General features: G+C 70.4%; 112 protein-coding genes and 2 pseudogenes (2 of these 114 only partly in view). 48 read left to right on the forward strand and 66 right to left on the reverse strand.

Going from position 1 to position 112,356, the window contains the following annotated elements; all coding sequences use genetic code 11:
- Positions 1 to 895: the 3' portion of an acyltransferase gene (locus tag J7E22_RS05825; RefSeq protein WP_214979795.1), read on the forward strand. Its footprint begins 269 nt before the window's first position; the window shows 895 of its 1,164 coding nt (coding positions 270-1,164); its start codon lies beyond the left edge, outside the window; its stop codon occupies positions 893 to 895.
- 15 nt (positions 896 to 910) lie between these two features.
- Here the strand turns inward: J7E22_RS05825 and J7E22_RS05830 are convergent, their stop codons facing one another.
- The 10 genes from J7E22_RS05830 to J7E22_RS05875 form a co-directional block, all read right to left on the reverse strand.
- Positions 911 to 1,108, reverse strand: coding sequence for a hypothetical protein (locus J7E22_RS05830; protein ID WP_214979796.1), 198 nt, complete (start codon positions 1,106 to 1,108; stop codon positions 911 to 913).
- Positions 1,109 to 1,172: 64 nt separating this feature from the next.
- Positions 1,173 to 1,403, reverse strand: a complete 231-nt coding sequence (locus J7E22_RS05835; protein ID WP_214979797.1) for a hypothetical protein — start codon at positions 1,401 to 1,403, stop codon at positions 1,173 to 1,175.
- Positions 1,404 to 1,437: 34 nt separating this feature from the next.
- A complete protein-coding gene (locus J7E22_RS05840; RefSeq protein WP_308159162.1) occupies positions 1,438 to 4,557 on the reverse strand; it encodes a GH92 family glycosyl hydrolase in 3,120 nt (1,039 codons plus the stop codon).
- A 48-nt stretch (positions 4,558 to 4,605) separates the two neighbouring features.
- Positions 4,606 to 6,183: a serine/threonine-protein kinase gene (locus J7E22_RS05845; protein WP_214979798.1), complete on the reverse strand. Its 1,578-nt coding sequence runs from the start codon at positions 6,181 to 6,183 to the stop codon at positions 4,606 to 4,608.
- A 10-nt stretch (positions 6,184 to 6,193) separates the two neighbouring features.
- Entirely contained in the window at positions 6,194 to 7,048 is an 855-nt protein-coding gene (locus J7E22_RS05850; protein ID WP_214979799.1) for a phosphatase PAP2 family protein, read from the reverse strand.
- 331 nt (positions 7,049 to 7,379) lie between these two features.
- On the reverse strand, positions 7,380 to 9,065 hold the full coding sequence (locus tag J7E22_RS05855) for a bifunctional 3'-5' exonuclease/DNA polymerase (RefSeq protein WP_214979800.1): 1,686 nt from the start codon (positions 9,063 to 9,065) through the stop codon (positions 7,380 to 7,382).
- Between the two features lie 95 nt (positions 9,066 to 9,160).
- Positions 9,161 to 9,364, reverse strand: a complete 204-nt coding sequence (locus J7E22_RS05860; protein WP_214979801.1) for a hypothetical protein — start codon at positions 9,362 to 9,364, stop codon at positions 9,161 to 9,163.
- A 35-nt stretch (positions 9,365 to 9,399) separates the two neighbouring features.
- The gene (locus tag J7E22_RS05865; RefSeq protein WP_214979802.1) at positions 9,400 to 10,854 is read right to left on the reverse strand and encodes an L-serine ammonia-lyase; all 1,455 of its coding nucleotides are present in this window, start codon (positions 10,852 to 10,854) and stop codon (positions 9,400 to 9,402) included.
- Positions 10,855 to 10,919: 65 nt separating this feature from the next.
- The gene (locus J7E22_RS05870; protein ID WP_214979804.1) at positions 10,920 to 11,114 is read right to left on the reverse strand and encodes a PspC domain-containing protein; all 195 of its coding nucleotides are present in this window, start codon (positions 11,112 to 11,114) and stop codon (positions 10,920 to 10,922) included.
- A gap of 94 nt (positions 11,115 to 11,208) precedes the next feature.
- A complete protein-coding gene (locus tag J7E22_RS05875) occupies positions 11,209 to 12,147 on the reverse strand; it encodes an NADP-dependent oxidoreductase (protein WP_308159163.1) in 939 nt (312 codons plus the stop codon).
- A 76-nt stretch (positions 12,148 to 12,223) separates the two neighbouring features.
- Here J7E22_RS05875 and J7E22_RS05880 point away from each other — a divergent pair, with 76 nt between their 5' ends.
- Entirely contained in the window at positions 12,224 to 13,042 is an 819-nt protein-coding gene (locus J7E22_RS05880; protein ID WP_214979806.1) for a shikimate 5-dehydrogenase, read from the forward strand.
- A gap of 67 nt (positions 13,043 to 13,109) precedes the next feature.
- On the opposite strand, the gene J7E22_RS05885 is transcribed toward J7E22_RS05880, so the two are convergent.
- The 5 genes from J7E22_RS05885 to J7E22_RS05905 form a co-directional block, all read right to left on the reverse strand.
- Positions 13,110 to 13,553: an SRPBCC family protein gene (locus tag J7E22_RS05885; RefSeq protein WP_214979807.1), complete on the reverse strand. Its 444-nt coding sequence runs from the start codon at positions 13,551 to 13,553 to the stop codon at positions 13,110 to 13,112.
- A gap of 2 nt (positions 13,554 to 13,555) precedes the next feature.
- Complete coding sequence (locus J7E22_RS05890; protein WP_214979810.1) at positions 13,556 to 15,001, reverse strand: NAD(P)/FAD-dependent oxidoreductase; 1,446 nt, start codon at positions 14,999 to 15,001, stop codon at positions 13,556 to 13,558.
- Between the two features lie 46 nt (positions 15,002 to 15,047).
- Complete coding sequence (locus J7E22_RS05895) at positions 15,048 to 15,725, reverse strand: hypothetical protein (RefSeq protein WP_214979811.1); 678 nt, start codon at positions 15,723 to 15,725, stop codon at positions 15,048 to 15,050.
- A gap of 61 nt (positions 15,726 to 15,786) precedes the next feature.
- The gene (locus tag J7E22_RS05900; RefSeq protein WP_214979813.1) at positions 15,787 to 17,067 is read right to left on the reverse strand and encodes an ABC transporter permease; all 1,281 of its coding nucleotides are present in this window, start codon (positions 17,065 to 17,067) and stop codon (positions 15,787 to 15,789) included.
- Positions 17,064 to 17,810, reverse strand: coding sequence for an ABC transporter ATP-binding protein (locus J7E22_RS05905; RefSeq protein ID WP_214979815.1), 747 nt, complete (start codon positions 17,808 to 17,810; stop codon positions 17,064 to 17,066). Before J7E22_RS05905 ends, J7E22_RS05900 begins: the two co-directional genes overlap by 4 nt.
- Before the next feature lie 75 nt (positions 17,811 to 17,885).
- Between J7E22_RS05905 and J7E22_RS05910 the strand changes: the two genes are divergently transcribed.
- A complete protein-coding gene (locus J7E22_RS05910) occupies positions 17,886 to 18,515 on the forward strand; it encodes a TetR/AcrR family transcriptional regulator (RefSeq protein WP_214979817.1) in 630 nt (209 codons plus the stop codon).
- An 81-nt stretch (positions 18,516 to 18,596) separates the two neighbouring features.
- Here the strand turns inward: J7E22_RS05910 and J7E22_RS05915 are convergent, their stop codons facing one another.
- From J7E22_RS05915 to J7E22_RS05950, 8 genes are all read right to left on the reverse strand, one after another.
- On the reverse strand, positions 18,597 to 19,640 hold the full coding sequence (locus tag J7E22_RS05915; protein WP_214979819.1) for a glycine betaine ABC transporter substrate-binding protein: 1,044 nt from the start codon (positions 19,638 to 19,640) through the stop codon (positions 18,597 to 18,599).
- The gene (locus tag J7E22_RS05920; protein ID WP_214979821.1) at positions 19,637 to 20,398 is read right to left on the reverse strand and encodes an ABC transporter permease; all 762 of its coding nucleotides are present in this window, start codon (positions 20,396 to 20,398) and stop codon (positions 19,637 to 19,639) included. The genes J7E22_RS05915 and J7E22_RS05920 overlap by 4 nt, the downstream gene beginning before the upstream one ends.
- A complete protein-coding gene (locus J7E22_RS05925) occupies positions 20,395 to 21,675 on the reverse strand; it encodes an ABC transporter ATP-binding protein (RefSeq protein ID WP_214979822.1) in 1,281 nt (426 codons plus the stop codon). Before J7E22_RS05925 ends, J7E22_RS05920 begins: the two co-directional genes overlap by 4 nt.
- Positions 21,662 to 22,309 carry an ABC transporter permease gene (locus J7E22_RS05930; protein WP_214979824.1) on the reverse strand — a complete coding sequence of 216 codons (648 nt, stop codon included), beginning with the start codon at positions 22,307 to 22,309 and terminating at the stop codon, positions 21,662 to 21,664. The genes J7E22_RS05925 and J7E22_RS05930 overlap by 14 nt, the downstream gene beginning before the upstream one ends.
- 210 nt (positions 22,310 to 22,519) lie before the next feature.
- Positions 22,520 to 23,212: a DinB family protein gene (locus J7E22_RS05935; RefSeq protein WP_214979826.1), complete on the reverse strand. Its 693-nt coding sequence runs from the start codon at positions 23,210 to 23,212 to the stop codon at positions 22,520 to 22,522.
- Positions 23,209 to 23,820, reverse strand: coding sequence for a hypothetical protein (locus J7E22_RS05940; protein ID WP_214979828.1), 612 nt, complete (start codon positions 23,818 to 23,820; stop codon positions 23,209 to 23,211). The genes J7E22_RS05935 and J7E22_RS05940 overlap by 4 nt, the downstream gene beginning before the upstream one ends.
- Positions 23,821 to 23,908: 88 nt before the next feature.
- On the reverse strand, positions 23,909 to 24,799 hold the full coding sequence (locus J7E22_RS05945) for an aminoglycoside phosphotransferase family protein (RefSeq protein WP_214979830.1): 891 nt from the start codon (positions 24,797 to 24,799) through the stop codon (positions 23,909 to 23,911).
- A gap of 116 nt (positions 24,800 to 24,915) precedes the next feature.
- Positions 24,916 to 25,665 carry a ScbR family autoregulator-binding transcription factor gene (locus tag J7E22_RS05950; RefSeq protein ID WP_214979832.1) on the reverse strand — a complete coding sequence of 250 codons (750 nt, stop codon included), beginning with the start codon at positions 25,663 to 25,665 and terminating at the stop codon, positions 24,916 to 24,918.
- 68 nt (positions 25,666 to 25,733) lie between these two features.
- Here J7E22_RS05950 and J7E22_RS05955 point away from each other — a divergent pair, with 68 nt between their 5' ends.
- Positions 25,734 to 26,162 (forward strand): hypothetical protein, encoded by a 429-nt coding sequence (locus tag J7E22_RS05955; protein ID WP_214979834.1) that lies wholly within the window; start codon positions 25,734 to 25,736, stop codon positions 26,160 to 26,162.
- Positions 26,163 to 26,215: 53 nt separating this feature from the next.
- On the opposite strand, the gene J7E22_RS05960 is transcribed toward J7E22_RS05955, so the two are convergent.
- The 4 genes from J7E22_RS05960 to J7E22_RS05975 all read right to left on the reverse strand — a co-directional run bounded on the left by J7E22_RS05960 (position 26,216) and on the right by J7E22_RS05975 (position 31,223).
- Complete coding sequence (locus J7E22_RS05960; RefSeq protein ID WP_214979836.1) at positions 26,216 to 27,373, reverse strand: PP2C family protein-serine/threonine phosphatase; 1,158 nt, start codon at positions 27,371 to 27,373, stop codon at positions 26,216 to 26,218.
- Positions 27,370 to 28,146, reverse strand: a complete 777-nt coding sequence (locus J7E22_RS05965) for a ThuA domain-containing protein (RefSeq protein ID WP_214979838.1) — start codon at positions 28,144 to 28,146, stop codon at positions 27,370 to 27,372. Before J7E22_RS05965 ends, J7E22_RS05960 begins: the two co-directional genes overlap by 4 nt.
- Before the next feature lie 293 nt (positions 28,147 to 28,439).
- Complete coding sequence (locus J7E22_RS05970; protein ID WP_214979840.1) at positions 28,440 to 30,650, reverse strand: NADP-dependent isocitrate dehydrogenase; 2,211 nt, start codon at positions 30,648 to 30,650, stop codon at positions 28,440 to 28,442.
- An 84-nt stretch (positions 30,651 to 30,734) separates the two neighbouring features.
- Positions 30,735 to 31,223 carry a hypothetical protein gene (locus tag J7E22_RS05975; RefSeq protein WP_214979841.1) on the reverse strand — a complete coding sequence of 163 codons (489 nt, stop codon included), beginning with the start codon at positions 31,221 to 31,223 and terminating at the stop codon, positions 30,735 to 30,737.
- Between the two features lie 189 nt (positions 31,224 to 31,412).
- Here J7E22_RS05975 and J7E22_RS05980 point away from each other — a divergent pair, with 189 nt between their 5' ends.
- The 4 genes from J7E22_RS05980 to J7E22_RS05995 all read left to right on the forward strand — a co-directional run bounded on the left by J7E22_RS05980 (position 31,413) and on the right by J7E22_RS05995 (position 34,832).
- Positions 31,413 to 32,366, forward strand: a complete 954-nt coding sequence (locus J7E22_RS05980) for a M23 family metallopeptidase (protein ID WP_214979843.1) — start codon at positions 31,413 to 31,415, stop codon at positions 32,364 to 32,366.
- A gap of 82 nt (positions 32,367 to 32,448) precedes the next feature.
- Positions 32,449 to 33,354 carry a helix-turn-helix transcriptional regulator gene (locus J7E22_RS05985; protein WP_214979844.1) on the forward strand — a complete coding sequence of 302 codons (906 nt, stop codon included), beginning with the start codon at positions 32,449 to 32,451 and terminating at the stop codon, positions 33,352 to 33,354.
- 50 nt (positions 33,355 to 33,404) lie between these two features.
- Positions 33,405 to 34,178, forward strand: coding sequence for a class I SAM-dependent methyltransferase (locus J7E22_RS05990; protein WP_214979845.1), 774 nt, complete (start codon positions 33,405 to 33,407; stop codon positions 34,176 to 34,178).
- Between the two features lie 171 nt (positions 34,179 to 34,349).
- Complete coding sequence (locus tag J7E22_RS05995) at positions 34,350 to 34,832, forward strand: FBP domain-containing protein (RefSeq protein ID WP_214979846.1); 483 nt, start codon at positions 34,350 to 34,352, stop codon at positions 34,830 to 34,832.
- A gap of 73 nt (positions 34,833 to 34,905) precedes the next feature.
- Here the strand turns inward: J7E22_RS05995 and J7E22_RS06000 are convergent, their stop codons facing one another.
- Positions 34,906 to 35,892: an aldo/keto reductase gene (locus tag J7E22_RS06000; protein WP_214979847.1), complete on the reverse strand. Its 987-nt coding sequence runs from the start codon at positions 35,890 to 35,892 to the stop codon at positions 34,906 to 34,908.
- A 128-nt stretch (positions 35,893 to 36,020) separates the two neighbouring features.
- Between J7E22_RS06000 and J7E22_RS06005 the strand changes: the two genes are divergently transcribed.
- From J7E22_RS06005 to J7E22_RS06050, 10 genes are all read left to right on the forward strand, one after another.
- The gene (locus J7E22_RS06005) at positions 36,021 to 36,740 is read left to right on the forward strand and encodes a thioesterase family protein (protein ID WP_308159164.1); all 720 of its coding nucleotides are present in this window, start codon (positions 36,021 to 36,023) and stop codon (positions 36,738 to 36,740) included.
- Positions 36,741 to 36,774: 34 nt separating this feature from the next.
- The gene (locus tag J7E22_RS06010) at positions 36,775 to 38,394 is read left to right on the forward strand and encodes an FAD-dependent oxidoreductase (protein ID WP_214979848.1); all 1,620 of its coding nucleotides are present in this window, start codon (positions 36,775 to 36,777) and stop codon (positions 38,392 to 38,394) included.
- Positions 38,395 to 38,551: 157 nt separating this feature from the next.
- Positions 38,552 to 39,136: a YdeI family protein gene (locus J7E22_RS06015; protein ID WP_214979849.1), complete on the forward strand. Its 585-nt coding sequence runs from the start codon at positions 38,552 to 38,554 to the stop codon at positions 39,134 to 39,136.
- 65 nt (positions 39,137 to 39,201) lie between these two features.
- Entirely contained in the window at positions 39,202 to 40,080 is an 879-nt protein-coding gene (locus J7E22_RS06020) for an aldo/keto reductase (RefSeq protein ID WP_214979850.1), read from the forward strand.
- Positions 40,081 to 40,234: 154 nt separating this feature from the next.
- Positions 40,235 to 40,831 carry a PadR family transcriptional regulator gene (locus J7E22_RS06025; RefSeq protein ID WP_251008745.1) on the forward strand — a complete coding sequence of 199 codons (597 nt, stop codon included), beginning with the start codon at positions 40,235 to 40,237 and terminating at the stop codon, positions 40,829 to 40,831.
- On the forward strand, positions 40,828 to 41,574 hold the full coding sequence (locus J7E22_RS06030) for an ABC transporter ATP-binding protein (RefSeq protein WP_214979852.1): 747 nt from the start codon (positions 40,828 to 40,830) through the stop codon (positions 41,572 to 41,574). Before J7E22_RS06025 ends, J7E22_RS06030 begins: the two co-directional genes overlap by 4 nt.
- Positions 41,571 to 44,477, forward strand: a complete 2,907-nt coding sequence (locus J7E22_RS06035) for an ABC transporter permease (RefSeq protein ID WP_214979854.1) — start codon at positions 41,571 to 41,573, stop codon at positions 44,475 to 44,477. Before J7E22_RS06030 ends, J7E22_RS06035 begins: the two co-directional genes overlap by 4 nt.
- A 187-nt stretch (positions 44,478 to 44,664) precedes the next feature.
- Positions 44,665 to 45,450, forward strand: a complete 786-nt coding sequence (locus J7E22_RS17470) for an SGNH/GDSL hydrolase family protein (RefSeq protein ID WP_214979856.1) — start codon at positions 44,665 to 44,667, stop codon at positions 45,448 to 45,450.
- A gap of 74 nt (positions 45,451 to 45,524) precedes the next feature.
- A complete protein-coding gene (locus J7E22_RS06045) occupies positions 45,525 to 46,142 on the forward strand; it encodes a helix-turn-helix domain-containing protein (protein WP_214979857.1) in 618 nt (205 codons plus the stop codon).
- The gene (locus J7E22_RS06050; RefSeq protein WP_214979860.1) at positions 46,139 to 46,378 is read left to right on the forward strand and encodes a hypothetical protein; all 240 of its coding nucleotides are present in this window, start codon (positions 46,139 to 46,141) and stop codon (positions 46,376 to 46,378) included. Before J7E22_RS06045 ends, J7E22_RS06050 begins: the two co-directional genes overlap by 4 nt.
- A 46-nt stretch (positions 46,379 to 46,424) precedes the next feature.
- Here J7E22_RS06050 and J7E22_RS06055 read toward each other — a convergent pair whose 3' ends face one another.
- The 3 genes from J7E22_RS06055 to J7E22_RS06065 all read right to left on the reverse strand — a co-directional run bounded on the left by J7E22_RS06055 (position 46,425) and on the right by J7E22_RS06065 (position 49,301).
- Positions 46,425 to 47,090 (reverse strand): SDR family NAD(P)-dependent oxidoreductase, encoded by a 666-nt coding sequence (locus J7E22_RS06055; protein WP_214979861.1) that lies wholly within the window; start codon positions 47,088 to 47,090, stop codon positions 46,425 to 46,427.
- Positions 47,091 to 47,182: 92 nt separating this feature from the next.
- The gene (locus J7E22_RS06060; RefSeq protein WP_214979863.1) at positions 47,183 to 48,250 is read right to left on the reverse strand and encodes an SDR family oxidoreductase; all 1,068 of its coding nucleotides are present in this window, start codon (positions 48,248 to 48,250) and stop codon (positions 47,183 to 47,185) included.
- Between the two features lie 79 nt (positions 48,251 to 48,329).
- Complete coding sequence (locus tag J7E22_RS06065; RefSeq protein WP_214979865.1) at positions 48,330 to 49,301, reverse strand: NAD(P)-dependent oxidoreductase; 972 nt, start codon at positions 49,299 to 49,301, stop codon at positions 48,330 to 48,332.
- Between the two features lie 91 nt (positions 49,302 to 49,392).
- Between J7E22_RS06065 and J7E22_RS06070 the strand changes: the two genes are divergently transcribed.
- A complete protein-coding gene (locus tag J7E22_RS06070) occupies positions 49,393 to 50,850 on the forward strand; it encodes an MDR family MFS transporter (RefSeq protein WP_214979867.1) in 1,458 nt (485 codons plus the stop codon).
- A 109-nt stretch (positions 50,851 to 50,959) separates the two neighbouring features.
- Here the strand turns inward: J7E22_RS06070 and J7E22_RS06075 are convergent, their stop codons facing one another.
- Entirely contained in the window at positions 50,960 to 51,466 is a 507-nt protein-coding gene (locus J7E22_RS06075; RefSeq protein ID WP_214979869.1) for a DUF4126 family protein, read from the reverse strand.
- Between the two features lie 75 nt (positions 51,467 to 51,541).
- Between J7E22_RS06075 and J7E22_RS06080 the strand changes: the two genes are divergently transcribed.
- Complete coding sequence (locus tag J7E22_RS06080) at positions 51,542 to 52,192, forward strand: NAD(P)H-binding protein (protein ID WP_214979871.1); 651 nt, start codon at positions 51,542 to 51,544, stop codon at positions 52,190 to 52,192.
- Between the two features lie 294 nt (positions 52,193 to 52,486).
- Positions 52,487 to 53,242 (forward strand): alpha/beta fold hydrolase, encoded by a 756-nt coding sequence (locus J7E22_RS06085; RefSeq protein WP_214979873.1) that lies wholly within the window; start codon positions 52,487 to 52,489, stop codon positions 53,240 to 53,242.
- A 54-nt stretch (positions 53,243 to 53,296) separates the two neighbouring features.
- Here J7E22_RS06085 and J7E22_RS06090 read toward each other — a convergent pair whose 3' ends face one another.
- A complete protein-coding gene (locus J7E22_RS06090) occupies positions 53,297 to 53,998 on the reverse strand; it encodes an SDR family oxidoreductase (protein ID WP_214979875.1) in 702 nt (233 codons plus the stop codon).
- 108 nt (positions 53,999 to 54,106) lie between these two features.
- On the opposite strand from J7E22_RS06090, the gene J7E22_RS06095 reads away from it, so the two are divergent.
- Complete coding sequence (locus J7E22_RS06095; protein ID WP_214979877.1) at positions 54,107 to 54,502, forward strand: MerR family transcriptional regulator; 396 nt, start codon at positions 54,107 to 54,109, stop codon at positions 54,500 to 54,502.
- Positions 54,503 to 54,605: 103 nt separating this feature from the next.
- Here J7E22_RS06095 and J7E22_RS06100 read toward each other — a convergent pair whose 3' ends face one another.
- The 12 genes from J7E22_RS06100 to J7E22_RS06155 all read right to left on the reverse strand — a co-directional run bounded on the left by J7E22_RS06100 (position 54,606) and on the right by J7E22_RS06155 (position 66,197).
- Positions 54,606 to 56,288: an exo-alpha-sialidase gene (locus J7E22_RS06100; protein ID WP_214979878.1), complete on the reverse strand. Its 1,683-nt coding sequence runs from the start codon at positions 56,286 to 56,288 to the stop codon at positions 54,606 to 54,608.
- Between the two features lie 92 nt (positions 56,289 to 56,380).
- Positions 56,381 to 57,658, reverse strand: coding sequence for a family 1 glycosylhydrolase (locus J7E22_RS06105; protein WP_214979880.1), 1,278 nt, complete (start codon positions 57,656 to 57,658; stop codon positions 56,381 to 56,383).
- 23 nt (positions 57,659 to 57,681) lie between these two features.
- Positions 57,682 to 58,554, reverse strand: a complete 873-nt coding sequence (locus tag J7E22_RS06110; protein WP_214979882.1) for a carbohydrate ABC transporter permease — start codon at positions 58,552 to 58,554, stop codon at positions 57,682 to 57,684.
- Positions 58,551 to 59,504, reverse strand: coding sequence for a carbohydrate ABC transporter permease (locus J7E22_RS06115; protein WP_214979884.1), 954 nt, complete (start codon positions 59,502 to 59,504; stop codon positions 58,551 to 58,553). The genes J7E22_RS06110 and J7E22_RS06115 overlap by 4 nt, the downstream gene beginning before the upstream one ends.
- A gap of 57 nt (positions 59,505 to 59,561) precedes the next feature.
- Entirely contained in the window at positions 59,562 to 60,824 is a 1,263-nt protein-coding gene (locus tag J7E22_RS06120) for an ABC transporter substrate-binding protein (RefSeq protein WP_214979886.1), read from the reverse strand.
- Positions 60,825 to 61,466: 642 nt separating this feature from the next.
- Entirely contained in the window at positions 61,467 to 62,510 is a 1,044-nt protein-coding gene (locus tag J7E22_RS06125) for a LacI family DNA-binding transcriptional regulator (protein WP_214979888.1), read from the reverse strand.
- 156 nt (positions 62,511 to 62,666) lie between these two features.
- Positions 62,667 to 63,134 carry a DUF4383 domain-containing protein gene (locus J7E22_RS06130; RefSeq protein WP_214979890.1) on the reverse strand — a complete coding sequence of 156 codons (468 nt, stop codon included), beginning with the start codon at positions 63,132 to 63,134 and terminating at the stop codon, positions 62,667 to 62,669.
- Positions 63,135 to 63,324: 190 nt separating this feature from the next.
- Positions 63,325 to 63,867: an AAA family ATPase gene (locus J7E22_RS06135; RefSeq protein WP_308159165.1), complete on the reverse strand. Its 543-nt coding sequence runs from the start codon at positions 63,865 to 63,867 to the stop codon at positions 63,325 to 63,327.
- A 3-nt stretch (positions 63,868 to 63,870) separates the two neighbouring features.
- Positions 63,871 to 64,257: a DUF1304 domain-containing protein gene (locus J7E22_RS06140; protein WP_214979892.1), complete on the reverse strand. Its 387-nt coding sequence runs from the start codon at positions 64,255 to 64,257 to the stop codon at positions 63,871 to 63,873.
- A gap of 128 nt (positions 64,258 to 64,385) precedes the next feature.
- Complete coding sequence (locus J7E22_RS06145; protein ID WP_214979894.1) at positions 64,386 to 64,889, reverse strand: MaoC family dehydratase; 504 nt, start codon at positions 64,887 to 64,889, stop codon at positions 64,386 to 64,388.
- A gap of 49 nt (positions 64,890 to 64,938) precedes the next feature.
- The gene (locus J7E22_RS06150) at positions 64,939 to 65,325 is read right to left on the reverse strand and encodes a hypothetical protein (protein WP_214979896.1); all 387 of its coding nucleotides are present in this window, start codon (positions 65,323 to 65,325) and stop codon (positions 64,939 to 64,941) included.
- 260 nt (positions 65,326 to 65,585) lie between these two features.
- Positions 65,586 to 66,197 carry a TetR family transcriptional regulator gene (locus J7E22_RS06155; protein WP_214979898.1) on the reverse strand — a complete coding sequence of 204 codons (612 nt, stop codon included), beginning with the start codon at positions 66,195 to 66,197 and terminating at the stop codon, positions 65,586 to 65,588.
- A 132-nt stretch (positions 66,198 to 66,329) separates the two neighbouring features.
- Between J7E22_RS06155 and J7E22_RS06160 the strand changes: the two genes are divergently transcribed.
- Positions 66,330 to 67,418, forward strand: a complete 1,089-nt coding sequence (locus J7E22_RS06160; protein ID WP_214979899.1) for a hypothetical protein — start codon at positions 66,330 to 66,332, stop codon at positions 67,416 to 67,418.
- 118 nt (positions 67,419 to 67,536) lie between these two features.
- On the opposite strand, the gene J7E22_RS06165 is transcribed toward J7E22_RS06160, so the two are convergent.
- Positions 67,537 to 68,343: a PRC and DUF2382 domain-containing protein gene (locus J7E22_RS06165; RefSeq protein WP_214979901.1), complete on the reverse strand. Its 807-nt coding sequence runs from the start codon at positions 68,341 to 68,343 to the stop codon at positions 67,537 to 67,539.
- A gap of 43 nt (positions 68,344 to 68,386) precedes the next feature.
- Positions 68,387 to 69,163 carry a hypothetical protein gene (locus J7E22_RS06170; RefSeq protein ID WP_214979902.1) on the reverse strand — a complete coding sequence of 259 codons (777 nt, stop codon included), beginning with the start codon at positions 69,161 to 69,163 and terminating at the stop codon, positions 68,387 to 68,389.
- A 199-nt stretch (positions 69,164 to 69,362) separates the two neighbouring features.
- Between J7E22_RS06170 and J7E22_RS18130 the strand changes: the two genes are divergently transcribed.
- From J7E22_RS18130 to J7E22_RS06185, 3 genes are all read left to right on the forward strand, one after another.
- A complete protein-coding gene (locus J7E22_RS18130; RefSeq protein WP_214979903.1) occupies positions 69,363 to 69,575 on the forward strand; it encodes a DUF2382 domain-containing protein in 213 nt (70 codons plus the stop codon).
- Between the two features lie 175 nt (positions 69,576 to 69,750).
- Positions 69,751 to 70,281 carry a hypothetical protein gene (locus tag J7E22_RS06180; protein WP_214979904.1) on the forward strand — a complete coding sequence of 177 codons (531 nt, stop codon included), beginning with the start codon at positions 69,751 to 69,753 and terminating at the stop codon, positions 70,279 to 70,281.
- Positions 70,282 to 70,371: 90 nt separating this feature from the next.
- Positions 70,372 to 70,956, forward strand: a complete 585-nt coding sequence (locus J7E22_RS06185) for a DUF305 domain-containing protein (protein WP_214979905.1) — start codon at positions 70,372 to 70,374, stop codon at positions 70,954 to 70,956.
- A 145-nt stretch (positions 70,957 to 71,101) separates the two neighbouring features.
- Here J7E22_RS06185 and J7E22_RS06190 read toward each other — a convergent pair whose 3' ends face one another.
- Positions 71,102 to 71,959 (reverse strand): hypothetical protein, encoded by an 858-nt coding sequence (locus tag J7E22_RS06190; protein WP_214979906.1) that lies wholly within the window; start codon positions 71,957 to 71,959, stop codon positions 71,102 to 71,104.
- Between the two features lie 54 nt (positions 71,960 to 72,013).
- Between J7E22_RS06190 and J7E22_RS06195 the strand changes: the two genes are divergently transcribed.
- From J7E22_RS06195 to J7E22_RS06205, 3 genes are all read left to right on the forward strand, one after another.
- Positions 72,014 to 72,496, forward strand: coding sequence for a hypothetical protein (locus J7E22_RS06195; RefSeq protein WP_214979907.1), 483 nt, complete (start codon positions 72,014 to 72,016; stop codon positions 72,494 to 72,496).
- A gap of 162 nt (positions 72,497 to 72,658) precedes the next feature.
- The gene (locus tag J7E22_RS06200; RefSeq protein ID WP_214979908.1) at positions 72,659 to 72,901 is read left to right on the forward strand and encodes a hypothetical protein; all 243 of its coding nucleotides are present in this window, start codon (positions 72,659 to 72,661) and stop codon (positions 72,899 to 72,901) included.
- 14 nt (positions 72,902 to 72,915) lie between these two features.
- Complete coding sequence (locus J7E22_RS06205) at positions 72,916 to 73,086, forward strand: hypothetical protein (RefSeq protein WP_214979909.1); 171 nt, start codon at positions 72,916 to 72,918, stop codon at positions 73,084 to 73,086.
- Between the two features lie 784 nt (positions 73,087 to 73,870).
- Here the strand turns inward: J7E22_RS06205 and J7E22_RS06210 are convergent.
- Both J7E22_RS06210 and J7E22_RS06215 read right to left on the reverse strand, forming a co-directional pair.
- Positions 73,871 to 74,656 (reverse strand): SDR family oxidoreductase, encoded by a 786-nt coding sequence (locus J7E22_RS06210; protein ID WP_214979910.1) that lies wholly within the window; start codon positions 74,654 to 74,656, stop codon positions 73,871 to 73,873.
- Between the two features lie 100 nt (positions 74,657 to 74,756).
- Positions 74,757 to 75,287, reverse strand: coding sequence for a MarR family winged helix-turn-helix transcriptional regulator (locus J7E22_RS06215; RefSeq protein WP_214979911.1), 531 nt, complete (start codon positions 75,285 to 75,287; stop codon positions 74,757 to 74,759).
- A gap of 144 nt (positions 75,288 to 75,431) precedes the next feature.
- Between J7E22_RS06215 and J7E22_RS06220 the strand changes: the two genes are divergently transcribed.
- The 6 genes and pseudogenes from J7E22_RS06220 to J7E22_RS06240 all read left to right on the forward strand — a co-directional run.
- On the forward strand, positions 75,432 to 75,755 hold the full coding sequence (locus tag J7E22_RS06220; protein ID WP_214979912.1) for a nuclear transport factor 2 family protein: 324 nt from the start codon (positions 75,432 to 75,434) through the stop codon (positions 75,753 to 75,755).
- Positions 75,756 to 75,824: 69 nt separating this feature from the next.
- Entirely contained in the window at positions 75,825 to 76,970 is a 1,146-nt protein-coding gene (locus tag J7E22_RS06225; RefSeq protein WP_251008747.1) for a hypothetical protein, read from the forward strand.
- Positions 76,963 to 77,304, forward strand: coding sequence for an MGMT family protein (locus J7E22_RS06230; RefSeq protein WP_214979914.1), 342 nt, complete (start codon positions 76,963 to 76,965; stop codon positions 77,302 to 77,304). The genes J7E22_RS06225 and J7E22_RS06230 overlap by 8 nt, the downstream gene beginning before the upstream one ends.
- 13 nt (positions 77,305 to 77,317) lie before the next feature.
- Positions 77,318 to 78,013 carry an alpha/beta fold hydrolase gene (locus tag J7E22_RS06235; RefSeq protein ID WP_214979915.1) on the forward strand — a complete coding sequence of 232 codons (696 nt, stop codon included), beginning with the start codon at positions 77,318 to 77,320 and terminating at the stop codon, positions 78,011 to 78,013.
- Positions 78,014 to 78,114: 101 nt separating this feature from the next.
- Positions 78,115 to 78,387, forward strand: a pseudogene (locus J7E22_RS18400) (MarR family transcriptional regulator); the annotation flags it as partial.
- Between the two features lie 74 nt (positions 78,388 to 78,461).
- Positions 78,462 to 78,638, forward strand: a pseudogene (locus J7E22_RS06240) (ArsR/SmtB family transcription factor); the annotation flags it as partial.
- Between the two features lie 153 nt (positions 78,639 to 78,791).
- Here J7E22_RS06240 and J7E22_RS06245 read toward each other — a convergent pair.
- From J7E22_RS06245 to J7E22_RS06280, 8 genes are all read right to left on the reverse strand, one after another.
- Positions 78,792 to 79,991 carry an ImmA/IrrE family metallo-endopeptidase gene (locus tag J7E22_RS06245; RefSeq protein WP_308159166.1) on the reverse strand — a complete coding sequence of 400 codons (1,200 nt, stop codon included), beginning with the start codon at positions 79,989 to 79,991 and terminating at the stop codon, positions 78,792 to 78,794.
- A complete protein-coding gene (locus tag J7E22_RS06250; protein WP_214979919.1) occupies positions 79,930 to 80,658 on the reverse strand; it encodes a hypothetical protein in 729 nt (242 codons plus the stop codon). Before J7E22_RS06250 ends, J7E22_RS06245 begins: the two co-directional genes overlap by 62 nt.
- A 507-nt stretch (positions 80,659 to 81,165) precedes the next feature.
- A complete protein-coding gene (gene dnaB, locus J7E22_RS06255; protein WP_374193258.1) occupies positions 81,166 to 82,530 on the reverse strand; it encodes a replicative DNA helicase in 1,365 nt (454 codons plus the stop codon).
- A 531-nt stretch (positions 82,531 to 83,061) separates the two neighbouring features.
- Positions 83,062 to 83,514 (reverse strand): 50S ribosomal protein L9, encoded by a 453-nt coding sequence (rplI, locus tag J7E22_RS06260; RefSeq protein WP_214979921.1) that lies wholly within the window; start codon positions 83,512 to 83,514, stop codon positions 83,062 to 83,064.
- A 14-nt stretch (positions 83,515 to 83,528) separates the two neighbouring features.
- Positions 83,529 to 83,786 (reverse strand): 30S ribosomal protein S18, encoded by a 258-nt coding sequence (gene rpsR / locus J7E22_RS06265; protein WP_017887834.1) that lies wholly within the window; start codon positions 83,784 to 83,786, stop codon positions 83,529 to 83,531.
- A gap of 50 nt (positions 83,787 to 83,836) precedes the next feature.
- A complete protein-coding gene (locus tag J7E22_RS06270) occupies positions 83,837 to 84,403 on the reverse strand; it encodes a single-stranded DNA-binding protein (protein WP_214979923.1) in 567 nt (188 codons plus the stop codon).
- 3 nt (positions 84,404 to 84,406) lie between these two features.
- A complete protein-coding gene (gene rpsF / locus J7E22_RS06275) occupies positions 84,407 to 84,799 on the reverse strand; it encodes a 30S ribosomal protein S6 (protein ID WP_214979924.1) in 393 nt (130 codons plus the stop codon).
- A 243-nt stretch (positions 84,800 to 85,042) separates the two neighbouring features.
- Entirely contained in the window at positions 85,043 to 86,479 is a 1,437-nt protein-coding gene (locus J7E22_RS06280) for a CCA tRNA nucleotidyltransferase (protein WP_214979926.1), read from the reverse strand.
- Positions 86,480 to 86,602: 123 nt separating this feature from the next.
- Here J7E22_RS06280 and J7E22_RS06285 point away from each other — a divergent pair, with 123 nt between their 5' ends.
- The 6 genes from J7E22_RS06285 (at position 86,603) to J7E22_RS06310 (ending at position 95,594) form a co-directional block, all read left to right on the forward strand.
- A complete protein-coding gene (locus J7E22_RS06285) occupies positions 86,603 to 90,811 on the forward strand; it encodes a DUF6049 family protein (RefSeq protein ID WP_214979928.1) in 4,209 nt (1,402 codons plus the stop codon).
- A gap of 183 nt (positions 90,812 to 90,994) precedes the next feature.
- Positions 90,995 to 91,993, forward strand: a complete 999-nt coding sequence (gene trxB / locus J7E22_RS06290; protein ID WP_214979930.1) for a thioredoxin-disulfide reductase — start codon at positions 90,995 to 90,997, stop codon at positions 91,991 to 91,993.
- An 83-nt stretch (positions 91,994 to 92,076) separates the two neighbouring features.
- Positions 92,077 to 92,403, forward strand: a complete 327-nt coding sequence (trxA, locus tag J7E22_RS06295; protein ID WP_214979931.1) for a thioredoxin — start codon at positions 92,077 to 92,079, stop codon at positions 92,401 to 92,403.
- A gap of 209 nt (positions 92,404 to 92,612) precedes the next feature.
- Positions 92,613 to 93,914 carry a PLP-dependent aminotransferase family protein gene (locus J7E22_RS06300; RefSeq protein WP_214979933.1) on the forward strand — a complete coding sequence of 434 codons (1,302 nt, stop codon included), beginning with the start codon at positions 92,613 to 92,615 and terminating at the stop codon, positions 93,912 to 93,914.
- Positions 93,915 to 93,964: 50 nt separating this feature from the next.
- Positions 93,965 to 94,927 carry a D-alanine--D-alanine ligase gene (locus tag J7E22_RS06305; protein ID WP_214979935.1) on the forward strand — a complete coding sequence of 321 codons (963 nt, stop codon included), beginning with the start codon at positions 93,965 to 93,967 and terminating at the stop codon, positions 94,925 to 94,927.
- 16 nt (positions 94,928 to 94,943) lie between these two features.
- Entirely contained in the window at positions 94,944 to 95,594 is a 651-nt protein-coding gene (locus J7E22_RS06310; protein WP_251008809.1) for an ElyC/SanA/YdcF family protein, read from the forward strand.
- 555 nt (positions 95,595 to 96,149) lie between these two features.
- Here the strand turns inward: J7E22_RS06310 and J7E22_RS06315 are convergent.
- The 8 genes from J7E22_RS06315 to rpmH all read right to left on the reverse strand — a co-directional run bounded on the left by J7E22_RS06315 (position 96,150) and on the right by rpmH (position 101,213).
- On the reverse strand, positions 96,150 to 97,115 hold the full coding sequence (locus J7E22_RS06315; protein ID WP_214979939.1) for a ParB/RepB/Spo0J family partition protein: 966 nt from the start codon (positions 97,113 to 97,115) through the stop codon (positions 96,150 to 96,152).
- Complete coding sequence (locus J7E22_RS06320) at positions 97,115 to 98,008, reverse strand: ParA family protein (protein WP_285439844.1); 894 nt, start codon at positions 98,006 to 98,008, stop codon at positions 97,115 to 97,117. Before J7E22_RS06320 ends, J7E22_RS06315 begins: the two co-directional genes overlap by 1 nt.
- 81 nt (positions 98,009 to 98,089) lie before the next feature.
- On the reverse strand, positions 98,090 to 98,734 hold the full coding sequence (gene rsmG, locus J7E22_RS06325; RefSeq protein WP_214979941.1) for a 16S rRNA (guanine(527)-N(7))-methyltransferase RsmG: 645 nt from the start codon (positions 98,732 to 98,734) through the stop codon (positions 98,090 to 98,092).
- A complete protein-coding gene (locus J7E22_RS06330; protein ID WP_214979943.1) occupies positions 98,731 to 99,282 on the reverse strand; it encodes a R3H domain-containing nucleic acid-binding protein in 552 nt (183 codons plus the stop codon). The genes rsmG and J7E22_RS06330 overlap by 4 nt, the downstream gene beginning before the upstream one ends.
- A complete protein-coding gene (gene yidC / locus J7E22_RS06335; protein WP_214979944.1) occupies positions 99,283 to 100,251 on the reverse strand; it encodes a membrane protein insertase YidC in 969 nt (322 codons plus the stop codon). It lies immediately after the preceding gene.
- An 8-nt stretch (positions 100,252 to 100,259) separates the two neighbouring features.
- Entirely contained in the window at positions 100,260 to 100,667 is a 408-nt protein-coding gene (gene yidD / locus J7E22_RS06340; protein WP_214979945.1) for a membrane protein insertion efficiency factor YidD, read from the reverse strand.
- A complete protein-coding gene (gene rnpA, locus J7E22_RS06345) occupies positions 100,664 to 101,014 on the reverse strand; it encodes a ribonuclease P protein component (RefSeq protein WP_214979946.1) in 351 nt (116 codons plus the stop codon). The genes yidD and rnpA overlap by 4 nt, the downstream gene beginning before the upstream one ends.
- A gap of 61 nt (positions 101,015 to 101,075) precedes the next feature.
- Positions 101,076 to 101,213 (reverse strand): 50S ribosomal protein L34, encoded by a 138-nt coding sequence (gene rpmH, locus J7E22_RS06350; RefSeq protein ID WP_055951440.1) that lies wholly within the window; start codon positions 101,211 to 101,213, stop codon positions 101,076 to 101,078.
- 495 nt (positions 101,214 to 101,708) lie between these two features.
- Between rpmH and dnaA the strand changes: the two genes are divergently transcribed.
- The 7 genes from dnaA to gyrA all read left to right on the forward strand — a co-directional run.
- Positions 101,709 to 103,175 (forward strand): chromosomal replication initiator protein DnaA, encoded by a 1,467-nt coding sequence (gene dnaA / locus J7E22_RS06355; RefSeq protein WP_214979947.1) that lies wholly within the window; start codon positions 101,709 to 101,711, stop codon positions 103,173 to 103,175.
- Between the two features lie 452 nt (positions 103,176 to 103,627).
- Positions 103,628 to 104,773, forward strand: coding sequence for a DNA polymerase III subunit beta (gene dnaN, locus J7E22_RS06360; protein ID WP_214979948.1), 1,146 nt, complete (start codon positions 103,628 to 103,630; stop codon positions 104,771 to 104,773).
- A gap of 70 nt (positions 104,774 to 104,843) precedes the next feature.
- Complete coding sequence (gnd, locus tag J7E22_RS06365) at positions 104,844 to 105,731, forward strand: phosphogluconate dehydrogenase (NAD(+)-dependent, decarboxylating) (RefSeq protein WP_214979950.1); 888 nt, start codon at positions 104,844 to 104,846, stop codon at positions 105,729 to 105,731.
- Between the two features lie 31 nt (positions 105,732 to 105,762).
- Positions 105,763 to 106,950, forward strand: a complete 1,188-nt coding sequence (gene recF, locus J7E22_RS06370) for a DNA replication/repair protein RecF (RefSeq protein ID WP_214979951.1) — start codon at positions 105,763 to 105,765, stop codon at positions 106,948 to 106,950.
- A complete protein-coding gene (locus J7E22_RS06375) occupies positions 106,950 to 107,450 on the forward strand; it encodes a DUF721 domain-containing protein (protein WP_214979953.1) in 501 nt (166 codons plus the stop codon). Before recF ends, J7E22_RS06375 begins: the two co-directional genes overlap by 1 nt.
- Before the next feature lie 133 nt (positions 107,451 to 107,583).
- Positions 107,584 to 109,566 (forward strand): DNA topoisomerase (ATP-hydrolyzing) subunit B, encoded by a 1,983-nt coding sequence (gene gyrB / locus J7E22_RS06380; protein WP_214979955.1) that lies wholly within the window; start codon positions 107,584 to 107,586, stop codon positions 109,564 to 109,566.
- 124 nt (positions 109,567 to 109,690) lie between these two features.
- On the forward strand, positions 109,691 to 112,356 hold the 5' portion of the coding sequence (gene gyrA / locus J7E22_RS06385) for a DNA gyrase subunit A (RefSeq protein ID WP_214979957.1). 10 nt of this gene lie beyond the right edge of the window; 2,666 of the gene's 2,676 nt are visible here — the first part of the coding sequence; it begins with the start codon at positions 109,691 to 109,693; its stop codon lies off the right edge, out of view.

The raw sequence follows: 112,356 nt of genomic DNA on the forward strand, positions 1-112,356 counted from the left end.
GCGGCTCGCCCCCGCCCTGATCCTGGTCGTGCTGGTGACCACCGTCTGGCTGCTGCTCACACGGGTGCCGTTCTCGACGTGGTGGGGTGGGCTGGTCGGCTCCCTGACGTACACGACGAACCTGTTCCAGTACTTCACCGGCAACGGCAACGTCAGCTTCTACTTCCAGTACACCTGGTCGCTGGGGCTCGAGGAGCAGTTCTACCTGGTGTGGCCGCTCCTGCTCGTGCTCCTGCTCCGCTTCCGCTCCTCGAACGTGACGCTCGTGGTGCTCGGGATCGCGTACGTCGGGTTCTGGGTGCTCCGGTACCTGCAGGACCAGTCCGGCCCGACGCACGAAGCGCAGTTCTACGGTCCGATCTCGCACGCCGACGCGCTCGTCCTCGGTTCGGCGCTCGCGATCGTGCTGGAGCGCTGGTCGGGTACCCGGTGGCTCGAGCGCGTTGTGTCGATCGCGGGTCCGCTCGGCCTCGTGCTGCTCGGGTGGGTGGCCGTCGTACCGAACGGCCTCCCGGGTCTCCGGAACCTGGACTCCGCCGGCTTCGGGCAGACCGCGCTGTTCTCGGCGGGGATCGTCGCCTGGCTCGCGCTCGAGCGGGACGGGTTCCTCGCGAAGTTCCTGTCGCTCCGGCCGCTGGTGTTCCTCGGCAAGCTCTCCTACGGCATCTACCTCTGGAACCTGCTCGGTGTGTTCGTGTTCGTCCGCGTCGCCGGCCACTGGCCCGGGTGGTCGAAGTACCTGCTCATCTGGCTCGCCGGCCTGATCCTCGTGTCGTGGCTGTCGTACCGGTTCGTGGAGACCCCGCTCCGGCTGCGGTTCGCGCCGCCGCACGCGCACTCGGTGATCGGCCCGCGCCGGTCGTCCTGGCGTCGCGCCGGAGCCGACGCCCGCTGAGTCGTCAGCGCTCGCTCAGTCGCGGGACGGGACGCTCGGCACGCTCACGTCGACCGGCGACACCCTCGCCGGGTCCGCCGATGCCCCGGCCACCACGTCGAAGGTGATGCCGAGGTCCGCCGGGTCCTCGTCGAGCAGGAGGCCGTCCTGGGTCAGCTGGTCCTCGGGGATCGCGCGACCGCCGGAGGGATCGAACGAGTTCGCAATCGACATGTGACCGAGCATGCCCGCGCCACCCGGGGAACCACCTTGAACGCCCTGTGGAAGCGGGGAACGGTCAGAGGTCGTCCGGGTGCAGCCGGTCCCCGGGGTGCGGACGACGGAACACCGGTCCGCCACCGGCTTCGTCCTCGTCCTCGTGGTGGACCGGCGAGACACTCGGGTCGTCGGCGTCCGGTCCGACGTCCGCGCCACGGTCCTGCTCGATCTGGAGTTCGTCCTCGTCCGACCCGTCCACCGGGATGGAACGGCCCTGCTGCTCGGGATCGAACGGTGCGCTCATCGACATGGGCCGAGCATGCTCCGCCCGGGTGAACAGCGGGTCAACGCTGTCCGTCGGCCGCGACGAGCTCGAGCTGGGTCAGCGGGAGGTCGGACGCCGCCGTGAACACGAACACCGGACCGCTGGCCATCAGGCGGAACACCCGGGTCTGGCACGCCCAGTCGAACACGGCGTCCTCCACTCCCACCGTCGTGCCCCCGCGTGACACCTGCCACGCGTACGTCCCCGCTGCGGCCGCCGTCACCGTGTACAACGAGGACGCCACCGCGGGGACGTCGAACGACACCGCCGTCCCGGCCGACAGCGTCGTGACGGTCCGGCCGGTGTCGTCCGTCAGCGGTGACGCCCCGACCGGCAGGAGGTCCACGGGCGGGTCGACGTACCCGTGCACCTCCGACGCCGAGACCGGTCGGGTGTCCGCCGCCCACCCGCACGGCGTCTCGGAGAGCTCGACCACGATCCGTGACGCACGGACCACCACCGCGTGCGGGATCGAGATCGACGTCCAGGGCTTCCCGTCGACGGTGACCGATGCGATGTACGCACCCGTCGAACCGGGGGCGGTCTCGATGACGGTCTCCGTGCCTCCCTGCGGGCGCAGCACCGTCCGCCGGACCGACGGCGGCACGAAGACGTACGCCGCGGTCGACGGTGCCAACGGGTACAGGCCGATCGTCGCGAAGACGTACCAGGCGCTCATCTCGCCGTTGTCCTCGTCACCGGGGTAGCCCTGCCCGAGGTCGGAGCCGACGAACAGGCGCTCCAGGCACTCGCGGACGATCCGGTGGGCGTCGTCGTGCCGCCCCGTGAACATCGGGAAGAACGGGATGTGGTGCGCCGGCTGGTTCGACATGCCGAGCATGCCCATCCGCACGTCGCGAGCCTCGGTCATCTCGTGGATCGGGAACCCGTACGAGCCGGAGCGAGCGGTCGCGCCGGTCTCCTGAGCGGCGAAGAAGGCGTCGATCGCCGCGTCGAACCGTGCGGGCCCGCCGTGCAGGTCGACGACACCGGCGCCGTCGTGGGGTGCCGTGAAGGCCGTGCCCCAGGCGTTCGTCTCGGTGTAGTCGTCGCCCCAGTCGCGCGGGTCGAACTCGGATCCGGCCCGCCACGAACCGTCCGGGTCGCGGCCGATGAAGAACCCGCGCTCGGAGTCGAAGACGTGCCGGTACTGCAGGGACCGGCGTGCGAACCACTCGGCCTCGGTCTCGTACCGCCCCAGGTCCGCCGCGTCCTGCGCGCGGCTGGCGAGCAGCCCCGCCATCACCGCCAGCCCCCAGTCGTTGATCGCGGCGTCGAGGGTCCAGCTCATGCCCTCGTGGGTCGCGGTGTCGACGTGGCCGCGGAAGGCGCCCGGGAGGCTCCCCTTCCGCCCGACACGCTCGTCACGGGGCGGGACGGTCGCGTTGCGCACCGCGCTCCGGTACGCCGCCGCCAGGTCGAAGCCGGGGACGCCCTTCGCCGCGAGGTCCGCGAACACGGTGTCGCTCGTGGTCCCGGTCATGCAGTCCTCGGCACCGGGGGCACTCCACCGGGGCGTCCACCCACCGTCGTGGTGGTGCTCGACGAAGCCCTGCGCCAGGTCGCCCGCCGTGCCCGGCGTCAGGAGCCCGAGGAGCGGCCACGCGGTCCGGTAGGTGTCCCAGAACCCGTTCGTCGTCGTGAACGGTCCGTCCACGACCTCGGGGCCGGGTTCGTCGCGGATCGGCTCCGCGAGCACCGCGCCGTACGGCGACCGGTGGTGCGGCGAGCCGGTCAGGGCGGTCTCACCGGCCCGGTTCGGGTAGAGGAACAGCCGGTACAGGCCGGAGTACAGGCTCGTGCGCTGGTCGTCCGTCGCGCCCTCGACCGACAGCGTCGCGAGCTGCTCGGTCCAGCGCTCCTCGGCTCGGGCCCGCATCACGTCGAAGGACCCCTCGGCGTCGAGGTTCGCCCGGGCGTCCTCGATCGACACGGTCGAGATGCCGAGCAGGACGTCGGTGTCCCCGTCGACGGTGACCCACCCGCGCAGCGTGTCCGCCCCGACGGTCGTGTGGTCCTCGAGCGCACCGGCGACCCGGACGTGCACGTGGTGCGGCGGTGTGCCCGGTCGGTCGTCCAGCAGGCACTCCACCACCGCGGTGCCGTCGGTGATCGTCACCGCGACGTCGGACACGCGGCCGTGGTGGTCGAGCACGATGCTCCGCGTGCCCGTGAACCGGAAGCCGAGGGCGAACTCCCCCGCGGTCATCTCGGCGGTGACGCCGTGGTCGAGCGTCACCCGGTACCGGTGCGGGCCGTCGTGCTCGTCGTCGTGGTCGAACCCGAGCGCCCGTGCCGCCCGGTCCGGGTCGGGCGTGTCCGACGGCGAGGGCATGACCTGGAAGACACCCCGGTCGCCCATCCACGGGGACGGGAGGTGGCTGGTCGCGAAGGCCTGCAGGGCGGGACGGTCGTCGAACGCGCGGTCGTGCTCCTGGTACGCGTACGGCCACCGGTTGCTCGACGCGTCCGTCATCGGCAGGCCGAAGACGCCGCCGTGCGGCACGCCCACGAGCGGGGCGGTGTTGCCGCGGGAGAACCGGGACGACGCCTGGGTGCCGCGGGTCGTGCGGACGTGGTCGAGCGGCGTGGACGGCGTCGCGCGGGCGGGCCCGATCCGGACGGCGTCGAGCCAGCCGCGGAGTGCGGGGGCGCCACCCGGGCCGGACGCGGGCGGCGTGGCGGAGCCGAGCCGTGCCTCCAGGCGGTCGACGACCAGCCCGACGACCGACGCGAGGTCCACCGACCGACGGTTCCACTGGTCCACCCACTGCTTGCGGGCTGATGCCTGGCCCTCCGGGGTGAGCGGGTCGCCGTACTGGTCCCGCGCCCGCTCGCTCAGCCGCGAGCCGTCACCGAAGACGACGTCGAGGCTGCAGGCGGTCGCGTCCCAGAAGTGCGCGAGGTCCTGTTCGGTCGGCTCGTCCGACCCCTCGGGCAGCGTGCGTTCCGGGAACCAGACCCACGAGAGTTCCTCGCCCGGGCCGATCGTCCGCCCGGCGAAGCCCGGGACCACCGCAACCGTGGTCGGTTCCCCCGACGCCCGTTCGACCAGGTAGCCCTCCGGGGACCCGAACCCGACACCGTTCCGCGCCGCGACGGCCGTCGTCGGCCCACCGCTCCGTTGCAGTTCTCGCACCCCGTCAGCCTATTTGCTCCATCGTCTGGAGGAAGACCGTGGCGTGCCCTACTTGTTGTGCCCGGGAGCCTTGCCGGACTTGCCCGGACCGGTGTTCGCGGAGGTGCCGGACAGCGGGTCCTGCACGGGGTTCGTCACGGGTGTCGACGGCTCCGGCCCGACGGTCGGATCCTGGGCGGGCTGCGTCGGCTGCTGCGTCGGGGCGGGCGCGGGCTGGCTCGGCTGCTGGGCCGGCTCGCTCGGCTGTTGCGCGGGCTGGCTCGGCTGCTCCTGCGCGGGCTCGCTCGGCTGCTGCGCCGGCTGGCTGGGCTGCTGTTGTTCCGTCGAAGGGGAGCTGGAGTCGGTCGGTGCGGGGGCGTGGTCGCCGTTCAGGGCGAACAGCGCGACGCCGATCCCGACGAGGACGAGCACACCGACGATGATCGCGGCGACGAGGGGTCCGCGGCGGCGCCGGTCGTCCCGGGCGGCCTCGGCGGCAGCGGTCCCCGGGCGTGGGCCGACCGGGGGAACGGGCGCGCGGCTGGCCGCGGTCGCGGCACCGGACGGAGCACCCGCGCCGTGCTGCGCGCCGAAGGCGGTGGTCGCGACGTCGTCCGGGGAGGCTCCACCCGGCGTCCCGAGCACACGGGTCGCGTCGTCGACGCCACCGGTGGGCATCGCCTGGGTCGCGCCCATCGCTTCGGTCGCGCCCATGGCCTGGGTGGCGCCCATCGCCTGCGTCGCTCCGGCTGCGCCGACTGCGGCGCCGGCAGCAGCAGCGCCCGCCGCGGCGGCCGGGGTGACCGTTCCGGGTCCGGCGGGCAGCAGCCGGGTGGCCGTCGCGTCGTCGTCCCGGCCCAGGGCGCGCAGACGCTCGGCTGCTTCGGCGGCGGTCGGCCGGTCGTCCGGGTCCTGCAGGGTCATCACGTGGAGCAGCGTGCGCCAGGCCGTCGGCAGGTGCTGGTCGATCTCCGGACCACGGGTGAGTCGTGCCGTCGCGGACTCCACCGCGGAGCCCGGGAAGGGTGCCCGACCCGTCAGGCACTCGAGCAGCATCAGTCCGAGGGAGTACACGTCGGCCTTGCCGGAGATCGGACGGGCCAGGACCTGTTCCGGGGCGATGTAGGCCGCGGTGCCCATCACGGTGCCGGTGCCGGTGACGCGGGCGGAGTCCCGGAGCAGCGCGATCCCGAAGTCCGCCAGCTTGACGTGCGTGCCGTCGCTCTCGAGCAAGACGTTCGCGGGCTTCACGTCGCGGTGCACGACGCCCTGCGAGTGTGCGACGGCCAACCCCTCGGCGACCTGCTGCCCCACGCGGGCGGTGGTCGCGGGGTCGAGCGGACCCTCGCGCAACCGGGTGGCGAGGTCACTGCCCGGGACGAGTTCCATCACCAGGTACGCGTCGCCGTCGTCGTCGAGGGAGGCGTCGTACAGGGTGACGAGCGTCGGGCTGCGGAGCGCCGCGAGCACCTGGATCTCGGCCTCGGCACGGGCCCGCTCGCCGTGGTCGACGGCGCCGATGCGGAAGACCTTCAGCGCCACCTCGCGCCCGAGGAGCTGGTCGACCGCGCGGTACACGGACGCCATGCCACCGTGCCCGAGGGTCCCCGTGACGCGGTACCGACCTCCGTAGACACTTTCTTCCATGTCCGGCAACCTATCGGTCTCCGCTGACCGGCCGCGGCAGGGCCGGGGCTGCCGGTGACCCGTGGGCATGGTGGGTGATCGCCGTCAGGTAGAGCCGGTGCGCCGTGATGACCAGGGACAGCCAGGCGAGGCCGAGCGCCAACGCCGCCAGGACGTCGGTGAGCCAGTGGTGCCCGAGGAACACCCGCGAGAAGCCGACCGACAGCACGAACAACGTGCCGACGACGATCGTCCACACCCGGGTCACGACGCGGGTCTGGCGCAGGATGAGGAGGTACACGATCGTGCCGACGATGACGGTCGCGTTGAGGGTGTGACCGGACGGGAAGGACGGCGAGTGCTCGTACGGGGGCACCGCGTCGTGGAGCGGCGGTCGGGCCCGGCCGATCAGGTCCTTGCCCGCGATGGTCATGAAGAGCGAGCCGGCACTCGCGGACACCAGGAGCACGAAGGGCGTCCAGCGGCGCCGCTGGATCGTGAACCCGACGAGGAACCCGAGTGCGACGATCGGCATGCCGATCGTCCCCGCGACGTCGGTCCACCAGGTGACGAGCTGGTCCGCCACGGGCGACCGGATGCTCATCATCCAGTCGAGCACCGGCCGGTCGAGCACTGCGACGTCGTCGGACTCGCGCACGGCGTCGTAGACCGCGGACGCCGCCCAGGTGGCGAGCATGGCGATCCCGATGCCCACGAGCAGGGTCAGGATCAGCAGCGGGAGTGCCCCGTACCGCTTGCCGAGCCGCACCCAGGCGGAGGCGACGGAGCGTCCGACCCCGGTGCGCCAGTGCGCGAGGTCGACGTCGCCGACGTGGCGGTCGACGTCCTCGGTAGGTGCGGGGGCGCCGCGGCGGGGAGTGTCCATCCGACCAGCTTGCCCGGGAGCGCCTGACGGCACCCCCGGTCCGTCCACCGTGCGCTTTGCTGCCCCGGGCGTCCGCCCCGTGGTCCGCGCAGACGCCGCCGTCTCGCGGGAACGCCGCCGTCTCGCGGGAACGCCGCCGTCTCACACAGACGCCGCCGTTGGCGCGAGACACCGGTCCGACGTCGAGACGCCGCCACTTCCCGCGGCGTCTCGGCCACTCCGCGGCGTCTCGCGGGCACACCCCCGTCTCGCACAGACGCCGCCGTCTCACGCAGACGCCGCCGTCTCGCGCAGACGCCGCCGTCTCGCGGGAACACCCCGTCTCGCCGGCTCAGTCCTTCGCTGCCCCGTAGTCGTCGACGACCACCACCGAGAGCGGGAACGTGATCGGGAAGTCCCGGAACAGCAACCGCCCCGCGTCGACCGCCGCAGCCCGGACCTGCTCGGCCACCCAGTCCGCGAGCCCCGCGGGCGTGTGCACCACGAGCTCGTCGTGCACGAAGAACACCAGGTGCGGCCCCGCGGTGACGGCTCCCGGTGTCCGGGCGGCGAGCCGGGCACGCAACGACCCCATCCACGCCAGCGCCCACTCGGCCGCGGTCCCCTGCACGACGAAGTTCCGCGTGAACCGACCCCAGCTCCGGGCCCGCGACTCGACGGACCGCTGCATCGCCGCCGTGCCCTCGACCGAGTAGGCCTGGTTCCGGGCCTCGAACCACGCCGCATCCGGCACGGGCGACGTCCGTCCGAGCAGCGTCGTCACGGGCTCCCCGCGCTCCCCCGACCGTGCGGCGCGCTCCACGAGTCCGAGTGCGAGCGGGAACGCCCTCGCCAGCCGTGGGACGAGCCGACCGCCCTCACCCTGGGTGGCGCCGTACATCGCGCCGAGCATCGCACCCTTGGCCTGCTGCCGCGTCTCCACCGCGCCCGACGCCACCACGCCGTCGTACAGGTCCCGCCCGTCGCCGGCCGCCGCCATCGCCCGGTCCCCCGACATCGCAGCCAGGACCCTCGGTTCGAGCTGCGCGGCATCCGCGACGACGAACTTCCACCCGTCGTCGGCGACCACCGCACCACGGATGCCCTTCGGCAGTTGCATCGCTCCCCCACCGTCGGCCGCCCAGCGCCCGGTGATGACCCCGCCGACCAGGTACTTCGGGTGGAAGCGGCCGTCCTGCACCCACTCGTCGAGCCAGTTCCACCCGTTCGCCGTCAGCAGGCGGAACAGCCGCTTGTACTCGAGCAGCGGTTCGATGACCGGGTGCTCGATCTCCTGCAGCTCCCACTTCCGCGTGCTCGTGACCATCAGGCCGGCCCGCCGCAGCGCGCGGAGCACGTCGCTCGGCGAGTCCGGGTTGAGCGCCGGGTCGTCGAGCCGGTCGCGGATGACCGTCGCGATCTCCTCGAGTCGCCTCGGACGCACGCCGTACGGCACCCGGGGACCGAGGGACTCCTCGAGCAACCGCTCGTGCACCGCTGCGCTCCAGGGCAGTCCGGCGTGGAACATCTCGGCGGCGACCAGGGCACCGGCGGACTCGGCCGAGAGCAGGAGCCGGAGCGCGCTGGACGCGCTCGAACCGGCGACGGTGGCCAGTTGCGCGCGGAGCTCGGCGACCGGGTCGACGTCGTCGTCCGGCAGCGTGGCTGCGAAGAGCGCGTCGTCGAAGAGCTGGGCCTGCGTCGAGCGGGTGACCCGCGCCTCCGCGGCCGGTCGGTCCCACGCGTCCGGCGGCGCCGTCTGCAGTGCGGAACCACGCGCCGCCAGCGCCGACCGCAGGATGCGGCGGCACAGCCGCAGGTCGACGCAGCGGGTGACCCGTCCGCCCGCGGCCAGGACCGGTGGGTACCACCTGCTGGTGTCGTCCCACACCCAGCGCACGTCCGGTCCGCCCCGGTCGGCGACGAAGGCCGGGAGGCGCTGGTCGCCCACCCGGGTCGGCTCGCCGTCGGCGGTCCCCGCGTCGGTCAGGGGCGTCGCGAGGACGCCGCCGTCGGCGCGGCTGAGGACGAGGTGCACCCGACGATCATGCCGTGCTCCGCCGTCATCGGGTCACAGTCGTCCGGGTCTCAGCCGTCCGGGTCTCAGCCGTCCGGGTCTCAGTCCTCCGGGTCTCAGTCCTCCGGGTCCCCGGGGCGCACCGCCGCCGTGTCGGCCACGTCGATGCGGACGTTGCCGTTCGGTTCGGTCGACACCTCGACGCGCGGATCCGCGTCGTGCGCGTCGGAACCGGACATCCGTCGGAGCGTGTCCTGCCGACGCTCCTCGAAGGTCATGTCCACACCGTCGTCCAGGTGGTCGCGATCGGGCTTCGTCATGGCGACGACGGTACCGCGGGCCGGGCGGCGTGGGGTCAGCAGAGCGGGACGTTCACCGCGAGGCCGCCCATCGCGGTCTCCTTGTACTTCGTGGACATGTCGGCGCCGGTCTGCCGCATCGTCTCGACGACCTGGTCGAGCGAGACGTGGTGCACACCGTCCCCGCGCAGCGCCATCCGTGCCGCGTTGATCGCCTTGTTCGCCGCGATCGCGTTCCGCTCGATGCACGGGATCTGCACGAGGCCACCGATCGGGTCGCACGTGAGCCCCAGGTTGTGCTCCATCGCGATCTCGGCCGCGTTCTCGACCTGCTCGGGCGTCCCGCCGAGCACCTCGGCGAGCCCGGCCGCCGCCATCGAGGCAGCGGACCCGACCTCGCCCTGGCAGCCGACCTCGGCGCCGGAGATCGACGCCCGCTCCTTGTAGATCGAGCCGACCGCGCCGGCGGTGAGCAGGAACCGCACGACCGCGTCGTCGCGGTGTTCCGCGGTGACGGTCGGCACGTACGTGAGTGCGTAGAACAGGACGGCGGGGATGATCCCGGCGGCGCCGTTCGTCGGGGCGGTGACGACGCGGCCGCCGGTGGCGTTCTCCTCGTTGACGGCCATCGCGGTGAGGTTCACCCACTCCATCGCGAACAGCGGGTCGTGGTGCGGGTCGTCAGCGGTGAGCTGCTGGTACCAGTCGGCGGCACGGCGACGGACCGCGAGGCCCCCGGGGAGGGTGCCGGTGCGCTCGATGCTCCGGCGCACGCAGGACTCCATCACGGCGTGGATGCCGAGCAGGCCCGCGCGGACCTCGTCGACCGTGCGGGTCGCGGTCTCGTTGGCGAGTGCGACACCGCTCACGGGCAGGCCCGTCGCCGCACAGGTGGCGAGGAGTTCGGCGCCGCTGGAGAACGGGTACGGCACCGAATCGACCACCGGGATCGCAGCGACGGCGACGGCGGCGGCACCGGTCGTCGCGGCACCGGTCGTCCCGGCTCCGGTCCTTGCGCTGGGCGGGACGGCAGCGGACGCGATCCCCGCGGTGTCGCCCTCGCTCGTGATGAAGCCGCCACCGATCGAGTAGTACGTCTCCTCGGCGATCGTCGTGCCCTGCGGGTCCTCAGCCCGGAGGCGCATGGCGTTCGGGTGCCGCGGCAGGATCGTCAGCGGGTGCAGCACGATGTCGGCGAGACGGAAGGGCACCGTGGCGCCCCCGTGCAGCGGCAGGGTCCCGGTCTCGTCCACGGCCGTCAGTTCCACGGCGAGCGCGTCGGGGTCGACGGTCTCGGGATGGGCGCCCATCAGCCCGGCGACGACCGCACCGAGCGTGCCGTGTCCCTGCCCGGTGGCGGCGAGGGAGCCGTACAGGTGGACGTCGATGCGGGCGACCGGCGCCCCGACGAGGGCCTCGGCGAAGGCCGCACCCGCCCGCATGGGGCCGACGGTGTGCGAGCTCGACGGGCCGACGCCGATGCTGAAGAGATCGAAGACGGAGACCGGCACGCCGCCACACTAGCCCGTCCGGACGGACGGGGGGTCAGTGCGCGTCGGGCCCGTCGGGGCCGTCGTCAGCGGCGGGGCGATCGCTCGTCGGGCATCAGGAACCAGAGCACGACGTAGGCGATCCAGAGCGGTCCGGGGAAGAAGCTCAGGATGACCCACGCCACGCGGACGAGCGAACGGGACCAGCCGAAGCGGTCGGCGATGCCGGCGCAGACGCCGGCGAGCACGCGGCCGGTGCGGGGACGGATGAGTGTGTTCATGCCTCCACGGTACGGACGCGACGTGGGCGCCACCAGGGCGTTCGCACCCGGTCCCGTGGTGGGGTCATCCCCACCCCGACCGGCGGAGCGGACGTCAGGGGACCAGGACGATCTTGCCGCGCGTGTGCCGCTGCTCGAGCTCCTCGTACGCGTCCTGCACCCGCTCGAGCGGGTACGTGGCCGCGATCGGCACCTCGATGGAGCCGTCCGCGACCTGTGCGGCGAGCGCCCCGAGGATCTCGGGGTCGGCCGTGTCCGCGCTGCCGGATGCCTTCGCGCCGATCTCCTGCGCGACCTCGAACGCGATCACGGTCTCGATGCGGTCCACCGGGATGCCGAGTTCGACGGCGAGGTGCACGTACTCGGGGCCGAACGTGTCGATGAACGCGTCGATGCCGTTCGTCGCGAGCTCCTGGATCCGCTCGCGCAGCCCGTCGCCGTACGCCACCGGACGAGCTCCCTTGGACCGGAGCCACTCGTGGTTCGACTCCGAGGCGATCGCGATGACGTCGATGCCCTCGTTCGTCAGCAGCTGCGTCACGAAGCCGCCCACTCCCCCGGCAGCTGCGGAGACGACGACCCTCTCGCCCGGTCGCGGGTCGACGGCACGCACGGCGGCGGCAGCGGTGGTGGCGATGACGTCCAGGGCACCGGCGACGGTCCAGTCGAGCAGGCGCGGCTTCTGCACGACCTGCTCGGACGGCACGACGACGTACTCGGCCTGGCTCGACCTGGTCCACGACCAGCCGAGGACCTCCTCGCGCTCGTCGATGCCGTCCACACCCTCGCCGACCGCGACGACGATGCCGGCGAAGTCGGTCCCCTGGCCGGACGGGAGCTTCTCCGGGTCGTTCCCGTCGAACAGGCCCTGCCGGATCGCGGACTCCCCCGGGTTGATGCCGGCGGCACGGACGCGCACGAGCACCTGCCCGGGTCCGACGGACGGCACGGGGACCTCGTCGACGCGGAGGACCGAGCGGTCTCCCCACTCGTGGAAGCGGACGGCTCGCATGGTCTCGGGGATCGCACTCACGGCATCGACGGTACGCCACCGGCCGCAGCACCGGGCGTGGAGCGCTCCATCGGCGTGTGATGGGAGACTGCACGACATGCCCATCCTCAACAAGGACATGCAGGTCTGCATGTCGCTCGCGGCCCGGCCGAGCAACATCGGCACCCGGTTCCACAACTTCCTGTACGACGAACTCGGCCTCAACTTCGTGTACAAGGCGTTCACCACGACGGACCTGCCGGGAGCCGTGACGGGCATCCGCGCGCTCGGCATCCGGGGCTGCTCGGTGTCGATGCCCTTCAAGGAAGCGATCATCCCGCTCGTCGACGTCGTCGAGGACTCCGCGGCCGCCATCCAGTCCGTCAACACGGTCGTGCACGACGACGGCGTCCTCACCGCGTCGAACACCGACTACGAAGCCGTCGCCGCACTGCTCGCCACCCACGGCGTCGACCCCTCCGCACGGGTCCTGCTGCGGGGCTCCGGCGGGATGGCCAAGGCCGTCACGGCGGCGTTCCGCGGCGCGGGCTTCGAGCAGCTGACGGTCGTCGCCCGCAACGAGCGCGCCGGCTCGGCCCTCGCGGACCAGTACGGCTACGCCTGGGTCGCCGACCACGACCGCGCCGGTGACGCCGAGGTCGTCGTGAACGTCACCCCGCTCGGCATGCGGGGCGACGAGCAGGACACCCTCGCGTTCCCCGACGACCGCATCGCGGCCGCGCACACGGTGTTCGACGTCGTCGCGTTCCCGTCGGAGACACCGCTCGTCCGTGCCGGACGCGCCGCCGGCAAGCGGGTCATCACGGGTGCCGAGGTGATCGCGCTGCAGGCAGCGCGGCAGTTCGAGCGCTACACGGGCGTCGCCCTCACCGACGACCAGGTGGAGCGCGCCAGCGCGTTCAGTCGCGCCGAGTGACGCCGGACGGGAGGCGCGGTGCGGGCCCGCACCGCGCCTCCCGTCCGCTGTTCGGTCGGTCTGGTCGTCAGACCGTCTGGGCACGCCCCGCGGCCAGCCAGCCGAGACGGCGGAGCGTCTCACGGTTGCGGATCCAGATGAGCGGCTGGACGATGAACCCGGGCACCAGCGACCCCGGTCCGGCGACCGGGTTCTCGACGATGGTCACCTTGCAGCCGAGCCGGTGCGGTTCGACCGCGAGTTCGACCCGGGCCTCGCCGATCGGCCAGCCCTTCGGCTGGATCGTCATCCGGCGCGGCGGGTCCCACTCGAGGACCGTCGTGGCGTCGTCGATCACGAGGGGCCACGACCCGAACGAGTGGTGGAGCTGGGAACCCACCGCGGGCCACGCGGCATCGACCCCGCGCATCCGTGACGCGCCCACCACCCAGGTCGTGTAGAGCCAGCCGTCGCTGAGCACGTCGAAGACGTCCTCCGGTCGGCAGTGCAGCATGCGCACGTTCTTCGCCATGGTCAGTCCTCCGGTCCGAGTTCGACGTCATCCGACAAGCCGAACGTGTGTCGTAGTGCGCTCTTCGCCGCGTGCCAGCCGGCCATGCCGTGCACGCCGGGGCCGGGCGCGGATGCCTCGGAGCACAGGTACATGCCGCCGCCCATCCGCCACGGGTCGCTCGACAGCACCGGGCGCTTCACGAGCTGCCAGAAGCTCGCGGCCCCGGCGGCGATGTCCCCGCCGACGTAGTTCGGGTTGTACGCGGCCATGTCCACGGCGGTGCGGCTCGAGGACTCGAGGATCGTGTCGCGGAAGCCCGGGGCGAACCGCTCGATCTGCCGGATGATCGCGTCCGTCTGGTCGACGTCGGACCCGGCGGGCACGTGCGCGTACGCCCAGAAGACGTGCTTGCCGCGCGGTGCCCGGCTCGGATCGACCACGGTCGGCTCCGAACCCAGGACGTAGGGGCGCTCGGCGTGACGACCGCGCGAGACCTCGCCCTCGGCCGCGGCGATCTCGGCCCGGGTCCCGCCGATGTGCACGGTCCCCGCACGGCGCAGGGCCTCGTGCGTCCAGGGCACCGGGTCGGACAGGGCGAAGTCGACCTTCGCCGCCGCGTTCCCGAAGCGGAACCGCCGGAGGGCCCCACGCCTGGGCGTCGGGATCTGCTTGCCGGCGATCCGCAGCATGCCCGGCACGCTCGTGTCGAACAGCACCGCCTTGGCAGGGGTGAGGTCGGACAGGTCGTGGACCTCGCGGCCGGTCTCGATCGTGCCGCCGTGCCGCTCGAGGTCGGCGGCGAGCGCGTCCACGATCGCCTGGCTGCCGCCGATCGGCACCGGCCAGCCGCGACCGTGCGCGTAGGCGCCGAGGGAGAGCGCCGCGGCGGCAGTGGACAGGGACGGCATGTGCTGGATCGAGTGCGCGGCGACGCCGGAGAGCATCGCGGGCGCGACGTCGCCCCGGAAGCGGAGGTTCCACGCGGCGGTGCCCTGTTCGAGCGCCCGGAGGCCGAACTTCGCGACGGTGACCGGGTGCCGCGGCACGTGCAGGAGCGCGTCGGTCGCGAAGTCGGCGACCTGGTCGGCGTTGCCGGACAGCGGGAGCATCAGGCGGCGGAACGCGGGGCCGTCGACCCCGAGCTCCTCGGCGGTCCGTGCGAGGTCCCGGTACGCGATGCCGGCACGACCGCCGTCGAGCGGGTGGCCGTACTGGACCTCGGGCAGCGGCAGCTCGATGCGGTCCTCGAGCCGGAAGCGTCGGAAGAACTCGGACTGCAGGGCCATCGGGTGCACCGCGGAGCAGACGTCGTGCAGGAAGCCCGGGAGCGTCAACGGGGACGTGCGGGCTCCGCCGCCGATCGTGTCGTTCCGCTCGATGACCTGGACCGAGAGTCCCGCACGAGCGAGGGTCACCGCGGCGGCGAGGCCGTTCGGCCCGGCGCCCACGACCACAGCATCAACCATGTCCGAGAGCCTAGGGATCCCCGGCTCCGAGTGGTCACGGTCTGGGTCAGGAGCGGGCGTCGTCCGCGTCCGCCGGATCCGTCCCGTCGTCGCCGGCGTCCGGGTCGGGTTCGTCCGCGTCCAGCGCGGTCGCCCCGTGCGGGTCGACCGGGTGCTCGGCCAGCAGCGTCGCGAAGTCCTCGTCGAGCAGCTGCTGCAGTCGGTCGTCGCGTCCGACCTCGTAGTCGTCGGCCGGACGCTGCGCCCACCCCAGGCGGCCGACGACCGTCGTCCCGATGTCGTCCCACGCGCGTGCACGGGCCGCGAGCACGATCCCGTCGACGAACTTCTGGTCGTCGCGGCGCCGGTCGAGCATGGTCGCGAGTTGCTCGTACGTGGCCTCGCGCGTGCGGAGCTTCAGGTCGTCGCCACGGCGGTAGTCGTGCTGGTGCCGGGAGCGGCCGGTCTGCTTGCTCGACTTCGACCGGATCTCGCGGACACGCTCGGCGTCACCCCGCTGTTCCTCGGCCATCCGGTGGAGCTCCTGCCGGGTGGCGTCCGCCATCACCGCGTGGTCGAAGTACCCCTGGTCGCGGAGGGCGTTCGTGATGATCCGGTTCGCCACGGCGATGGTCACGGCCGCCTTGGCGATGAGGAACCCCTCGTCCACCGCACGCTTCAGTTCGACCTGGCTGACGGGCCGGTCGCGCACGTCCTGCTTGCTGCGTCGTCCGAACAGGGCCATGCAGACGACGATACCGGCGCTCGGTGACCGTCCGTCCGGCGGCCGCCCGAGGGCACCGGCATCACTCGTACCGGAGGGCCTCGATCGGGTTCTGTCGCGCTGCCCGCCGCGCCGGCAGGGTGCCGGCCAGGAAGGCGATGAGCATCACGACGATGATGATCGTCGCGACCGAGCTCGGCGCGAACTGCAGGATCTGGAGCCCGGGCAGGTCCTTCAACACCGTTCCGGCGAGCACGTTCGAGATGCCCGTGCCGAGCAGGATCGCGACCCCGGCCCCGATCGCGCTGCCGAGGAACCCGATGAAGACCGCCTCGAGCGAGAACAGCGTGTAGACCTTGCCGCCACCCATGCCCATCGCCTTCATCAAGCCGATCTCGCGGGTGCGCTCCTGCACGCTCATGAGCAGGGTGTTGATGATCCCGAACCCGGCCGCGACCAGCGCGATCACCGCGAAGGCGTTCAGCACGCCGACGATGCCGTTGATCACGGTCTCGAACTGGCCGAGCTGGTCCTGGATCGTCTGCCCCGTGAAGCCAGCCTTCGACAGCGCGCTCTTGACGCTCGCGGTGGACGCACCGGAGTCGAGCTTCGCGGTGGCGCTCGCGTACGAGGTGGCGATGGACGCCGGCTTCCCCGTCTCCTGCGCCGCCTGCATCGCGTCGGTCAGCGTGGCGTTCGCCCCGGCACCGCCGCCGAACAGCGACTCGTTCTGCACCCCGACGACCGTGGCGGTCAGGGTGTGTTCCTTACCCTGGTAGTCGTCGACGGCGAAGGTGAGCTGCTTGCCCACGGCCGACGACGCGCTGCCGAGACCGAGGTTCTTCAGGTAGTTCGTCGGCAGGATCACCTGGTTGCCCGCCGAGGACCGGTCGTCGAGCTGCTTCCCCGACGCCAGGTCGGCCTTGAGCTCGCCCGCGTTGGCGGTGAGGTCGACGACGTACTTGCCGTGGTCGGCGTACTCCGCCCACTTCGTGGTGAGGGCGACGGCCGGCCGGAGGCTGCGGATGCCGTCGACGGCGGTGATCTTCGCGATGTCGGACGCCGACAGGTACGCGAAGGACGCCGGGCCGCGGTTCACGGTCTGGCTGGAGGCGTTCCGGTCGTACTTGGCCGGGCCACTGCCGGTGCCGGAGGACGCGGCCGTCTTCGTGATGGTCAGGGACCCGGTGTCGCCGATCGACGCCACCTGCGTGTTGATGTAGTTACCGACGCCGGTACCGATCGCCGAGGTCAGGGTGATCGTGAAGGCGCCGATGAAGATCGCGATCACGGTCAGGGTGGTGCGGAGCTTCGACCGGAAGGTGTTCGCGATCGCCGTCTTGAGCAGGTCGAGGAAGTTCATGCGGAGTGCCTTCCGTGCTGGTCGATCGATCCGTCGACTGGGGCGCTGCCGCCGACGATCAGGCCGTCACGGACGTTGACGCTCCGGTCGCACCGGGCGGCGAGTTCTTCGTCGTGCGTGACCACGACGAGCGTCATCCCGCGTTCCCGCTGCAGGCCGAAGAGCATGTCCTCGACCACCTCGCCGGTGTTCGTGTCGAGGTTGCCGGTCGGTTCGTCGGCGAAGATCACGTTCGGCTCCCCCACGAGCGCCCGGGCGATGACCACGCGCTGCTTCTGGCCGCCGGACAGGTCGTTGGCGTCGTTCTTCGCCTTGTCGGCGAGTCCGAGGGCGTCGAGCGCCGCCAGACCCCGACGCTTCCGCTCTGCCCCGGGGACGCCGGCGATCTTCAGCGGCAGCACGACGTTGTCGAGCACCGAGGTCTTCGGCGTCAGGAAGAACTGCTGGAACACGAACCCGAAGGTGCGGTTCCGTGCCTGGTTCACCTGGCGGGCACTGAGCGTCGCCGCGTCGGTGCCCTCGAGCAGGACCTCACCCGAGGACGGTTTGTCGAGCAGCGCGAGCAGGTGCATGAGCGTCGACTTGCCCGAGCCGGACTTGCCGACGATGGCGAGGCTCTCGCCCTGGTGCACGGCGAGGGACACGCCCTTGAGCGCGTCGAACCGCGTGGCACCACGGCCGTAGGTCCTCGTGAGGCCACGGGCCTCCAACACCGGGGTGCGCCCGGCTCCGGGAGTCGTCATCCCCTGAGCGTAGTGATCGTTGCACTCGTGCAAATCCGCGTTTGCTGCGAAGTCACCACGGTTTACAGTCATCCCATGCCCGACACCGTTCCCTCGACGCCGATGGGACTGCGCGACCGGAAGCGCCTCGAGACCCGCCGGCGCATCGCCGACGCCGCCCGTTCGCTCGCCCTCGAGCAGGACATCGACCACACCACGATCGAGCAGATCGCCGGTCGCGCCGAGGTCTCGCCGCGGACGTTCTTCAACTACTTCGAGAGCAAGGAGGACGCGGTCCTCGGGCACACCGAGCTCGACCTGACCCCGGAGGCACTCGACGCGCACCTGGCGGCGGTCGCGGGCGAGCCGGCCGCGCAGGCGGTGGTGGACCTGGCCTTCCTGGTGTTCGGCGACTCCTTCGGGGACGAACGCCAGCGTCACGAACGGAAGGAGGTCATCGTGCGCTTCCCGCAGCTCATGCGCCGGCAGGTCTCGCGGATGACCTCCGTGGCCGAGGCGATGACCGGTGCCGTCCGCACGATCCTGGAACGCGATCCCGTCTGGGGCCCCGAGGCCGCGACCCCGCAGGCCGCGGAGATGCTGCTCGGCATGTGCATGACCGCACTCCGGAGCACGGCCCGGCAGGACGGGACGGACGCGGAACAGGTGCGCACGCAGATCGTCGGCCTGATCCGCGACACCGCGTCCCGCATCGCGGCCGCCTGACCGGCGCCTCCGGAAACACGACGGGAGGCGCGTGGCGGACCCGCCACGTGCCTCCCGTCCGTTCCGGGCCATCCGGGCCGGTCAGCCCTTCGTGATGAAGCCCTCCCGCACCATCCAGTCGAACGCGACGTCGGCGGGCTCCCGGCCCTCGACGTCGACCTGCTTGTTCAGCTCCTGCAACACCGCGTCGGTGAGCTTCGGCGAGATCCGGTCGTAGATCCCGCGGAGCTGCGGGTACTCGCGCAGCGTCGTCGAGTCCAGCACCGGCGCGACGTTGTACGCCGGGAAGAAGCCCCGGTCGTCCTTGAGCACGGTCAGCCCCAGCGACTTGATGCGCCCGTCGGTCGTGAAGACCTCGCCGAAGTTGCACTTGCCACGGTCGGTCGCCGTGTAGACGGTGCCCGTGTCGAGGATGCTGACGTTCCCGGACGGTACCCCGGCCTTCCCCGCGCCCCCGAGCTGCAGGCCGTACTTCTCGAGCATCGGCTTGAAGCCGTCGGCACGGGAGTTGAACTCCGACTCGACGCAGAACGTGCGTTCGCTGACCGGCAGCGCTGCGATCTGCGAGAGCGTCGTGATGTTCCCGAGCTTCGACACCGCCTCGTTCCGCACGGCGAACGCGTAGGTGTTGTTCATCGGCGCCGGCTGGAGCCAGGTGAGCCCGTTGCGTGCGTCCTCGTCGCGGACGGCGGTCCACTGCTTCGTCTTGTCCGGGATCCCCGCCTTGTGGCCCATGTAGGTCAGCCACGCGGTCCCGGTGTACTCGTACGTCAGGTCGGCCCCGTGGGTGGTCATCAGCTGCCGGGCGGGGACGCTGCCCGGCACGTTCGTCTCGTCGGTCACGTCGAACCCGGCGGCCTTCGCGGCGAGCACCGCGATCTTGCCGAGGACGAGCTGCTCGGTGAAGTTCTTCGACGTCACGGTGATGTGCGCACCGCTCGGCAGGCCCTTGATGCGGGCGATCGACCCCGGCCCCGCGGCCGGCGCGAACGAGGTGGCCGGTTGCAGCCCGCAACCGGTCAGCACCAGGGCGGTCGCGCCCGCCACGACGGCGGCGGCCACGGCCCGGCCACGACGGCGCGGACGGGAGGCGCGGCGTGCGTCCCGCGGTTCGGCGTGCGTCATCGGAGTCCCTTCGGTCGTGCGTACGTCTCGACCACGCGGCCGACCCAGTCGATGGACAGGGCCAGGAGCGCCACGAGGACCGCGCCGGCGACGAGCACCCGCGGCAGGAACAGGTTCACGCCGGTGGTGATCAGGAGGCCGAGGCCGCCCGCACCGATGAAGGTGGCGAGCGTGGCCGTGCCGACGAGCAGCACGAGCGCCGTGCGGATGCCCGCGAGCATGATCGGGACCGCGAGCGGGAGCTCGACGCGCAGCAGCACGCTGAACGCGCTCATGCCCATCCCGCGGCCGGCCTCGACGGTGCGGGCGTCGACGCTCTGGATGCCGATCATGGTGTTCCGGAGGACCGGGAGGATCGCGTAGAGCACGAGCGCCACCACGGCCGACCAGCTATTCAGACCGATCCAGGCCCCGAGCAGGACGATGAGCCCCACCGCCGGTGCAGCCTGCCCGAAGTTCGCCACCGCCAGCACGTACCCGCTGATCCGGCGCAGCGGGCCGCGGGTCAGCAGGATGCCGAGCGGGATGCCGATCACCAGGACGAGGACGGTGGCCTGGAGCGTCAGGACCAGGTGCTGCCCGGTCAGGGCGACGATGTCGGCCGGGTTCAGGGTGGTGCGCTCGGTCGGGGTGAGGTCCGCGGTCGCCAGCCACGCCACGAAGACGAGGAACACCACGACGATCGCGATCGGCTGGACGAGCAGCCCCTTCCACGAGGTGCGCTGCCCGGTGGCGGGCCCGGCGATGACCTGGCTCATCGGTCCCCCTGCGACCCGACCGGGTCGGCGACCGGGGCGGGCGACGACGGCAGCGTCTCGATGGGGTTCGTGTTCGTCCCGACCGGCGCGTACGCCTGGTCCTGGCTGGCCGCGGCGCGGGAGCGGGTGATCGCCTCCATCACCGTCTCGACCGTGATCACGCCACGGAAGGCCTCGCGCCGTCCGGTGACGAGGGCCGCTCCGGCGCTCGAGACGAGCATGGTGTCGAGGGCGTCGTTGAGCGTCGCCGCGTCGCCCACGACGGGCAGACCGGGCTCGGTGCCGTCCGGGATGCGCGTGAGCCGCTCGAGCTGCCGACGGCTCGGCCAGCCGATCGGGCGCTGCCGGTGGTCGACCACGACGGCGTGCTGGTGTCCGCCGGCCTCCTGCATGCGCTGCAGCACGGCCTTCACCTCCTCGCCGGGCGAGCAGGTGACGGCCGCTTCGACCTCGACGTCGCGGACGCGGGTCAGCGTGAGCTGCTTCAGGCCCGCGCCGGAACCGATGAAGTTCTCGACGAACTCGTTCGCCGGCTCGGCGAGGATCCGCTCCGGGGTGTCGTACTGCACGATGTGCGCACCCTCGGTGAAGATGACGATCCAGTCGCCGAGCTTCACGGCCTCGTCGAAGTCGTGCGTCACGATGACGATGGTCTTGTGCAGCTCCGCCTGGATGCGGATGAGCTCGTCCTGCAGTCGCTGCCGGGTGATCGGGTCGACCGCACCGAACGGCTCGTCCATCAGCAGCACGGGCGGATCGGCCGCGAGCGCTCGGGCGACACCGACGCGCTGCTGCTGGCCGCCGGAGAGTTCGCGGGGGTAGCGGTCGCGGTAGGTGTCGGGGTCGAGCGAGACCAGGTCGAGGAGCTCGTCGACGCGCGCGGCGACCTTCTCCTTGGACCAGCCGAGCATCTTCGGCACGATCGCGATGTTCGCCGCGACGGTCATGTGCGGGAAGAGCCCGCCGGCCTGGATGACGTAGCCCATGCGACGGCGGAGTTCGTCGCCGTCGATGTTCGTGACGTCGTCGTCACCGACCACGATCCGGCCCTCGGTCGGCTCGATCAGGCGGTTGATCATCTTCAGCGTCGTGGTCTTGCCGCAGCCGGAGGGCCCGACGAGCATGACGACCTTGCCGGCCGGGATCTCGAGCGTGATGCCGTCGACCGCGGGCGTCGTCTGCCCCGGGTACCGCTTGGTGACCTGGTCGAGCAGGATGCTGCGGCCGGTGACGTCGCCGTCGGGGGCGGTGGTGGTGGCGGAGTCAGTGCTGGACACGGATACCTCTCGAGATGGTCAGGCGGCCGAGGCCGAGGAGGAGCAGGTCGAGGACGAGGGCGAGCAGGATGACGCCGACCACCCCGACGACCACGGAGGACATGGCGTTGGCGCCGCCCAGGCGGGACAGGCCGGAGAAGATGAAGCCGCCGAGGCCCGGGCCGAGGGCGTACGCGGCGACGGCGGCGACGCCCATCACCATCTGCGCGGACACCCGCACGCCGCTGAGGATGACCGGCCAGGCCATCGGCAGTTCGACCTGCACGAGGGTGCGGAACCGGCTCATGCCGATGCCGCGGGCCGACTCGACGACGGCGGGCGGGATCTCGGCGAGCCCGACGACGGCGTTCCGGAGGATGGGCAGCGTGGCGAAGAACACGATCGTCACGACGGACGGCACGACGCCGAACCCGAGCGGCACGATGAGCAAGCCGATCAGGGCGAACGACGGGATGGTGAGCCCGATGGCGGACACCCCGTTCGCGATCGAGCTGAGCCGGTCGCTGCGGTAGACGAGCACGGCGAGCACCACGGCGAGCGCGGTCGCCAGGACCACGCACTGGACCACCAGGGAGAAGTGCTGCCACGACGAGAACCAGATCTGGTCCCATCGCTCCACGACGTACTGGAACACGGGTGGGCGCTCCTTCCGGGTCGGCCGAAGTGCCCACGGATCGGGGCACGAACGGCTTCGAACCTACTCAGGACACGCCGGGTGCCAGGACACCTGGACGCCGAGGACCCCCGCCACCGCACTGATCGCGCTCCACAGAACCCCTGATCAGCGGGCGTTCGCGCCGTGCAGCCTGGGAGATCGGTAACAATGACCGATCGTCACCGACTATCAGGGGAGTCCGCGCAGACCGGATCGCTCGGCGATGTCGACCAGGTGCTCGCGCCACTCGACCCACTCGTCGGGGGTCTTGTCGGCGAGGTTGCCGTCCCCGTCGCCGGCGAGTCCGTCGAGCATCTCGCGGACGATGTCGGCGTGCCCCGCGTGCCGTCCGACCTCGTACGCCATGTGGACCAGGACACGGTGGAGCGTGACCTCGCGGTGCCCTTCCGGCCACCACGGCACCACCCCGCGGGCGTCGAGGTCGAGCGCCTCGATCGTCGCGTCGGCGTGGGCGGCGCTCCGGTGGTGGAACGCGATGACGTCGGCCATGGTCTCGTCGGGCGAGGCGTACATGTCCTCGCCGCTGGCGGAGTCGACCCAGGCCGGGGCGTCCGGCAGCGGGCGACCGAAGACCTCGCCGAAGTACCCGGCCTGGACCCCCGCGACGTGCTTCACGAGCCCGAGGACGTTCGTGCCGGTCGGCGTGACCGGCCAGCGGGCCTGCCGTTCGGCGAGCCCGTCGAGCTTCGCCAGGAGCGCCGCGCGGTGCTTCTGCAGGTACCGGTGGAGCGTCTCCTTGACCTGCGCGGCGTCCGTGGACGGCCCGGTCCCCTCGGACGACAGCAGCGACCCGCCGCGCGAGGCGATCGTAGCGGTGGGGGCGGCTGGGCGGACTTCGGGGACCGGCTCGTCGGAACTCATGCCCCCGATCGTGCCACCGCATCGGCCCGGACGCGCTCCGACTCCTGCACGGAGACCCGTTCGGCCGTGAGCAGCAGACTGGCGACCTCGCGTCCGCTGCGGTCCGGCGCGTCGTTCCAGCTGGTCAGGTCGCGGACACGGCCCATCCGGATGTCCGGCGCCGGACACCAGAGGACCGGCTGTCCCTCGTCGGAGGCCAGCGCGTGCCACACCAGGTCGAGGGCGCGCTGGACCCGTTGCGAGTGCACCGCGTGCGGCCCACCGGCGGCGTAGACGACGGCACCGACCAGGCACGCGCCGACGAGCGGGCGCCCCTGCACGTCGAGGGTGGCCGCACTCGACGCCTTGCGCACCCGACCGCGGTCGTCGACGTAGGCGAACCAGGCGTGCTGGATCCAGCCGCCCTCGATGACGACCCGCGCCTCGGAGAGCAGGTGTCCGAGGTCGTCGAGTTCGTGCAGGCGAGCGACGGTGCGACGGGCCTGGGCAGCGGCTCGACGGGCTGCGAGCCTGTCGAGGAGCCCTCGGAGACCGGTGCGGGCGGGTGGGACGGGGGACTGCGTGGCGTCGATGGCGACGTCGTGCTGGACGCGGAACTCGAGGGTCATGACGGCCCCTCCGATCTTCACGTGCACGGATTGGTGCGGTCACACTAACCCCGTTCGGGTCGCCGCAACAGTCCCCGCTGGTGACGGTTCAGTCGTCGAGGACCGCGTCGATCGTCCGCCGCCCGACGGCCCGGAACCACGGCTCGTCACTGCCGTGCAGGGCGGAGCCGATCGAGACGGCCCACCCGCGCGCGCGACCCCAGGTGGCGTCGTCGGGGGCGACGCGCGCGCGGAAGGTGCCCCGCGCCTCCCGGTCGAGCGTCAGCCAGGCCGTCGCGAGGTCCACGGCGGGGTCCCCCGCGGTCACGTCCCCGAAGTCGACGACCGCCGTCAACGACGGATCGGTCTGCTGCGGCTCGACGAGCAGGTTGAACGGGTGCAGGTCGCCGTGCACCCAGACGGGAGGCCCGGCGTACGCGGGCAGGTCGGCTGCGGCCCGCCAGAGCGCTGCCAGCTCCACAGCCCGGTGCACGTCCGCCGTCGCGAGTCGCGCGAGCACGGCCTCGCTCCGGCTGCGCAACGGGACGGCGCGCACCGAGTTCAGCGGCGCCTCGGCCGGGGCGGGCACGTGCAGGAGTCCGAGGAAGTCGGCGAGTGTCTGCGCCACGCGGTCGCCGCACGCCCGTGTGCCGCCGCCCCGTGCACCCGCCGGCACACCGGGCAGCCAGGGGACGACGCTCCAGCTCCACGGGTACCCGAGGGCGGCGCGGCCGGTCCGGACCGGTGCCGGTACCGGGACGACCGGGGCGACCCGTCCGGCGATCTCCGGCAGCCACCGTTGCTCGTGCTCGATGAGCCGGGCGGCCGCGGCCCGGCGAGGGAGTCGCACCGCGAGCCGGTCCCCCAGCCGGACGACGACGTTGTCCCACCCGTTCGCGACGACGTCGAGCGGCAGGTCGGCCAGGTCCGGGTGCTGGTCGTGGAGCAACGCCCCGACGAGCGGCACGTCGACGGCGAACTCGGCGGCAGGGGTCGGCACGGCGTCAGGGTACCCGGGGTCGCGGCACCCGTGAACGGGGGCAGAGCGGCAAAACCGACCGATTGGTATGCTTCAGTCGTCGGTGACGTGGGTGTCCCTGGGGGGACCCGCGTCACTCACGGGGCCCCCATGTCGCTCGCCCTGCCCGTGTCGCGCTGAGCGCCCGCGTCGCGCTCCCTGCCCGTGTCGCTCTCTCGGGGGACCTGGGGCAGCCGGGCGGCACCCGGCCCGATGATCGCCACGAGCCGGGGGATCTCGGGGCGCATCCGTGCCGTGACGATCGCCGCGAGCAGGACCGTCCAGAGTTCCCGCAGTCGCTCGTACAGGTCGGACCGGTTCGCGAGCACGTCGGACATGGTCTGCACGCCGGTGTACGCCGGGATCACGACGCGTGCGATGAGCGCCGGGTCCCACGAGGGATCGACCTCGCCGGCCTCGATCGCGCGCTGCATCGTCGCGGTCGCGATCACGATCCAGTCCTCGTAGGGGTTCTGCCGGTCGACGTCGACCGACGCCGAATCGGTCGACAGCCGGATGCCGGCGCTCACCACGACCTCGTGGATCATCTGCGTCGCGAGCCCCTGCGCCATCCACATCATCGACTCGAGCGGCGTGGTGCCCCGCGCGGTCGCGTCCTCCGCGTACCCGCGCGCCACCTCGTGCTGTCGGGCGATGACCGCACCGGCGAGTTCGGCCTTGGACGCGAAGTGGAAGTAGACCGCACCCTTCGTCAGCCCCGCCCGCTCGGCGACCGCGTCGACGGAGGCACCGAGGTACCCGCGCTCGTCGAACTCGGCGGCGGCGGCCTCGATGATCGCGGCCCGCGTCACCACCGCGCGCTGCTGCCGTGTGTTCCCGTCCTGCACCACCACCGGTCCTCCCGCAGTCGATCGTCCCACGGGAACCGTCAGGACGCGTGCCATACGGTTCCGGCATGGACGGATGGCGGAACCCGGCGCGCTGGGCACGGACCGGGCGGTGGCTGCTGCTGCCCATCGCCGTGCTCGACTGGGTCGCGCTGACCCCGCAGACGATCGTCGTCGTGGCCTTCCTGCTCGCCGTCGTGGGGCTCGCCGGCATGGCCGCGGCGCTCGTCGTCCACATGCTCGGGCGCTCCCGCGGGGCCATGGGCGGTCTCGGCGTCGTGCTCCTGCTCGCCGGCCTCGCGGTGTTCGGCCTCGACCCGTTCCCGGGGTCGTTCCCGCTGATCGACAGCTGGTGGCCCGACACGATCACGCAGCCGCAGCACGTGGGGAGCGCCTACTGGCAGCTCGCCGGGCTCGGGATCGAACTCGCCGGGTTCGCGCTGCTCGCGACGCTCCTGGTCGTGGCCGCGACGGGACGGCCCGCACCGCGCCGGTGACGCCCGACCCTCGGCACGTCAGCAGTCAGCGCTCAGGGGCCACGGGCCAGGGGTCAGCGACGGCCGAGCACCACGAGCGTGACGTCACGGTCCACACCACGGGCCGGAAGCCGCTCGCGGACCCGTTCCACCAGGGCCGCCGCGTCCGGGACCTCGCGTGCGAGGTCGACGAGCGCGTCCAGGTCGTCGATCCCGTCGAGTGCGAAGACGCCCGGCGTGCACAGCAGGATGCGGTCGCCGGGCTCGAGGTCGAGCGCACCGGCAGAGCGGGGCACGGACGTCGGCTGGAGCCCGATCGGCAGGTCCGGCGAGCGCAGCACGCGGGCATCGCCGTCCGCGCCGAGGTGCACCGCCAGACCGTGGCCGGCGTCGCCGTAGGCGACGTGGCCGGAGTCGGGGGCGAGTCGCAGGTGGAAGAGCGAGCCGATGGCGTCCGCAGCGGACAGGTCGGCGGTGATCTGCGCCTCCAGTCCCGGCATGGCGTCCTCCATCGGGACGTCCGTCCTGGCGACGACGGCGCCCCGGACGGCCGATGCGAGCAGGCCGGACGCGCTGCCTCCGGCGGCGATGGCGCCGACGGTCACGTGCAGAGCGCCGTCCTCGGCGAGCCGCCAGTCGAGGACGTCGCCGCCCCCGCCGGGACGGGCGACGCGGAGCGCCTCGAGGTCGTGGCCCGCGACGTCCACCCGCTCGGGGACGAGTCCGTCGAGGACGCGCTGGACCTGCCCGCGGTCGATCTCCTGGCTGAGTTCCCGTTCGGCCCAGCGCGCCAGGTCACCGAGGAGCGCCAGGTCGGTCGCGGTGAGCTCCCGGGGGGCCGCGTCCATGATGCAGAGCGTCCCGACCCGGGTGCCGTCGAGCGTCGACAGCGGCGCCCCGGCGTAGAACCGGAGCCCGCGTTCCGTGACGGCCTTCAGGTCGCTGAACCGCGGGTCGAGCGACGCGTCCGGCACGATCAGGGGTTCGTCGCTCAGGACCGTGGCGGCGCAGAAGGTCTGTTCTGCGGGTCCGGTCAGCCCGTGCGGGGCTCCCTGGGCCGACTGCGCGGTCACCAGGTCGTGGTGCACGAGGTTCAGGAACGTCAGCGGGACGCCGAACGCCTCCTGGGTCATCCGCGTGATGCGGTCGAACCGCTCCTCGGGGCCGCTGCCGAGGACGCCGAGCGCCTCGACCAGGGCAGTGCGGTGCGTGGCGGCGTCAGGCGGGGTCATGCCCCCTGTGTACTCGACCGCCCATCCAGGAACCAGTCACGCGGGTGCTCGTCGGCCGTCAACTCGCGTCGTGCGGACACCGGGCGCGCCCACTCGGCCGCGTTCGCGAGCACGCGCTGGATGTCCGGGTGGTGGTACACCGGGTACTCCTGGTCGCCGGGCGAGAAGTAGAACATCCGGCCGAGGCCCCGGCGGTACGCGACGCCGGAGCGGAAGACCTCGCCGCCGGAGAAGGTCGACAGGAAGACCTCCTCGTCCGGGCGCGGGATGTCGAAGTACTCCCCGTACATCTCCTGCCGCTCGATGACGATCGGGTGCGGGACGCCCGCGGCGATCGGGTGTTCGGGGGCGATCGTCCAGACGAGCTCCCGCTCGCCGTCGTTCCGCCACTTGAGCGAGCAGGTCGTACCCATCAGGCGCTTGAACGGCTTCGAGTAGTGGCCCGAGTGCAGCACCACCAGACCCATCCCGGCGTGCACGGCCTGGACCACGCGGTCGACGACCTCGTCCGAGACCTCGTCGTGGGCGGCGTGGCCCCACCAGAACAGCACGTCGGCGGCTGTCAGTCGCTCGGCCGTCAGTCCGTGCTCGGGCTCCTGCAGCGTCGCCGTCGAGACGTCGGCGTGCGGGAGGTGGTCGCGGAGCGCCCCGGCCACGACGGTGTGGATGCCGTGCGGGTAGTGCTCGACGACCGTCGCGTCGCCGCGGGTCTCGTGCACGTTCTCGTTCCACACGACGATGTTCAGGGGACGGGGCTCGGTCGACGTCGACATGCTCCCGACGCTACCCGAGCGCGGGTCGAATCGATACGACGAGCGGTGTGTCGGGCGTCGTTCCGCCATCCTGCGCTCGGCGGCCGGCCGCCGAGCGGGCGGAACGCGCCGCGCGCTGTCCGCCGAACGGGCACAACGCGCCGTTCAGGAGCATCGAGGGCGCCACAAATGGCCCGCTCGCGGAACGGCGACGGACCGCGGAACGTCCGATCGGGCGCAGGCGACCGCGACTCGGACGGGCGGAAGGCACGGTGCCAGCCGGCACCGCGCCTCCCGTCTCGTCGTGGATGCGCCTACAGGGCCGCGAGCACCCCGTTGAGCGTGGCGGACGGACGCATGATCGCGCTCGTCTTGGCGTCGTCCGGCCGGTAGTACCCGCCGATGTCGGCCGGGTGCCCCTGCACGGCGACGAGCTCGTCGACGATGGTCTGCTCCTGCTCGCCCAGGGCGCGGGCGATCTCGGCGAACGACGCCGCGAGCTCCTGGTCGGTGGTCTGCGCCGCGAGTTCCTCGGCCCAGTACTTCGCCAGGTAGAAGTGGCTGCCCCGGTTGTCGATCGTGCCGATCTTGCGGCCCGGCGAACGGTTCTCGTCGAGGAAGGTCCCGGTGGCGCGGTCGAGGGTCTCGCCGAGGATCTTCGCCCGCTCGTTGCCCGTGACGCCGGCGAGGTGCTCGAGCGACACCGCCAGCGCGAGGAACTCGCCGAGGCTGTCCCAGCGCAGGTAGTTCTGCTGCACGAGCTGCTGCACGTGCTTCGGCGCGGACCCGCCGGCACCGGTCTCGAACAGGCCGCCACCACCGAGCAGCGGGACGACGGAGAGCATCTTCGCCGAGGTGCCGAGCTCCATGATCGGGAACAGGTCGGTCAGGTAGTCGCGGAGGACGTTGCCCGTCACGGAGATCGTGTCCTCGCCGCGGCGGATGCGCTCGAGCGAGAACGCCATCGCGTCGACCGGGGACATGATCTCGATGTGCAGCCCGTCCGTGTCCAGCTCGCCGAGGTACGTCCGGACGAGACCGATCAGGCTCGCGTCGTGCGCACGGGTCTCGTCGAGCCAGAACACGGCCGGGGTCTCGGAGGCACGGGCACGCGTCACGGCGAGCTTCACCCAGTCGCGGATGGCGACGTCCTTGGTCTGGCAGGCACGCCAGATGTCACCGGCCTGGACCTCGTGCTCGATGACGGTCTCACCGGCGCTGGTCGTGATGCGGACGCGTCCGTCCCCGGGGACCTCGAAGGTCTTGTCGTGCGAGCCGTACTCCTCGGCCTTCTGCGCCATCAGGCCCACGTTCGGCACCGAGCCCATGGTGGCGGGGTCGAACGCGCCGTTGGCGCGGCAGTCCTCGATCACGGCCTGGTAGATGCCGGCGTAGCTCGAGTCCGGGATGACGGCGACGGTGTCGTGCTCCTCGCCGTCCGGACCCCACATGTGGCCGGAGGTGCGGATCATCGCGGGCATCGAGGCGTCGACGATGACGTCGCTCGGGACGTGCAGGTTCGTGATGCCCTTGTCCGAGTCGACCATCGCGAGGGCGGGGCCGGCGTCGATGCCGTCCTGGAACGCCTGCTTGATCGCGGCGCCGTTCGGCAGCGCGTCGAGCCCGGCGAGGATCGAGCCGAGGCCGTCGTTCGGCGTGAGTCCGGCGGCGGCGAGGTCGGCGCCGTACTGGGCGAACACCTGCGGGAAGAACGCGCGGATGACGTGCCCGAAGATGATCGGGTCGGAGACCTTCATCATCGTGGCCTTGAGGTGCACCGAGAACAACAGGTCGTCGTCCTTCGCGCGCTGGATCTGCTCCTGGAGGAAGGCCTCGAGCGCGGCGACGTGCAGCACCGTGCCGTCGATGACCTCTCCGGCGAGGACGGGGATCGACTGCTTCAGGACGGTGGACGAGCCGTCGGCGCCGACGAACTCGATCGTCAGGACGTCGTCGGCGGGGGCGATCCAGGACTGCTCGTTCGCCCGGAAGTCGTCGACGCCCATGGTCACGACGTTCGTCTGCGAATCGGAGCTCCAGGCACCCATGCGGTGCGGGTGCTTGCGGGCGTAGTTCTTCACGGAGAGCGGGGCGCGGCGGTCGGAGTTGCCCTCGCGCAGGACCGGGTTCACGGCGCTGCCCTTGACGCGGTCGTAGCGCGAGCGGACCTCGCGCTCGTCGTCCGTGGTGGGCTCGTCGGGGTAGTCCGGCAGGTCGTAGCCCTGCGACTGGAGTTCCTTGATCGCGACCTTGAGCTGCGGGATGGACGCCGAGATGTTCGGCAGCTTGATGATGTTCGCCTCGGGGGTCTTCGCGAGCTCGCCGAGTTCGGCGAGGGCGTCGTCCAGGCGCTGCTCAGCACTGAGCCGCTCCGGGAACAGGGCGATGATCCGGCCGGAGAGCGAGATGTCGCGGGTCTCGACCTCGACGCCAGCGGTGCTGGCGAAGGCCTGGATGACCGGGAGGAAGGAGTGGGTGGCGAGGAACGGGGCCTCGTCGGTGAGGGTGTAGATGATCTTGGCCATGCTGGCGGGTACTCCCTTGTTCATGCCGTCGGTACGTCCACGCTACTCGTGCCAGCGGGATGTCTCGACATCAAGATACCTGCCTCAGACGGCGATGCGGAAGACGCGGACCCCGGAGGCCCGGAGCCCCGCGAGGCCGAGGCGCATCCGGAGCGAGCGGAACGGCCGTCGGAAGCCGGACGGCGCCGAGGCCTCGCCGATCTGGTGGAGGACCTCGGACGTCAGGGTCCGCTCGAGCCTCGGCGCGAGCCGCGTCGCACCGGACACCGTCACGACCACCCGCACGGCGTTCGCCGCGAGCAGCGGTGCGATCAGCTCGGCCACCTCGTTCGCGCGGTGGAAGGCCGGGTCGTCGCCCGGTCGACGGATGGCGATGACGGCGAGCTCGGCGTCGCCCCGCTCGGTCGGGTCCGGCGGGTCGTCGGTCTCGACGACCCGCATGCGCGCGGCGTCGACCCCGGCCCGCACCGCTGATGCGCGGAGTGCCGGCAGGAGTTCCTGCGTGCCGGCGAGTACGACCGACGCCGAGCGCAGGTCGATCGGCTCGTGCCGCTGGCGGGGTGAGCGGGCCATGGGGGTCCTTCCGCTGGCACTCGTGGTCGTGCGTCTGTCGGTACTGCTCCTGTCCGGAGACTACCGAGGTGACGGCCAGGAGGCCCGTTCGCGCGCCCGGGACCGGTGCGGTCAGCAGGTGGTCGGGTCACGACGAGATCACGACGGGACCTGTACAAAGCGACAGACTCGTGCAGAATGGGGCACGGCATGACGACGACAAGCGATCCAGACCAGCACCCGGGCACGCCGGTCGTGCACCTGTCCCGTCGAGCGGCACTCGCGGCCGAGCGCCTCGCCGCGGGGGAGACCGCACGGAGGACGCACGGCTCCGGGGCCGCCGAGCAGCGCCCGAGCGAGGACCGTGTCCGCCGGATCCCACGCCGACCCGCGCCGGTCGCGACCCGCATGGCGGCGGTGAGCGGTGCCTCCCGTCCGGCTGCGTCCGCGACGCACGCCCCTCGCGGCCGCCGGACCCCCGGACGGTCCGCCCGCGCGGGGCGGAACGCCGTCACGAGCGGGATCGCCGCCCTCGCGCTGTTCGCCGCGTCGGCGATGCCCGCGCATGCCAGCGGCACCACGTCCATTGCGACCGCCGCCCTGACACCGAGCGTCACCGGACAGGACTACGCGGTCGACCGGGCAGTGACCGTGGCGCAGCTCGCCCGCGACGGGTTCACCGTCGGCGGGGGCGCGGACGGCGCACCCGGCACCTCCGTGTCGTACGGCGGCGACGTGCGGTCGCCGTTCCCCGGGCCGGTCCGGATGAGTTCCGGCTTCGGCTACCGCTCGGCTCCGTGCGGCGCCTGCTCGTCGTTGCACGAGGGCCTCGACTTCACCCCGGGGCTCGGCACGCCGATCGGTGCCGTCGCGAAGGGGACCGTCCGGATCTCCGGCACGTACTTCTCCTACGGGACGGCCGTCGTCATCGACCACGTGGTCGAGGGGCGCCGGGTGTCCACCCTCTACGGGCACATGGTCCCCGGGTCCTCGCCACTGCGGCCGGGCGACGACGTCGAGGCGGGCGAGTTCATCGGCAGGGTCGGCAACTCGGGCGTCTCGACGGGGGCGCACCTGCACCTCGAGGTCCTGATGGACGGCGTCACCCCGATCGACCCCGAGGTCTGGCTGGAAGCGCGCATCGGGCACTCGCTGACGCTCTGACCCGTCGGCGCGTCCACGCCGATCGCGGACAGGTACGGGCAGTGCCTCGCTGTCCGGAGGGCACGCGCCGTACGCTCGTGGCATGGGTATCGACGTGCGCAACGAGATCCGCGACTTCCTGTCCTCGCGACGGGCGCGGCTCACCCCGGAGCAGGTGGGCATGCCGTCGTTCGGCGGCGGGGTGCGGCGGGTGCCCGGGCTCCGGCGCCACGAGGTCGCGATGCTCGCCGGCGTCAGCGTCGACTACTACACGCGGCTCGAGCGGGGCACGCTGAAGGGCGTCTCCGAGAGCGTGCTCGAGGGCCTGGCCGGTGCGCTGCAGCTCGACGAGGACGAGCGCGTCCACCTGTGGGACCTGGCCCGGCTGGCGAACTCTGGTGTCAAGTCGATGCACCGGAACGTCCCGACCCGGGTCCGTCCCGGCGTCCAGCGACTCCTCGACGCCATCACCGGGGCGCCGGCGTGGGTGCGGAACGAGCGCGCCGACGTCGTCGCGACGAACGAGCTCGGTCGCGCCCTGTACGCGCCGATGTTCGCCGGGCCCGGACGTCCGGTCAACTCGGCTCGGTTCACGTTCCTCGACCCCGCGGCGAAGGACTTCTTCCACGACTGGGCCCAGACCGCTCGTGACTCGGTGGCCGTCCTCCGCGCCGCCGCGGTGTCGAACCCGTGTGAACCCGGACTCATCACCCTGGTCGGTGAGCTCTCCACCCGCAGCGAGGAGTTCCGAGAATGGTGGGCCGCGCACGACGTCCGCCTGCACCGCACCGGCGGGAAGCGGATCAACCACCCCGTCGTGGGCGAGCTGCAGCTCGGGTACGAGGCGCTCGACCTGGTGGCCGACCCGGGCCTGACGATGTTCACGTACAGCGCCGAACCGGGGAGCGAGTCCGAACGGTCGCTGAGCCTGCTCGGGAGCTGGGCCGCGACCGAACGTGCCGAGCGGCTGGCCGCGCTGCGCGAGAGCGAGTCCGAGTCGGTCGACTGACCTCCCGGCGGGTCCTGCGCGCCGGGGCGTGCCGACCGTACGCTGGGCTCATGGTGCGCACGGCTGACGGATCGGCGGGGGACGCCGACGGGGCGAGGGCTGCCGGCTCGGCGAGCGGCGGCGACTCGTCGGTCCACACGGCGGACCACCTGCGGTACCGACGCCCGGAACCGTCCTTCGTCCGCACGATCGCGCACGCCCTCGGGGAAGCCAGCAGCGTCCTCGACGTCGGCAGCGACGCGGGCGCGGTGTCCTACGCGCCGGCCGACCGGCAGGTGACCTCGGTCGACGCCGCGGCGGAGGGCCTGCCGTTCGCGGACCGGAGCTTCGACGCCGCCCTGACGACCTTCCCGGTGGCCGGGTGGACCGACCTCCAGCGGGCGCTCGGCGAGGTGCGCCGGGTCACGAGCGGCCCCGTGCTCGTCCTCACGCGGGACCCCGGACGGATCCCGGACTCCTGGCTCACGGAGTACGCCCCCGAGGTCGTCGCGGCCGAGGCCCGGCAGTACCCGGCGCTCGACCGCATCGCCGACGCGCTGGGCGGGCCGGTCGAGACGCACCACCTGGCGATCCCGTTCACCTGCGTCGACGGGTTCACCGAGGCGTACTACGCCCGGCCGGAGCGGCTGCTCGACGCCGGGGTGCGCCGCGCCACGGGCGCTTGGGACCTGGTCGACGACGTGACCGCCCGGCGCTCGGTCGCCGCCCTGCGCACCGCGCTCGACACCGGAGCGTGGGACGCCCGCCACGGTGCGCTCCGCGTCCGGCCCTCCCACGTCGGTTCGCTCGTGCTGCTCGTGGCGTCACCCGCCCGGGCGACGTAGGCTGACCGCGTGAACTTCCAGGAGGTGGTCGGCGCTCCCTGCGCCGGCATCAGGGCGTGATGCCCTCGGTCGTGCCGTTCGGCACGGCCGACGTCGTCGACCCCTGACCACCACCTCCGCCCGGTGCGGTGCGCGTCCGCGTGCCCCGGGCTCCACGAAAGCGATCCCCTCATGCTCCCCATCACGGAGAAGACCCTCCGCACGTCCTTCGTCAACGCCTCCCGCAAGGAGATCGGCGACCTCACGCTCCCCGGCGGCTTCGACACGATCGACTGGGACGGCCTCGACTACCTCGGCTGGCGCGACCCGAAGACCGCCCGTCGCGGGTACGCCGTCGTGCCGACCCTCGACGGTGACCTGATCGGCATCCTGTTCCGGCAGGCCGAGGCGTCCCCCCGGTCCCGCGCGCAGTGCTCATGGTGCCAGGACGTGAAGCTGCCGAACGACGTGGTGTTCTGGAGCGCCAAGCGGTCCGGGCCGGCCGGACGCAACGGGAACACCGTCGGCACGCTCGTGTGCCAGGACTTCCAGTGCTCCCGGAACGTCCGGAAGACCCCACCCCTGGCGTACGAGGGCTACGACGTCGAGGCCGCCCGATCGCGGCGGATCGAGGACCTGCAGCTGCGGGCCGCGTCCTTCGCCGCCGAAGTGTGAGCTCGGCGACCGGAACGGGACCGGAGGCGCGGGGCGATCCCGCACCGCGCCTCCCGTCCGTCAGGTGGTCGCGTCAGCGGCCGATGCTGGACATGTCCGGGTAGCGGTCGCCCGTCGGGACGGGCAGGGCGGTCAGGCGCTCGATCTGCTCCGGGGTGAGGGTGAGGTCGGCGGCGCCGACGTTCTCCTCGAGCCGCGAGACGCGCTTGGTCCCGGGGATCGGGACGACGTCGTCGCCCTGGGCGAGGAGCCAGGCGAGCGCGACCTGGGCCGGCGTGCCACCGGCCTCCGCCGCGATCTCCTTGACGGAGTCGACGATGCGCATGTTCTCGGCGAAGGCCTCCTGCTGGAAGCGCGGGTTCGCCAGACGGAAGTCGTCCGAGTCCAGATCGGACGGCTTCGTGATCGCGCCGGTCAGGAACCCGCGGCCGAGCGGCGAGTACGGCACCAGGCCGATGCCGAGTTCGCGGAGCGTGTCGAGGACCTCGCCCTCGGGGTCGCGCGTCCACAGCGAGTACTCGCTCTGCAGTGCGGTGATCGGGTGGACGGCGTGCGCCTTGCGGATCGTCGCGGCGGAGGCCTCGGACATGCCGATGTGGCGGATCTTGCCCTCCTGGACGAAGCCGGCGAGCTGGCCGATGACGTCCTCGATCGGGACGTCCGGGTCGACGCGGTGCTGGTAGTAGAGGTCGATGTGGTCGGTGCCGAGGCGGCGGAGGGAGCCCTCGAGCGCCTCCCGGACGGAGTCGGGTGCGCTGGAGATCCGGCGTTCGGTGGCGGGGGTCTCCTCGCCCGCCTCGTGCGTGATGAGCCCGAACTTCGTGGCGATCACGACGTCGTCGCGGCGGCCGTCGAGGGCTCGGCGGAGCAGGTCCTCGTTCGTGTACGGGCCGTAGGCCTCCGCGGTGTCGAACAGGGTGACGCCGAGGTCGATCGCGCGGTGGATGGTGCGGATCGACTCCGCGTCGTCGGTGCCGGCGCCCGTGTAGAAGGCGCTCATGCCCATGGTGCCGAGGCCGACGGATGCGACCTCGAGGTCTGCGAGCTTGCGTGTCTGCATGGGTCCAGGTCTACTCCGGCTCCACCCGTTGGAGGGAGGCACTGACCGTGCCCGTCTCGAGGGCACCGGGTTGTCCGGTTCCTCCAAGGACCTCGCGCCGAGCGCGCTCGCCTGGTGGGATCGACGCCGTGAACCTGTACCTCCGGCTCTTCCTGCTCATGCTGCGCGTCCGGCTCGCGTCGCTCCGTCCCGGCCGGCGTCCGTCGCTGTGGGGCGAAGCACGGACGTCGTTCCGCGTCCTGCCGACCGATCTCGACCCGCTGCGCCACGTGAACAACGGCAAGTACCTGTCGCTGCTCGACCTCGGGCGGTACGACCTGCTCACGCGCTCCGGGTTCTGGGCGGCGGCGTCGGACCTCGGGTGGTACGCCGTCGTCGCGGCGCAGACGATCACCTACAAGCGGTCGTTGACGCTCTGGCAGCGGTTCGAGCTCGTGACGCGGGTGCTCGGCGTGGACGAGCGGGCGGTGTACATGGAGCAGACGTTCGTGCGGCGGGGGGACGTCGTCGCCCGGGCGGTCGTCCAGGCGCGGTTCCTGCGGAAGGCGGGCGGCACGGTGACCCCGACGGAGTTGATCGAGGCCACCGGGGGTGCACCGCGGGACCTGACGGTGCCGGAGTGGGTCGGTGCGTGGGCAGACGCGGTGCGGATCAGCAGTGGCGGGGGCGGGGAGGCGAGCACCGGGGCGCGTGGCGGGGCGTCGGGGCGCGCGTCGGCTGGTGGGTCCGCCGGGGCGTCGGGCAGCGGGTCCGCTGGTGGGCCCGCCGGTGCGCCGGCTGGCGCGTCCGCCGGCGCGTCCGCGGACGGCGTTGGCCGGTCGGCTGGTGGAGATCGGCCGCTGGACTGACGGCTCCGGGCCCGATCCGGCGTAGACATGTCGGGTGACGGACCAGGACGAGCGGGGGGACCGGCCGGGCGGGGAGCGCCAGGCCGGCGACGTGGACGCGAGCAGACGACGAACCAGCCGGACCACACGGCGGGCGGTGATCGCCGGGGGGATCGGGGTCGGCATCGCGGGGGTGCTCGCGGCGTGCACGCGACCCTCGCCGTCGCCGAGCGCCCACCCCACGGGCACGGGCACGACGATGCCGTCCCGCACCCCGACGTCGAGCCCGACGCCCGGGGGACCCGACAGCTGGCAGGCCCTCGCCGCCGCGGTCACCGGCACCCTGCTCCGATCGGGCTCGGCCGGCTGGGACGGCGCACGGGTGCTCGAGAACCCCCGCTACGACGACGCCGACCCACAGGGCATCCTGCGCGCCGCGAGCACCGCCGACGTGCAGGCCGGACTCGCGTTCGCGCGGAACACCCGGACGCCGGTGGCGCTCCGCTCCGGCGGACACTCGTACACCGGCTGGTCGGCGGGCGGCGCCGCGGGCACCGACGTCCCGCGGTCGCTCGTGATCAGCACGCAGGACCTGGACGACGTCGAACTGCACCCCGACCACTCGGTGACGATCGGCCCGGGCGCCCGACTCGGTGACGTCTACGCGATGCTGGCACAGGCCGGCCGGGCGATCGGCGCGGGGTCCTGTCCGACCGTCGGGATCGGCGGGCTGACACTCGGCGGCGGGGTCGGGGTCCTCGCCCGGTCGTTCGGCTTGACCAGCGACCAGCTCACGGGCGTGACCCTGGTGACCCCCGACGGCACCGTGCACGAGGTCTCGTCGACGGCGGAGCCCGACCTGTTCTGGGCCTGTCGCGGTGGCGGCGGCGGGAGCGTCGGCGTCGTGACGTCGATGACCTTCCGGACGAAGCCGGCCCCCGGCATCCTGCTCTTCACGATCGTGTTCCCCTGGTCGGCCGCCGCCGCGGTGGTCCGTGCCTGGCAGGACTGGGCCCCGACCGCGGACCGGCAGCTCTGGTCGACGCTCAAGTTGCTGAACGGCTCCCGGCACTCGGCACCGACCGTGACGATCACGGGCGTGTGGACCGGCTCGAAGACCGGCGCCGATGCCTCGGTCGACGGGTTCATCACGTCGACCGGAGCCACCCCGACGACGCACACCGCCCGGCAGATGACGTACGGACAGGCGATGTCCGCGCTCGCGGGGAAGCCGCAGCGCGTGTCCGAGGCGGCGACCTCGTCGATCGGCACCCAGAAGCTCACCGACGCGCAGATCGACGTGCTCGTGCAGCACGCGGCAGCAGCGGGGGACGTGCCCGGCAACCGCGAAGGCGGGGTCTCCCTGGACGCACTCGGCGGCGCCGTGGCCGACATCGGGCGGACGGACTCCGCGTTCCCGTGGCGGTCCGCGCTGATGACGGTGCAGTACACGGCGGTGTTCGCCGACGGGTCGGATCCCGCGCCGTTCGACGCCTACGTGCGGGGGTTCCGTGCGGCGATGACGCCCGCGTGGGGCACGGCGGCGTACGCGAACTACTGCGATGCGACGATCACGGACCCGGCGGACTACTTCGGCGTGAACACGTCGCGGCTGCACCGGATCGCCGAGCAGGTCGACCCGACGGGCGTGCTGTCCCAGCCGCACTGGGTCTGACCCGCGCCGAGCTGTTGCCGGCGCCGATTGCCGGCGCCGAGACTCGGGCTGGGCGACCGAACTCGGGGCAACCGGCACGAGAACTGTCGCCCGCACCGAGACTCGGGCCCCGCCATGCAGCCCGCCGGGCCGCGCGGGGCGCGCCTACGATGGCGGGATGGAGGACGACGAGCTGGTCCTGCGGGACGCCGCGGCGTGGCGCGACTGGCTCGCGGCGCACGAGGACGACCCCGACGGCGTGTGGCTCGTCCTCGCGAAGAAGGGCACGACCGAGCCGACGACCCTGACCTACGACCAGGCGCTCGACGAGGCCCTGTGCTCCGGGTGGATCGACGGCCAGAAGCGCGGACGCGACGACGCCACCTTCCGGCAGCGGTTCACCCCGCGGCGCCGGGCGTCCCTGTGGTCGAAGCGGAACCTCGGGTTGGTCGCGACACTGATCGCCGACGGCCGGATGCGCGACCGAGGCCAGGCGGAGATCGACCGGGCGAAGGCCGACGGCCGCTGGGACCGCGCGTACGCCGGTGCCGCCACCGCGGAGGTGCCGGACGACCTGCGGGCCGCGCTGGACGCCTCCCCGGACGCTGCCACCCTGTTCGCCGAACTCGACGCGACGAACCGGTACGCCGTGCTGCACCGGATCATGACCGCGCCCAGTCCGACGGCACGGGCGAACCGCCTGGCGAAGCTCGTCGGGGGGCTCGAACGCGGCGAGACGCCGTACCCGCGACCGACACGCTGAGCCGCCGTTCAGTCCGGGGGACACCGCTCCAGCCGTGTGCAACCCGGTCGGCGTAGACCGGACCCATGACCACTCCTGACACCACCACCCGCCCGGCCGACGCATCCGGCACGTTCCGGATCGGCGGCGACCTCGAGGTCAACCGCCTCGGCTACGGCACGATGCAGCTCACCGGTCCCGGCGTCTGGGGTCCGCCGAAGGACCACGACGAGGCCGTCCGCGTGCTCAAGCGCGCCGTCGAGCTCGGCGTCAACTTCTTCGACACCGCCGACAGCTACGGCCCGTACGTCGCCGAGGAGCTCCTCAAGGAAGCCCTGCACCCCTACGGCGACGACATCCTCATCGCGACGAAGGCCGGCCTGACCCGCACGGGCCCGAACGTCTGGCCGCCCGTCGGCCGTCCGGAGTACCTGCGCCAGGAGGCCGAGATGAGCCTCCGCCGCCTGGGCCTCGAACGCATCGACCTGTTCCAGCTGCACCGCATCGACCCGAAGGTCCCGCTCGAGGACCAGGTCGGCGAGCTGAAGAAGCTGCAGGACGAGGGCAAGATCCGCCACATCGGGCTGTCCGAGGTGAGCGTCGACGAGGTCAAGGCCGCGCAGCAGATCGCCACGATCGTCTCGGTGCAGAACCTCTACAACCTCGCCAAGCGCGACGCCGAGGAGCTGCTCGACTGGTCGGAGGAGCAGGGCATCGGCTTCATCCCGTGGTTCCCGCTCGCAACGGGCAACCTGACCGGAGCGGATTCGCCGCTCACCGAGATCGCCGAGCGGAAGGGCGCCTCGCCGGCGCAGCTCGCGCTCGCGTGGCTCCTCAAGCGCTCCCCGGTGATGCTCCCGATCCCGGGGACCTCGAGCGTCGCGCACCTGGAGGACAACCTGCAGGGCGCGACCATCGAACTGACCGACGACGAGTTCGAGGAGCTGTCCAAGCTGGGGAGCTGACGCTCCCACGAGACGGACGGGAGGCACGTGGCGGCACCGCCACGTGCCTCCCGTCCGTCTGCCGCTTGCGTTCGCGTGCGCTGCATGTGCATACTCGGTATGGGCATACTCGGTATGCTCCACGGACTCGGGGGGGAATCAGATGAGCGTTCGGATGGGTGTACTCGCACTGCTGGTGGGGGGACCTGGCTACGGGTACCAGCTCCGGGGGGAGTTCGAACAACGCACCGGCGGGACCTGGCCGCTCAACATCGGCCAGGTCTACACGACGCTCGACCGCCTGGAGCGGGACGGCCTGGTGGCCCGCGGGGACGCCGACGACGACGGACACGTCGTCTACACGGCGACGGACGCGGGTCATCAGGCCGTGGCGCGCTGGTTCAGTGAACCGGTCCCGGCGAAGCGCGGGCGCGACGAACTCGCGATCAAGTTCGCCCTCGCGGTGACCGTGCCGGGCGTCGACGTCACCCGGCTCGTCCAGGTGCAGCGCGGTGCAGCGGTGCGGAACCTGCAGGACCTGACCCGGCTGAAGCGCACCGCTGACCCGGCGGAGGACCTGGCGTGGTCGCTCGTGCTCGAGTCGATGGTGTTCCAGGCTGAGGCCGAGGTCCGCTGGCTCGACCACGTGGAGTCGAGCGTGACGCGTCACCGGCCTCCGACAGGCCTGCGGGGCCCGGCCGGCCCGGCTGGCGATTCGTCGGCGGACGTCGAGGTCACCGGTCGCGACGAGACCCTCCGGAGCGCACGATGAGCGCCCCGGCCGGGACGACGACCGCACCGCTCCTCGAACTCGACGCCGTGAGCGTGCAGTACGGCTCCGGCGCGAAGGCCGTCACCGCGCTGGCCGGGATCGACCTGCAGGTCCGCCGCGGCGAGATGGTGGCCGTGATGGGCACCTCCGGGTCGGGCAAGTCGACCCTGCTCGCCTGCGCGGGCACCCTGCTGCCACCGACGAGCGGCGAGGTCGTCATCGACGGCGACTGGGTCTCGGACCGGCCCGCCAAGGACCTCGCGGCGCTCCGGCGACGACTGGTGGGGTTCGTGTTCCAGGACTTCAACCTGATCCCCTCGCTGACCGCCGTCGAGAACGTGGCGCTGCCGCTCGAGCTCGACGGGTGGAAGGCGAGCAAGGCCCGGCGCGCTGCGGAACTCGCGCTCGACAACGTCGAGCTCGGCGCCCGCGCGGACGCCTACCCCGACGACCTGTCCGGCGGCCAGCAGCAGCGTGTCGCGATCGCGCGGGGTGTCGTCGGGGAACGCCGGCTGGTGTTGGCCGACGAGCCGACGGGTGCGCTCGACTCGCAGACCGGCGAGGTCGTGCTCCGCATGCTCCGCCGTCACGTCGACGCGGGCGCCGGAGCCCTGCTGGTCACGCACGACGCCCGACACGCAGCGTGGGCCGATCGGATCGTGTTCCTCCGGGACGGCCGCGTCGTCGACGAGACCGTGTACTCGGGCGTCGAGATGGCCCTCACGGACCGAGCCGCGTCGTGAGCGAGCGCCGGCGGGACCGGCGCGACGGGGGCGACGAGCGGCGCGGGAGCGGCGGCCGCTCGGTCCGAGGGCGCCGACCGACCGCGCGCGTTCGCACCCCGTTCGCGTTCCGCCCGGCGCTCCGACTCGGTCGGCGCCTGGCCTTCGCGAAGACCGGGCGCGCAGCGCTCATCGTGGCACTCATCGGTATCCCGGTCGCGGGCTTCGCGGGGGTCGCCGTCGTGGTGCAGTCGACGCAGGCCACCACGCAGGAGCAACTCCGCTACGACCTCGGCAGGTCCGCGGCGCAGATGCGGGTCTCGGGTCCGGACGTCGCCGGGATGCGGCAGGACCCCGTGCAGTGGCAGTTCACGGACACGGCGCCGAACAGCCCCGCCGCGAAGGCCCCGGACGACACCCGGTTCGTCGACCTGCTCGACGAGGTCCCCGCCGGCGCGGCATCGATCCCGGTCGGCAGCACCTCGGTGGTGCTGTCCGGTCCGAAGGGTCCGGTCGGGCTCACCGCGGTGGAGGGCAGCGTCTGGGCACCGGCACTCGACGGGCACTGGCGGGTGATCGACGGTCGTGCGCCCACCACCTCGGACCAGCTCATGGTCACCCCCGCCACCTTGACGCGGCTCGGGCTGGCGATCGGTGACGCCGTGCAGCTCACCGACCCCGTCACGAAGCGCTTCACGATCGCCGGCACCGTGCGTGACCTCGGGACGGACCCCGATGCCCAGGGGGTGTTCCTGCCGTGGGGCACGACCGGCACGAGCGTCGCGTCGCCGAACTCGGCCGGGGGTCCGGAGGCCGTCGGCCAGCTGTCCGACCTGTCGGTCTACCTGCCGTCGCACGCTCCGACGTGGTCGGAGATCCGGGCCCTCAACGCGCACGGCGTGGTCGTGCAGTCGCGGCCGGTCGTCCTCGACCCGCCGCCGGCGCGGTTGCCCGGGGCGAGCACCGGCTCCACGATCGGCTTCTACATCGGTGTGCTCGCACTGCTCGGCGTCTTCGCCATGTTCGAGGTCGGCCTGCTCGCCGGTGCAGCGTTCCTGGTCGGCACCCGAGCCGACACCCGCTCGTACGCGATCGTCACGAGCGTCGGCGGGGACCGCCGGTTCGTCCGGTCGATCGTCGCCGGATCCGGGCTGGTGCTCGGCGCGACCGGTGCCGTGCTCGGGGTCGCCGTCGGGACGGCGATCGGCATCGGGGCGTTCCGGCTGATCGACAACGGCAACGTCGAGACCTACCCGGGCCTGCACGTGCCCGTCGTGATGCTGCTCGTGATCACGGCAGCCGGGGTGCTCGCCGGGGTCGTGTCCGCGCTGGTGGCCGCACGGGCCGCGACCCGGATCAACGTGCTCGCAGCGCTCCGCGGTTCGCTCCGGCCCGCGGCGGTCAACCCGCGTGCCGAGCGTCGGCGCCGGATCTGGGCACCCCTGCTCATCGGCGTCGGGGCGCTCATGACGCTCGCGTGCGGTGTCGGGGTGCTGCTGCTGAACGACCGTCCGGTGCAGCAGGACGCCTGGGTCTGGGTGGTCGGCGCGGGTGTGGCGATCGGTCCGTGCCTGGTGCAGGGCGGGGTCGCGCTGTGCTCCCCGTGGCTGCTCGCCCTCGTCGCCCGCGTCTCCACCCGGCTCGGCCTGTCCGCCCGGCTCGCGGCCCGGGACGCACGTCGGAACCCGGTGCGGACGGTGCCCGTGCTGGCGAGCGTGATGAGCGTCGTGTTCATCGCCTCCGTGGTGATCACCTGGACCGCGTCGGCACACGCCCAGTTCGTCCGCGACTACGAGTACCGGACGGCGGTCGGCGTCGCGACGACGTCGGTGACCATCAGCGCCCAGAACGGTACGCCGGCGGGGTACGACGCCGAGCTGACGGCGCGAGCAGCCGACGTCGCACGTCGCGTGCTCGACGGCGACCGCATCCGCGTGCTCGGCGCCGTCCGCGAGGAACCTGGCGAGCAACCGGCGACCCTGATGCTGCCGCACGACTGGGCGCACCGGACGTGTCGGGTGAACGACACCACCGGGTGCTCGCGGTACCTGCAGTCGCAGGACAGTTCGGCGCCGCACATCTGGACGGGGACCGCCGACGACTACGCCGTGCTCACCGGGCACCGTCCGTCCGACGCCGTCAGGAGCGCACTCGCGTCCGGGAAGGCCGTGTCGCTCTGGCCGGAGTACGCGCACGACGGCACGGTGCGGCTCGACACGTTCCGGAACCGCACCTGGAACGACGCCACCGCGCTGCCCGACTCCCGTCCCGACGCGAGCGTCACGATCCCCGCGGTCCTCGACGTCCAGTCGCCACGGATCCAGGTCGGCGTCTTCATGACCCCCGCCACCGCCGAGCGCTACCGGGTCCCGGCGGTGGACGGGATGCTCGTCACGAAGCTCTCGCACGACCCCACCGCCGCGCAGTCGGATGCGATGTCCTCAGCCTGGCAGAGCTACGGCGGAGCCGATCGCACACGGTCCTCCGGTCCGTCGTTCTGGTACGAGTCCGGGCCGGTGGACTCGCAGGGCCTCGTGAAGGCGATCGTGCTCGCGTTGGCGGCGGCGGTCACGATCGGCGCCACCGCCGTCGCGATCGGGCTCGCTCGCTCCGACGGGCGGCGCGACGACGAGGTCCTCGACGCGATCGGCGCAGCCCCGATGCTCCGACGCCGGGTGTCGACCTGGCAGGCGGCCATCCTGACCGTCGTCGGCGCGGTGATCGGCACGCTGCTCGGACTCCTGCCGATCCGCGCGCTCACCCTGCGCTTCACCGCCGGTCCGGTCGGGGCGACGCACATGCCCTTCGTCCCGGACTGGCCGGTGCTCCTGCTGCTCGCGATCGGGTTGCCGCTCCTGGTGACGGCGGGGACGTGGCTGACGGCGGGACGCAGCCGTCGGGTCGCGGTGCGTCGGACGCTCTGACCCGACCACAGACGGACGGGAGGCGCGGGGCGGGCCCGCCCCGCGCCTCCCGTCCGTCTGTGTCCCCGTCGCGCCCGCTCCCCGTCGCGGCGCACCTGGGAACGACGGCGAGGACCCACAGGCCGCGGCCCACTTCCCCAGCTCTGGGGACTGGTGCCGAGCAGCGATCCGGGGGGACCCTGATGTCGTGCCCAGTCCCCGTCGGATCGCCGTGATCGCGAGCGTCCTCACCGCAGCCTGCCTGGCCGCGGGGGGCTCCGTCGTCCTCGTGACGGCGCACATCGCCTCGGCTGAGAACAGCACGGTGTCGGGCCGCCCGCGAGCCGCTGCGGACCACGGCGACACGCGCATCCCCGGAACCGGCGTCGTCACCCAGGGCGACCCCGCGGCCGGCGAGGTGCTCACCGGCGCACTCGGTTCGGGCGATCGTTCCGGTGCCACGACGTTCGCGTACGCGGGCGACTCGATCACGGCACGCACGGACTCGTGGCTGCACGTCCTCGAGCCGGACACCCGCTTCCACGCGCTGGGCGGCTACGCTCACAGCGGCTACCGGGCCGACCAGGTGCTCCACGAGGTCCGGCCCGTGCCCGGCGCAGCGGTCCTCGTCGTCGAGGTCGGGACGAACGACGTGACCCAGGCGATCCCGACCGCGACGACGATCGCGAACGTCGACGCCATCGTCCGCAGGGTGGGCGCACCGCACACCCTCGTCGTCGCCGGGCCGCCGTCGGACTGGACCACCAGCCCGTGGGGCGCCGACCGGCGGACGGGCCAGCTCGCCCTGAGCCGTGCGCTCGGGCAGGACGCGACCGCGCACGGGTGGTCGTACGTCGACCCCTTCGTGGAGTTCCGGCAGCCGGACGGCTCATGGGTCCGGGGAGCCTCGCCGGACGGCATCCACGGCTCCGCAGCGACGAACGTCCTGGTCGCCCGGGCGATGGCGGAGGCGATCGCGAAGGCGTCCCACTGAACGCCGACTGATCGCAAAGGATTCGCTGCAAACAAAATGTTGCAAAGCTTTCTTTGCAGTCGTACGCTGATGGCATGCCCCGCGAACCCCGCGTCCTCGACCTCCCGTCGATGAAGGCGCTCAGCCATCCACTGCGATCGCAGCTCTTCAACGAGCTCGCCGCACACGGCCCGGCGACGGCGACGTCGCTCGCCGCCAAGGTCGGTGAGTCGACGGGCTCGACCAGCTACCACCTCCGCCAACTCGAGCGGCTCGGCTTCATCGAGGAGGTCGAGGGTCGTGGCAACGGCCGGGAACGCTGGTGGCGCCGTGTGCCGGTCGCCGTCCACTCGGGCGGGACCGACGGACCGCAGTCCGCAGCCGGGATCGCCGCAGCGCGCCTGCTCGCGTCCAACTCGAACGAGTTCTCGGAGCAGATGATCCGCGAGTTCATCGCCCGCGACCAGGAGACGATGTCGCCGGGGTGGCGCGACGCCGCCGACCTGTCGGTCGCGATCCTCCGCCTGACGCCCGCGGAGCTGCGGGAGCTCATGGACGCGGTCCACGGGGTCATCGAGTCGTTCCGGGACCGGCACGTGCTCGACGACGCGTCCGATCCGGACACCAGCCGCGTGTTCATCCGGACGGCGGCAGTCCCGATCTTCGACGACGAACGAGACGACGACCGTCGGGATGGGCAGGACGGATCATGAGCGCCGCACTGAACCTCACCGAGGTCGGTCCGATCGAACGGGCCGCCCACCGGGTCGGGACCGCGCTGCTCCGGTGGAGCGAGGCGCGCGCGGCGCGGGGCACTCTCAGTGCCGTCGGCGCGCCCGTCGGCTCGGCTCGGGTCGCCGCGCGGCTCGCTCTCGAGCAGGACACCGCCCTGGAGGCACGGCAGCGCCACTGGGACCAACTCGCGGCCGCGACGCCGCGGCTCCGGTGAGGCCCGACCGACATCGCCTCGTCCGCCGACGCGGGTCGGCCCGGTGTCACTCGGGGAGTGGCTCCGCGTAGGTCCGGAAGTCACCGCGTTCGCTGTGGATCGCCCACAGCTGCTCAGCGATCGCGGCACCGGAGTGCTCCGGCTGCCCGTCGTCGATCCCGAACGGGATGATGAGCTGCGCGACGTGCACGTCCTCGTCCCGGACCGCGTCGTGCAGGAGCTGCGCGTACGCGGTCTCGCCCGCGAAGGCGACCGAGGTGCCGGTGACCCGTGCGCCCGGACGGACCGCGCTCGCGCCGTTGACGAACAGGATCGTGCCGTGACCGATCGCCCGCATGCCGGGCAGGACCTGGCGGACGGCGGTGACGGAGCCGTAGATCGAGAACTCGACCGGGCCGACCAGGTCCTCGGCGGTGGTCTCGAGCACCGGTCGCATGTACTCCTTCGCGGGGAGTGGGCTGTACTGCAGCACCTCGATCGGGCCGAGCTGCTCGGTCGCGAGCTCGAGCGCGTGCCGCAGGGAGTCCTGGTCGCGGACGTTCGCCGCGAACCCGGCGGCGTCGTACCCGTGCTCGCGCAGCGCTGCGGCGAGTTCGTCGAGTCGGGCCTGGTTGCGGGCGATCAGGGCGATCGAGAAGCCCTCGCGGCCGAAGCGCGCGGCGACCTCGAAACCGAGGCCCTTGCCGGCGCCGACGATGGCGATGGTGGTCATGTGGTGGTCCTTCCGGAGGTGCGGGCTGGTGCCCGGGTCACGGTCGACGGTAGGCCGCCGCGCGACGGTGAGAGAGGTCCGGCCCGTACCCCTCAGGGGATGAGCCGTTCGGCGCGGTAGCGATCGAACAGCCGGGTGAACGAGTCGATCGTGCGGTGGTGCTCGGTGAACCCGGCGAGCCGGCTCTTCGACATGTCGGTCATCACCTCGATGTCCCGTCCGAGGTCGGCGTCGGTGTGCCACCACGACGCCACCCGGTCGAGGTCCGGTTCGACCAGACCGTGCTGGGCGACGATCTCGGCCCACACGGGCGCCGCGGCGGCCATCTGCTCCTCGAACGGGCGCGGAGCGTCGACGAACCCGACGGCCTCGACGCCCAGGTGGGCCGCGATCCTGGGCCACATCCAGCGCCACCGGAACACGTCGCCGTTCGCGGTGTTGAACGCCTCGTCCGCGCCCTCGGGACTCGTTGCGGCCCAGACCATCTGCGCGGCGAGCAGGTCGGCGTCCGTGACGTCGGTCAGCCCGTTCCACTGCGTCGCACTCCCGGGGAACACGAGCGGCCTGCCGGTGTGCCTGCTGATCGCCGCGGCGGCAGCGATCGTCAGGCCCAGGTTCATGGCGTTGCCGACGGCGTACCCGAGGACCGTGTGCGAGCGGTGGACCGACCACGTGAAGCCCTGTCGCGCGGCGGCGGCGAAGAGCTCGTCCTCCTGGGCGTAGTAGAAGTTCGGGACGTCGAGCCGCGGCTCGTCCTCGTGGAACGGGGTGTCCGGCATCGTGCCCTGCCCGTACGCCTCGAACGGCCCGAGGTAGTGCTTCAGCCCGGTCATCAGTGCGACGTGCTCGACGGGCGCTCCGGCCAGTGCGGCGAGCAGGTCACGGACCATGCCACCGTTGACGGCGATGTTCTCCGCCTCGGTCGCCTGCCGGGACCACGCGGTGAAGAACACGTGGGTCGCCGGGACGTCGCGGAGTGCCTGCGCCAGGGATTCGGCGGACCGCAGGTCGGCCGACCGCCACGACAGGCCGGCCTGCGCTGCGCCCGGGCGCCGGGACAACGCGGTCACCGCCCAGCCGTCCTGGAGGAGGCGGTCGACGATCGCGGAACCGGCGATGCCCGTGGCGCCGACGACGAGTGCGTGGGGTGCGGTGGTCATCCGTCCAGCGTGCCAGGGTCCCCATGGACGACCCGGAAGTGGTCATCGCGCGGGCGCACCGGTCTGACCCGGGCGCCGTTCAGATCCGGAAGGGCCCGGCGACCGAGACCTCGTCGTGCTCGACCAACCAGCGCACCGCGTCGAGCACGGTCTCCGAGGCTGTGTACGTCGGCTGGTACCCCAGCACCCGGGCCGGCTTCTCGAGGCTGAATACCTGGCTGCGCGACAGGTGCTCCCAGCTCGCGTCCGCGTGCTCCGCGGCCGTGGTCTCGCGGAACCGGTCCCACGTGACGGACTCGAGCCGTGCCTCCTGGCCGAACCACGACGCTGCCAGGTGGGCGTACCCGCGCACGGTGAGCGCGTCCGGGGCCGTGATGAAGAAGTCCTCGCCCGCTGCGGCGTCGCGCCGCTCGACAGCGAGTTGGAAGGCCTGGGCCACGTCGTCGGCGTGCACGTGGGCCATGGTCTCGGCGCCCAGGCCGGGGACCTCGAGGGGTGCACCGGCGGACAGCGTCGTCCAGACCGCGGGGTCGAGGTTCCCGAGCGGACCGATCGGCATCCAGCCGGGCCCGCTGATGTGCCCGGGGTGGACGGAGGTCGTCACCAAACCTCCCGAGGCGGTTTCTGCCTTGAGCATCCGGGCGATGGCGTCCTTCTGCGTGCCGTACTCGCCGAACGGAGCGGTCGCCGTGCCCTCGGTGATCGGCAGGACGTGGGAGACACCGGCACGCCAGATCGACCCGCAGTGCACCAGGTGCGTCCCGGACCCGCGGAGCGCGGCGACGAGCGCCTCGGCCGACTCGAGCGTGAAGCAGACCAGGTCGACCACGGCGTCCGCGTGCAGGTCGGCAATCCGGCCGCCGAAGGTCCCGTCGCGGTCCTCCTGCTCCCGGTCGGCGGTGACCTGCTCGACCTGCTGCCACTCCGGGGCGTCGACGTAGGCCGACCGGGTGCCGCGGCTGATGGTGACGACCTCGTGGCCGGCACGAACGAGACGGGGGACGAGGAACGAGCCGATGTGGCCGGTTGCTCCGATGACGACGATGCGCATGAGCGCCACCGTAGGCTGCGCATCCTGGCCGAGCGAGGACCCACCAGGGCCACCCGGGAATGTTCCGTCGTGGAACGGACTTCGCCCCTCCATGGCTGCACGATCCTCCGGGGTCGGCCTGCGCTCGGAGCGTGGCCCGATCCTGCTGTCCCTCATGCTCGCGACCGCGCTGGTCGCCCTCGACTCGACCATCATCGCGACCGCGTCATCGTCGATCGCCCGCGACCTCGGACACTTCCAGCAGCTGCCCTGGCTGTTCTCGGTGTACCTGCTCGCGCAGGCCGTCTCCGTGCCGATCTACGGTCGCCTCGCGGACGTGCTCGGTCGGAAGCGCCTGCTCCTCGTCGGTATCGGACTCTTCCTGCTCGGGTCGGTCCTCTGCGGTGTCGCCTGGTCGATGCCCGTGCTCATCGCGGCCCGTGTCGTCCAGGGGCTCGGCGCCGGTGCGGTCCTGCCGATCTCGATGACGATCACGAGCGACATCTACACGCTCGAGGAGCGCGCCAAGACGCAGGGCTACCTGGCGTCGGTCTGGGGCATCGCCTCGGTGGTCGGTCCGACACTCGGCGGCATCTTCAGCGAGATCGGCGCGTGGCGCTGGATCTTCTGGATCAACATTCCGCTGGCGCTCGTCGCAGGGTTCATGCTCCTGCGGGCATACACCGAGAACCGCGTGGCCGGTGAGCGACGGGAACGCATCGACTACTGGGGCGCGGCGCTCCTGGCCGGCGGCACGACCGCGCTGCTGCTGGGCCTGCTCGAGGGCGGGACGACCTGGGCCTGGAACTCCGGGGCGTCGTTCGCGATCTTCACCGCGGCGGTCCTGCTGCTCGTCGCGTTCATCCTCGTCGAGCTCCGGGTGGAGCAGCCGATCTTCTCGCTCGCGCTGCTCCGGCGCCGGGTGGTCGCTGCGTCAACGGTGGCGTCGCTGGTCATCGGCGTCATCGTGATGGGTCTGTCGACGTACGTGCCGATCTACGCGCAGGACGTGCTCGGCACCTCCGCGCTGATCGCCGGGTTCGCCCTGGCCGCGCTCACGCTCGGATGGCCGATCTCCGCGTCGCAAGCCGGCCGCTTCTACCTGCGGTGGGGGTTCCGCGTGACCGCCGTGATCGGGTCGTCCCTGGTGCTGGTCGGTGCGCTGCTCACGATCACCCTCGGCGCGCAGTCATCGGCGTGGCTCGTCGCCCTGTTCTGCTTCGTGGTCGGCGCGGGCATGGGCCTCACGGCCGTGCCGACGCTCATCGCCGCGCAGACCTCTGCGGCACACAACGAGCGCGGAGCCGTGACGGGGACGAACATGTTCGCCCGGTCGATGGGCTCAGCGATCGGCGTCGCGGTGTTCGGCGCGGTCGTGAACGCCCACGTCCGGTTGAACGCGACCGGCGTCCCGGAGGGTGCCGGCCTGATGACCGCGATGCACCTCGTGTTCATCGCGATCGCCGCTGTGGCGCTGGTGCTGCTCGTGTCGGTGCTGTTCATGCCGGCGCACCGACGGCGTGCGGCCGACGTCGCGGCGGAGTCGCAGCCGGAGGCCGCCACGGTCTGACGGGGACCGGTCCGGACCGGACCGGAAGACAGACGGGAGGCACGGTGCGGGTCCGCACCGTGCCTCCCGTCTGCGTGTGGTCCGGTCGGACCGTCGACGGATCGCGTCGTCAGGACGCCGTGACGACCTTGACCGAGCCCGCGATCGTGGCGGCGTCCTCGGCGAGCGCGACGACGGGGTCGGGCAGCCCGGTCGTCCCACCGACGGCCTTGCGTGCGGCCCAGCCGACGAAGCTGCCGACGAGCGCGCCGACGGCGCCGAGGATCGCACCCTCGATGCGGAGGTCGCGCTTGCCCGTCGTGCCGAGGGCGGCACCGGCGAGCGCGCCGGAGCCCATGCGCCCGAGCAGGCTCATCGGGGCGATGCGGTTCGGGGTCTTCGGGAACTTGTCACCGATGAGCTCACCGACGGCAGAGGCGACGAGCAGGCCGCGGCCGAGCGGGGTGGCGAACACCTTCCAGTCCTGCCAGGCGCCCGTGAGCGCGGGTCGGTCGTGGTTCAGCGCGAGGACGGCGAGTGGGGTGGCGCTGCGGCCACCGCTCAGGACGCCGAGCGCCAGGGTCCGGATGAGCGTGCGCTGCTCACGGGTGTGCGGTTCGCGGGTGTTCTTCGCCATGGTTGCTCCTCGAGGTCGTGTCCGACGGTACTCACCCACCGCTGGCTGGTACCCGGGGCGCGTACGGTCGGGAGCATGAGCAACGTCATCCTCTTCGGTGGTCACGGCAAGGTCGGTCTCCTGACGACACGGATCCTCAGCGAACGGGGGCACACGGTGACCTCGGTCATCCGGGACCCCGCGCAGGGCGACGATGTCCGCGCCCACGGCGGCGAGCCGCACATCGCGGACATCCAGGCGCAGACCCTGACGGACTTCGCCGAGCTCGTGCACGGGCACGACGTCGTCGTGTGGTCGGCCGGCGCCGGCGGGGGATCCGCGGACCGGACCTGGGCGATCGACCGCGACGCCGCGGTCCTGTCCGTGCAGGGTGCCGCGAAGGCCGGCGTCGACCGGTACGTGATGGTGTCCTGGGCGGGTTCGGCCCTCGACCACGGGGTGCCGCAGGACCAGGACTTCTTCGCGTACGCGCAGTCGAAGACGATCGCGGACGCGGTGCTGCGCGACTCCGGGTTGCAGTGGACGATCGTCGCGCCGAGCACCCTCACCGACGACGAGCCGACCGGGTCCGTCGACTGGGACGGGACGGCGACCGAGGTCCCGCGCGGTGACGTGGCGCACGTGGTCGCCGACGTGGTCGAGGACCCGTCGACCGCCGGCCGCACCTTCCGCTTCAACGGCGGCGGCACGCCGGTCGCCGAGTTCCTGCACGGTAGCGGGGCCTGACGCGGGCCGGGGGTGCGCGCTCTCGCGCGTACCCGGTCGTCCCGCGCGTGCCGGGCGGTTCGTGCCTACCCGGTCGTTTCGCGCGTACCTGGTGGTTCCGCGCGTACCCGGTCGTTCCGCGCGTGCCCGGTGCTTCCGTGCGTAGTCAGTGTTCCCGCGCGTACCCGGGCTGCGCGTTCGGCCGGGTACGCGCGTTCCCGCTTGTGATCGCGACCGTTCTGGGAAGGAACAGCCTCGCGCCGCTGTGAGCGAACGGGGCGGCCGACCACGCTACGGGTCCCTAGGTTCGAGCACATGACGAATCCGACCGTGGTCTTCGTGCACGGCGCCCTGGTGCGCGACGGCGCGTGGTGGTGGCAGCCCACCGCCGACCTCCTCCGCACACGGACCGGCATCGAGAGCCGGGCGCTGGCCCTCCCCTCGTGCGGCAAGCCTGAGCAACCCGAACGACCCGACCGACCCGACCAGCCCGCCGCAGCCCCCGCCGCTCCTGGCAGCCCCGACCTCCGCACCGACGCCGCCGCACTCCGGCGAGCGCTCGACGGACTGTCGTCGGTGATCCTCGTCGGGCACTCCTACGGCGGGACCGTCATCGCCGAAGCCGGAGCGCACCCCGCGGTGACGAACCTGCTGCTCGTGTCCTCGTACACGCCCGCGGTCGGCCAGGCGCAGGCCGCGATCATGAGCGGCGAACCCGACCCGGTCGCCGTCGCGGTGCACGAGGACGGCACCGTGTCGCTCGACGGCTACGACGAGACCTCGTTCGGAGCGCGGTTCCTGCAGGACGCCGACCCGGCGACGCAGCGTGCTGCCTGGCACCGGACGACCAGCCAGTCGGTCGCCGCGCTCGGGACCCCGACGACCAACGCGGGGTGGGCCGACGTCGACTCGACGGCGATGGTGTGCCTCGACGACCGGAGCACGACGGTGGCACTGCAGCGCGAGCACGCCGCCCGCGCCTCGCGGAGCGTCGAGGTCCCGACGGGACACCACCCGTTCATCACCCGCCCGGACCTGGTGGTGGACCAGATCCGGGCGTTCCTCGCCTGACCTCCCGGTGTCGACCGAGGGCTGGATCGGCGGCCGCACCGACAGCCGCACGAGTCAGGCGAACCGCGCGTAGAACTCCTCCGGCTTCCCCGCGAGCGACGCCTTGACCATGGCGCTCCACTCGTCCACGACGACCTCGGCGGCGTCCCGCTCGACCCCGTCCAGCGATGCGCGCGCCACGTCGGCGGGGTCGACCATCGGTCCGTCGTAGCCGGCCATGATGTCCGTGTCCGCCGCGCCGAGGTGCAGCCCCTGCACGCTGATGCCCTTGCTCGCGAGCTCGAGCCGGACCGCGTTCGTCATGTTCCACTCCGCGGCCTTGGCGGCCGCGTACCCGCCGGACCCCGGGAACACGAACCACGACAGCGCGGACAGCACGTTGACGATCCCGCCGCCGCCGTTCCGTTCGATCACCGGTGCGAAGGCGCGGACCATCCCGAGCGTGCCCCAGAAGTGCGTGTCCATCTCGCGGCGGGCGTCCGTCAGGTCGTCGTGCACCAACGACCCGGTCGTGGCGATGCCCGCGTTGTTGACGAGCAGGGTGACGTCGGGTGCCGCGGCCGCAGCAGCGGTGATCGAGGCGTCGTCGGTGATGTCGAGCGGCAGCACCTCGACCCCCTCGATGTCGACGAGCTCGGGTCGCCGTGCGGTGGCGTAGACCTTCGTGGCGCCGCGTTCCAGCAGCTGCAGCACGAAGCGGCGTCCGATGCCCCGGTTCGAGCCGGTGACGAGTGCGACGGATCCAGCGATGTCCATGTGTTCCTCTCGCCGCACGGGTCCGTCCCGCTGCGGCTGGGCTACGCTACGACCTCACATGGGTGTCAGGGGCAAGCCCGGTTCCGGGACGCCAGGATCGGAGCAGTCATGCGCATCGGAGACCTCGCCGCCGCCACGAGCGTGAGCGTGCGGTCGCTCCGCTACTACGAGGAACAGGGCTTGCTGCTGGCCTCCCGCACGGCCAGCGGGCAACGTGTCTACACGGAGGCCGCGGTCGATCGGGTCCGCCTCGTGCAGCAGCTGTTCGCCGCCGGGCTGCCCAGTCGGACGATCGTGCAGCTGCTGCCGTGCGTCGACGCGGGGCAGGCGACCCCGGAGTCGTTCGCGCTCCTGGTGTCGGAGCGTGACCGCATCTCCGCTCAGCTGCGAGAACTCGAGGCGGCACGCGCGCGCCTGGACGAGGTCATCGCGATCTCCGAGCACCCGACGGCCGAGCACTGCCCGGCGCTCCGCGAGCAACCCTCCGGAGCGGTCGCCGCCTGACCGGCCGGAACGACGGACGGGAGGCGCAGTGCCAGCTGGCACCGCGCCTCCCGTCCGTCCGTCAACCGGCCGGGTGATCCCCCCGGTCACCCGACCGGCCCGGTCAGGGCTGGTACAGCTGGATCTGGTCCAGCTCCGCGAACCCCGTCCCCTTCGTGAAGGTGATCGTGTTCGTCCCCGCCGCGAGCGTCACGGTCTTCTGCGCCCACCCGAACCGACCCCAGTTGACCGTCGGCGCGTAGGAGATCGCCGATGCCGTCCCACCGTTCACCGACACGTTGTGGGAGCTCGTCGCCCCGGAGCCGTTGTCGTAGCGGACGTTCATCGTGTAGGTCCCGGCCGTGGCGGCCTGGACGGTGAACCGCACCGAGCTGGTCGCGGTGTTGATGTTGCCGACCTTCGCCCCGCCGACGGCGTCCGGCTGCGTGACCAGGCTGGTGTCCGACGAGCGGACGGCGGCCTCGGCCTCGTACTGCTGGGCGTTGATCGGGATCGACCCGACCCGGACGTCGTTGTAGGTGGTGGTCGGGTTCTCGACGTTCGTCGCCTGGTAGAGCGTCTTGCCGTCGGCGCTCGAGTCGAAGCTCTGCGCGAACCCGCTGAACGTCCCGCCCTCGGTGTCGCGGGCGTCGTACGTCACGGCGTACGGCAGCTGCTCCCACGCTCCCGAGCCCTGGTTCCGGTTCACGACGAAGTCCTGACCACCGTCGATGTTCCCCGCGCTGTCGAGCGACCACTTCGACGAGACGACGACCATGCCGTTCGCGTTGCCCGCGGTCGGGATCCACCGGACCTCGGGCGAGGACCCGACCCCGCGGCCGTTCGCGAGTGCGATCTTCGTGCCGAGACTCGTCTCGGGGCTCCAGTTCAGGCCGTCGGGCGAGATCTTGTAGTACACCGGCGCGGTGTTGTTCGACTGGCTCGGCTGGTTCACGACCTCGAACGTGGCGAGGTACTTGCCGTTCGGCAGGCGCGTGACCGTGATCATCCCCGGGCGGTCGCTCCGGTTCGTCGGCGCCGACACGTTCACGACGCCGCCCCAGGTCAGGCCGCCGTCCGTGGAGCGCCGGTAGCTGACGGCCTGCAGGACACCGTTCGCCTTCTGCCGTTCGTCGGAGAAGTACGTGACGAGCCCGCCGTTGGCGTCCACCGCGAGCGAGGGCTCCCACACCGTGGAGGTCGTCGAGGTCGGGCTCGGGTCGTAGGTCGCGGCGCCACCGGTGTCGACGGTGCTGACGAACGACCAGGTGACCCCGTGGTCGAGGCTCTTGTACATGACGAGTCGGCTGCTCGACCGGTCGCTCGGCATGATCATGCCGCTCAGCAGCAGGGTGCCGGCGGGCATCGTGCCGAGCTGGATCGGCGTCTCGTAGAGCGACGGCTGCGCGGTGCGGGTCAGCGTCGGGAACTGCGCGCTCGGCTTCACGGCGGCGATCCGCGTCCACGAGGTGCCGTTGTCCGTGCTCCGGTAGATCGGGTAGACCTGCACGCCGTTCTCGAGCACGAGCTGGTCGAACGTGACGATCTGCGTGCCGTTCGACGAGCCGCTGTTCTTCAGGACGACCATCTTGGCGTAGGTGGTCCCGGCAGCGCGGCCGCCCTCGGGGTTGAACGAGGTGCCCGCGGCCGGGGAGTACACCAGGGCGCCGTTGCCCGTGGTGACGGCGTGGGCAGGGGGCGCGCCGACCAGGGCGACGACGAGGGCGGCGGACGCGGCGAGCGCCGTCGCGAGCAGGGTCGTCGTGCGACGACGTGGCGCCGGGGCGGCGCCGGTTCGGAAGGGCATGGTGCTCCGTTCGTTCGTTGGGTGCGGTGTTCGTGTGCTGGGTGGACGGCGGACGGGAGGCGCGGGGCGGGCGGGTCCCGTCCTCCAGTCCGTCAAGTGGTCGCGCTGAGCGACGCGGTGGCGACCGCGGCGTGACGGGCCTGCGCCGTGAACGCGTCGGCAACCGGGTTGCGACGGCGGTCGAGACCGCCGGCGCCGTCCTCCACCAGGTCGAAGAGCCCCATCGTGAGCAGGTGCTCCTGGCGGGGTGCGTCCGTGTGGCGCCACGTCCACTCGTACATGTCGAACAACGGCCACCAGGTGTAGCCGACGACCGGGACGCCCTCGGCGCGGAGCTCGTGGATCGCCTCGACCGAGTCGTCGAGCCAGGCGATGCGGTCGGCCTCGGAGCCGGTGACGCAGGTCTCGGTGAGCATCACCGGGGCGCCGTAGCGGTCCGCGTAGGTGGTCAGCACGTCGCGGAGCCCCTCGGTGCCGGTGTCCCGGTACGGCCGGGGATCGGCGAACCCGCCGCCGTGGTGGACGCCGGCCTCGAAGACCTCGGTGGAGTGCAGCGGGTAGTAGTTGACGCCCATCACGTCCGGTCGGACCGCGTTCGCGCGGAACCAGTCGAGGTCCGCGTCGGTGACCCCGCCGGACCGGAGGCGTCCGACGAGCGGGTGGTCGTTCCCCACCCCGCCCGTGACGAGGTCCTCGACCAGGAACGCCTGCGCCCGGAGTCGTTCGACGGTGTCACGGTGCTCGGGGGCGTCGACGTCGCCGACGTACCGGATGCCCGCTTCGACGTGGACGAAGCGTGCTGCGTCGCCGAGCTCGCGGGTGATGGCCTGCTGCGTGGTGACGAACCCCGTCGCCAGGGCGGCGGCGATGCGAGCGGACCCCTCGGCACCGGTCAGGTACGGGGGCCAGTAGCCGTACTCGCCGGAGAACAGGGCGTGGATGACGGGTTCGTTGACCGGCGTGTAGTCCGTGGCGACGTCGCCGTAGCGGGCCGCGAACCGTGCCGCGTACTCGGTGACGTGCGCGGGGTAGTCGGGGTTCGCGAACTGCCCGTCGAGCCAGAGCGGCGTGCCGTAGTGCAGCAGGTCGACCACGGGCCGCAGTCCGGTCTCGCGGAAGCGCGCCATGACGCCGTCCACCCACGACCAGTCCCAGACACCGGGCTCGGGGGCGACCCGGTACCAGGGCACGCCCCAGCGCAGGAGCTCGGCGCCGACGTCGACGGCCAGGCCGAGGTCGGCGGCGTACTGCCGGTAGTGGTCGGTGAGTTCGTACTCGTCGATGGGGCGCTCACCGGGACGGGCCTGCGGGACGAAGGTGTCCTCGATGCCCAGGGCGAAGTGCAGGCGTCCGTCGTCGGACCAGTGCATGGGGTCTCGTCTCGTGGTGTTCGTCATTTGAGTCCGGTGCTGGCGACGCTCTCGATGAAGCGGCGTTGCACGAGCAGGAACATCACGGCCAGGGGCAGCACGGCCATCAGGGCGCCCGCCATCATCACGCCCTGCGGGATGATCCCCCCGGGGCCGGTCAGGAGCGTCAGGCCGGAGGTGATCGTCCCCATGTCCTGGTCCGTCGTGAAGACGAGCGGCCAGAGCAGGTCGTTCCAGTTGTTGACGAACGTGAAGATCGCGAGCGTGAGCAGCGCGGGCACCGCGTTCGGCAGGATGATGCTCCGAAATATCCGCCACTCGGACGCGCCGTCGATGCGTGCGGCGTTGTCGAGGTCGCGGGGCAGCGAGATGAAGAACTGCCGCAGGAAGAAGATCCCGAACGCGTCCGCGGCCCGGGGTGCGATGAGCCCGGCGAAGGTGTTCACCCACCCGAGGTCGGAGACCAACCGGTAGATCGGGATCAGGGTGGCCTGGAACGGGATCATCAGGCTCGCGATGATCACGATGAGCAGGACCTTGCTGCCGCGGAAGTCCAGCCGTGCCAGGGCGTAGGCGGCGAGGGAGTCGAACGCCAGCGCGAACACCGTGACACCACCCGCGAAGCCGAAGCTGTTCAGGATGAGCCGGCCGAACGGCAGCTGGGTGAAGATCGCCCTGAAGTTGTCGAGCGTCCACGTGTGCGGGAAGAGCGTCGGCGGGTAGGCGTTCACCTCGCTCGCGGGCTTGAACGCCGTGAACACGATGATGAGCACGGGCAGCAGCACCGCGAGCGTCACGATCAGGACGGCGGCGAAGCCGAGCCACCGGAGCGACGGTTGCCTGCGCGTCCGGGTGGTGTGCCGGGCGACGACGGCGGGGCGGGGGAGTGCGGTCATGATGCGGCGTCCTCTCCGCGCTTCGCGAAGAACAGGAACTGCACCAGGCTGAGCAACAGGGTCGCGATGAGCAGCACGTAGGCCAGCGCCGAGGCGAACCCGAGGTCGAGGTCCTTGAACCCGGACTGGTACACCTGCATCACGATCGTCTCGGTGGAGCGGTACGGGCCGCCCCCGGTGAGCACGTAGATCTGGTCGAACGCCTGCAGCGCCGCGATCAGGGCGACGATCACGACGAACGCCATCGTGTTGCTCAGCATCGGGAAGGTGACGTTCGTGAACCGCTGCCGACTGCTCGCGCCGTCGAGCTGCGCGGCCTCGTACAGGCTGGTCGGGATCTCCTGCAGACCGGCCAGGAAGATCACCATGTAGAACCCGAAGCTCTTCCACACCGCGACGAGCACGACGGTCGGCATCGCCAGGGTCGGGTCCTGCAGGACGTTGCCGAGCCGGATGCCGACCACCTGCAGCCAGTGGTTCAGCAGACCGATCTGCGGGTCGAGCAGGTACGACCACGCGAACGCGGCGACGGCGAGCGAGACGATGAACGGCAGGAACAGCGCCGACCGGAAGAACCCGCGGAACGGCAGGGCCGGGTGGTTCAGGACCAGGGCCAGCGCCAGCGCGACGGCGATCGCGACCGGGGTGAACAGCACCGCGTACAGCGCCGTGTTGCCGATCGACCGCAGCACGTCCGGGTCGGTGAAGACCTTGACGTAGTTGGCGATCCCGATGAACCGCGGGTCGCCGAAGCCACTCCCGTCGGTGAAGGACAGCTGGAGCGCGGAGATCATCGGCCAGAGCACGAACGCACCCAGGACGACGATCGCGGGTGCCAGGAAGCCGACGATCGTGGCGCGGCGGCGGAACGACCCGTTGAGGGGCGTGCGGCCGCCGAGCTGCCCCGGCGGGCGGTACCGCCGGCGTCGGCCGAGCTGCTGTGTGGTCATGGTCTCCTCCGTCCGGGTGGGGCCCGACGCGCGGGCCCCACCCTGGCTGGGCTGCTGCTACTTCAGGGCCGACTTGACGCTGCTGTCGGCGGTGGCCAGCAGGTCTGCCGGGTTCCCGCCCGACATGGCCTTCTGCGTCGCCGTGTCGATCGCGGTGAGGACGTCACCGCTGTTCACGACACCGGGCAGCAGCGGGATCGTCTCCCCCGGCAGGCCGGTCAGGGTCGCCACGGTCGGGTTGGCGTCCACGTCGGCGGCCGAGACGTCGGTGCGGAGCGGCGGCCACCCGGAGCCGAGGGCCCACTTCGTGGCGACGGTCTTCTCGTTGAAGTAGGTCAGGAACTGCTCGGCGGCTGCGCGCTTCGGGTCGTCGGTCTGCGCGGTGACGCCGAGCGAGATGCCGATCGCCGAGGCCGCCTGCGCCTTCGGGCCGGCGGGGATCGCGGCGATGCCGTAGTCGATGCCCGAGGCCTTGGCCACGCCGGCCATCCACGGGCCGCCGATCTCCATCGCGGTCTTGCCCGCGGTGAAGAGCTTGTCGGCCGCGATGCCGTCGACCCCGGTCGGCGAGATCTTGTCGTCCCGGACCGCCTTGGACCAGTACGCCAGCGTCGCCTTGTTGGCTGCGGAGTCGATGGTGGCCTTGGTGCCGGCCTTGTTCGTGATCGATCCACCGTTGCCGGCGAACAGGCTCGGCCAGATGCCGTTCCCGACGGTCTGGTGGTCCGGCAGCACGAGCCCGTACTGCTCGGGCGTGCCGTCGCCGTTCGTGTCCTTCGTGAGCTTCTTCGCGTCGGCGACCCAGGCGTCCCACGTGGTGGGGAACGCGGTGATGCCCGCGGCGCTGAAGAGCTTCTTGTTGTAGATCACCGAGAGCGGGACGAACCCGCTCGGCACGCCGTACTGCTTGCCGCCGACGGTCTCCATGGCGACGGCCTGCTCCTTGAGCTTCGCCGTGTTGCTGGAGTCCTTGCGGTAGAAGTCGCTCAGGTCGACCAGCGCCTTCTTCTCGGCGTAGACGGGCAGCCGGTCGGACGTCATCGCGACGATGTCCGGGCCCTTCTTCGCCGAGAGCGCGGGGAGCATCGTGTCGTCGATGACCGCCCACGTCTTGGTCTGCGTGGAGATCGTGACCTTGTCCTGGGACTTGTTGAAGTCCTTGACGATCTGGTCGAGGACCTTGCCGTCGGCCTCGGTGTAGCCGTGCCAGAACGTCAGGTCCACGTGTGCGTTCGGGGAGGATCCGGGCGAACCGGCGCACCCCGCCAGGGAGATGGCCGCCGCTGTTGCGAGCGCGACGACCGCGATGTGCTTCTTCATCGAAAACCTGCCATCCGTCCCGCACTTCGGTGTGGGGGACCTCGTCTGCACCAGATTTACACCGGTGTAAATGGCAAGGTAGCCGGTGCGCTCGGTGTCGTCAAGGGTGGGGCGCGGGGACCGTCCCGGCAGCGCCGTGCCCGAGACGCCGCCGTCGCGGTAGGACGCCGCCGTCTCGACGGGGCGACGCCGCCCGCACGGAACGGGCCCGTCTGCGCGGGACGCCCCGGTCCGTGCGAGACGCCCCGGGATTCGGCGGCGTCTCGGCATCCTCAGGGCGTCTCGACCCGGACGGAGGCGTCGCGCTGGGACGCCCCCGTTCCCACGAAACACTCGTCCCCACGCGAGACACCCCGGTCCGTCCGAGACGCCGCGGAATTCGGCGGCGTTCCGGCATCCTCAGGGCGTCTCGACCCGGACGGAGGCGTCTCGCCGAGACGCCCCCGTTCCCACGAAACCACTCGTCCCCACGCGAGACACGCCGGTCCGTGCGAGACGCCGCGGGATTCGGCGGCGTCTCGGCACATACGCGGCGTCTCGGCACACCCGCGGCGTCTCAGCACCCCCGCGGCGTCTCGGCACACCCGCGGCGTCTGGGCACCCCGGCGGCACCCCAGCGCCCCAGCGGCGCCCCCGCCCCGGTCAGGACGCGCTCGGGACCACCACCGCGCCCGACGACGCCCGGACCAACAGTGCGTGCGGCGACTCCACGATCCCGGGCGAGGGCGCAGCCCCCTCCTCCAGCTGCGCGACGAGCAGCCCCACCGCCGTGGCAGCCACGCGATCGAGGTCCGCCGACACCGTCGTCAGCGCCGGCGTCGCGTACGCGGACTCCTCGATGTCGTCGAACCCCACCACGGCGACGTCCCCCGGCACGTCACGCCCGGCCAACTGCAGCGCACTCATCGCCCCGAGCGCGAGCGCGTCGTTGCAGCACACGATCCCGTCCACCGTCACGCCCGCCGCGAGCAACCGCCGCGCGGCCTCGGCCCCGTCCGCCCGGTGCCACAGCGCCGTCGACACGATCCGCTCCGACACCAACGGGATCCCGTGGGCGGCCAACGCCTCGCGGTAGCCCCGCAGACGCTCCAGAGCCGTGCGCACCGGTCCGTCGGGCTCCGCCCCGAGGAACGCGATCGCCGTCCGACCCGCGGACAGCAGGTGTTCGGTGGCGTCCCGGACCGCGGCCGCGTTCGACATCGTGATGAAGGTCGCACCACTGCCGGCCAGGGGCTCGCCGAGCACCACCAGCGGGAACTTCACCTCGAGGGCCTCGACATCGCTCTCCCGCACGGCCAGCGGACTGTAGATGATCCCGTCGATGGAGTGCTCGCGCATCCGGGTGATCGCGTCGGACTCCCGCTCGCCGCTCGCGGTCTGCTCGATGAGCACCGTGTAGCCGACGGCGCCGGCAGCCCGGATGACGGCGTCGGCGAGCTCTGCGAAGTACGCCTGCCGGAGCTCGGGGACCGCCAGCCCGAGCACGCGCGAGCGCCCCGCGCGGAAGTTCCGCGCCGACACGTTCAGCTCGTACCCGAGCTCGTCGACGGCCGCCATCACGCGGTCGTGCGTCCGGGCCGAGACGTGCTCGTAGCCCGACAGGACGTTCGAGACGGTCTTCTTCGACACCCCGGCGAGCGCCGCGACGTCGCTCATGGTCGGCGGAGAGCGGTGCCCCTGGGCCATCGGCGCTCCCTTCGCACGGTCGACTGCGCGGGTCGCACGGTGGACTGCGCTCGGCAGGAACCTACCGCACCGAGGGAGGTCGGTCCGGACCGACAGACGGGAGGCGCGGTGCCAGCTGGCACCGCGCCTCCCGTCCGTCAGTGGGTCGTGACCCGATCAGCGCGCGGTGCGCGCACCCGTCGACCGTCCGGCGCGCGGCAGGACGACACCGAGCACGATCATCGCGACGGCGAGGATCAGGTGCAGCACGTTGTCGGCGGCGTTCAGCGGCACGAAGTTCGCACCGGTCATCATGCCGGCGGTGAACAGGCCGTAGATGAACAGGACGGCGTAGACGATGCCGCCCACGAGCAGGTACAGGCGCGCTGCGGACGCCGTACGGGCGGCGAGCAGACCGACGATGCCGAAGAGCAGGTGCACGATGTTGTGGAGCACCGAGACCTGGAAGGTGCCGAGGAGCATGGCCATCGAGCCGTGCCCGGCGACGGACATGGTGCCCATGTCCATGGTGAGTCCGGGGATGAAGCCGGCGAGACCGACGATCAGGAACACCACTCCGAAGACGAGGGCGCCCTTCTGGGTCAGCGTCGAGCCGTACCGCGTGGTTGCTGCGTTGCTGGTCATGATGGGATCTCTCCTGTCACGAGCCGCAGGTCGTGTGCGACTCGGGCGCCCGACGCCCGGCCTGGTTGCCGGACGCGGCGACGGTGTCGCCATGCGCTCGGATGTGATTCGGAGCGCTCTCGCGGGCGGTTTGCAGCATTCTGCCCACCGCGTTTCCCGGACCGGCTCGACGCAGCGCCGGGGAGCGGGTTCAGTCCGCGAGCACGGCCTCCGCGATGCGGGCCGCGACCTGCTCGGGTGTGCGGCCGACGGTGTCGATGACCTCCGCCTCGTCGTGCAGCCAGGTGCGCGCTGCCTCGGCGTAGGGCGCCAGTCGGGAGAACCGGAACGTCGACGGCCCGAGGTCGGGGTCGTGCTCGATGCGGTGCCGCAGGGTCGCCTGGTCGGCGTCGAGCACGAAGTGCCGGATCGCGATGCCGTGCGCCGCGAGTCCGTCGCGGATCTCGTGCCAGTACGCCTGCACCAGGACCGTCATCGGCATCACGAGCGTGCTGCCCGTGTACTGCTGGACCCGACGGGCCGTCTCGACGACGAGCGGGCGCCACGGGTCCCAGTGCTGGAAGTCGTCGGTGGTCGGCAACCCCGGTCGGATGTCCATCAGGACCTCACCGACCTTCTCGGCATCGAGCAGACGCGAGCCGGGCAGCAGCCCCTGCACGATGCGGCTCGTGGTGGTCTTGCCGACCCCGTGCGTGCCGTTGATCCAGACGATCTCGCCCCCCGTCGTCCCCACGGGTCAGACCGCCGCGGCGATCGCGAGCGCGATGAGCGACAGCAGCGGCAACGCGCCCTGGGTCGTGGCCGGGCGCCGCTTGGTGGCGTCGCTGGCGAACAGCACCACGGCGGCGGCGAGCATCGAAGCCGTGCCCGCGACGACGAGCGCGCTCCCGACGGCGTGGTGGTCGGCGATCACGAGCACCACGCCGATGCCGGTGACGATGGCCAGGAACAGGTTGTAGAAGCCCTGGTTGAAGGCGAGGGACCTCGTGGCCTCGGCCTCGTCGGAGGTGGTGCCGAACACCGACCGGGCGCGCGGCGTCGTCCAGAGGACGGACTCCAACACGAAGATGTAGACGTGCAGCAACGCGGCGAGGGCCGCGAGCACCATGGCGACGACGAGCACGGGGAGCCTTCCGACGGGCGGTCCACGCCCGGTCGGGCGATCGGGCAACACCCTATCGCCGGGGGTCGACGGGGAGCAGGGTCGCCCGGAGCCGTTGCCGGATCGACACCCGGGCACCGGGCCGCCGGTCAGTCGGTTGGTGCCGCGGTGCTCCGGCTGCGGATCAGGTTCATCATCATCTGGGACATCACGACGGCGCCGTCCTGCCGCAGGAGCTCGATCCGCGTCCGGACCAGGCCGCGATCGGGCTTCGTCCGCGACGGGCGCGCGTCGAGCACGGTGAACCGCGCGGACAGGGCGTCGCCGGGCCGCACGGGCAGGTGCCACCGGAGCTCGTCGACGCCCGGGGAGGCGAGACTCGTCCACTGGTTGAGGTAGTTGTCCGCCATCAGCCGCATCATGATCGCCGTCGTGTGCCAACCGCTCGCGATCAGACCACCGAAGGGCCCGTCGACCGAGGCCGCAGGGTCGGTGTGCATCTGCTGCGGGTCGAACGCCCGCGCGAAGGCGACGATCTCCGCCTCCGTCACCGTGATCGGGCCGTACGTGCTGACCGTGCCGGGGACGTAGTCCTCGAAGTGCCGGTCGGCCAGCGGGACGGTGAACTCGGGGGTCTCGGGTGCGCTGTTCATACGGTCCGACCGTATCGCGCCCGCGATGAGAACCGGCTCGCGGACCGCGTCAGGCCGCGCCGCGCTCCTGCTCGTGCCGCAGCCGACGGATCCGCCGTGCCAGCCGCAGGAAGGCCTCGTGTTCCGGACGCTCGGGTTCGGGCTGCACGACAACGAGTCCGTCGTCGACCGGCGTCGCGAACCGGGTGCACCCGCACCGGTCGCAGACGTACAGCCACTCGTGCACGGCCAGGCTCACGCCGTAGTACGGGTTCCGTGCCGTGCGGAGCGGCCGGGCGCACCGCGGGCACGGGGTCGTGGTGGCGGTCGGAGCAGCGGGGGCGAACGGCGCCTCGGCGCACGGTTCGGGCGTCACTCGGGTCGTGGCGGTATCCGGCGCCGACGTCGTTGCGGACTTCGTGGCGGGCTTCGTGGCGGGCTTCGTGGCGGAGAACACGGTGATCAGCTCAACGCCGCAGCGCACGGATCGGTTCGGAGGCCACTCGCTGGTGCGCAGAACAGCTGACCATGGTGTTCCTCCTCCGTTCGGAGACCGCCGGACTGCCGTAGTCCGGTGGCGGTGCGGTCCCCGCTCAGGACGGGTCCGCGGGTGCTGGCCCTGACGATACGCACGCACGACCGCCGGCTGCAAGCCCCTGTCGTTCTGCGGCTCAACGGCCCCACGAGCCCGACCCCCGAACGCGGGGAGTCCTCCCGCTACGGGACCAGGACCCGCTGCACGGCCGGGGCCAGCAGCGCCACCAACTCCTCGTGATCGGCGTCCACGAGCGACTCGATACCGACGATCTGCCGCCCGACGACCACCCCGAGCAGCATCGACGAAGCGAGCGTCGCCCGGAGGGGTCCGTCGGCGACCTCGGGGAACCGGGGCAGGAACACCGAGAGCACCCGCGCGCGGATGAACGACCGGAGACTCGCGGCCGCCTGCTCGTTCGTCACGGCGGACCGGAACATCACGAGCATCGGTTCGGCGGTCGCCGGGTCGGTCCACAGCCGCAGGAAGGCGCGCACCATCCGTTCCCCGACCTCGTCCCGGCTGCCCTCGAGCGCGTCCGTCAGCATGGTCGCGGCTTCCGGCGGCAGGGCCATGGCAGCCGCGAACAGTGCGTCCTTCGAGCCGTGGAAGCGGATGACGAGGGCCGCGTCCACCCCGGCGTCCGCGGCGATCTTGCGGATGGAGGCTCCCGCGTACCCGTCCGCGGCGAAGCGGGCGCGGGCCGCTTCGAGGACGGCCTCGCGCGTCACGGTCTCCCCGGGCCGCCGGCCGCGGGGGCGCGTGGCACCCGGCTCGTCAGCAGGCTTCGTCATGTGCTGATCCTAGGCCGACCCACAGGAAGTCAACATGCGTTGCTTTCTCGACGGATCCGACCTACGCTCGCTCTCGGCCTCGCGCCCCCACCCGCGTCCGCACCCGTCGGCGCTGCCAGAAACGAGCCGTCCATGAGCATCCCCGCCCGCACTCCGCAGCCCACCCACTGGCGTCGGGCGGTCGTCGTGGGGATCCTCATCGCGGCCCTCGTGTCCCTCATCGTCATCGCGTTCACGTGGCCGACCCGGGTGTCGGTCGTCCACGAGATCCCGGTCGCGATCGCCGGACCAGCGGCGCAGACCAGCCGGGTGGAGACCGCGCTGACGTCCGGGAACGACACGTTCGACGTGCGGCGGGTGGACGACCGGGCGGCTGCGGTCCGCCTGATCCGGTCCCGTGACGTCTACGGAGCGATCGTCCTGACAGTCGGCTCCGCGCCCGAGGTCCTCACCGCCTCGGCCGCGAGCCCGGCCGTGTCGCAGGTCATGGGTGCGGTCGCCGCGAAGCTGCAGGCGCAGCGGAGCGCCGCTGCCACGCGGGCATCGGGATCGACCGCCGCTCCGGCCGGTCCTGCCGTGCGCGTCACCGACGTCGTCCCGCTGTCCGACGCCGACCCGTCCGGGGGCGGGCTCGTGGCGGCCGGGTTCCCACTGGTGATGGGCGGGATGCTCGGCGGTGTCTTCCTGACGTTCCTGGTCCACGGCACCCGTCGTCGTCTCGTCGGCTTGGGCGTCTACGTCGTCGTCGGCGGACTCGCGGTCTCCGGCATCCTGCAGGGCTGGTTCGGGATCCTGCAGGGCTCGTACCTGGCGAACGCTGGAGCGTTCACCCTCGCGCTCGCTGCGATCGCGGGCACGATCCTCGGCGCCTCGGCGTTGATCGGGCGCATCGGCGTCAGCACCGGACCGGTCCTGTTCCTGCTCTTCGCCAACCCGGTCGCCTCCGCAGGGACGCCGACGTCGTTCCTGCCCGCACCGTGGAGGAGCATCGGCCAGTGGTTCCCACCGGGCGCCAGCACCAGGCTGATCCGGGACATCTCGTACTTCCCGCACGCCGACTCCACCCTGCAGTGGGTCGTGCTCGCCGACTGGACCGCCGTCGGCCTGGCCCTGATGGTCGTGGGTGCCGCGGTGCACCGGGGACGGAGCCACGGCCGCCACCGCCACGACGGGGAGCACGTGGCTCGCGTCGAGCACGAACTCGACCCGCTGACGGTCTGACCGCCCGTCGGCGCGTCGCCGATCAATGGTGGCGACGCCTGGTGGCGACCCATGACGGACGGGAGGCACGGTGCGGGCCCGCACCGTGCCTCCCGTCCGATGGGGGTGACCGCACGCGTCAGCGGCGGCCGGCGTCCCCGTCGAGGTCCTCGCGCTGCGCGGGAACACCTTCCTCGTCGGTGACCGGGACCTGCTCGATCCGGACCTCTTCCCGCTGCACCGGCACCGTGATGGTGCGTTGCTCGGTGACGGTGTACTTCTTGAGGCGCGCACGCGTGGCGGGCGCGGACTCGGTGTGCACGTGCAGGCGTTCCTCGGAGCGGACCATCGAGCCGTCGTCCGCGTGGTCGACGGCCGGCGCATCGTCGCCGGTGCGGGCGTCGAGTCCGTTCGCGTCCTCCACGGCCGGGCCACGGTCGCGGTCCAGGTCGGTGGGTCGGTCTGCCGCGACGGACGCCACGGCCGGTTCCCGCTCGGCCGGGCGGTCGGCGGCGTCATCGTGCTCGCGGTCCCGGTCGTGCCGACCGTCATCGGCACGGTCCTGGTCAGCACGGACCTGATCGGCACGGTCACTGTCGGCACGATCGCTGTCGGCACGGTCGTGGTGACCCGTGCCGATGCCGTAGTGGTCGAAGATCCGGTTCTGGTCGTCGTCACCGAGGTCGCCGTCGGGGTCCACCCGCGGTGCGTCCTTGATGACGTCCTTGTCGTGCATCACCCGGAGCTCGTCGCCCACCAGGGTCGCGCCCTGGAGCGGGACGAACGACTCCGAACGGCCGAAGAGTCCGGTGCCGACGGTCGTGAAGAGCGGGTGCCCGTCCGTCTTGTCGACGTACACCTGCTTGGCGGTCCCGACCTTCGCCCCGTTGGGGTCGACGACCGTCGCGCCGAAGACGCTGTTCAGGTTCGTGCTGTCGATCTGCATGCCCGTGGTTCCTCCGTGATCGGTTCGTCTGTCCGACATGACGTCAGCGGCCGAGGCCGACGCGGTCGACCCGGCGGTGGTAGCGCATGCCGCCGAGGCCACCGAGCACCGCACCGACGAGGGCGATCAGCGCGACGACGATCGCGGTGATGATGCCCGTCGCGGTGAGGGTGCCCTCGTCGACGGGGATGCGCGGGAAGCTGTTCAGGTTGCCGAGCACGTTGAACTGCGAGCCGGCGACCGCGGTGATGATGGCGACGATGATCGCGATGACGATCGCCCAGATCCAGACCGCGATGCCCTGCTTGGCGCCGGCGAAGCGTGCCATGCGACCGGCGACGTACCCGCCGCAGTAGTAGGCGACGAACAGGATCACGGCGAGCGCGATGGCCCCGACGATCCCGACCACGTCGGCGTTCTTGCTCACGGCGTCGGCGGCCTTGTTCGCGTTGCCGCCGTTCTGGCCGAGGCCGACCCCTGCGCCGATCGCGCTGAGGATCGCGGTCAGGATCACGGCCGTACCGGTCGCGGTCAGCCAGCCGAAGAACGCCGAGCCCCACTTGAAGCCGGCGAACTCCTCCTTCTCGCGTTCGAGGACCGCCTCACGCTGCGTGGGTCCGCGGTCAACCGGGGTCGCACCGCCCTCGGTGACCGGGACGGCGTCGTGGCGCTCCGTCACCGGGACGGCGTCATGGCGCTCGGTGACCGGTACTGCGTCATGGCGCTCCGTCACCGGTACGGCGTCGTGGTCTGCGCGCTCCCGGTCTGCCGGGACCGCGTTGTCGTTGTTCAGGCTCATGGTGTCCTCGCTCGTCGCCATCGGGTCTCGTACCGGCCAGAGCCAACTCGGTCGCACCCGACGGTGTGATCAGGCTGACGGTGGGAGGACATCCAGGCGAACACGTCCTCGGCATCCCGGGCCGCGGTGTCCCCCGGTTCCGTCGAACCTCCGTGTCCGTTCGGACGGGACCGAGCATCGTTCGTCCGGCAACCCCGTCCATCTGCGAAAGGGAACCACCGTGATCACCTCCACGAACGGTGCCGGCACGGGCACCGGCGGCGGTTCGTCCCTCGGGTCGGACACCGCAGCGGACTACGCCGGCACGGACACCACGCGCTCCGCCGGCCGCGCACGGCTCCGAAAGCACATCGTCACCGAGCAGCAGCACATCTCGGCGCAGGTCGCCCACGAGGAGATCGACCTCGACGAGGACGGCACGAACCGCCGCTGAGCCGCAGCACCGCTGGCAGGAGCCGTCGACCCGGAAGGGTCGGCGGCTCTCCGCGTCTGTCGGCACGGCCGACCACGGCGCTCGGTCCCCTCGCGCTCGATACCCCGCCCGGGTACCATCAGATCGACCACCGACCGCTGTCCCTGTTCCCGTGACCTGATCGCACCGGCCCTCCATGACCTCCTCGCTCCCCGGCCTCCGGCGGCTCCTGACCGCGAGCACCGCCGTGCTGGGTCTCCTGCTGCTCGTGCTCGGCCCGATGGCCATGCACAGCGTCATGGGACAGGGCACGCTCGAGCGCGGTGGCATGGCGATGACCACCACCGGCCACACGCACGCGGGCACGGCGATGGACATGACCGTCCACCCCCACGCGGGCACGCCGATGGACATGGCCGCCCACTCCCACGCGGGCACGGCGATCCCGGCGTCCGACCACCCGACAGCAGCCGTCTCGCACCCGGACGCCCCGGCGATGCCCGCGATGCCGATGGGCTGCGACGGACTCTGCGGGCTGCTGTGCTCCCACACCGGCATGGCGTGCCTGATCGTGATCGTCCTGTTCGGGTGGGCACTGCTCGGCCCCCGCCCGGGCGGACTCCTGTACCTGCTCGCCCGACTGGTCGCCCTCGCATCTCAGGTGCCCCGCCGCGTCGCCGTGCCACGACCGCCGTCACTCACGGCACTGCAGATCATCCGCATCTAGACCGACTCCTCGGGGCCGTCAGCCGCCCCACTCCGGTACCCCGGGCAGGCGCGTGCCTGCCTGTCGTCATCGACCCGAGGAATCGTCCTGATGCACCGTACGAAGACCACCATCGCGGCCGTCGCCGCACTCACCGCCGGCCTCTCCCTGGCCGGCTGCTCCACCGCCTCCCACCCGGGCGCCCACGCGTCCACGTCCACGTCAGCAACCGCGTCCGTGCACAACGACCAGGACGTCATGTTCGCGCAGGGGATGCTGCCCCACCACCAACAGGCCATCGAGATGAGCGACATGCTGCTGAAGAAGGGGACTGGCGTGCGCGCCGACGTCGTCACCCTCGCGAAGCAGATCACGACCGAGCAGCGACCCGAGATCACCCAGCTCCGCAGCTGGCTCACGTCGTGGGGCGCCGGCACCAGCATGTCGGGGATGGACCACTCGATGTCCGGGATGATGTCCGACTCCGACATGACCGCGCTCGACACCGCGTCTGCCGACGATGCGGGGAAACTGTTCCTGCAGCAGATGGTCGAGCACCACACCAGCGCCGTCGACATGGCGAAGACCGAAGTCGCCACGGGCAAGAACCCGGACGCCGTCGCGATGGCGAAGTCGATCGTGTCGAGCCAGACCGAGCAGATCACCCGGATGGAGGACCTGCTCGCGTCACGCTGAGACGTCGGGGAGGACGGCGCACCACGGCGGAGGTCGGCCGGCTCGGTCCGGCACTCGCGGGATGCGTCACCGACCCACTGCGGACGGGAGGTACGGTGCCAGCTGGCACCGTGCCTCCCGTCCGGCGACCGCTTCCGCGGTCGCCTCACGCGATCGCCGGATCCTCCGATCCCAACCGGATGTCGAACCACTCCGGGTCCCGCACGTGGACGAACTGGCGGTCCTCACTCGCGGTGAGCCAGCCGTACAGGATGAAGCGAGCGCCGATGAGGTCCTCGATGTCGCTGAGTCCGTGGGTCGCGAGCAGCTCGGCCGCCGCAACCTGCGGGAGCCGCACGGTGAGCGTGCCCCACCGTTCCGTGTTGAGCCAGTAGCTCCCACGGCCCGCCGCCGCCCACCGGATCTCGCCCCAGTAGAGACGTCTGCGGGCAGGGTGCAAGTGGTCCTCGGTGACGTCGAGCGTCCGGACGCAGACGTTCCGGACCTGGTGGCGGTAGTCCTTGTCACGACCGGGCAACACGAGCAGGTCGGTGCTCGTCCGGTACGCGGGATCGCGGATGAGCGTGCGCAGGATCGCGCGGAGGCCGCGGGTGGGAACCACCTCGGACGTGGCCTCGCCGGCGGCGGTGTGGCGGCCGCGCGAGCCCGGGTCGGCCGGGCGCGCGTCCGGGTCGTGCTCGATCCGCGGTCCGGACGCGGGCGCCCCTCCTCGTTGTGCCGGTCGCACCTTCACGACGTGCTCGGCGGGTGTCCTCGGCTCGGTCTCCTCGAGCGCCCGGTACTCGGTGTCGCCCGTCCCGCCCGAGGCGAACGGGCAGTCCGGCCGCGCGTGGCGTGCCCAGAAGGTCGCCTTGCGGCCGTCGATCGAGCGGCGACGGAACATCGCGTCCGCGCCGCAGCCGGGGCACGTCAGTGTGAGCGCGATGTGCTGCCGGTCGGCGGAGCGCTCGAACTCGTCGGCGGTGATGGTGTCGGCGGTGATGCCGTTGCGCGCCTCGAACATGGCTCTCGTCTCGTCGACCGGATGTGGCAGGTGCGCCGGGGACGCTCTGCCACCATGCCACTCTCCCGTCCGGTGCAGCATGATGTGGGGGTGATCGTCCTCGGCCCGGGCGCCGTCCGGTACGGCACAGCACTGATCGGGGTCGCCTGCGCGTGGGCTGCCATGGTGTTCGCCTGGCAGGAGCAGGACGGACCGGGGTCGGGCTGGGTCGTGATCGCCGTCCTCCTGCTCGGGGTCGGCATCGGCGGGTGGCTCACCGGACGGGCGCTTCGGCTCGGGGTCGTGTGCGGCTCCGATCACTTCGTGGTCCGCGGGCTCGTGTGGTCTCGGCGGATCCCGTTCTCCGCGATCATCTCGATGCCCGGCCCGGACGACGTGACCACGTGGCCGTCCATCGCCTGGCACCGGCACGGTCGGCGATGGAGCACACCCGTCTTGGCGTTCTGGGTTTCGCAGGGCCGGCTCGCAGCACCGGCGCAGCGGTCTGCGATGGATGCGGTGCGCCGTCTCGAACGACACCGCGTCGAACGGAGTTGAAGCAACTCGGGTGCGGCCGGTGGGCGGCCCGTGCAGTCAGCTCAGGCGCGCCAGTACGGCCGATATGCGGAATGCGAACTCTTCGACAGTGCCTTTTCTGCGCCGTATGTTCCTTCCGAACAAGCTGGCCGCTCCGGTCTGCTGATGTCAAAGGGAGGCAGCGTGGCGGAGATTGTGGAGTCGCTCGTGAAGGTCACGCTCGGCGCGGCTTACAAGAAGTGCGCGGTCGACCTCGCGAACGCGCACAAGCCGTCCGCAGCGGAGCTGCAGCGCTACCGCGGCGCAGCCATCGCGATGGGTGCCATCCTCGCGGACAACTCCATCACCAAAGGTGAGGCGCGCGTGCTCGCGGGCCGCCTGCTCGCCGCGGGTGCATTCGGTTGCATCGGCGCCCTGTGGGTCTAGGACACACTCACGGCATGCGTACCGTCTGGACCGCTCTAGCCGTGGTCGCCCTCGGCGCGGTCCTCATCGTCGGGATAGTCGCGTTCCCGCCCGGCGACCGCCAGGTCCCGTTCCTTGTCGCATGCGCCGTGTTCGCAGTCGGCACCCGGCTGATGGTTGACGGTTCACGTCGGGACAGGCGCTGACGGCTGCGCGTGGTTTCGAATACTGCAGCGGAACGAAAGCATGCCCGCCTCCCGTATCCACAAGAGTCACCGCGCTTTCAACACCCGCGCCAAGCTCATTCGGGCCGTACTCCAAGCGCGGACCGCCCCTATCTGAGGTCGCGGAGCGGCACGCCCTCGACGATTGACGTTTCACGGTGTTCGCCACGACGCGTCGTGCAAGTGCAGGCACTCTTGCCTCAGTGACTACCGCTCGCCGGCGACCAACCGATAGTGATGGGTTGGAGGTTCACGATGGTGGTCGTATTCGGGGTGCTGGTTGCGTCAGGGATCGTAGGCGCCGCGATACTCAGGGCTCGTTACAGGCATACGCATCGGGAGCCCGCCCGGTCCTGTCTTGCTCCGAACCGTTCCCGTGGCCGGAACATGTACTGCCAGAACCCGACTCCTCGTGGGGGGTACTGCAGCATCCACCACGATCAGCACACCCGCGATAACGGCATGGTCGTTTCTTCAAGTGTTCTTGCCACGCTTGTCCTTGCGGTGAGCATCTGGCTGCAAGCCCAGCAGTGACAGAGCCATCTTCATCGCGCCGGCGTCCGGCAGGTCCATGTGACACAGAGCCTCGCGAAGACGATGACGCCGAGCAGGACTGCTGTCGACGTCCTCGTCAATAGCGGCGGGTACGGTTACCGAGCTGAGGTGGAAGAACGCGATAAGTACGACGTGCAGCAGCTGTTCGACACGGACATGTTTGGAGCAACTGGTCGTTCGGAGCCATCACGTTGACCGGACCGACCCGATACTAAACCGTGGGTACGGTCCCGCCGTCGATGACGTACTCGGCCCCAACGATCGCTGACGCCCGATCGGAGACGAGGAACCCGACGAGGTCTGCGATTTCCTCTGTCCTGGCGAAACGGCCGAGCGGCACACCGCCGAGCGAGTCCATGATCTTCGCCCTGGCCTCCTCGCGGCTGAGGTCGTTGCCCTCGGCGATCCGGTCAACGAATCGCTCGTACGCTTCCGTTTCGATTCCACCGGGGCTGATCGCGTTGACGCGGACACCGCGGGGGCCGAGCTCGTTCGCGAGTCCCTTGCTGTAGGTGCGCAGGCCAGCCTTCGCAGCGGCGTAGGCGAGCGACGCGTCGTACTGCGGCAGCTGACGCTGAATCGAGGTGAAGTGCAGCACAACGCCCGACCCCCGTTCGATCATCGCCGGAACGAGGGCGCGGTCGAGTCGTACGGCGCCGAAGAAGTTCAGGTTGAACTCCGTGAACCATTGCTCGTCGGTGATCACTGCGAAGCCGCCGGACGGGGTCGATGCACCGCCGACGACGTGCACCAAAATGTCCACGCCGCCAACCTCGGTCATCCTCGTAGCGACCGCATCCGTGCCCGGCGGCGTTGACGTGTCAGCGGCGATGAAGCGGTCGGGGAATTCGTACCCCTCCGGCATCGACCGGGCTGTCACGTAGACATCGGCGCCGAGTTCGCGGAGCCGTTCGGCCACCGCCTTCCCCGATCCCTTCGACCCGCCCGTCACCAGTGCCCGGCGGCCGTCCAGTCGGTCACGATCCTCGTTCGACATCTCTGCTCCCTACGTGTCCACGGTTACTGTCCCGCAGGACAGTACCACATGTACTGTCCTGTGGGACAGTAAACTGAGTAGGTCGCGACGCAACCGGTGGTCACGCCTCAGGTGGCAGGAGCCCCCGCCGGAGCATGCGGTCGGCTGCCGCGATGGCATCCCCGACGAATCGCTCCGTCAGCTCGGTGTACTGGCGAACCTCCGCGGCAGCCCAGCCCTCAAGAACCTCGGAGATCATCCGATCCCCGAGGGCGTACACGCCGCGGGCTGCCGTCTCCCCAGCCTCGGTGAGGCTGATCAGGGTCGCCCGACGGTCGGATGGGTCCGTGGTCCGTTCAACCAGGCCATCAGATTCCAGTCGGCGAACGATCTTGCTGACGTGGGAGGCGCCGGTAGCCAGCACCCGAGAGAGGGCGGTCGGCCGCATCGGCCCCCATGCCAGGAGGTGCCGCAACGCCTGATGCGACTGCTGGTCGAGCGTTTCACCGGTCTTCACCAGAATCTCGCCCTGAACAGCAGGAGAGTCCCACAGGAGGATCAGCGCGCTCAGGTTCGCGAGCAGCTCCGATCGGTACGGGAAGTCCGCCGCCTGCAGCGACCTCTTCACTCCGGCATCACTGATGTCTCCCATGTCCGGATTCTACCCGTCGTCTCGCGTTGATCAGTGTCCTTCAAGCAATAGTGTCTCACAGGACAGTAAGTGTGTTACTGTCCGTGCCGACAGGAAATGAGAGCGCATCCGGTGCTCTCGCCTGGAGACGGAGAGAAGAGAACCATGAGCGACATCACCCTCCCGAAGGCCGTCGAAGCCTTCGTCGCCACCACCAACGCCCACGACGCCGAGGCGCTGTTCGCGGTCTTCGCCGACACCGCTGTGGTGCACGACGACGGCAACGCGTACACCACCGAGGAAGAGATCCGGAGCTGGATCCAGGTGCACCAGATCGGACCGAAGATCGTGCTCACGCCGACCTCCTTCAACGACGGCCGGCTCGTCGCCTCCGTCAACGGGGAGTTCGACGGCGGCCCGATGAACTTCGCGTTCGACTTCACCACCGAGGGCGACCTCGTCACCGACCTGGCCATCGGCCTGGCCTGACCATGCGCTGGCCGGAGCAGCCATCGGCTGCTCCGGCCACGGCAACGAGGAGGAACACCCATGGGTGCGATGGATGAGCTGATCAACCCGACCGTGGTCGCCGCCCTCCGCGGCTCGCTCACCAGGGTTGCACCAACGCACGAACTTGACGCGCTGGCCGCCGCTCCGGCCGCCCTGCCCGGCCTCCGACTCCGCGAACGCGTGAATCTCGTGCGTGACGCGCTCCTGGCGGACATTCCCGGCGGCTTCGCCACGGGGAAGAAGATCGTCCTTGATCTCGTCGACGACCCACAGTTCGCCGGCTGGATGATCTGGCCCGTCACAGAGTTCGTGACCGCTCGTGCGCTGGAGAGCGGCACGTCGGCCGATTTCGACGCCGCGATGGCGCTGTTGGCCCGCCTCACGGTCGGGCTCACCGGGGAGTTCGCGGTACGAGACCTCCTGATCGCTCGCCCTGAGCGCGGCGTGCAGATCATGCAGACCTGGACCGACCACAGCAACGAGCACGTCCGACGGCTCGCTACGGAAGGCTCACGCGCGTTCCTGCCGTGGGCCAGGCGAGTGCCATGGCTGATTGCCCACCCGGAGGCAACGCAGGGCATCCTTGACGCCTCCTACCGCGACCCCGCCGTCTACGTACGGCGCTCGGTCGCCAACCACCTCAACGACCTCAGCCGAATCGACGCAGACGTCGTCACGAGAACGGCCACCGGTTGGGCCGCGGAACCCGACGCGAACACTCCCTGGGTACTCCGACACGGCCTCAGGACCTTGATCAAGCGAGCAGACCCGGTTGCCCTCGGCCTGACCGGCTACACCGGCGGCCACCTGCGGGTCTTCGCACCAGAGGTCGGCAGCTTGATCGTGAACTGGGGTGGCGAGCTCACGTTCACAACGGTCATCACCAACGACGGCGACACGGACGCGACCGTCGCGATCGATTACTCCATCGGATTCCTCCGCGCCAACGGATCGGCGAACCCGAAGACCTTCGAGCTCGGATCGAGACGCCTCCCTCCGAACGCAACCGTCGTCATCACGAAAACCCATTCCTTCCGCCCGATCACCACGCGCACGTACTATCCCGGACCCCACTGGCTCACCGTGCAGGCCAACGGGGTGCTCTCGCCCCGCGCCGCGTTCAACCTCGATGCCAAAGGTGGCCAGTCCCTCGACACCCGCGCAACGATCGCGAGGCTCGAAGCCCATGGATGACCTGACAGAGCAGGTATTGGGCATAGTCGCGTCGATACCGGCCGGCCGTGTGATGACGTACGGGGGCCTTGCACGCGAGGTGGACACGGGAGCACGAACGGTCGGTCGGATCCTGCACGGCGGCGGACACGACATTCCGTGGTGGCGGGTCGTGAACGCTGACGGTCGTCCCTACAGCGGCGCAGCCGACCGTGCCCGCATCAAGTTCCTCAACGAATCCACCCCACTCCTCAGCGACGACCCCGACGTGCGCGTCGATCTCGCCCAGGCGCGGTGGGCTCCCGCTGAGACCACGGCCTCGACGGAACCAGTTCAACCACAACAAGACCATTGAAAGGACAGGAAAAATGAACGAGATCAAGAACGTCGTGCTCGTGCACGGAGCCTTCGCGGACGGCTCCGGGTGGCGGGGCGTCTACGACAACCTGACGGCTCGCGGCTACGCGGTCTCCATCGTGCAGAACCCCCTCACCTCGCTCGAGGCCGACGTCGCCGCCACGTCGAGAGTCCTCGACCGACAGGATGGCCCAGCCATCCTCGTTGGGCACTCCTGGGGAGGAACAGTCATCACCGAGGCCGGAGTCCACCCCAAGGTAGCCGGGTTGGTGTACGTGTCGGCGCTCGCGCCCGACCAGGGCGAGACCACCGCGCAGCAGTACGACGGCTTCGCCCCGACTCCGGACTTCGTGATCGATGTTGGCGACGACGGCTACGGGTTCATCAACCCAGGGAAGTTCAAGGCTGGCTTCGCTCACGACGCCAGCGACGCCGACGCGGCGTTCCTCCGTGACTCGCAGGTGCCGATCAACATGGGTGTGTTCGGCACTGCGCTCACCCGCGCAGCCTGGCGCGACAAGCCCAGTTGGGCAGTGATCGCCACCGACGACCACGCGTTCGACCAGGCGATGCTGCAGCACATGGCGACTCGAAGCGGAGCACAGATCACGAACGTCCCTGCCAGTCATGCGGTCTTCGCGACGCAGCCGACCATCGTCGCGGACATCATCCACGCCGCAGCAGAGGCCGTATCGCGAGCCGCGTGAGAGCCGCCGAGCGCCGGGCGGTGCCTGATCTGACAGCTGCCCGGCGCGCGTGACCGGATCGTCAACAGCCCGATGCCGACGGATTCCCCTACCAGTCCCGCGTGCTGGCCAGTCTGAATGCCCTGATCCTCGTTTGGAACTCGCCGGCCCTCCAGGGCGAAATCCTGGCGAAGTCAGGCGAGACGCTGGACCAGCAGGCCCACCAGGTGCTTTGCCACTTGTTGGCGTGGGGCCCGGTCCGGCCCAGCGTCCTCGCGGAGGTACTGGGAACAGGAGCGTCGAACGTGAGCAAGATCACCGGTCGGCTGGACCAGGACGGGCTCGCCGTGCGAATCGACGACCAGGTCGACGGGCGGGCGTGCCTGGTTGCACTCACGGATCGCGGAAGGGCAGCAGCAGCAGGCGCCTACGTGCGCGGTGACAGGATGATCGCCGAAGTGTCAGAGGAATCTGCGACCTGCAGGAGTCTCTCGGCCTGTCGCAGCCGATCGTGTCACATCACCTCAAGGTCCTCGTCGACGCCGGGATCCTGCACCGCGAGAAGCGCGGCACCTGGGCGTACTTCTCGCTCGTCCCCGGCGCCCTAGACATCCTTGCCGACCTCATCACCGCGCCGACGCGCTAACCCTCAGTCACGCCCGACGTCCTCTACGCGTGGCCGGCCGACCGGCGGGGCACTTGCCCATCGACCCGCCGGGGCTGCGGGAATGGCAGGAGCTAATTCAGGCCCGCTGTCCGGAGGGATAGGGGGCCTGAACTCGATTTCGGTCGACTCCGCCTAGACGAGCGTAAGCGTTGGACGAGAGTCGACCTCGCCGAGGAGGCGACGTACCCGTAACGGCTTCCATGCGAGCTCAGCCGCGATAGATGCGATCGTCACGTTGCTTCTGCCGGCTAGCTCAACTGCTTGAGCGAGCATCCCGGGCACCTCGCCCGGATACTGCCGTACGGGTCGCGAAGCAACCGCTGGGGTCGCGGCGAGCTCGTGAAGCTTGATGTACGCACGCCGCGCAGCAGAGTCCGAGATCAGTCCGAGCTCCTTGCTGCGATAAACCAGCGCTTGAACCGACACTCCCCAGTGCTCACTGAGCTGAGCAAGCTTTCGCATGTCGAACCTGCTCGGAAGTTCGTGCCGGACGACGTTGGTCGGCATGAGGAATTCAGCAGCAAAACGGTCTGCTTGCCGCTCTAAGGCAGGATCGCCTGCGCTGTACTCCCCGTGCATGAGTAGGTGACCGAGTTCGTGCGCAGCAGTGAAACGGTGGCGGAACACATCATCCACTTTGTCGACCGAGAGCACCATGAGCGGCCGATCAAACGCGAGAGTCGAGAACGCATCGATGCGAGCTACCTCTTGCTCCACTATCGGCACGAGCACTGCGACGATGCCTTTGCTCTCGAGCAGTCGTACGAGATGACGGACGGGCGTACCGCCCAACCCCCAAAACTGACGAACAGCTCGGGCCGTCATCACAGGATCCAGCGGCTGCCCGGCCTCAGCGTCAAGACGAGGGAGGCTGACCTCGGGCAGGCGAACATGCCGCTCGATGACGTTGACGAGCTCCCAAACTTGTTCCGTGTAGGACGTCGCCTTCGCTCGCTGACGAGCCGTCGTTGACCGAAGGCTGCGGAAGAACGCGTCTCCGGACTCAAGCTTGGACTGCGGGCGTCCAGCAGAGAAGAACTCGGGTAGAACGTCGAGAGCGGAGGCGAGTGCGCCCACGAGTTCAGGACGCGGTGCCATGACATTCGATTCGTACTGACCCACCGCGGCGGCGGACACACCTATAGCTGCCGCGACGTCCTGCTTTGCCATCAGGGCAAGCTGACGTGCTTGCCGGAGCCGATCACCATCGAAGGCCTCGGCGACCTTCTCTAGCGAGAGGGACGCTCGTCCGGCAGTACCGAATGCTCGATCAAGATTCATCGGTACCAGTGTCCTCGCCTTCGATGAGCCCAAGCGACACCTCCGGCGCATCGCCGGCAGTGAAGGAGTCCATCGGCTGCTCGAGATCGAGGGCCACAATTCCCAGGTCGGCCGCGGTTTCGACCGTCGTTGGGAGCTGCTCGCGGTGCACCCAGAGCACCGTTCCGTCGTCACTAACACGCACGTCTCCGATGTGGATCCGTTCGACGCCGCTGCGGTCGGAGCCCTCGACGACAACGAGAACTGCACGAGTGGCCGTACCGAACTCCGAGTCGTTGACGACCGCTCCGCCCGCGTCGAGGAGGTCGTAGTCGTCCCCGAAGTTCAGAGGCGTGTCCACCTCGACCGGGGAGAGCCGCAGGATGCGCTGGCGGATCGCGGACGTGATCTTGAAGTCGTCGATCCCGTTGGTGCTCGCCGGGAGCTTGGTCGCCAACACCAGCGTCGTGTTGAGGACGGCGACACGGTAACGGCCACCCGCCGGCCGAACGACCTCCGCGCCAAGATTTTCGAGCTCCGCCGCTACGTGATGCGCGAGCGAGATCCACGTGGTCGCGCCGTACGCTTCGTTGGTGCGCAGGCGGCTACTGGTCTTCGCGTCGTGCCCATCTGCCTGAGCCGACGCCGCGGCGCGAGCGAGCCCCGCGGCAACGTCCGCGCTGTCAGCGCCGAACGCATCGAGCATCCAGTGAGTCGGCCGGTAGTCGGTGCTGCTCATGTCCTGCTCCTGGGAGTTGAGGGTCGTCGTTGTCACAACCGTACACGAGAACTTTAGAAATTTGCGCGAACCAGTCACTAGGGGTTTGGTTGCGATGCTGGTAAGGACGCTCCGCAGCCGCTCACCCAGCGCCGAGCCGAGTCAGTAGGGCACCCCGGGCGGTCGGCCGCTGTGAGCCGGACTAGTCCGCCGCCCGCCTCGCCTCTCTTGGACCCGATGGCGCCGATGGTGCTGGCAGCCGACGGAACACCAATGTCGCCACTGCGTACTGCCAAACAGCGTGTTCACCGCCGTGACCGATACCTGTTCCGTGGCAGTCGGACAAGTTGCTTAGCAGACGAGAAGCGCGCGAGCCCCTCGACCCGGCGTCAAGTTGAGCCGAATCGGCCCGAGAGGTCGCGAGCGGGTCCAGCGCGGCGGGTCGCGACAAGCTGGTTCTCAATCGCGACAACTTGCGCTTCGAAACGACGACTTGTCTTCCACTTCACACGCGCGGCGACAAGTGCACTACTGCGGCATGTCGACGAACCGCGAGAACATCCCGTGGAACGCCACCGTGATCGTGTCCGTCGGCCCGTTGCGGTGCTTCGCCACGATCAGGTCCGCCTCGCCCTGCCGCGGGTTGTCCTTCTCGTACGCCGACTCACGGTGCAACAGGATCACCATGTCGGCGTCCTGCTCGATCGACCCGGACTCACGCAGGTCGGAGATCATCGGCTTCTTGTCGGCACGCTGCTCGGGACCACGGTTCAGCTGCGAGAGCGCGATCACGGGGACCTGCAGTTCCTTCGCCATGAGCTTGAGCGCACGCGAGAACTCGGAGACCTCTTGCTGGCGGCTTTCGACCTTCTTACCGGAGGTCATCAGCTGCAGGTAGTCGATGACGACGAGCTTCAGGTTGTGCTGCTGCTTCAACCGTCGGCACTTCGCCCGGATCTCGACGAGCGTCATGTTGGGGGAGTCGTCGATGAAGAACGGGGCGTCGTTGATCCGCCCGCGGGTCTGCGCGATGGTCGTCCAGTCGCGCGAGTCGACGGTGCCCTTGCGCATGTTCTGCAGCGGCACGCTGGACTCGGCGGACAGCAGGCGCATCGCGATCTCGGCGCGACCCATCTCGAGCGAGAAGAACGCGGCGGTCTGGTTGTGCTTGAGCGCGGCGGCGCGGCAGAGGTCGAGCGCGAGGGTCGACTTCCCGAGCGCGGGTCGTGCGGCGATGATGATGAGCTGTCCGGGGTGGAACCCGTTGGTCAGGCCGTCGAGCTGCGCGAACCCGGTCGGGACGCCGGTCATCTGCCCGTCGCGGCCCTTCGCGGCCTCGATCTCGTCGATCGCGGCGCCGATGGCCTCGGTCAGGGGCACGTAGTCCTCGGTCTGCACGCCGCCGGCGACGTTGTAGACCTCGGCCTGGGCGCTGTTGACCAGGTCGGTGACCTCGCCCTCGGACGCGTAGCCCATCTGGACGATGCGGGTCCCGGCGTCGACCAGGCGGCGGAGCACGGCCTTCTCGGCCACGATCGCGGCGTAGTAGCCGGCGTTCGCCGCGGTGGGCACCATGCTCGTCACGCTGTGCAGGTACTCGGCGCCGCCGGCGCGGGACAGGAGGCCCGTCTTCGTCAGCTCGTCGGTGACGGCGATGACGTCGGTCGGCTCCCCGTGGGAGTACAACGACAGGATCGCGTCGAAGATGACCTCGTGCTTGGGGATGTAGAAGTCGACCCCTCGTGCGGTCTCGATGACGTCCGCGACGGCGTCCTTCGACAGGAGCATGCCGCCGATCGTCGACTGCTCGGCGAGCAGGTCGTGGGGCGGGGTGCGTTCCATGCCGCGGTCGGACACGTCGTGCGGGGACGGATCGAGGTGCGCGATCGACACACAGACTCCCTTTGTTGTTGCGGCGTGGGCCCTGACCCACGCCGGCAGTTCTACCCCGGACGACCGACATCCCCGAGTCGCTGGGCCAAGCTACGGGTACAGAGTTATCCCCAGCAAACGGCCCTGTGGATAACTTTGTGGAGGACTTGCGGAACACGCCGGGGTGGCGTGTGGAGAACTGTGGATGACGGTGTGGACAACTCGGGCGGGGAACGTATGTTCGACCGCCTGACCAGGGTTTTCCTGTTTCACATGGTGTGTGGAGAACTCGCCCTCAAGTGAACGTTGAAGCTTCCCGAAACTGCTGTTTCCACTGTGCAAAAAGCCTTGACAGGAGGGCTCCCTGTGGGAAGTCTTCCCGGCGCCTGTTCAGCAATCGCGGCCTGTCGTGAGCAGTAACCGGTCAGCCCAGCGCACACCGTGCCTCCAGGCTGACGGCCGCCCCGCGGACCGTCAGGCCGACCGTCAACGCGACGACGGGCGGGTCTCCCGGAGGAGACCCGCCCGTCGGGGCGGAACGTGGAGCCAGTACTACTTGGCCGCCACGACCTGGAGCGAGATCGTCGCGACGATGTCCTCGCGCAGACGCACGGTGGCCTCGTGGTCACCGACGGTCTTGATGGTCGCGGGGACCTCGACCTTGCGCTTGTCGAGCGAACCGACGCCCTGCGCCTGGACGGCGTCAGCGACGTCGCCCGGACGGACGGAGCCGAACAGACGACCGTCCTTGCCGGCCTTGACCGACAGCTTGATCGTCGCGTTCTCGAGCTTCATCTTGAGGTCCTGGGCCTCTTCGATGGTGGCGAGCTCGCGAGCGGTCCGTGCTGCACGGATCGACTCGACCTGCTTCTCGCCGCCCTTCGACCACATGACGGCGAAGCCCTGCGGGATCAGGTAGTTGCGGGCGTAGCCGTTCTTGACGTCGACGACGTCACCGGCGGAACCGAGGCCGGAGACCTCGTGGGTGAGGATGAGCTTGGACATGGTGATCCTCCTGATCAGCGGCCGGAGCCGGCGTAGGGGAGGAGCGCCATCTCACGGGCGTTCTTCACGGCACGGGCGATGAGGCGCTGCTCCTGGACGGAGACGCCGGTGATGCGGCGGGCGCGGATCTTTCCACGCTCGGAGATGAACTTGCGAAGGGTCGCAACGTCCTTGTAGTCGATGACGCCGACCTTGATCGACTTCGCGGGAGCGGCGTTCTTGCCGCCCTTACCGCGAGGCTTCCGGCGGTCGCCGGTGCTCTTTCCAGCCATTGTGTGTCCTTAGAGAATGAAGTGTGTCGTCTGTCCGGAGGGACCGAGGATCAGAACGGGGTCTCGTCGTCGTACGTGCCGCCGGGGGTGCTCCACACGTCGTTCGACTGTGCGTTGCCACCCTGCTGGCCACCCTGGGGGGACCAGGGCGCGTCCGACTGACCACCGTTGAAGCCGCCGCCGTTGCCACCGTTGCCGGCGGGAGCGTTGCCGCCACCTACCTGGCCACGGCCGCCACCGGCGCCGCTGCCACCCGCTGCACGGGTGATCTGCGCCGTCGCGTAGCGGAGCGAGGGGCCGATCTCGTCGACCTCCAGCTCGATGCTCGTGCGCTGCTGACCTTCACGGTCCTGGTAGGAGCGCTGACGGAGACGGCCCTGCGCGATGACGCGCGACCCCTTCGTCAGCGAGCCCGCCACGTGCTCGGCGAACTCGCGCCACACGCTCGCACGGAGGAACAGCGCGTCGCCGTCCTTCCACTCGTTCGCCTGACGGTCGAACGTGCGAGGGGTGGAGGCGATGGTGAAGTTCGCCACGGCGAGCCCGTTCTGCGTGTACCGCAGCTCGGGGTCCGCGGTGAGGTTGCCCACCACCGTGATGACGGTTTCGCCGGCCATGGCTTACTCGGCGCTCGCTGCTGCGGGTGCGGGTGCGGCGGAGGCGTTGGCGGCCTTGCGGGCCGCGCGGGCCTCGTCGCGCTGCTTCTGGGCGGCGACCTGCGCGATGCCCTCTTCGGCGCGGAGGACCTTCGTGCGGAGCACGGCCTCGGAGAGACCGAGCTGACGGTCGAGCTCCTTGGCGGCCTCGGGCGAGGACGTGAAGTCCACGACGGCGTAGATGCCCTCGGACTTCTTGGCGATCTCGTAGGCGAGCCGGCGACGGCCCCACACGTCCACGTTGTCGACGGTTCCACCGTCGTTGCGGATCACGGCGAGGAACTTGTCCAGGCTGGGAGCGACGGTGCGCTCGTCGATCTCGGGGTCGAGGATCGCCATCAGTTCGTACTGGTGCATGCGGAACCCACCTCCTCTGGTCTCAGCGGCCCCGGGCAGTTCCCGGGGCAGGAGGGTTGATGCATGTGCCTCGGCACGCAGACACGCGCGAGACAACCTCCACAGCCTAGCGGACGGCCTGGAGGCGCGCCACCGGTCGGTGGGTCGGCTCGGCCGGGTGGGCCCCGCCGGGTCGCGACGGTTCGGGTGCCGAGGCCGGCCCCGTGGGGCGCCGCGGTCGGGTGCCCTGGTCGGGCGCACTGGTCAGGCGCCCGTGTCGCGGGCGGCCCACCAGGTGCGCAGGCGTTCCTCGGCGTTCTCGGGGTCGAGTGGCCCCTCGTCCATGCGGACCTCGAGCAGGTAGCGGTACGCCTCGCCGACGGCACGCCCCGGTGGGATGTCGAGGATCCGCATGATGTCGTCGCCGGTCAGGTCGGGACGGATCGAGTCGAGTTCCTCTTGCTCGGCGAGCTCCGTGATGCGGTGCTCCAGGTCGTCGTACGCGAACGCGAGCCGATCTGCCTTCCGGCGGTTCCGGGTCGTGACGTCGGACCGGGTGAGCTCGTGCAGGCGTTCGAGCTGCGGCCCGGCATCCCGCACGTAGCGACGCACGGCGGAGTCGGTCCACGCCCCCTCGGTGTACCCGAAGAAGCGCAGGTGCAGCTCGATGAGCTGTGCGACCGCGGCGATGGTGTCGTTGTCGAACCGGAGCGCACGCAGGCGCTTCTTCGCGAGCTTCGCACCGACCAGGTCGTGGTGGTGGAAGCTCACGGCGCCGCCGGGCTCGAGCTTCCGGGTCGCGGGCTTGCCGATGTCGTGCAGCAACGCGGCGAGACGCAGGATCGTGTCCGGTGCGTCGCCCGGGTGCCGCTCGGCCTCGTACCCGATGGCCTGCGTCACCACCGTGAGCGAGTGCTCGTAGACGTCCTTGTGATGGTGGTGCTCGTCGATCTCCAGGCGCATCGCCGGCAGCTCGGGCAGGAACCGTTCGGCCAGTCCGGTGTCGACCAGCAGCCGGAGGCCCGGCACCGGGTCCGCCGTGTCGAGCAGCTTCACGAGCTCGTCGCGCACGCGTTCGGCGGAGACGATCTCGATGGAGTCGGCGAGCTCGGTCATCGCGTCCCGCACGTCGTCGGTGACCGTGAACCCGAGCTGGGCAGTGAACCGGGCGGCACGCATCATGCGGAGCGGGTCGTCACGGAAGGACACGACCGCGGCCTGCGGCGTGCGGAGTCGTGCGGCCAGCAGGTCCTCGACCCCGCCGTGCACGTCGACCAGTTCCCGCTGGGGGAGTCGGAGCGCCATCGCGTTGACCGTGAAGTCACGGCGGAGGAGGTCGTCCTGGATGGTCTCGCCGAAGGCGACCTCGGGCTTCCGGGTCGCGCCGTCGTAGACGTCGCTGCGGTAGGTCGTGATCTCGACCTGCTCGCCGTGGACGCGGGCGGCGATGGTGCCGAAGGCCCGCCCGACGTCCCAGGTGGCGTCGGCGATCGGCTCGACGATCCGCAGGACGTCGTCCGGTCGGGCGTCCGTCGTGAAGTCGAGGTCGGTGACCGGGCGGCCCAGGAAGGCGTCGCGCACGGGACCACCGACCAGGGCGAGCTCGTACCCGGCGTCGGCGAAGGTCCGAGCGAGGAGTGCGACGGGCTCGGTGGCGGCGAGTGCGTCGAGTCGCTCGACGGCCTGGGCAACGGAGTGCATGACGGTCCTCATCCTCCCAGATCACCGGTCCCGAGTTCTCCACATCCACCGCGCGCACGGGGACCGTTCATGGTCTCGCCTCATACACTCGTCACGGCCCGAACCGACCACGTGCCTCCTCGTATGCAGATCTTCCGCTCCACGCTCGCCGCCGCCGCGTCGGCCCTCGTCGCGCTCGGACTCGTCGTCGCGCCGACCGCCGCCGACCTGCCGAGCGCCACGGCCGCGACGGCGACCACCACGCCGACCGCGCTCCCGACCGCGGCGACCCCCGGGACGACGACCGTCTCGATCGCCCCCGCGGACCGCGGGGTGGTGCAGCGCGACGGCGACCTGAAGCTGACGCTCACCGTGACGAACAACACCGACGCCGACCTCCCCGCCGGCACGGCCGACCTCGACATCTTCCGGTCCGCGAGCACCCGCGACGTGCTCGCCGACTGGCTCTCCGAAACCAGTACGACCGGTTACCTCGGCGCCCCGATGGGGAACGTCGGCGTCCCGGCGGTCCCGGCACACCACTCGGTGACCGTGGACTCCATCGACATCGTGCCGGGCAACCTCGGTCTCGGCGGGTACTCCTCGTTCGGTGCCCGTCGCATCGCAGCGGCGTACACGGCCGGTGCGACCACCGCCGTCGGTCGGTCCGCGATCACGTGGAACCCCGCGTTCGACCAGGCGCCGCTCGGCGTCTCCGTGGCGATGCCGATCACGGTGCCCGCCACGAGCGAGTCCCTCCTGTCGGCGAGCACCCTCGCGTCCGCCACCGCCGTCGACGGCACACTCACCCAACAGCTCGACGCAGCGCAGGGACACAACGTCGCCCTCGCGATCGACCCGCGCATCATCGCCTCCATCCGGATCCTCGGCGAGAACGCGCCCTCGAGCGCGACGGCGTGGCTCAACCGGCTCGAAGGGCTCCGCAACGAGACCTTCGCGCTCGCCTACGCAGACGCCGACGTCACCGGGCTCCGGCAGGCAGGGTCCGCGGGGATCCTGTCGCCGATCTCGCTCGACCAGGAGATCAACGCCGACGACTTCCCCGGAGCGGCGACACCCACCCCGACCCCGACGCCGACGGGCACGCCCACGACGCCGTCCGCCAGCACGACGCCGACCGCCGGGGCCACTGGGCGCCCGAACGCCGCGGATGCGACGAACGGCGGCTCGACCAACGGCGATTCGACGAACGGTGGCTCGACGAACGGTGGCTCGACCGACCAGCCGGCGATGATCCCCACCACGCAGTCGCTCCTCGACTTCCCGTACTCGATGTCGTCCATCGCCTGGCCGGAGGACGCCACCGTCGCCACGGCCGACCTCGGCGCCCTCCGCGCCGCAGGCGTGAAGAGCACGATCCTCTCGAGCGACAACACCTCGGCCGGCGCCGACACGACCATCCCGGCGTCCGAGCGGATCGGGAACGACCACGTCCTGGTGTCGGACCGCTCGATGTCGGAACTGCTGCGGGCGGCCGCCACGGCACCGACCCAGCACGAGTACGCGACGGCGATGGCCGAACTGACGGCGACCCTGGCGACCGCCGCACGAGCCGGCACCGCGAGCGGCCCGGTCCTCCTGACCCTCGACCGCACGTGGCCGACGGACTCCGGGCGGCTCAGCCAGGCGCTCGACGCCCTCGAGAGCACGCCCTGGGTCTCGCCCGCCGACCTGTCCACGGCGGCATCGGTCACCGCTGGGTCGCTCACCCTGACCCCGCACGCCGACAGCGACGCCCGGATCGACCAGCTCGCCCGCCTGGTCCGTGGCGAGCAGGAGCTCTCCGGGTTCGCGACCGCGCTCGACACCCCGACCGACCTGACCGCACCCGCACGGCTCCGGTTGCTGGCACTCGCCTCGAACGCCTGGCGCACGGACGACCGCCTCGGCTCCGCGATCGATGCCCGGACCGCCGACTGGGCGAAGCGCGCCTCGGCGGTGAGCATCGTCGACTCGAGCAGTCTGACCCTGCTCGGCGACAAGTCGTCGTTGCCGATCTCGCTCCGCAACAGCTCCGAGTACCCCGTCACGGTGCGGCTCTCCGTGCAACCGTCGAGTTCGGCGCTGCACATCGTGCAGAACGACATCGTCGTCAAGATCCAGAAGGACTCGTCCACGCGGACGACGGTGCCCGTGCAGTCCGTCGCGAACGGCACCGTGCAGCTCACGATGCGGCTGTCGAGCCCGACGGGCGTGGAGATCGCGCAGCCGGCGACCGTGCAGCTCAACGTCCAGGCACAGTGGGAGACCGTCATCACCGCCGCGGCCGCGATCGCGCTGATCGGCATCTTCGGTTTCGGCATCTTCCGCAGCATCCGGAAGCGGGTGCGTCGCCGCAACGGGGAGCTCGACGACGAGGACGACGAGGACCCGAACCGTCCGCTCGCGGTGCAGCCCACCCTGGCCGGGGCGTCCGCCGCGAGCTCGACCGGTTCCGGCTCGACGGGCACCGGAGCGGGCACGAGCACGCTGGTCATGCCGCCGCGGCACGCGAGCTCGCGGCACGCGAGTTCGACCGCTGGCCTCCACGTCGCGCGCGGGCCCATCGCCCCGTCCACCGCCGCGGCGACCGCGAGCCGACCCGGCGGAGCCGAACCGGGCCTCCCGACCGACCAGGCGAGCCGCACCGAAGGGTCGGAGGACCCCGACGAGCCGACCATCAGCGTCACCCAGCCGCAGCAGTCCGTCGACGCCGAGCCGGCGGCCGAGCGCAGCCTCGGCCGGGCGAGCGCGATGCTCGCGGCGGGCACCATGGTGTCCCGCATCCTCGGGTTCGCGAAGACCTTCGTCCTCGCCTTCGCGATCGGCAACACCGGTTCCGACGCGGCCAACGCCTTCGCGATCTCCAACCAGTTGCCGAACAACATCTACGCGCTCATCGCCGGCGGCCTGTTGTCCGCCGTGCTGATCCCGCAGATCGTCCGCTCGATGCAGCAGCACACCGACGGCGGCACCGCGTACGTCAACAAGATCGTCACGCTCGGTGGGTCGGCGTTCCTCGTGATCACCGTCGCCGCGACCCTGCTCGCGCCCATGCTCGTCCGCCTGTACAGCCAGAGCGCGGGCGACGGCGGCAAGGGCTTCAGCGCCTCGACGACGGACCTCGCGGTGGCGTTCGCGTTCTGGTGCCTGCCGCAGATCCTGTTCTACGCGATGTACTCGCTCCTCGGCGAGGTGCTGAACGCCAAGCAGGTGTTCGGCCCGTTCACCTGGGCACCGCTGCTCAACAACGTGATCGCGATCGCCGGACTCATCCTGTTCATCGCGCTGTTCGGCGGCCGTGGCGAGAACGCAGCGACGGACGCCTGGACCCCGCTCAAGATCGCGGTACTCGCCGGCAGCGCCTCGCTCGGCGTGCTCGCCCAGGCGGCGTTCCTGCCGTTCTTCTGGCGGCGCGCGGGGCTGACGTTCCGACCGGACTTCCGCTGGCGCGGGGTCGGGCTGAAGTCGACCGGGACGGCTGCCGGGTGGCTGTTCGCGATGATCCTCGTCACGCAGCTCGCCGGCGTCGTCCAGGCTCGCGTGGCGTCCTTGGCGACCGGTGCTGGCAACGCGACGCTGAGCACGACGTGGCTGCTGTTCATGCTGCCGCACTCGATCATCACGGTGTCGATCGCGACGGCGTACTTCACGCGGATGAGCCACGACGCCGAGCGCGGGGACCTGGCGGCCGTCCGTCGCAACCTGTCGCTGTCCCTGCGCATCGTGGGACTGTTCACGGTCTTCGCGTCGGTGGCGCTCATCGTCACGGCGATGCCGTTCGCCCGGATCTGGGAGAACGAGTTCGGCAACACGAAGGCGATGGCCTTCGTCCTCGTCGCCTACATGCCGGGGCTCGTGCTGTTCAGCATGCTCTTCATCATCCAGCGCGTGTTCTGGGCGATGCACGACCACCGCACCCCGTTCCTGATGCAGCTCGTGCAGTCGGGCCTGTTCGTGATCGGAGCTCTGTCGGTCGCGATGCTGCCCAGCTCGTCGATCGGCGTCGGCATCGCGATCTGCACGACGATCGCCGGGTCCGCCCAGACCGTCGTCGCCCTGGTGCTCGTCCGGAAGCGCCTCGACGGCATCGAGGGCGCGATCGTGACCCGCTCGCACGTGCAGTTCGTCATCGCGGCACTGATCGCCGGCGTCGCGGGTCTGGTCGTCGCGAACTTCTTCGGGGCGTTCTCGGCCGCCGGGTTCGCGATGGCCGACGTCACGGGAGCGTTGGTCACCCTGGTCCTGACCGGCGCCGTGATGGTCCTGGTGTACTTCGGCGCCCTGGTCGTCGCGAAGAACGGCGAGATCCGCGGTGCCGTCGATCTCGTGCGCAGCCGACTCGGACGCTGAAGCGCCCGCTGCCGCTCGTGGTGACGCTGACGTTCGCGCTGGCGTTGGCGTCGGCGTCGGCGTCGGCGTCGGCGTCGGCGTCGGCGTCGGCGCCCGATGCTGACCGGCGGCCAGGTGCCCCGGAATACGACCCGGCTACCATTGGTTGACCCGGTCAGCACCACTACGGAAGGGCAGCCAGGCATGCGCCAGCTCATCATCATCGGTTCCGGTCCTGCCGGGTTCACCGCCGGCATCTACGCCGCGCGCGCGGAGCTCAAGCCCCTGATCGTCGCGTCGAGCGTCGAGACGGGCGGCGAGCTCACCAAGACGACCGAGGTCGAGAACTTCCCGGGCTTCCCGGAGGGCATCCAGGGCCCGGACCTCATGATCAAGATGCAGGAACAGGCGGAGAAGTTCGGCGCCGAGGTCCTGTACGACGACGCCGTGTCCGTCGACCTGAACGGTCCGGTCAAGAAGGTCACCGTCGGATCCGGCGAGACGTACGAAGCCCTCGCGGTCATCTACGCCACGGGCTCCGCCTACCGCCAGCTGGGCCTCCCGGACGAGCAGCGCCTGTCCGGTCACGGCGTCTCCTGGTGCGCCACCTGTGACGGCTTCTTCTTCCGTCAGAAGAACATCGCCGTCGTCGGTGGTGGCGACTCCGCGATGGAAGAGGCCACGTTCCTCACCCGCTTCGCGGACAAGGTCACGGTGATCCACCGCAAGGACTCCCTGCGTGCGTCGAAGATCATGCAGGACCGCGCGATGAACGACCCCAAGATCGAGTTCGCGTGGAACAAGGAAGTCACCGGGATCACGGGTGACACCGCGGTCACCGGCGTGACCCTGACCGACACCGTCACCGGTGAGACGTCGGAGCTCGCCCTCGACGGACTCTTCATCGCGATCGGCAACGACCCCCGCACGCACCTCGTGCACGGACAGCTCGACCTCGCACCGGAGGGCACCATCGCCGTCCAGGGGCGTTCGTCGCGCACCAACCTGCCGGGTGTCTTCGCCGCCGGTGACGTCATCGACCCCACCTACCGTCAGGCGATCACCGCTGCCGGTTCCGGCACGGTCGCGGCGCTCGACGCCGAGAAGTACCTCGCCGACCTCGACCACGGTCTCACCGACCAGGCCGAGGGCCGCACGCCCTCGGAGCCGGCCACCATCGAGGTCAACGCCGCCACGGTCTGACCGAGCGGCCAGCAGGCTGCCGGAATACCGACGTGCCCTGCTCCGTTGACACCCACGAACCGATCTGACACGAAAGGACACTCATGTCCAACGCCAAGGCAGTCACCGACGCCACCTTCTCGGACGAGGTCCTGAAGTCCGACAAGACGATCCTCGTCGACTTCTGGGCCGAATGGTGTGGCCCGTGTCGCGCCGTGTCGCCGATCCTCGACCAGATCGCGGCGGAGCACGCCGACAAGATCGAGATCGTCAAGCTCAACGTCGACGACAACCCGCAGTCGGCCATGAACTACCAGATCACGTCGATCCCCGCGATGAAGGTCTTCCGTGGTGGCGAGGTCGTCAAGACCGTCATCGGCGCGAAGCCGAAGCCCGCGCTCGAGGCCGACCTCGCCGAGTTCCTCGCGTAGGTCCGGACTGCACCAGGCCCCAGCAGCACGAGGGGCCAGCACCCCGAACGGCCCCGTTCTCCACCAGGAGGGCGGGGCCGTTCCCGTGTCCGGGGGAGTCCCGTGGGCGCGGGCATGCCACCCGTTCAGGATCGGCCCCCTCGCAAGGCCTCAGGTTTCAGCAACGGATGTCGTAGTGTGGCGGGAATGTCCCACTGATCGGAGCACTCATGACGAACGGCAACAGCCTCGACCCCTGGTACGACTCCTACGCCCAGCGCACCGCCGGGCTGAGCGCCTCCGAGGTCCGAGCCCTGTTCGCCGTCGCTTCGCGCCCCGAGGTGGTCTCACTGGCCGGTGGGATGCCCTTCGTGTCCGCCCTGCCGCGGGAGCTCGTCACCGGGTCACTGGACCGCGTGATGAACGAGCACGCGGCGATGGCCCTGCAGTACGGCGGGGGACAGGGTCTCCGGTCGCTCCGTGAGCACATCGTCGACATCATGAGCCTCGAGGGCATCCGTGCCAGCGCGGAGGACGTCGTCGTCACCACGGGCTCCCAGCACGCGCTCGACCTCGTCACACGACTGTTCATCGATCCGGGTGACGTCGTCCTGGCGGAGTCGCCCTCGTACGTCGGCGCGATCGGTGTGTTCCGCTCGTACCAGGCCGAGACGGTGCACGTCACCACCGATGACAACGGCCTGGTGCCCGAGGCCCTCCGTGAGGCCATCACGAACGTCCGTGCCCAAGGCAAGCGGATCAAGTTCCTGTACACGATCCCGAACTTCCACAACCCCGCAGGCGTCACGATGAGCCGGGAGCGGCGCATCGAGATCCTCGACATCTGCCGCTCGAACAACATCCTGGTCCTCGAGGACAACCCGTACGGTCTCCTCTGGTTCGACGAGCCCGCGCCGCAGGCCATCCGCTCCATCGACGAGGAAGGCGTCGTCTACCTCGGCTCCTTCTCGAAGACCCTGGCTCCGGGCTTCCGCGTCGGCTGGGCGCTCGCACCGCACGCGATCCGCGAGAAGCTCGTGCTCGCGAACGAGTCCGCGGTGCTCGCACCGAACTCGTTCGGCCAGTACGTCGTGAACGCGTACCTCGACGCGGCGGACTGGAAGGGCCAGGTCGACACCTTCCGGGGCATCTACGCCGAGCGCCGCGACGCGATGCTCGCCGCACTCGGCGAGTTCCTGCCCGACCTGTCCTGGACGCGCCCGAACGGCGGGTTCTTCGTGTGGCTCACGTTGCCGCAGTCCCTCGACTCCAAGGCGATGCTGCCGCGGGCGGTGAAGGAACTCGTCGCCTACACGCCGGGGACCGCGTTCTTCGCGGACGGGCGCGGCGCCGGCCACATCCGCCTGTCGTTCTGCTACCCCACGCCGGAACAGATCCGCGTCGGCATCAAGCGGTTGGCCAACGTCGTCAACGGCGAGCTCGAGCTCATCGAGACCTTCGGCTCCGCGACACGACCGGTGAACGTCATCCGCGAATCGTCCGTCACCGCTCCGCCGCCGAACGTCTCCTGACCTGCGGTTTTCTTTCTCCACCACCGTCTGATCCGCAGGAGGACCCCCGCATGACCGAGCTCACTCGTCGCCACGTCGTGGTCGTCGCCGGCGGTATCTCGCACGAGCGCGACGTCTCGCTCCGCTCGGGTCGTCGCGTCGCCGACTCGCTCTCCGGGTACGGCTGGCAGGTCGATCTCCGAGACGCCGACGCGTCGCTCCTGCCTGCCCTGGCGGAGAACCGCCCGGACGTCGTGTGGCCGGCGCTGCACGGCGCGTCCGGTGAGGACGGTGCGCTGCGCGGCATCCTGGAGGCGGTGGACATCCCGTTCGTCGGCTCGCGATCCACGTCGGCTCGGCTGGCATGGGACAAGCCGACTGCGTCGGCCTTGGCAGCACGCGCAGGGATCCGCACCCCGCGCTCGGTGACGCTGTCGCACGACGTCTTCCGTGAGCTCGGTGCCGTCGGGGTCCTCGAGAGCATCGCCGCCGAGCACCCCGTTCCGCTCGCCGTGAAGCCGGCGCGCGGTGGGAGTGCGCAGGGTGTCACGCTCGTGGAGGACGTGGACGACCTTCCCCGTGCAATGGTGACCGCGTACACGTACTGCGACGATGTCGTGGTGGAGCAGCTCATCCGCGGGACCGAGATCGCGCTGGGGATCATCGACACGGGCGACGGCCCGGTACCTCTCGCGGCGGTCGAGATCGTTCCGCGCAGCGGTACCTACGGGTTCGAGGCGCGCTACAACGCCGGGGAGACGACCTTCTTCACGCCGGCCCGTCTCAGCGACGACGATGCGTCGGCCGCCGCCCAGGCTGCGGTGGCAGCGCACGAGGCGCTCGGCTTGCGCCACCTCTCGCGCGTCGACCTCATCGTGGACGCTGCAGGAACCCCGTGGTTCCTCGAGGCGAACGTGCTCCCCGGACTCACCGAGACGTCGTTGTTGCCACAGGCACTCCTCGCCTCGGGGTTCGACCTCGGTTGGACCTATGCCGAGCTGGCCGAGCAGGCCATCCGCGACCACCGGTCCTGACGCTCTCCTCGTGACGATGTTCCACGTGGAACGTCGGGGTCGTCGTCCGGTCTTTCGGGCGGTCCGCTGGATCGTCGTGGCCGGGGCTGGCGTGCTGGCGATCGGCGAGGCCGCGCACTGGCGCGCATCGCTCCACGGTCCGTACCGGCTGGCTCCGCAGCACGGCGAACGGGGCGTCGTCGTCTTCGGATTTGCGAACGCCGGACCCCGGGTCAACGCGGTGAACCGGTGGCGTGGACGGGCCGCCGTCCGAGCCGCGCGGCTGCTCGGTGCTGACTCCTCGGTCGGCCGCGGGGACCGGTCATCCGTCGTGACGATGGTCTGCACCGGGGGAGCGGTGCGCGGCACGACCCCGGAAGCACTCCTGCTGGCGCAGTACATCCATCGGCGTCAGGGTTGGTCGGGACAGATCATCACCGAGACCGACAGTCGGTCGACGTGGGAGAACGTCCGGAACGTCTTGCCGATTCTCGAGGATGCCGATTGGATCGCCTTCGTGTCGGGCAGTCTGCACGCGGAGAAGGCTCGGATCCACCTGCAGCGAATGCGGCCGGACCTCGCAGCGCGACTGGTCAATGCCCGCGAATACCGTGCCGGTGAGCTGATCGCGTTCAAGCCGATGTTCGCCGCCATCGGTCTGTGGAAGCTCCACACGCTTCGACACTGACGCAGGGATGTTCCACGTGGAACGACCCCTTGCCCGCCGACCTGCCGACAGGGTTGAGGAAGCCAACAGGAGTCGCCACCGCACGTTCCACATGGAACATGCCGACCTCAGTTCTCACATGGACCGAGCCCAGCGAGGGGTCACGGGGTCGTTCGCGCCGAGTGTGCCTGCGCTGGACCGCCGAAGCCGGAACGCAGACGATCCTCTCGGCCGAGCTCGACGCAGCCCGATCGGATCCGCAACGGCCTACGAACCGTCGCCGTTGCGCACAGTGGCCACAGGCGGGGAGCTGAGGGACTCGCATGAGCTTGGCGACCTTCCGGGGCGCTCCGGCAATCCTCGGGCCGCACAACGGCACACAGCGGCTAATGGGGCCAGCGCCGGGCTACGCTCCGGGTTCGGCACCCGCCCCTGGACCACACCTGCCAGCGATCGACCGTGCTTCGTCCCCACGGCCCCCCGCCCCCGCCGCACGGGCAGCACGGGTCGGCCGCTGCGTGGTCGACGCCCGTCACGAGGCCTCTCCGCTCCGGACAAGCAGCGGGGCAGAGCATGTCAGACGGAGACGTCCTCGACGCCGAGCTCTCCGAGGATGCGGTTCAGGTCATCGCCGTTCGCGAACTCGATCGTCACCGAACTCTTCCGCGCACCGACCGCGATCTTGACGCGCGTGTTCAGACGATCACCGAGGCGGTCCGCCAGGTCGTTGAAGTGCGCCTGCCGCTTCGAGGGCTCCGCCTTGCTCTTGACCGGAGCCTTCGCAGCGAGCTGCTGCGCGATGGCCTCCGCCGCGCGCACGGACAGGTCTTCGTTGACGATCTTCTCGGCGAGGTACTCCATCGCCTCCGCGTCCGGCGCCGCCAGGATCGCTCGCGCGTGACCGGCCGACAGAACGCCGGCCGCGACACGTCGCTGCACGGGGGAGGGGAGACGCAACAGTCGGATCGTGTTCGTGATCTGCGGCCGCGACCGGCCGATGCGCTGCGCGAGCTCCTCCTGCGTGATGCCGAAGTCGGCGAGCAACTGCTGGTACGCGGACGCCTCTTCGAGCGGGTTGAGGTTCGCGCGGTGCAGGTTCTCCAGCAGCGCATCCCGGAGCATGACGTCGTCAGGGGTTTCCTTGACGATCGCGGGGATCGTCGGGAGCCCGAGCTCCTTCGTCGCCCGGAGTCGCCGCTCACCCATGATGAGCTCGTACTGGGCAGGGGTCCCCGGCGCAACGGCTACCGGGCGCACGACGATCGGCTGGAGCACCCCGATCTCGCGGATCGAGTGCACGAGCTCCTGGAGCTCCTCCTCGCGGAACTCCTTGCGCGGCTGCTGCGCGTTCGGAACGATGTCGAGCGGGTTGAGGTTCGCCAGCCGCGCACCCGGAACCGCGAGCAGATCCTCAGCGGTCGGAGCCGACCCCGGAGTGCCGCCCGTCGGGAAGAACACGTCGACCGGTCGGTCCTGCTGATCGGTCGCGGTGGGGATCAGTGCGCCGATCCCTCGGCCGAGTCCGGTTCGCTTCGGTGCCATCAGTCCTGCGCTCCTCGTGCTGCGATCTCGGAAGCCGCCTCCAAGTAGGAGAGCGACCCGGTGGAGTTGACGTCGTACGAGACCACGCTCTGCCCGTAGCTCGGCGCCTCGCTGACGCGGACCGACCGGGGGATCATCGTCTTCAGGACCTGGTCACCGAAGTGCTCGCGGACGTCCGCGGCCACCTGGTTCGCCAGGTTCGTCCGGCCGTCGTACATGGTCAGCAGGATCGTCGACACGCGCAGATGTGGATTGAGATGCCGCTCGATCAGCTCGATGTTCCGCAAGAGCTGGCTCAACCCTTCGAGCGCGTAGTACTCGCACTGGATCGGGATGAGTACCTCTTGCGCTGCGACGAACGCGTTGATCGTCAGAAGACCCAACGACGGCGGGCAGTCGATGAACACGTAGTGGTACGGCTCGTCCAACGACTCCAGGTACTGCTCCAGCGCGGTACGCAACCGCTGCTCGCGGGCCACGAGCGACACCAACTCGATCTCCGCGCCGGCGAGGTGGATCGTTGCCGGCACGCACCACAGGGTGTCGGACTCGGGGGAGCGCTGCACCGTGTCCGCGATGGGCGCCTCGTCGACGATCACGTCGTAGATGCTCGCCACCTCAGCCTGGTGGTTCACGCCGAGCGCGGTCGAGGCGTTACCCTGCGGGTCCAGGTCGATCACCAGAACCCGGGCCCCACCGTGCGCCAGGGCGGCAGCGAGGTTCACGGTGCTCGTGGTCTTGCCCACGCCACCCTTTTGGTTGGACACCGTCACGATGCGCGTCTTCGACGGAAGCGGGAACTGCTGCGTGGCGATCGCGCGGCGTCGACGGTTCAGGTCAGCGATCTCGCGCGCAAGCGGCGTCGACGCGTCGTAGTCGGTCGATGAGCTCAACGAGATCCTCTTCCCCGGTTCGATGTTTCACGTGAAACGCGGAGCCGCTGCCGGCCGGTGACACCGACCCGAGCTGCAGCGTCAGTCAACTGTAGCCCGGAAGACCCGCGTGGTCTCGTCGACCACACCGACCCCGAGCTCGAGCACCTCGACGTCGGACAGGCGCTTCCGGAGGATGACCTTGCGCGCCTTCTCCATCTCGTCCTCGACCCGCGCGCCCTTCATCAGGAGGAGCTGTCCGCCTGAGCGGACGAGCGGCACGGTGATCGGGATGAGCTTGGACAGGGCGCTGACCGCGCGCGCGGTGACCTGGTCGACGACGACTGAGTCTGCGACGTCCTCTGCTCGTGCACGAACGACCGCGACGTTCTCCAGGCCGAGCCGCTCGGCCTCCGACGTGAGCCAGTCCACGCGGCGCTCCATCGGTTCGATGAGCGTGAAGCGCACGTCCGGGCGCGCGATCGCCAGGACCAACCCGGGTAACCCGGCACCGGAACCGACGTCACCGACGTGACCACCAGCCTCCAGAAGGGGAGCCAGCAAGGCAGAATTGAGGATGTGTCGCGTCCAGAGTCGAGGCAACTCGAGCGGGCCGATCAGGCCCAGTTCCTCACCGCGCCTCGCGAGTTCGTTCGCGAACGAACGCGCGACGTCGATGCGGTCGCCGAACAGCTGCGCAGCAGCAACCGGTTCTGCCTCGAGCACCGCGGTGGACTCGTCCGTCATCGGGTGACGACGGTGTGGCGGTCCCGACCCTCGCCCTCGGACTCCGAGTGGAACCCCTTCTCGGCGACGAGGTCGTGCACGAGCTTCCGCTCGTACGACGACATCGGCGGGAGGGCGGCAGACGGTGACCCCGCCTCGATGCGTTCGATCGCCGTGTCGACGAGTCGCTGGAGCTCGGTGGCGCGGGCGTCCCGCGAGCCGCCGACGTCCAGGATGAGTCGGCTGAACTCGCCCGTCTCGGCCTGCACGGCGATGCGGGTGAGCTCCTGCAGCGCGGTGACGGTGTCCGGCTTCGACAGCACGCGGAGTGCGTCCCCGGTGTCGGTCACCGACAGGTACACGCGCCCGGCGCGCTCTTCGATCTCGATGTCCCCGTCGAGGTCGCAGATGTCGAGGAGTTCCTCGATGTAGTCGGCAGCGATGTCGGCTTCATCGCGGGTCGCGCTCTCGGACACCTCATCCGCAAGCGGCTCGACGGCCGTGGTCTCAACGGCAGCGGAGTCAACGGCGGTCGGCTCGACGGTCGCGGCGGTGTCCTGATCGGTCACTTACTTCTTCCCGTTCTTCTTGGCACGGTTCTTGCCGACCGGCTGCTGGCGCTGGGTGGTCATGCGGGCCGCTTCAACCTCGGCCACCGAAGCACCCGTCCCGGCCTCCGCCAGGGCGCCCACCGGCGTCCCACGGCGCTGCGCACGCTTCGCCAGGCGGGCCTCGCGGGCCAGAGCGGCCTCGGACCCCGGGGTCGGCATGCTGCGGATGACGAAGTACTGCTGGGCCATCGTCCAGAGGTTCGACGCGAGCCAGTAGAACATGACGCCGAGCGGGAACGAGAGGCCCGAGATCACGAACACGAGCGGGAGGATGTACAGCATCATCTTCTGCTGGCGGTACATCGGGGACGCCTTGGTCTCCGGCGACATGTTCTTCGCGACGAGCTGCAGCTGCGTGATGAACTGCGACGCGGTCATCACCACGATCATGAAGCCGGCGATCGCACGGACTTCCCACCCGGTGGCGTTCGTGAAGGTCTCGTGCAGCGGAGCGCCGAAGAGCTTCGCGTTGCCGAACGACTGCGCCAGCGTGTTCGTCAGCAGGCCGATGCCGGTCTTGTTGATCTGCGCCGTGTGCAGAACCGAGTACAGCGAGAAGAAGATCGGCATCTGGATCAGCAGCGGCAGGCAGGAGCTCAGCGGGTTCGTCCCGGTCTCCTTGTACAGCGCCATGGTCTCGCGGCTCATGGCCTCACGCGAGAACTGGTCCTTCTTGCCCTTGTACTTGTCCTGGATCTTCTTCAGCTGCGGAGCCACCTCGAGCATGCGGCGCTGCGACTTGATCTGCCGCACGAAGATCGGGATGAGCGCGGCGCGGACCACGAACGTCAGGAAGATGATCGAGAGCACCCAGGTGATGCCCTCGTTCGGGTCCATACCGAGGTTCTCGAAGACCCAGTGGAAGCCGACGAGGATGGCCGAGACCACCCATTTGAGCGGCCAGAGGATCGTACCGATGATGTCCATGGGGACGGTCACGCCTTTCGAGTGCGCTGGGGGAGCAGGACCGGCTGCGCAGTCGCGGCGGATCGCTGCGACGGACGGGAACCGGCCGCGGGCTGCGGCTGCTGCGGAGCCGGCGCGAGGACGAACCCGAACCGGTTGACGATGTAGGGGCGACGCCGATCAGGGACGTCGTCGATGCCGCCGGCGGCCCAGGGGTTGCAGCGGGCGATGCGCCAGGCTCCCATGGCAGAACCGCGGACGACCCCGTACTGCTGGATCGCCTCGAGCGCGTACCGGGAGCACGACGGGTGGTAGCGGCAGACGTTGCCGTAGAGCGGGGAGATCACCGCACGGTAGGCGCGCAGCACGACGACACATGCGTTGCGAGGGAGCAACGCAACGACCCAGGCGAGCCGGGTCCACTGGTTGCGGTTCATGCGGCCTTCTCCACACCGCGCGCGAAGGAGCGCGAGACGTCTTCGAGCAGGGTAGGCCACCCGGCCTGCGCGGCGGCTGGCAAAGCCCGCACGACCACGTCGTACCCGGTGGGGGTGGCGACGAGCAGCTCGTGCGCGATGGCCTTGAGCCGACGGCGCATCAGGTTGCGGGTCACCGCGTTCCCGACCGTCTTCGCGACGATGAAGCCGAAGCGCGTCGGGCCGGTGTCGGCACCGGGTCGTCGGACCACGGATACGACCACGTGCGCCGTGGCGCTCCTGCGACCACGACGCACGGTGGACCGGTAGTCCGCACCGCGGACGATGCGGTTGGCGGGAGCCAACACGATCGCTACCGGGTGCCCGGCCGAGATGAGATCGGAGCGAGCCCGATCAGGCGCAGCTGGATCAGGCGCTGAGCTCGGTGCGGCCCTTGGCGCGGCGCGCAGCGAGGATCGAGCGACCGGCGCGGGTGCGCATGCGGAGGCGGAAGCCGTGCTTCTTGGCCCGGCGACGGTTGTTCGGCTGGAAGGTGCGCTTGCTCATGATCTTCTCCACACGGCTGCTCGCGGCGAGCCGTCACGTATGCGTAGTCGTTCGCGGTTCGAACGACGCAGATGGGCGCGACCAAGCGGCCGCAGTCAACTGGATAACGGTACGTGACAGCAGCGGACAGGTCAAACGCGCTGCCCGCCGACGCGTGCGAGTCCATTCTCCACACTGGGGACAACTTCCGTTCGGTACGACGCGGCCCGGTCCTTTACAGTGGTGTGATCGACCGGCCCTGCCCCGGTACGACGGGGATCCCCCTCGTAGCGGGCAACGAAACGGTCGTGGACAAGACTGTGGACAACCCTGTGGACTCCGATCGTCCTCGGATCCCCGACGGCTCGCGCCAAACGGCCCGTCGGCACCGACTGCGACGGACGCCCCAGGGCGATCCGAGGGGGCGGAACGACTCGATCGGCTGCGATCGAGCGCGGATCCGGTCCCGGTACGTCCACAGCACACCACCCGATGAGACCTGGAGACGAGCGCGACATGACGCTGCCGGCCGACCCCGTCCAGGACCTCTGGTCCTCGGTGCTCGCACTCCTCGCCGAGGACTCCCGCATCACGCCGCAGCTGCACGGGTTCCTCAACCTGGTGGAACCGAAGGGCGTCCTCGCCGGGACGCTCTACCTCGAGGTCCCGAACGACCTCACCCGGGGGATGCTCGAGCAGCGCATCCGCATCCCGATCACCGAGGCGGTCGCCCGGATCGGTGACGACACGGTCGCGAACTTCGCCATCACCGTGAACCCTGACATGGCCTCCGAGCCGCGGGTCGACAGCATCGTGCCGTCCGCGGTGCCCGAGTACGCCGCCCCCGCCACGGTCGCCGTCGAGCAGAGCGCCGCACCGCGCCAGTACATCGAGGCACCCTTCGTCCCGAGCCAGATCGACTCGTCCGGCTCGAACGGCCGCCCGGAGTCCCGGCTCAACCCGAAGTACAACTTCGACAACTTCGTCATCGGCTCGTCGAACCGCTTCGCGCACGCCGCCGCCGTCGCCGTGGCCGAAGCGCCCGCGAAGGCCTACAACCCGCTCTTCATCTACGGGGACTCCGGACTCGGCAAGACACACCTGCTGCACGCGATCGGCCACTACGCCGAGAGCCTCTACCCGGGGATCCGGGTGCGGTACGTGTCGAGCGAGGAGTTCACGAACGACTTCATCAACTCGATCGCGAACAACCGGTCGAACCAGTTCCAGCAGCGGTACCGCGACATCGACATCCTGCTGATCGACGACATCCAGTTCCTGCAGGGGAAGGACTCGACGCAAGAGGCGTTCTTCCACACGTTCAACACGCTGCACGACCACAACAAGCAGGTCGTGATCACCTCGGACGTCGCGCCGAAGCACCTCACGGGCTTCGAGGACCGGATGCGCTCGCGCTTCGAGTGGGGCCTCATCACCGACGTGCAGGCACCCGAGCTCGAGACGCGCATCGCGATCCTCCGCAAGAAGGCGCAGTCCGACCACCTGCAGGTGCCCGACGACATCCTCGAGTTCATGGCGTCGAAGGTCTCCAGCAACATCCGGGAGCTCGAGGGGACGCTGATCCGTGTCACGGCGTTCGCGAGCCTGAACCGGACGGCCGTCGACATGGCCCTCGTGCAGACCGTCCTCAAGGACCTCATCACGCTCGACGAGGACAACGTCGTGGCGCCGACGGACATCATCAACCACACCGCGGAGTACTTCAAGCTCTCGGTCGACGACCTCTACGGCTCCTCGCGGTCGCAGGCGATCGCCACGGCGCGTCAGATCGCGATGTACCTGTGCCGGGAGCTCACGAGCCTGTCGCTGCCCAAGATCGGCCAGCTCTTCGGCAACCGCGACCACACCACGGTGATGTACGCCAACAAGAAGATCACGGAGCTGATGAAGGAGCGCCGGTCGATCTACAACCAGGTCACCGAACTCACTTCGCGCATCAAGCAGGACCGCCGGTACCGCTGAGCGCGATGCGCTCGCACCGGCCTGGAGGCACGGGTCGATTCCGCCGGATCGGCCCGTTTCCGCGCGCGTCCACCATCTGAGACGGTTCCATGGGCCGGAGTTCTCACAGTGTGGATAGCCTGTGGATAACTGTGGAGGACACGCCGCCCGGTTGTTCACAGCGACAGGGGCAACTGTGGAAACTGGGGATGGAAGTGGATAGATGAGATTCATTCATCCAGACGCCGCTCACACGCCGCCCACAAGTCACACGCTTGTAGTTCCCTGTCGCCGAGCGGTCTCAACAGGGTTATCCACAGTGTGCACAGGCGTTAACACCATTACTCCTGGTTAACCATTGATCTCAGGGGGCCAACCTTGTGGATGGCGGGATGACAAGAAATCCGGGTCCACCTGCGCTGTGCCACAATGGGGCGGCCGGACAGTCCAACCGATCGACAGGGGTCCCAGCTGTGAAGTTCGAGGTCAACCGGGACGTCTTCTCCGAAGCCGTCTCCTTCGCGGTGAAACTCCTCCCACAGCGCACGACCCTCCCGATCCTGTCTGGTGTCCTGATCCACGCCGATGCGGATCACCTGACGCTCTCGTCGTTCGACTACGAGGTCTCGGCACAGACCTCGATCACGGCGCAGATCGACGAACCGGGCACGGTCCTGGTGTCAGGTCGTCTGCTCAACGACATCGCGAGCCGCCTGCCGAACGCCCCGGTGACGTTCGCCACCGAGGACTCCCGGATCTCGGTGACCTGTGGTTCGGCGCACTTCACGCTCCTGTCCATGCCGGTCGAGGAGTACCCGACGCTCCCCGAGATCGGTCCGCAGACCGGTGTCATCCCCGGCGATGCCTTCTCCGAAGCCGTCTCGCAGGTGGCCGTCGCCGCGAGCCGTGACGACGTCACCCCGGTCATCACCGGCGTCCAGCTCGAGGTCGGCGACAACGACCTGTCCCTCATCGCCACCGACCGATACCGCGTGGCCGTCCGGACGATCGCGTGGGACTCCGGTCGCGTCGGTGCCGACCCGCTCAAGGCACTCGTCCCGGCTCGCACCTTGCAAGAGGTCGGTCGCACCTTCGGCTCGGCCTCGACGGTGTCGGTCTCGATCAGCGGCAACGCCGAGCGGGAACTCATCGCGTTCCACGCCGACGACAAGACCGTGACGTCCCTGCTCATCAAGGGCAACTACCCGCCGGTCCGCCGGCTCTTCCCGGAGACGGTCAACGACCACGCGGTCATCAACACCGCGGAACTGGTCGAGGCCGTCCGACGGGTCTCCCTCGTCCTGGAGCGCGAAGCCGCGCTCCGGTTCTCCTTCACGGTCGACGGGCTCACGCTCGAGGCGATCGGTTCCGAACAAGCGCAGGCATCAGAGTCGATCAGTGCGTTGCTGACCGGGGAGGACACGGTGGTCTCACTGAAGCCGGCGTTCCTCCTGGACGGGTTGAACGCGGTGCACTCCGAGTTCGTCCGGATCTCCTTCACCAAGACGGAGAACCCGAACAAGCCGGGCCCGGTGCTCATCACCGGACAGACCTCGCAAGAGGCCCCCGCGACGGACGGGTACCGCTACCTGCTCCAGCCCAACCTGCTGCTGCGGTAGTCGCAACAGCCATCCTGCGCTGGCGCTCTCGACACAGCAGCAGCGCGACGACGAACAAGAAGAGGAAATCATGCACATCGGTCTTGTGGGCCTTGGTCGCATGGGCAACAACATGCGTGCCCGTCTCCGTAACGCTGGGATCGACGTCACCGGTTACGACGCCAACCCCGCCGTCTCCGACGTCGCCAGCCTCGCCGACCTGGCGGCCGCCCTCCCCGAGGGTCAGAAGCTCGTCTGGGTCATGGTGCCGCACGGCAAGATCACGGACGACGTGATCACCGAGCTCGCCGGTGTCCTGGGCGAGGGCGACCTCGTCATCGACGGCGGCAACTCGAAGTGGCTCGACGACACCGTGCACGCCGAGCAGCTCGCGGCGAACGGCATCCGCTACATGGACGCCGGCGTCTCGGGTGGCGTCTGGGGCAAGGACAACGGCTACGGCCTGATGGTCGGCGGTGATGCCAAGGACGTCGAGTTCGCGATGCCCGTCTTCGACGCGCTCCGCCCCGAGGGTCCGCGTGAGGAAGGCTTCTCGCACGCCGGCCCGATCGGCGCCGGTCACTACGCGAAGATGGTGCACAACGGCATCGAGTACGCGATCATGCAGGCCTACGGTGAGGGCTTCGAGCTCCTCGAGGCGAAGGACCTGATCAAGGACGTCCCGGCGGTCTTCGCCGGGTGGCAGCGCGGCACCGTGGTGCGCTCCTGGCTGCTCGACCTCATGGTGCTCGCCCTCAACGAGGACCCGAAGCTCGCCGAGCTCGAGGGCTACGTCGAGGACTCCGGCGAGGGCCGTTGGACCCTCGAGGAAGCGATCGAGCACGCCGTGCCGATGCCCGCGCTCTCCGCGGCCATCTTCTCGCGCTTCGTCTCCCGTCAGGGCAGCGAGTCGCCGACGATGAAGGCCGTCGCAGCACTCCGCAACCAGTTCGGCGGCCACGCCGTCAAGAAGGCCTAGCCCTCTCCGGGGCGACCCGGCCACGGCCCGCGTGCACGTCGATCACCTGCAACTCACCGACTTCCGGAACTACCGGGAGGCAGATGTCGACCTCGCACGCGGGCCGAACCTGTTCGTCGGCCGCAACGGCCAGGGCAAGACGAACCTCGTCGAGGCGATCGGGTACCTGTCCACGCTCGGCTCGCACCGCGTGCCCACCGATGCAGCCCTCGTCCGACAGGGCTGCGACGCCGCGATCGTGCGGGCACGGCTCGCGCACGAGGACCGCAGCATCCTGGCCGAGGTCCAGATCAACCGCACGGGAGCGAACCGCGCGCAGGTGAACCGGTCGGCGATCAAGCCCCGGGAACTCCCGCGGTACTGCACGAGCGTCCTCTTCGCTCCGGAGGACCTCGCGCTCGTCCGTGGTGAGCCCGCCGGTCGCCGGCGCATGGTCGACGAGCTCCTCGGCCAGATCGCACCGCGGATGCAGGGCGTCCTCGCCGACTACGACCGCACGCTCCGCCAGCGGAACACGCTGCTGAAGTCCGCTCGATCCACCGGTGCGAAGGCCGGTGCGTTGTCGACGCTCGACGTCTGGGACGAGCGGCTCGTCGCGTTCGGTTCCGAGATCATCGCCGGTCGGGACCACCTGACCCGGCGGCTCGCGCCGTTCGTCGCCGAGGCCTACGCCACGGTCGCCGGCGAACGGCACGAAGCCTCCATCACCGGCGTCCTCAGCGTCCGCGGTGGCGACCCGGAGGACGCGTCCGCCACCGACCCGGTGCTCGGGACCCCCGACGAGCCGGTCACGATCGCCGCCGCGGCCGAGGCCTTCCGTGCAGCGCTCGAACGCCGACGGCGGGACGAACTCGACCGCGGGCTGACCCTCGTGGGACCGCACCGCGATGACGTGCTCTTCCAGCTGAACGGGTTACCAGCCCGTGGGTACGCTAGTCACGGGGAGTCCTGGTCCTTCGCGCTCGCGGTACAGCTGGCGTCGGCGTCGATCCTCCGCACCGAGTCGAGCCTGGGCGACCCGATCATCATCCTCGACGACGTCTTCGCCGAACTCGACGAGTCCCGCCGGGAGCGGCTGGCGAACGCGGTCGTGGACTACGAGCAGGTGCTCATCACCGCAGCGGTCCACGGCGACGTCCCGGGACAGCTCACCGCGCACACCGTCCGCATCGAGGCGGGCACCATCGTGGTGGACGACGTGGCGCCGGACGTGGCCTGATGCCGAAGCCGTGGAAACCCGCCGAACCCTCGAAGGTCTACCGACACCTCCGGGCCGTGTTCGGGGACCCGTCGAAACGCGGCGTCGACGCACGCCGACGTCGAGCCCGCGAACTCGATGCCGACTCGGTGCCGTACGGCCGGGGTCGCGAACCGCGGGGGCTCGGTGACGTCGTCGGATCCCTCGCCGCGGAACTCGGGTGGACGGAGTCCCTGGCACGGTCGGAACTCTTCGTCGACTGGTCGAGCGTGGTCGGTGACGAACTCGCGAAGCACTCCACGCCGATGACCATCGAGGACGGCGCACTCGTCATCCGCTGCGACTCGACCGCCTGGGCGACGCAGCTCCGTCTGATGCGCAGCACCGTCACCACGACGATCGCGGAACGGCACCCCGAAGCCGGGGTGGAATCGATCCGGGTTTCCGGCCCGGACGCCCCCACCTGGAAACGCGGCCTCAGGACGGTCCAGGGGCGCGGCCCTCGCGACACCTACGGTTGAGCCGACGAAATCATCCTCTGGTGGCGAAAAAGGCTGTCAGAGGGCCGGATGAGCCCTCGAAGGAGGGGGCCCTACGGTAGACTGACGGGTGCAGTGCGCGGGCGTTCCGTGCGCAGGCGGGAGCACTTTCGACATGGCATCAGGATCTGACGACGACCGGAAGACCACCGACGAACCGGCTTACGGTGCAGACCAGATTCAGGTCCTCGAAGGCCTCGAGGCCGTCCGGAAGCGTCCGGGCATGTACATCGGCTCGACCGGTCCCCGTGGACTCCACCACCTCGTGCAGGAGATCGTCGACAACTCCGTCGACGAAGCGCTCGCGGGGTACTGCGACACCATCAACGTCACGATCCGTGCCGACGGCGGCGTCCGCGTGGTCGACAACGGCCGTGGCATCCCGGTCGGCATCCACGCTGCGGAAGGCGTCTCGACGGTCCAGGTCGTCCTGACCGTCCTGCACGCCGGCGGCAAGTTCGGCGGCGGCGCGTACGCGGTGTCCGGCGGTCTGCACGGCGTCGGATCATCGGTCGTGAACGCACTCAGCTCGGAACTCGACGTCGAGGTCCGTCAGCAGGGCCACGTCTGGCGCCAGAGCTACACCGACGGCGTCCCCGTCGCGCCGCTGTCGAAGGACGAAGCGTCCGACGAGCACGGCACCACGATCACCTTCTGGCCGAACGCCGAGATCTTCGAGTCGGTCGAGTTCGACTACGAGACCCTCCGCACGCGCTTCCAGCAGATGGCCTTCCTCAACAAGGGCCTGCGGATCACCCTGCACGACGAGCGCACGCCCGACGACGGCGAAGAAGCGCGGAACGACTCCTTCCTGTACGAGCGCGGGCTGGCCGACTACGTCGAGTACATGAACGCGCAGAAGAAGGCCGACCTCGTCCACCCCGACGTGATCGAGTTCGAGTCCGAGGACACGGACCGCAAGATCGCGCTCGAGGTCGCCATGCAGTGGAACACCTCGTACCAGGAGAGCGTCCACACCTTCGCGAACACGATCAACACGCACGAGGGCGGGACCCACGAAGAAGGCTTCCGTGCGGCGCTCACCACGCTCGTCAACAAGTACGCGCGCGAAGCCAAGATCATCAAGGAGAAGGACGACAACCTCACGGGTGACGACATCCGCGAAGGTCTGACCGCCGTCATCTCCGTGAAGCTCGCCGAGCCGCAGTTCGAGGGCCAGACCAAGACGAAGCTCGGCAACACCGAGGCCAAGTCCTTCGTCCAGCGCGTCGTCGGCACCGAGCTCACCCACTGGTTCGAGAGCAACCCGACGCAGGCGCGAGACGTCGTCCGCAAGGCGATCCAGGCCTCCCAGGCGCGCCTCGCCGCCCGCAAGGCCCGCGAGACCACGCGGCGCAAGGGTCTGCTCGAGTCGGGTGGCATGCCCGGCAAGCTCAAGGACTGCCAGTCGAAGGACCCGACGGTCTCCGAGATCTTCATGGTCGAGGGTGATTCCGCCGGTGGTTCCGCCGTGCAGGGGCGCAACCCGCTGACCCAGGCGATCCTGCCCCTCCGCGGCAAGATCCTGAACGTCGAGAAGGCCCGGCTCGACCGCGCCCTGGCGAACCAGGAGATCCAGTCGATGATCACGGCGTTCGGTGCCGGCATCGGCGAGGACTTCGACCCGGACAAGGCCCGGTACCACAAGATCGTGCTCATGGCCGATGCCGACGTCGACGGTCAGCACATCACGACGCTGCTCCTGACGCTGCTGTTCCGGTACATGCGTCCGCTCATCGAGCGCGGGTACGTGTACCTCGCGCAGCCGCCGCTCTACCGCCTCAAGTGGTCGAACTCCGCACACGAGTACGTGTTCAGCGACCGCGAGCGCGACGCGATGCTGCAGTCGGGCATCGCCTCGGGCAAGCGCATCCCGAAGGACAACGGGATCCAGCGCTACAAGGGTCTCGGCGAGATGGACTACAAGGAGCTCTGGGACACCACGATGAACCCGGACACCCGCACGCTCCTGCAGGTCACCCTCGAAGACGCCGCGGCCGTCGACAGCGTGTTCGCGACGCTCATGGGGGAGGACGTCGACGCCCGCCGTCAGTTCATCCAGCAGAACGCCAAGGACGTCCGGTTCTTGGACATCTGACCTCCGGACCCTCGCCTGGAGGCGCGGTGTGAGCCGCGTCGACCAGTCCTGACCACCTGTGGTCGCGCCCGGCGCGACGACCGGACCACTGCCTCCAGGCGGTGCAGAAAGGCAAGAAGGCCACATGGCTGACGAGAACGAGAACCACGACGAGCCCGAGATCGTGCACGGGGACAGCGGGGACATCGTCGTCTCCGGCGACCGCATCTCGCAGGTCGACCTGCAGCTCGAGATGCAGCGGTCGTACCTCGACTACGCGATGAGCGTCATCGTCGGCCGTGCGCTGCCGGAGGTCCGTGACGGACTGAAGCCCGTGCACCGTCGCGTGATCTACGCCATGTACGACGGTGGCTACCGTCCCGACCGGGCGTTCTCGAAGTGCTCCCGTGTCGTCGGCGACGTCATGGGGCAGTTCCACCCGCACGGTGACTCGGCGATCTACGACGCACTGGTCCGCTTGGTGCAGCCGTGGTCGCTCCGGTACCCGCTCGCCCTCGGGCAGGGCAACTTCGGCTCCCCGGGCAACGACGGTGCCGCGGCCCCGCGGTACACCGAGACGAAGATGGCCCCGCTCGCCCTCGAGATGGTGCGGGACATCGAGGAAGAGACCGTCGACTTCCAGGACAACTACGACGGTCGGACGCAGGAGCCGGCGATCCTGCCGGCGCGCTTCCCGAACCTGCTCGTCAACGGTTCCGTCGGCATCGCGGTCGGCATGGCGACGAACATCCCGCCCCACAACCTGCGCGAGGTCGCCGCCGGCGCGAAGTGGGCGCTGGAGCACCCCGACGCCACCCGTGAGGAACTCCTCGCGGCGCTCATGCAGCACATCAAGGGCCCGGACTTCCCGACGGGTGCCCAGATCCTCGGCACGAAGGGCATCCAGGACGCCTACCGCACCGGCCGTGGGTCGATCACGATGCGCGCGGTCGTCAGCGTCGAGGAGATCCAGGGCCGCACGTGCCTGGTCGTCACCGAGCTGCCGTACCAGGTGAACCCGGACAACCTGGCGATCAAGATCGCCGAGCTCGTCAAGGACGGCCGCCTCGCGGGCGTCGCCGACATCCGTGACGAGACGTCGGGCCGTACCGGGCAGCGCCTGGTCATCGTGCTGAAGCGCGATGCGGTCGCGAAGGTCGTGCTGAACAACCTGTACAAGCACACGCAGCTGCAGGAGAACTTCGGCGCGAACATGCTCGCGATCGTCGACGGCGTGCCCCGCACCCTGGCGCTCGACGGGTTCATCTCCGCATGGGTCGACCACCAGGTCGAGGTCATCGTCCGGCGCACCCAGTACCGGCTGCGCGAAGCCGAGAAGCGCGCGCACATCCTGCGCGGCTACCTGGCAGCGCTCGACGCCCTCGACGAGGTCATCGCCCTCATCCGTCGTTCGCCCGACGTCGAGGACGCCCGGAACGGCCTGATGGAGCTGCTGTCCGTCGACGAGATCCAGGCGCGCGCGATCCTGGAACTCCAGCTCCGTCGTCTCGCAGCGCTCGAGCGGCAGAAGATCCACGAAGAGGCCGAGGCCCTCGAGCTCAAGATCGCGGACTTCGAGGACATCCTGGCCCGACCGGAGCGCCAGCGCAGCATCATCATCGACGAGCTCGGTGAGATCGTCGAGCGCTTCGGTGACGACCGCCGGACCGAGATCATGTTCGGGTACGACGGCGACATGTCCATGGAGGACCTGATCCCCGAAGAGGAGATGGTCGTCACCATCACCCGCGGCGGGTACGTCAAGCGCACCCGGAGCGACCAGTACCGCTCCCAGCACCGCGGCGGTCGTGGTGTGCGTGGCGCCCAGCTCCGTGCCGACGACATCGTCGAGCACTTCTTCGTCACCACAACGCACCACTGGCTGCTGTTCCTGACGGACCAGGGTCGGGTCTACCGGGCGAAGGCGTACGAACTGCAGGAAGCCGGTCGTGACGCCAAGGGGCAGCACGTCGCCAACCTGCTCGCCCTGCAGCCGGACGAGCAGATCCAGCAGGTCCTCGACATCCGCGACTACGAGGTCGCGCAGTACCTGGTGCTCGCGACCGAACACGGGCTCGTGAAGAAGACCGCGCTCACCGAGTACGACACCAACCGTACCGGTGGCATCATCGCGATCAACCTGCGGGACGGCGACAAGCTGCGGCAGGCGCTCCTCGTCGACGAGCACGACGACCTGCTCCTCGTCTCGAAGCAGGGCATGTCCCTGCGGTTCACGGCGACGAACGACACGCTCCGGCCGATGGGGCGTTCGACCTCCGGTGTGAAGGGCATGTCCTTCCGCGACGGCGACTCGCTCCTGGCTGCGCGGGTCGTCTCGGACGACGGCTTCGTGTGGGTGATGACCGAGGGCGGCTACGCGAAGCGCACCTCCGTCACCCAGTACCGGGTCCAGGGCCGTGGCGGCCTCGGCATCAAGGTGGCGAAGCTGGCGACGGACCGAGGGGACCTTGTGGGTGCTCTCATCGTGGGCGAGGACGACGAAGTGCTCGTCGTGCTCCAATCGGGCAAGGTGGTAAGGTCTGCCGTGGCCGAGGTCCCCGCCAAGGGCCGTGACACGATGGGCGTCGTCTTCGCGAGGTTCGCGGAGAACGACCGGATCATCGCGGTGGCCCGGAACAGCGAGCGGAACCTGGAAGACCAGGACGACGACGCCGAGATCGAGCCCGCGGGCCCGGTGGAAGCGGTCAGCCCGGACGAAGCGGCTGCTGACCCCATCGAGGCCGTGACCGACGAGAGCGTGCCCAACGACACCGAGCCCGTCGAAGACGAGGCCGGAGAGGACCAGCCAAC

Origin of the sequence: Curtobacterium sp. ISL-83 (genome assembly GCF_018613895.1) — a bacterium.
Lineage (GTDB): Bacteria > Actinomycetota > Actinomycetes > Actinomycetales > Microbacteriaceae > Curtobacterium.

Bases quoted from the DNA above. Each gene is read 5' to 3' on its own strand.
- J7E22_RS05830 (WP_214979796.1), bottom strand. From the start codon at position 1,108: ATGTCGATTGCGAACTCGTTCGATCCCTCCGGCGGTCGCGCGATCCCC.
- J7E22_RS05835 (WP_214979797.1), bottom strand. From the start codon at position 1,403: ATGTCGATGAGCGCACCGTTCGATCCCGAGCAGCAGGGCCGTTCCATC.
- J7E22_RS05845 (WP_214979798.1), bottom strand. From the start codon at position 6,183: ATGGAAGAAAGTGTCTACGGAGGTCGGTACCGCGTCACGGGGACCCTC.
- J7E22_RS05850 (WP_214979799.1), bottom strand. From the start codon at position 7,048: ATGGACACTCCCCGCCGCGGCGCCCCCGCACCTACCGAGGACGTCGAC.
- J7E22_RS05860 (WP_214979801.1), bottom strand. From the start codon at position 9,364: ATGACGAAGCCCGATCGCGACCACCTGGACGACGGTGTGGACATGACC.
- J7E22_RS05870 (WP_214979804.1), bottom strand. From the start codon at position 11,114: ATGAACACACTCATCCGTCCCCGCACCGGCCGCGTGCTCGCCGGCGTC.
- J7E22_RS05880 (WP_214979806.1), top strand. From the start codon at position 12,224: ATGCCCATCCTCAACAAGGACATGCAGGTCTGCATGTCGCTCGCGGCC.
- J7E22_RS05885 (WP_214979807.1), bottom strand. From the start codon at position 13,553: ATGGCGAAGAACGTGCGCATGCTGCACTGCCGACCGGAGGACGTCTTC.
- J7E22_RS05890 (WP_214979810.1), bottom strand. From the start codon at position 15,001: ATGGTTGATGCTGTGGTCGTGGGCGCCGGGCCGAACGGCCTCGCCGCC.
- J7E22_RS05895 (WP_214979811.1), bottom strand. From the start codon at position 15,725: ATGGCCCTGTTCGGACGACGCAGCAAGCAGGACGTGCGCGACCGGCCC.
- J7E22_RS05900 (WP_214979813.1), bottom strand. From the start codon at position 17,067: ATGAACTTCCTCGACCTGCTCAAGACGGCGATCGCGAACACCTTCCGG.
- J7E22_RS05905 (WP_214979815.1), bottom strand. From the start codon at position 17,810: ATGACGACTCCCGGAGCCGGGCGCACCCCGGTGTTGGAGGCCCGTGGC.
- J7E22_RS05910 (WP_214979817.1), top strand. From the start codon at position 17,886: ATGCCCGACACCGTTCCCTCGACGCCGATGGGACTGCGCGACCGGAAG.
- J7E22_RS05915 (WP_214979819.1), bottom strand. From the start codon at position 19,640: ATGACGCACGCCGAACCGCGGGACGCACGCCGCGCCTCCCGTCCGCGC.
- J7E22_RS05920 (WP_214979821.1), bottom strand. From the start codon at position 20,398: ATGAGCCAGGTCATCGCCGGGCCCGCCACCGGGCAGCGCACCTCGTGG.
- J7E22_RS05935 (WP_214979826.1), bottom strand. From the start codon at position 23,212: ATGAGTTCCGACGAGCCGGTCCCCGAAGTCCGCCCAGCCGCCCCCACC.
- J7E22_RS05940 (WP_214979828.1), bottom strand. From the start codon at position 23,820: ATGACCCTCGAGTTCCGCGTCCAGCACGACGTCGCCATCGACGCCACG.
- J7E22_RS05955 (WP_214979834.1), top strand. From the start codon at position 25,734: ATGGACGGATGGCGGAACCCGGCGCGCTGGGCACGGACCGGGCGGTGG.
- J7E22_RS05960 (WP_214979836.1), bottom strand. From the start codon at position 27,373: ATGACCCCGCCTGACGCCGCCACGCACCGCACTGCCCTGGTCGAGGCG.
- J7E22_RS05965 (WP_214979838.1), bottom strand. From the start codon at position 28,146: ATGTCGACGTCGACCGAGCCCCGTCCCCTGAACATCGTCGTGTGGAAC.
- J7E22_RS05970 (WP_214979840.1), bottom strand. From the start codon at position 30,650: ATGGCCAAGATCATCTACACCCTCACCGACGAGGCCCCGTTCCTCGCC.
- J7E22_RS05975 (WP_214979841.1), bottom strand. From the start codon at position 31,223: ATGGCCCGCTCACCCCGCCAGCGGCACGAGCCGATCGACCTGCGCTCG.
- J7E22_RS05980 (WP_214979843.1), top strand. From the start codon at position 31,413: ATGACGACGACAAGCGATCCAGACCAGCACCCGGGCACGCCGGTCGTG.
- J7E22_RS05985 (WP_214979844.1), top strand. From the start codon at position 32,449: ATGGGTATCGACGTGCGCAACGAGATCCGCGACTTCCTGTCCTCGCGA.
- J7E22_RS05990 (WP_214979845.1), top strand. From the start codon at position 33,405: ATGGTGCGCACGGCTGACGGATCGGCGGGGGACGCCGACGGGGCGAGG.
- J7E22_RS05995 (WP_214979846.1), top strand. From the start codon at position 34,350: ATGCTCCCCATCACGGAGAAGACCCTCCGCACGTCCTTCGTCAACGCC.
- J7E22_RS06000 (WP_214979847.1), bottom strand. From the start codon at position 35,892: ATGCAGACACGCAAGCTCGCAGACCTCGAGGTCGCATCCGTCGGCCTC.
- J7E22_RS06015 (WP_214979849.1), top strand. From the start codon at position 38,552: ATGGAGGACGACGAGCTGGTCCTGCGGGACGCCGCGGCGTGGCGCGAC.
- J7E22_RS06020 (WP_214979850.1), top strand. From the start codon at position 39,202: ATGACCACTCCTGACACCACCACCCGCCCGGCCGACGCATCCGGCACG.
- J7E22_RS06025 (WP_251008745.1), top strand. From the start codon at position 40,235: ATGGGTGTACTCGCACTGCTGGTGGGGGGACCTGGCTACGGGTACCAG.
- J7E22_RS06030 (WP_214979852.1), top strand. From the start codon at position 40,828: ATGAGCGCCCCGGCCGGGACGACGACCGCACCGCTCCTCGAACTCGAC.
- J7E22_RS06045 (WP_214979857.1), top strand. From the start codon at position 45,525: ATGCCCCGCGAACCCCGCGTCCTCGACCTCCCGTCGATGAAGGCGCTC.
- J7E22_RS06050 (WP_214979860.1), top strand. From the start codon at position 46,139: ATGAGCGCCGCACTGAACCTCACCGAGGTCGGTCCGATCGAACGGGCC.
- J7E22_RS06055 (WP_214979861.1), bottom strand. From the start codon at position 47,090: ATGACCACCATCGCCATCGTCGGCGCCGGCAAGGGCCTCGGTTTCGAG.
- J7E22_RS06060 (WP_214979863.1), bottom strand. From the start codon at position 48,250: ATGACCACCGCACCCCACGCACTCGTCGTCGGCGCCACGGGCATCGCC.
- J7E22_RS06065 (WP_214979865.1), bottom strand. From the start codon at position 49,301: ATGCGCATCGTCGTCATCGGAGCAACCGGCCACATCGGCTCGTTCCTC.
- J7E22_RS06070 (WP_214979867.1), top strand. From the start codon at position 49,393: ATGGCTGCACGATCCTCCGGGGTCGGCCTGCGCTCGGAGCGTGGCCCG.
- J7E22_RS06075 (WP_214979869.1), bottom strand. From the start codon at position 51,466: ATGGCGAAGAACACCCGCGAACCGCACACCCGTGAGCAGCGCACGCTC.
- J7E22_RS06080 (WP_214979871.1), top strand. From the start codon at position 51,542: ATGAGCAACGTCATCCTCTTCGGTGGTCACGGCAAGGTCGGTCTCCTG.
- J7E22_RS06085 (WP_214979873.1), top strand. From the start codon at position 52,487: ATGACGAATCCGACCGTGGTCTTCGTGCACGGCGCCCTGGTGCGCGAC.
- J7E22_RS06090 (WP_214979875.1), bottom strand. From the start codon at position 53,998: ATGGACATCGCTGGATCCGTCGCACTCGTCACCGGCTCGAACCGGGGC.
- J7E22_RS06095 (WP_214979877.1), top strand. From the start codon at position 54,107: ATGCGCATCGGAGACCTCGCCGCCGCCACGAGCGTGAGCGTGCGGTCG.
- J7E22_RS06100 (WP_214979878.1), bottom strand. From the start codon at position 56,288: ATGCCCTTCCGAACCGGCGCCGCCCCGGCGCCACGTCGTCGCACGACG.
- J7E22_RS06105 (WP_214979880.1), bottom strand. From the start codon at position 57,658: ATGCACTGGTCCGACGACGGACGCCTGCACTTCGCCCTGGGCATCGAG.
- J7E22_RS06110 (WP_214979882.1), bottom strand. From the start codon at position 58,554: ATGACCGCACTCCCCCGCCCCGCCGTCGTCGCCCGGCACACCACCCGG.
- J7E22_RS06115 (WP_214979884.1), bottom strand. From the start codon at position 59,504: ATGACCACACAGCAGCTCGGCCGACGCCGGCGGTACCGCCCGCCGGGG.
- J7E22_RS06120 (WP_214979886.1), bottom strand. From the start codon at position 60,824: ATGAAGAAGCACATCGCGGTCGTCGCGCTCGCAACAGCGGCGGCCATC.
- J7E22_RS06125 (WP_214979888.1), bottom strand. From the start codon at position 62,510: ATGGCCCAGGGGCACCGCTCTCCGCCGACCATGAGCGACGTCGCGGCG.
- J7E22_RS06130 (WP_214979890.1), bottom strand. From the start codon at position 63,134: ATGACCAGCAACGCAGCAACCACGCGGTACGGCTCGACGCTGACCCAG.
- J7E22_RS06145 (WP_214979894.1), bottom strand. From the start codon at position 64,889: ATGAACAGCGCACCCGAGACCCCCGAGTTCACCGTCCCGCTGGCCGAC.
- J7E22_RS06155 (WP_214979898.1), bottom strand. From the start codon at position 66,197: ATGACGAAGCCTGCTGACGAGCCGGGTGCCACGCGCCCCCGCGGCCGG.
- J7E22_RS06160 (WP_214979899.1), top strand. From the start codon at position 66,330: ATGAGCATCCCCGCCCGCACTCCGCAGCCCACCCACTGGCGTCGGGCG.
- J7E22_RS06165 (WP_214979901.1), bottom strand. From the start codon at position 68,343: ATGCAGATCGACAGCACGAACCTGAACAGCGTCTTCGGCGCGACGGTC.
- J7E22_RS06170 (WP_214979902.1), bottom strand. From the start codon at position 69,163: ATGGCGACGAGCGAGGACACCATGAGCCTGAACAACGACAACGCGGTC.
- J7E22_RS06180 (WP_214979904.1), top strand. From the start codon at position 69,751: ATGACCTCCTCGCTCCCCGGCCTCCGGCGGCTCCTGACCGCGAGCACC.
- J7E22_RS06185 (WP_214979905.1), top strand. From the start codon at position 70,372: ATGCACCGTACGAAGACCACCATCGCGGCCGTCGCCGCACTCACCGCC.
- J7E22_RS06190 (WP_214979906.1), bottom strand. From the start codon at position 71,959: ATGTTCGAGGCGCGCAACGGCATCACCGCCGACACCATCACCGCCGAC.
- J7E22_RS06195 (WP_214979907.1), top strand. From the start codon at position 72,014: ATGCCACTCTCCCGTCCGGTGCAGCATGATGTGGGGGTGATCGTCCTC.
- J7E22_RS06205 (WP_214979909.1), top strand. From the start codon at position 72,916: ATGCGTACCGTCTGGACCGCTCTAGCCGTGGTCGCCCTCGGCGCGGTC.
- J7E22_RS06210 (WP_214979910.1), bottom strand. From the start codon at position 74,656: ATGTCGAACGAGGATCGTGACCGACTGGACGGCCGCCGGGCACTGGTG.
- J7E22_RS06215 (WP_214979911.1), bottom strand. From the start codon at position 75,287: ATGGGAGACATCAGTGATGCCGGAGTGAAGAGGTCGCTGCAGGCGGCG.
- J7E22_RS06220 (WP_214979912.1), top strand. From the start codon at position 75,432: ATGAGCGACATCACCCTCCCGAAGGCCGTCGAAGCCTTCGTCGCCACC.
- J7E22_RS06225 (WP_251008747.1), top strand. From the start codon at position 75,825: ATGGATGAGCTGATCAACCCGACCGTGGTCGCCGCCCTCCGCGGCTCG.
- J7E22_RS06230 (WP_214979914.1), top strand. From the start codon at position 76,963: ATGGATGACCTGACAGAGCAGGTATTGGGCATAGTCGCGTCGATACCG.
- J7E22_RS06235 (WP_214979915.1), top strand. From the start codon at position 77,318: ATGAACGAGATCAAGAACGTCGTGCTCGTGCACGGAGCCTTCGCGGAC.
- J7E22_RS06245 (WP_308159166.1), bottom strand. From the start codon at position 79,991: ATGCGCCGGAGGTGTCGCTTGGGCTCATCGAAGGCGAGGACACTGGTA.
- J7E22_RS06250 (WP_214979919.1), bottom strand. From the start codon at position 80,658: ATGAGCAGCACCGACTACCGGCCGACTCACTGGATGCTCGATGCGTTC.
- rplI (WP_214979921.1), bottom strand. From the start codon at position 83,514: ATGTCCAAGCTCATCCTCACCCACGAGGTCTCCGGCCTCGGTTCCGCC.
- rpsR (WP_017887834.1), bottom strand. From the start codon at position 83,786: ATGGCTGGAAAGAGCACCGGCGACCGCCGGAAGCCTCGCGGTAAGGGC.
- J7E22_RS06270 (WP_214979923.1), bottom strand. From the start codon at position 84,403: ATGGCCGGCGAAACCGTCATCACGGTGGTGGGCAACCTCACCGCGGAC.
- rpsF (WP_214979924.1), bottom strand. From the start codon at position 84,799: ATGCACCAGTACGAACTGATGGCGATCCTCGACCCCGAGATCGACGAG.
- J7E22_RS06280 (WP_214979926.1), bottom strand. From the start codon at position 86,479: ATGCACTCCGTTGCCCAGGCCGTCGAGCGACTCGACGCACTCGCCGCC.
- J7E22_RS06285 (WP_214979928.1), top strand. From the start codon at position 86,603: ATGCAGATCTTCCGCTCCACGCTCGCCGCCGCCGCGTCGGCCCTCGTC.
- trxB (WP_214979930.1), top strand. From the start codon at position 90,995: ATGCGCCAGCTCATCATCATCGGTTCCGGTCCTGCCGGGTTCACCGCC.
- trxA (WP_214979931.1), top strand. From the start codon at position 92,077: ATGTCCAACGCCAAGGCAGTCACCGACGCCACCTTCTCGGACGAGGTC.
- J7E22_RS06300 (WP_214979933.1), top strand. From the start codon at position 92,613: ATGACGAACGGCAACAGCCTCGACCCCTGGTACGACTCCTACGCCCAG.
- J7E22_RS06305 (WP_214979935.1), top strand. From the start codon at position 93,965: ATGACCGAGCTCACTCGTCGCCACGTCGTGGTCGTCGCCGGCGGTATC.
- J7E22_RS06310 (WP_251008809.1), top strand. From the start codon at position 94,944: ATGTTCCACGTGGAACGTCGGGGTCGTCGTCCGGTCTTTCGGGCGGTC.
- J7E22_RS06315 (WP_214979939.1), bottom strand. From the start codon at position 97,115: ATGGCACCGAAGCGAACCGGACTCGGCCGAGGGATCGGCGCACTGATC.
- rsmG (WP_214979941.1), bottom strand. From the start codon at position 98,734: ATGACGGACGAGTCCACCGCGGTGCTCGAGGCAGAACCGGTTGCTGCT.
- yidC (WP_214979944.1), bottom strand. From the start codon at position 100,251: ATGGACATCATCGGTACGATCCTCTGGCCGCTCAAATGGGTGGTCTCG.
- yidD (WP_214979945.1), bottom strand. From the start codon at position 100,667: ATGAACCGCAACCAGTGGACCCGGCTCGCCTGGGTCGTTGCGTTGCTC.
- rpmH (WP_055951440.1), bottom strand. From the start codon at position 101,213: ATGAGCAAGCGCACCTTCCAGCCGAACAACCGTCGCCGGGCCAAGAAG.
- dnaA (WP_214979947.1), top strand. From the start codon at position 101,709: ATGACGCTGCCGGCCGACCCCGTCCAGGACCTCTGGTCCTCGGTGCTC.
- gnd (WP_214979950.1), top strand. From the start codon at position 104,844: ATGCACATCGGTCTTGTGGGCCTTGGTCGCATGGGCAACAACATGCGT.
- J7E22_RS06375 (WP_214979953.1), top strand. From the start codon at position 106,950: ATGCCGAAGCCGTGGAAACCCGCCGAACCCTCGAAGGTCTACCGACAC.
- gyrB (WP_214979955.1), top strand. From the start codon at position 107,584: ATGGCATCAGGATCTGACGACGACCGGAAGACCACCGACGAACCGGCT.